This window comes from Idiomarina sp. 29L (assembly GCF_004123135.1).
GTDB lineage: Bacteria > Pseudomonadota > Gammaproteobacteria > Enterobacterales > Alteromonadaceae > Idiomarina.
Genome location: NZ_SDJS01000003.1, coordinates 228,659 through 344,001 on the forward strand (window position 1 = coordinate 228,659; position 115,343 = coordinate 344,001).

Here is a 115,343-nt window from a genome sequence, read left to right on the forward strand (position 1 = left end):
GACACTCGCCTTTGAATTATTGTCAGAATCCCCTTTAGGTGGGTTGAATGCAGACCGCCAGTTGTCTATGGTGAACGCATTGGCTCGTGCCAGCGGTAGTGCGGGTATGTGCGCCGGTCAGGCAATTGACTTACAAGCCACAGGCCAGCATGTTAATGAGACCGAGCTGGAGCACATGCACAAGCATAAAACGGGGGCGTTAATTGAAGCCGCTGCGATAATAGGCGTACTTTGTGGTGAAGAAAAAGCCCAAAAGTGGCAACCGCATTTTAAAGCCTTTGCGGCCCATTTGGGGCTCGCATTTCAAGTACAGGATGATATTCTCGACGTTATAAGCAATACTGAGTTGCTTGGTAAGCCCCAAGGGTCAGACACGGCAGCCGATAAATCAACGTACGTTCAACTATTAGGTGTCGGCGGGGCTCAGCAATACTTAAACTCGTTACATGAGAAAGCACTACTGTCACTCGCCGATATCCCTTACAATACGGCAAAACTCGAACAATTTTCTGATGTCCTGCTGAAGCGGGATCACTGAGCGAATGATACAAAATTACCCGTTACTCGATAAAATTAACTCTCCGGCTGATTTGCGTGAACTGTCACCCAATCAACTCACTGACCTATGCGCTGAAGTTCGTCAGTTTCTGCTGACCTCCGTGAGTCAAAGCAGCGGGCACCTGGCGTCAGGTTTAGGTACCGTGGAACTCACTGTTGCCTTGCACTACGTGTACCACACGCCAAATGATAAGCTGGTTTGGGATGTTGGTCATCAGGCGTACCCGCACAAGATTCTGACAGGTCGCAAAGATCAGCTGCACAGCATTCGCCAAAAGGACGGGTTACACCCCTTCCCATGGCGTGAAGAAAGCGACTATGACGTGCTTTCTGTTGGCCACTCGAGTACATCGATATCCGCCGCACTAGGGCTAGCTGTGGCCGCACAGCGTCAAAAGCGTGAACAGAAAGTGGTTTCCATTATCGGTGACGGCGCTATGACTGCCGGTATGGCCTTTGAAGCCATGAATCACGCAGGTGACATAAAACCGGATATGCTGGTTATTCTGAACGACAATGATATGTCGATTTCGGAGAACGTCGGTGCTTTAAACCATCATTTTGCTCGCTTATTGTCAGGCCGTTTTTATACCTCTTTACGTGAGAGTGGCAAGAAACTGCTGAGTCCGCTGCCTCATATTCGTCATTTCGCGAGCCGTGCCGAAGAGCATATGAAAGGCATGATGGCGCCGGGTACCATTTTTGAAGAGCTCGGTTTCAACTACATAGGGCCCATTGACGGTCACGACGTTAATACGCTAGTCGAGACCCTACGTAACATGAAAGACCTGAAAGGCCCTCAGTTACTGCATATAGTGACGCAAAAAGGCAAAGGTTATAAACCCGCCGAAAAAGACCCTATCGGCTACCACGGTGTGCCTAAGTTTGACCCGAAATCGTCAGAGCTGCCGCAAAAAGCGCCGGGCGTTCCAAATTACTCCGATATTTTTGGTCAGTGGCTGTGTAGCACTGCACAAAGTGACAAGTCCCTTATGGCAATTACGCCAGCCATGCGTGAAGGATCAGGCATGGTTGAGTTTTCCCAGGCGTACCCTGAGCAATATTTTGATGTTGCTATCGCTGAGCAGCACAGCGTCACGTACGCCGCTGGTTTAGCCATTGCCGGCATGAAACCCGTTGTCGCTATATACTCCACATTCTTACAGCGTGGTTACGATCAGCTCATTCACGACGTGGCATTGCAGAATTTAGATGTATTATTCGCTATCGATCGAGCTGGCATTGTTGGCGCCGACGGTCCAACCCACCAGGGCGCTTTCGACATTAGCTATATGCGCTGCATACCGAATATGGTCATAATGACACCCAGTGACGAGCAAGAGTGCCTGGATATGCTGACAACCGGCTATGAGTATAAAGGCCCGGCCTCTGTTCGCTATCCCAGAGGCGCCGGCGTTGGACGCGAACTGAGAGACCCCAAATCATTAGAAGTTGGTAAAGCCAAAACCGTCCGTGAAGGTGAGAAAATAGCATTTTTGAACTTTGGCACACTATTGCCAGAGGTAATGCAAGCCGCAGAAGCATTAAACGCAAGCGTTATTGATATGCGCTTCGTTAAACCTCTGGACACCAAAGCCATTGAAAACGCCGTTGCCAAACACGACAGTTTAGTCACCGTTGAAGAAAACGTGATAGCAGGTGGCGCGGGTAGTGCCGTTCTCGAGTACCTTGCCGATAAAGGCTTGTCTATTGCTGTCCTGCAACTCGGACTCCCCGATGAGTTCATCAAACACGGATCCCAAGCCGAAATCCGCGCAGAGCTCAACCTAGACGCCAAAGGCATCGAAGCCCAAGTCAAAGCCCGCTTTTTCTAGATTGGGGAAAACGCGAGCGCTGAGGGGGAGGTTGTTCACTTGCTTCGCTTGAGCATAAAGCTTCCCCCTGGCGGAGACGCTACGAGTTCATCCATGAACGCTTGACGAAGGCCATCCATGGCCTTCGACACTCCGCCAGGGGGAAGCTCTATGCTTTTAACGCTTACAAGTGCTCAACCTCCCCTTCTTGCATACATCTAGGCCTGATAATTTAGAGAAATAGATCGAAGGGAGCGCACTCAAAGGTTCCGGGACATCCTATTGAGGTGTGCAGCGCCATGGAAGGCGCTGCCCAAGCCCTACAGGGATGTATTTACGGGCGTCCTCAAAAGGATGTTCTGTAACCTCAGCGCTTCCGAAAGAGCTATTTCTCTAAACTATCAGGGCTACGCCATGCAAGATGGCGGTGGTTAGGATGCCGGCTATGACGTCGTCCATCATGATACCGGTGCCGCCAGTGAGTTTTTTGTCGGACCAGCCGATGGGGCCGGGTTTCCAGATATCGAATAGGCGGAATAGAATGAAGGCGGCGATGAGCCAAACGGCTTCGAAGGGTAAAGCGAACATGGCGAAGCCGTAGCCGACTATTTCATCCCATACAATGGAAGGATGGTCATGTTCACCCATGGCTTTGGCTGTGTATTGGCATAGGAAAACACCAATAATGGTCGCCATTAATAAGACGCCAATTTGCCATTGCCATGTGAGCTGGGTAGTCAGATAAACAAAGGGGATGCCGACTAAGGTGCCGAAAGTGCCGGGTGCTTTTGGGGCTAACCCAGTGCCAAATCCCAGAGAAAGCCAGTGTATTGGATTAAACCAGTTTAGTTTCGGCATAACTTACTCGCCTTCTCTGACCCGTTCGCCTGTAGCAAAGTGATTAAAGCTCTTATAGCCCTCGGGAAGCTCCCACGGCTCGCCTTCATAGTGCATGTCAATTTTCGCTTCAGCACCTTTGACGATTCTGCCGATACAGACTGGCTTGGTCTTTAAGTGTGACGTTAGCGTTTCCATGCGCCCGCGGTGCTCTTCCGGCAAGGTAAAACAAAGTTCATAGTCATCACCGGCGGTTAGCGCCATCGCTAATGCCTCATTGGCTTCCAGCGTTTCCGTAAGCGCTAGTGATAGTGGCAACTTTTCTAACTCAATTTGCGCAGAGACCTGAGCCTGTTTTAGCAGGTGCCCTAAGTCTGCCACCAAACCATCCGACACATCAATGCACGACGTTGCTACACCCCGCAATACTTGCCCCATTGCAACTCTCGGCGTTGGGTAGTGTAGCCGCTCGATGACATGCTGTAAGTGGCGACCAGTGGTGCTGACTTTATTCTGTGTTACTTTTAAGCCTAACCCTGCATCACCTAATGAGCCACTCACATAAACCCAATCTCCGGGTTTGGCACCGCTTCTGCTTATGGCGGTTCCGGTTGGTAGCTGACCATGAGCCGTCACTGTGACCGTTAGCGGGCCTTTGGTGGTGTCTCCGCCAATAAGCTGACAGTCGTAATAACGACAAATTTCGTCAAGTCCACTACTGAATTCTGCTAGCCAGTCGTTATCAGTATTAGGGCAAGTGAGTGCAAGGCTTATCCAGCTGGGCTGGGCGCCCATAGCTGCTAAATCACTTAAGTTAACGGCGACCGCTTTATGTCCAATGGCTCTTGGTGGTGTGGTTTTATCAAAATGTACGCCCTCAACTAACGTATCAGTCACGACAACAAGATCATGCTCGGGTAAAGGTTTCACCACTGCACCGTCGTCACCAATGCCAATTGCAACATCGCTCCGACAAGCGGAGCGATTTGCGAAATAGTCGTTAATGAGAGAAAACTCGTCTTGAGGCATAACTATTTTCGTGCGGGTCTTAATGTATCTACTGCCTTGTCTAATACACCATTGACAAAACGATGGCTCTCATCAGCCCCAAATGACTTAGCAAGTTCAATAGCTTCGTTAATAGCCACTTTGTACGGAACATCCATGCGCTCACTTAACTCATAGGCCGCTATACGCAGAACCGCCAACTCAATAGGATCAAGCTCGTTTATTGGACGTGCCAAAAAGGGTTTCAAAGACTCATCAAGCGAACGGTACTGACCGCCGACGCCACGTACCAGCTCAAGAAAGTAGTCAACATCCACTTTACTGGTGTCGGTGTCCGTCAAGAACTGTGCTTCAATATCGCTGAAGCTGTTTTGCGACAACTGCCAGGAGTAAATAGCCTGTACCGCTAATTTTCGTGCTTTTCTTCTTGCTGCAGGTTTCATTTTCAGATCTTATCCAGTACGTTGACCATTTCGAGTGCGCTTAATGCTGCTTCTGAACCTTTATTACCTGCCTTAGAGCCGCTTCGTTCAATCGCTTGCTCCAGTGAGTCTGTGGTAATAACGCCAAAAGCGACAGGCAGCCCAAATTCGGTCGCAACACGACCTAGCCCGCTATTACATTCACCGGCAACAAATTCAAAGTGAGGTGTGCCACCACGAATGACCGCACCGACAGCAATAATTGCATCGTATTTTCCAGATTGGGCTAAACGCTTTGCGGTAACCGGAATTTCGTAAGCACCAGGAACACGTACCACAGTGATGTCGTCGTCAGCTACTTCACCATAGTGCTTCAATGTTTGAACCGCACCGTCCAGTAAACTTTCAACAACGAAATGGTTGAAGCGAGATACGATAATGGCAAATTTTTTGCCAGCCGCATTAATACCGCCTTCAATTACCTGCATAAGTTTTCCTTAATTGACCTGTCGTTAGTACTAAATCGCAAATTGCGCGCGATCATAGCACAAAGAGGAATTATTTGCGTGAAATTGCGTAAGAGAAATACTTTTCCCGTGTATCGAGGTTTCTGCCAATGTAGCGTGCTTTACTGCTTTCTAACAGTTGCAGAGCTGTTGCGTTATCTTCAGAGACAGGAAACATAACCTGCCGCCATGGCCAGCTTTCCCCAAGCCAACGCGTTAGTAAAGCGAAGAGATCGTTATGGAGGTTATTATCGACAGCACTCTCTAACAACCACCAGCTGACTTCTGCGTTATAGGCACTTTTTGAAATACCACTGTTTTCCTGGCGCTCCGACGCCACAGGCACCATATAAACCGCACCAATAATAGAATTGTCGGATTTATCCAATACAACATAAGTGAACGCAGTCTTTTGTTCGGCTTGTTCCAGGTGGTAGTCCACCATTGTACTGTTTTGTTCCAGCGTACTTTTCTCAGAAGGCCAAGCCCAGCCGAGTTTCCTATACAACCATTTTTGTGATGTCATGTAAGAGTGAAAAAAGCGCGCTTTATCAGACTCCCGTATAGGACGAATAATTAAGTTATTACTTTCAGCTTCACCAGGAACCGTCCATTGCTGTTGCCAAAAGTCGCCCGCCTTAGCTGGCATTGCGGCCAGTACAAGAAAACTAATAACGACAGCAGCTAACCTTCTCAGCACGATGCTTCACTCCGTTTGCCCTGCGCGTGCGCAAAAAATGACTTCACACGAAGCAACTCCTTTTCGATTTCATCGGTTATCATGAGTGCCGGGCCGATATCGATGGCTTTACGGGCAAAATCGAAAGCGACCGGTATGACCGGTACTTTTGCCTGCTTAGCCATGTGCAAAAAGCCTTTCTTCCATTCGGTCACCTTTTTCCGCGTGCCTTCCGGAGTAATGACCAAAATGAGCTCGTCTTTACTGCGAAACTGCTCAACCATACTGCCAACCACACCGTTCGCAGCACTTCTATCAACCGGAATACCGCCCAGCTTGGTCATCAATGTTTTGATTGGGAACCGGAACAAGCTGTTCTTACCCAAGTAATTCAGCTTTAGACCCATAGCCAACATAACAAACGCGCCAACCGGAAAATCCCAATTTGACGTATGCGGTGCGACCGGCAGAATAGCCTTTTTTACCGCAGGCATACTGCCGTTAATTTTCCAGCCTCCCATGAGACGCATTCCAACGCGACCAACCCAGCGCAAGAAACGGTTGTCTCTCACCGGAAATTCGCCTTTCACAAACTCAGGAAGCTGATCGTTATTTTTCATAAATTACTGCAATGCCTTCTGTATTTCTCTTAATTTCTGTTTAATACGCTCAATGTTGTCTGGCCCCATGCGCAGTAGTTGCTTCTGGGCAGCCGGTAACGCTTCATAGGCGTCATCGGCGTAGGTGTACATCACACTGTCGGCTTTGACCTCCACCAAACCTTCAGGTACCGGTGTTGACAACAGCACATCAATCGCTTCCATTAAAGTATTATCAAAGTCTGAATCTGGGTAGCCAATTTCCGCATAGGCTTCCTGGACTAAGGGTTTAAACAGCTCATAGTTGTCAGCCAACGCGTACGCGTCGAGACTGACAAACCAATCGACCAACGCGTCATAACGACGGTAAGAACTTTCGTCAATGTACAGCTCACCATCCACTTCTATCACGCTAAAACGACCATCAGGACGCTGAACAATAGTGCGGTCTCGGACGATACTGCCATTACTAATATTGTCCGCTAATACAACAGCGTCACGGATAAGCTGAGAACTTTTCAGCGGACGAATGTTAATATCGCTCGAGTCCAGTTCCTGTAAAACCGTAGGCGTACTGTTGTTCAGCTCCGGCAGTGCTATTTGCTCAGGCTCGGGGGCTTCTTCGGGTTGTTTAACCGGTTCAGGCTCAGGCTCTACCGGCTCAGGTAAAGGCTCAGGCTCTTCTTCGGGCTCTTCAGGCTGATAAGGTTCGGCTTCCACCTCAGTTGAGGTCGATTGTTCTACCTTCACTTTTTCTTGCTGTTGCGGCTTTTCTGCCGGTAACCACCACCAAACAACAGCAGCTATGACAGCAACCGCAATGACAATAACAACGGCCCAAGTTGTTTTCCGGCTAGCGTCTTCCGTTGCCGGAGAATTTTCTACTTTGTCGTCACTCATTCAGGGCTCCTTTATTTTTGCTCTGCCCGACAGAATACCAGCTCATTACCTTTTGACAGGTCGCCGTTGTAGCTGTATCCGGCCGCGTCAAACTCTTTAAGATCAGACACAGATTGTGGCGTTTGGTTCACTATAAAGCGCGCCATCATGCCTCTTGCTTTTTTAGCGTAAAAACTAATGACTTTATATTGGCCATTTTTTTCATCTTTAAACACCGGCGTTATAATGTCGGCATTAAGGGCTTTCGGTTTTACCGCAGAGAAATACTCATTCGACGCCAAGTTAACTAATGTTGAGCTGCCAATAGCTTCCAAGTCCTGATTTAACTGTTCGGTTATCGACTCACCCCAGAATTCGTAAAGGTTTTTGCCTTTCTCGGTTTGCAGCTTTGTGCCCATTTCCAGGCGGTATGGCTGCATTAAGTCAAGGGGTCTTAAGACACCATACAAACCTGACAAGATACGCAGGTGCTGCTGGGCGTTTTTCACGGCAGAAGCGTCTAACGTATCGGCATCTAACCCAGCATATACATCGCCGTTAAACGCGTACATTGCCGGGCGAGCATTATCTTCTGTAAACGGCCGTTGCCACTCTTCAAATCGCGCCGCATTTAAGCCCGCTAGCTTGTCGCTAATTTTCATGAGCGACCCTAAATCTTGCGGACTGAGTTTGCGACAGACTTTAACCAAGGCCTCTGCCTGGTCCAGCATTCTTGGCTGGGTGACGTCTAACTTCGGTAAGTCACTTTCATAGTCTAGATTTTTAGCAGGTGAAACAACGGCTAACATGCTCTTATCTCCTGTAATGATAACTCAGAACCCTCTTATTGAAGAGGGTCCTGATCTGCACCTTCTTTTTCAACTTCCGGCGGCATTAAGTCTTCTCGGCTTACACCAAAGGCTAACGCGACGGTACTCGCAATATAAATCGACGAGTAAGTACCAATAACCACACCAAATAACAGTGCCGTTGCGAAACCGTGAATTAACGGGCCGCCTAAGAAGAACAAGGTCAATAACACCAAAATAGTGGTAATTGACGTGACTAAAGTACGGCTTAATGTATCCGTCAGTGCTCGGTTAACCGTTTGCAACGGAGTCAGCTTAGCGAACTTACGGAACGTTTCCCGAATTCGGTCACACACCACAACGGTATCGTTAATGGAGTAACCGATTACGGCTAAAAGAGCAGCCAGTACCGTTAAGTCGAACTCTAATTGCAAGAAAGAGAATAGCCCCAACGTTAGTATCACGTCATGTGCCAATGCGGCTACTGCACCGACGGCCAAGCGCCACTCAAAACGCATTGCAATATATAGCAGTATACAAATGAGGGCAGTAAGCATAGCCAGGCCACCCTGCTCAATGAACTCGTCACCCACATTGGGACCGACAAATTCAATACGGCGCATTTCAACTGTTTTATCGAACTCTGCACGCAGTGCTTCAAGGATATTCGAGCCTAGCTCTTCAGCTTTAACATCAGTACGAGGCTCAAGGCGAATCAAAATATCCTCCTGAGTCCCGTAGTTTTGAACAACGGCGTCTCCAAAACCTTCACTTTCTAAAGAACTGCGTACTCGGTTCAGATCAGCCGGCTCCTGAAAGCCTATTTCTAACAACGTACCGCCCGTAAAATCGAGACCAAAGTTCAGCTTGTTAACCGACAACGACACGATAGAGGCAATAACCAATAATGCACTGATAATTCCGGCAATACCCCGGAAGCGCATAAAGGGAAGTCGTTCTTCTGAATTCATCATTTTCCTGTACCTCCCTTATATCGACAGCTTCGATAAGCGCTTGCCACCCCAAACGGAGTTAACAATGGCACGCGTACCGACAATAGCGGTGAACATGGATGTAATAATGCCGATTGCCAGAGTAATAGCGAAGCCTTTAATTGGCCCATTACCAATAGCAAACAAAATAAGTGCGGCAATTAATGTGGTGACGTTGGCGTCGGCAATGGTCGATAACGCGCTGTCATAACCATGGTGAATAGCTTGTTGCGGACTGCGCTTCGCTTTTATTTCTTCGCGTATACGCTCAAAAATAAGCACGTTTGCATCGACTGCCATACCAACGGTCAGAACAATACCCGCCATACCCGGCAAGGTTAGTGTTGCGCCTGGTATCATCGACATGACACCAATAATTAAAATTAAGTTGGTTGCCAACGCCGCATTAGCGACTAGACCAAACTTCTTGTAGTACACAACCATAAACGCCAGAACTAAAACGAAGCCCCAGAAAATAGCCTGTGTACCTGAATCGATATTTTGCTGGCCGAGGCTTGGACCAACCGTGCGTTCTTCAACAATTTGAATCGGCGCAATCAACGCACCGGCGCGCAATAACAGCGCAAGGTTTTGTGCTTCTTGCGCCCCTACGCCGGTAATGCGGAAATTACTGCCCAGACGCGACTGTATCGTTGCAACGTTGATAACTTCAGCACTTTTGGTGAATTGTAAGTTACCTTCTTCATCACGTTCATCCGTCGCTTCGTATTCGATAAAGACGGTTGCCATTGGTTTACCGACATTATCTTTTGTTGCCAACGACATTTTGTTACCACCAACGCCGTCTAGCGTGATATTTACCTGTGGACGGTTATATTCGTCGTAGCCAACCCCAGCGTTAACGATGTGGTCACCCGTTAAAATAACGTCTTCTTTCAGCAGCTGCTGAGGGCCATCGCGCATAGGTAAGAGTTCACTGCCAAACGGGACTCGGCCGTTCATGGCGTCACGGACATCATTTTCGCTGTCGACCATACGGAATTCCAACGTCGCGGTTGCGCCCAGAATTTCCTTAGCGCGAGCAGTGTCTTGTACGCCGGGTAATTCAACCACAATACGGTTAGAGCCCTGACGCTGAATGACCGGCTCCGCAACACCCAATTCATTCACACGGTTGCGCATGATAGTGATGTTCTGATCAACCGCGTAGTCGCGTGTCTCCGCAATTTTCTGCTCGGTCATTTCCAAACGCAAAGTGCGAGTCTCTTCATTTTCGGCCAACACATAACCCTGATAACGGTTATCTAAGTATTGCGCAGCCTCTTGAAACGCTTCGTCATTTCGAAGTTCGATCTCGACCGCCGTACCGTCCACTCGGACAGCACTGTATCGAATGCGTTCTTCGCGCAGCTCGGTTCTAACGGTGTCTTTCATGCCATCGATAATTTTGGACATTGCTTCGCCCATATCGATTTCCATTAAGAAGTGAACACCACCTCGCAGATCCAGACCCAGCTTCATAGGTTGTGCACCTAAACTTTTCAACCATTCCGGCGTTGCTGGTGCCAGGTTAAGCGCGACAATATAATTGTCGCCCAGGCTGTCGAGAATAGTCTCTCTGGCCTTTAACTGCTCGTTGTCTGAATTCAAACGAACCAACAGTTGTTCATTCTCTAATGATACGCTTTTCGGCTCTATATCAACACTGTCAAGCGCATTGCGCACGCGATCCATCGTGCTTGCATCAATCGTTGCGTTTCTGTCTGCGGAAATTTGCACTGCTGGGTCTTCGCCATAAATATTTGGCAGCGCATAAAGCGCTGCCACTAATACAACAAAGATAATCAGCAGGTTTTTCCACAACGGGTATTTATTTAACACGTCGTGCCCCTGATTATTTCTTTCATCACTTTACAGTGATTTCATGGTTCCTTTAGGAAGAACAGAAGTCACAGCACCTTTTTGAATGGTCACTTCTAACTCGTCAGTTAATGCGATAACAAGAAAATCTTTTTCATCGCTTACTTTAGTGATTTTTCCAACTAACCCGCCTTGAGTCAGTACTTCATCACCTTTACTTAAAGAGCCCATCAGTTCTTTATGTTTTTTCACGCGTTTCGCTTGTGGGCGGTAAATCATGAAATAGAAAATCAACGCGAACATGACCAGCATGAAAATAAGTTCCATACCGCCACCGCTTTGTCCACCAGCTTCCTGGGCATATGCCGGGCTAATAAAAAAGTCCATAAGTTTCCCTCAAATTAATGGTTAAATTATTATTCGTTTTAGTTGCTTCCCCGAAGATATGGGGACACAGGAACCAAAATACAATTCGCAATTTACAGACAATGTATCTTAACAGAAAGTTCTTCCACTCTCAGTAGAATCAAATGTCATAACCTAAGCTTTTTAAACGGCGTCTCAAGCCTATCTGCGAGACCCGTAATTCCCACATCATTGCTTCGGTATCGCCCCGATGTTTCGCGTAACAATCTTTAATATCCGACTCACTGAGATCCTGCGCCGTATGAAGACCATCAAAACGCTGGATTAGCTGATAAACAGACGCCCGGGATATGTTCAGCCTTTTAGCAACGGCTTGAAGTTCAAAGCGGCAGCTCTCAAGTGCTCCGGTTAATTCCCCCCGACTCACGCTGTTGGGTCGACGTTGTTTAGACTCTGACTCAGCCGGGCCCACTTTAGAGGACGACGGCTTCAATAAAGATAATAACTGAGGGTCTAAATACATTTGTTCTTGATTTCGACTGTCTATAACCACTTGCCTTGCGACATTTCTAAGCTGACGCACATTGCCCGGCCAGGTGAAAGTCATAAGTTGCTTCATCAATTCACCCGGTATGACAAATTGGTCTGTTGTTTCCGGATAGAGTTTGCACCATTGTTCACGCACAAACGCGTTAAAGAGTAGGCCAATATCTTCTCTGCGCTGCACTAAAGGTGGCATAAACAGCTGATAAGGAGCCAATTTTTCAAACAGCATTGAAACCATCGACGATTCATCGACCGCGCTGCTCTCCTGGTGACTCGTTATAATAATGCGACACTCAATAGGTAGTGCATGTGCACCATCTTTCGGCATGACACTTTGGCTCTGCAAAGCTCTGTTCAGCAACTTGTGGATATTATCGGAAGCATCCTCAATATCCTCCAGTACAATGGTTCCTCCGGCGGCTTGTTCAAAATAACCCGCCTGATGCTTGCCGTTTCGGACGACCCCAAATAATTCAATCTCAGCGACCGCATCGTGAATTGCGGCTAAGTTTACGGAGATAAAGGGCTTATCATCACCAAACTGCTCTTTATGAATAGCATGCGCCGCTTGTTGCTTACCAACGCCAATCGCGCCTCGAATAATCACAGGAACAGACAGGGTGGCTAGGTGCGAAATCCGCTGACGTATTGCCTGGATGTCTGCGCTTAGCCCCATGAGTGTATGGTTATCATCGACCGTTGTATCTTTTAATGGAAGACTTTTAAGCAACAATACAATTCGGTGATTAAGCCCTAGCACCACGCCATTGTCTAGCTCGTCCTCACTTATCAAGTACTCGTCCTGGGGACGTCGTCCGGCTATAGTCAACACTGTCTTTGTACTGTGTGCTCGCAATTTAATGCCGCCATTATCTGTGGATTCAAAAATAATGGGGGAGCGACTCACATATTCGTCAAGCAACGCTCGCCCCGCATTACCATTTTTGGCGAACTCGGGTTTTACGCGACTTAAATAGTCGGTTCCGGACAAGTGCAAGTCGAGCAATGCTGCTCGTTCGCCAATACGGTCGCGGCTCGGGTGCGTCGCTATAATGAGCATAGGCACTCGCTGATATGATTCTACCAGTTCATCAACTGCATGCTTTGTAGTGCACTGGGTAACACTCATTGGCGCTAATCCTTAGCTGTACTGTTATGAGGCGGCATAATTTGTACTGGGCATCATCAAAAGTTAATGACAAACTAAGCCTTAACATTTTGATCTTTTATACCGCACATGGAACATATATTCTACTGGACAGATCAGGCTGGTGTCGCTGTTTTTGCGATAGCTGGCACATTATTAGCGTTTCGTAAGAAGATGGACGGTTTTGGCGTCATCGTTCTCGCCTCCGCAACCGCTATTGGCGGCGGCACCATCCGTGACCTTATACTCGGCTTGCCGGTTTTCTGGACACATGATGAAGTCTATCTGTACACCATTTTAACGGCGGCGCTATTGACGATTGTCTGGTTGAGGTTCAAAGCCTACATACCCATGACAACACTACAAATAGCCGATGCTTTCGGTCTCGCCTTTTTCGCCGCTATGGGCGCGGAAAAAACACTGACGGCTGGGTTCTCACCGTTTATTGCCGTCATTATGGGCACGATATCGGCGTGTTTTGGCGGCATGCTTCGCGATGTACTTGCGCGCGACGTACCTATGGTTCTCAAAGGTGAACTTTATGCAACCACTTGTCTGGTTGGCGCGACGGTTTACGTTTTATTAGTGCCATTCCAACCGCTTATCGCACTTGCAGCAGGTATGTCAGCAACATTAGTCATGCGCTTGGGGGCGATTAAATATCAATGGTCACTCACGGTATTTCGTGACCATCAGGATCATTACTAGCAAAAAATAATAAGGAAAAACTATGCTAAGTATGATGGGTTTAATTGGAGGGTTGACCTTACTTATCGTGCTTACCCTGCGTGGGGTAAATTTATTTATTAGCGCTCCCTTATGTGCCTTGGGAGTTGCTATTACCAGCAACGTCAGTGTACTTTCCGGAGATGCCAATTTTGTCACGACTTATATGGATGGCTTTTCTGGGTTCATAGCATCTTGGTTTTTTATGTTCTTACTAGGCTCAATGTTCGGTAAGTTCATGGAGGACACCGGCGCTGCAGACAGCTTGGCAAAATCTATTATCGATAAACTCGGTCGTAAGCAAGCAGTTCTCGCGGTTGTGCTTGCCTGCGCAGTGCTAACTTACGGCGGAGTCAGTGTCTTTATTGTTGCTTTTTCAGTTTATCCAATGGCTTTAAGCCTTTTTAAAGACGCCAACCTTCCACGCCGCTTTATCCCGGCTGCACTTACTTTCGGCTCTGTTACTTTCACAATGACCTCGGCTGGTTCCCCTGAGATACAGAACTGGATACCTATCAAGTATTTAGGGACTTCCCCGTATGCGGCCTGGGAAGTGAGCTTGGTAGTTGCGTGTTTAATGGCCGTTATGGGCTACTGGTGGCTCAAGAAAATGATAAACAAAGCTGTTGCTAATGGAGAGCGCTTTGAAAGCCGCCCCGATGACCCTGAAACAATTGTCCGTGACCTACCGTCCCCGCTTAAGTCTCTTATTCCGCTTTTGGTAGTACTGAGCATCTCATTCTTCTTCCACGAAGAGTTTCAGCAGAACGCTTTAATACTGGCGTTGCTGGGTGGCGTTTTGTCATTGGTCATTATTAACATCAAACATTTTCACCGACCACAGAATGCCATAAATGAGGCAACCGTAGGAGCACTTCTCGCTATTGGTAATACTGCCGCTGTCGTTGGTTTCGGTAGTGTCGCTAAAATTACTCCAGCGTTTGAACAGGCTGTTACAGCAATGACAGGGCTACCCGGTAACGAGCTGGTGGGGGCTGCAGTAGCGGTGAGTGTGATTGCAGGCCTGACGGGGTCAGCCTCTGGAGGACAGGCCATAGCGCTTCCAGAAGTGGGGCCTCACTATTTAGATGCCGGCGTTAACCCGGAACAGCTTCACCGAATTGTATCGATTTCATCAGGCGCATTAGACTCTTTGCCTCATAACGGGTATATCGTTACTACCATTCGAGCAATATGCAAAGAAACGCACAGTGCAGCTTATTGGCCAATAGCTGCGGTTACCGTGGTTGTCCCTTTGATTGGGCTAGCTATCGCTATTGGCCTGTTTATGATTTAAAGCTTATTAGGCTTAAGAGTCGCCAAACAGGCGGCCCTTAAGCTTGTCTTTCAGGCTGTCTTCGAGTTTAGACTTCAGCAACTCTTCCAACTTCTGACCTTTTTCGCCTGACTCGCTGTTCCATTGCGTCAGGTTTTGTAGGAGCTCTTCCTGACCGCCAAGCTGTTCAGACACTTTCGCGGTTAAGTCGGCTTTTATATCCGCCAACTTACCATCCGCCTCCGCCATAGCGGTATCGGCTAATAAGCTGCCTAGCTGGTCATCTAAGTCGGAATCGAAACTCAACGATGGACTTTGAATATCGCCGGCAATGTTGGTAGCAATATCCAGACGTTGTAATTGTTCCAGTGCGCTGGCAATCGCATTTGTCAGTTTGCTGGAGCCGCTGGCATCCATATCGAGGTTCAGCATTCTGACCATCGCAGTACCATCAAGCTTGTTTTCTCTGACTAAAATAGTGCCGTCACTGTCGAGCAATGAAGAGACAATTTGGGCACTTAGCTCAGCACTCTGGCTTAACCCGAGATTTTGCAGTTGTGCACCTTTTAGCTGCCATTGCTGTTTGGCATCAATACCCAAGTCTGTTAGTGACAACTCACCATTTAAGTTAAACGCTTTCCATAATTCACTGTTATCAGCACGCGCCTGGTACGTCGTGGGTTGTCCAAGCAAATTGTGCTGGTGGGTAATATTTTGCCAGTCGACATCAATAACGGTGCCGGCGACCATAAACTCGGTACGCGCCTTTTTAATTAAAAATTCTGGCGGCGCATCTTGTTCAGCAAAAGAAATACGTTGTCCCTCACCCCGCACCGGCTCAACGGTTCCGGAGTTGTCTGAGCGCGCCAGCATCGGTCCCAACTGCTCATAGGCCAGCAACAGGTATTGGCTCCACTGCTTTGCTTGCTCACCCAGCAGCAAGCCAGTTACGTTCTGTAAGCCCTGACCATCCATACTAAAAAACGACTTGATTCTGTCAATGTCATTACCGGGGGCATTTTTCAGCTCTGCCACTTGTGTTTGCAGCACGTCTTTCGCTTCTGACACTCTGTCACGGAAGTTTGTGACCGCCTCTTTGTCTTTACGAATCGATTCCTTCAGTTCATCGAGCGCCTTTTTCCGTGCAGCAATGTCACCAAGCCCAGAGGTATCACTGTCCGTTATTTCTTTCAGTTTTTGCTCATACTCCTTTATTTTATCTTCACTCGGCAGAGCCTCTTTTGCAGCCAGCACCTGCTGCTTCTGTTGTTCATACGTTTGCTTCGACTCTTCAATGACTTTGTCAGTCCGCAAGTCAACCTGAGCGACAATTTCGTCAGTTGAAGGCAATGACATTTTTAAGTTTTCCCAGGACTGTCCAGCCCATTGCTTCATGTCTTCTTCTGACGGCAGAACGTAAACTTCCCCCTCACTGTCGCGTTCCTGGTTAACACGAATGCCAGTCATTGTTAGTTGTTCAATTAAGGTACGTCCCAAAATCAGCTCGGTTGGACTAATGTCAGCAGACGCTTCCCCCACCTGCACCCGGTTATGTGTCGGTTGCTGGGGGTTAGTTACTTGCACACCCTTTATGCGCAGCGCCAACGGTGACCAGTTGTGCTCGACCCGTTCAATATTCACTTCAGCGCCATTCAAACGCCCCAGCGTATGCTCTAAAGTAACCTTAATAATGGCGTCCAGAAATAACCACGAAATAGCCACCAACAGCAGCACAAACCCGGCAAATACGGCCAGTCCGGGCCAACGAATAATACCCCGCTTCATAATTACCCCCTAAGACTCGAGTAAATTTGCCAGAACCGGCTGCCTTTAATAATTTGCACAACTCGCAGTTTCATAAAGGCTTTTTGAATGCGCTTACGATAGTTGGCGACAATAAAGTAGCTAATCGCAGCAACGAAAGGAGCGGCCAGTAAACTGAAGACCACACTTCCCATCGTTATGGTGTGGTTAAACATCGACAAACGCCCTACCGCACTAGCGTATGCGGCTTCGTATATGCCTTGCCAGCTCGATGCATTAAGAATACTCAATCCCATGTCGTGGAAAACCGGATCCAACAGGTAGGCAATACCGGAAAACACACCGAAAGAAACCAGAAACAAACTTAAGTTCACCCGGAAAATAAGGGCGGCAAGAATAATAATGAGGTTATGGATCCGCCACAGCGGCGTCAGACCAATGAACATTCCTAAAACCACTGCTAAAGCCAGCGCCCATGGGCTCGTTTCCGAGTTCAGCGCCTTCAGCAGCTTCGCCAAAATTGTCAGCATTTATCTGACTCCTTTCAAAGCAAAAAAACAATAAAATCTGCTTGTTATCCGTTATCTTTCTAATATAGTGTCAGTTGCTTTTAATAAGCAAATAAACTCGTGGGTTTTACACTTTTTATATCAGGATATCATGCAAACTCAGGCTCACGTCATTATTGACGACATGGTCGATTGGCAACCATATTACCCTAGCCAAAGCTTACTTAGCGCAAGTGAGTACTTGCAAACGACTCACTCTAATTCGCGTCAAAGTATTTTAAACCTTTGTAACGACCTGTCTTACTTGTCGACTGGCTACTATGTCAGTTTGCTGGCAGAAGCCCGTGGTCAAAAGGTCATTCCGTCGGTGGCTACCATTAACGATGTGAATAACTTTTCACATTATCAATTACTCATTAATGCCACTGACCGATCACTGCTGCGTTACCTGCAACAGTCTGACAAGCAGTCTTTGTCACTGCTTATTTGCTTTGGTATGTGTGAAGAAAAAGCATTGCGGAATTTTGCTCGGCAAATTTTCGAGCGCTATCCGTGCCCCATCTTGCGAATCCAGCTTGAGTTTAATGGCCGTTGGTACATTTCAGCCTTGCAGGCCGGAGCGTTGAACGAGCTCAATGACGAAGAACAAAGCTTCTTTGGCAATGCGTTAGACCAGTTCAGTAAACGTGTTTGGCGTAAAGCGCGTTCACGCAAAGAGCTGCGTTTTGACTTGGCAATATTGCATAATCCGGAAGAGGCTATTCCCACTTCCGACAAGCGCGCTCTGAGTCAATTCATTAAGGCGGCGAAAGAAGCCGATATCGATGCTGAATTAATTACCGCAGACGATTTTAACCGCTTGCTGGAATTTGACGCCTTGTTTATACGTGAAACGACGCGGATTAACCATTACACCTACCACTTCGCCAAAAAGGCGGAAGCCAATGGCATGGTGGTCATTGACCATCCGGGTGACATTGTTCAGTGTGCGAATAAAGTGTTTCTGAAAGAGTTGCTAGACAAACACAACGTCGCCACACCAAAAACCAAGCTGTTGCTCAGTCAGTCAGCCATTGATTACAAAGCGATTGGTGACAATCTCGGTTACCCCGTCGTGCTCAAAATTCCTGACGGGTCATTTTCAGTGGGTGTTGAAAAAGCAGAGAACCTGGAGCAATTGCAGTCTATCACTGAAGGCTTATTCGAACAGTCCACTATTTTGCTGGCACAAGAGTTTATTAAAACAGAATACGACTGGCGTATTGGCGTGCTGAATAATCGGCCTATCTATGCCTGTCAGTACTTTATGGCACGAAATCACTGGCAAATATACAACCATAAAGAGTCCTCTTCTCGCGCGAAAAGCGGCTCTTTTACAACGCTTGGCGTCCACCAGGCGCCTAAAGACGTGGTTCGTCTGGCATTGCAGGCGACCAGACTTATTGGTGACGGTCTATACGGTGTCGATATTAAACAAACCGAGCGCGGCCCCGTGGTAATAGAGATTAACGATAACCCGTCCATTGAATACGGCGTGGAAGATCTGCACCTGGGGTATGAGCTTTATCGTCTCATTATGGCGGACTTTAACCGCAGGCTAGACGAGCGTAAGTAAGATCAGGTAACCCACAGTGAATGTATACGTTGAGTTGGCTAAGCCTTCAGACCTCGATGAATTAGTTCGCTTGGAGCGCGCGACTTTTGACTACAGCTGCATCAGTCGCCGCAGCTTTAAGCATTTAATTGACTCAGCAACGGCTCACTGTTGGGTGGTGCGGGATGGTGAAAAACTGCTCGGGTATGCATTAGTACTTACGCGTAAGAATAGCCCGGTTTGGCGGCTTTACTCCATTGCTGTTGCACCCAACGCACGAGGCAAAGGCATTGGTCAAAAGCTCATGAATGAGTTGATTGCGTGCGCACGAAAAACCAAAGCGAAAGCCGTTTCACTGGAGGTCAAGTCTGACAATAAGGCCGCTATTGCCTGGTATCAGGATTGCGGCTTTGAAACGGTTGATGTGCTTGCGAGCTATTACGACGATGGCTCCGATGGCTTAAAAATGCGTTTTACTTTTGATCCGGGAAGTCCGTAAAAACGCCTTCTGCACCCGCCGTTTTTAGCCATTGACGTAATTGTGAGTGAGACTCGACCCCCTCAGGTAAGTCGTCCGCGCGCAACGTATACACGTGCACGTCCAGGCCTTTATTATCCGCAGTATCTAACACCGGCGACCACTTTGGCTGTCCCTCGTTAACGCCTTCCAGCACATGATTCAACCAAAGACCAATCCCTTCGGCATAAGATTTCACCGCTTCCAGACCGGCACTGGTGCGCATCGAGCTATAATCGACATCACTCATGCCCCATTCGTTATCGCCAATAAGCTGTATGAGCGGTTGCTCCCAGTTATATTCTCGTTTCAAACGGCGTAGCACTTCCGGATCAAACGATTGCAAAAAGATGGGCGTTGCCATGGTGTCGTGATAACCGTTTTGTGCCAATACTGACATAACAGCGGCTGTTGAGTCGTACCCTTGTTGTAGATACCAGCGTGGCGATTTTATTTCAACATAGACGCCGGTACTCTTGCCGCGTGTACGGTTCAGTTCATGAATGAGTTTCAATTGCTCGTCTAACGTTTGAACCGGAAAGCGAACATCGTTATTAGAGAAGCGGTTCGGGTAAACCAGTTCATAGTCTTTATGACGAGGCGTTATTGACAGCTGCTTTAATTCTCCAAGCGAAAAATCCACCACATAATAATGTCCGTCCGGTCGGTGTTTCTCCGGAAAAACTTGAGAGACATCAGTAATATAATCAAGCACTTCGTCATGCAAAACCACAGGAACACTGTCCCTGGTCAATTGTATGTCTTGTTCGATGTAATCTGCACCCATTGCATGAGCCATCACGGTACTGGCTTGCGAATGCTCAGGCACATATCCTGAGGCCCCCCGGTGCGCTATGTCTAGAAACTGTGGAACTTTAAGGTTCGATAATGAGCCTTCTTGCGGTATTTCCTCTGCCTTTAACGGCAATATCACGACACTGAACAGTGCTGCCGCTAGAGCGATATTTTTAGTCATTGTTCCAACTCACATCTAACACCTTATCGCCCAGCGAGCGGTAACGCTCAAACAGTGTTTCTATTGCTTCAGGTTCCGGGTTTAATTCCCGACCACGCAAGTATTCAGGGTTATAAAGCTTACTGGCCGATCGCTCTCCTAAGTCACAAGCGAAGGTGACAATGCGCTGCCCCGCTCCTTTTCTAAGCGCCGCCGCCAGAGCAGCCGCCACGTTCAATGCAGAGCTGCTGCCGAGCACAATACCGTCTTTGTCCCGCACATAGCGGGAAATAGTCACTAAGTCCTGATCCGGTAAGTTAACCGCATGATCTATTTGGGCCTGCTTAAAGTTTTCGACCAAACGCATAATGCCAATACCTTCGGTCATCGACCCACCGTGCGACACATACTCGCCGGTTTTCAAAAACTCATAAATGCCCGAGCCGTCAGGGTCTGCCAGCCACACGTCAATGTTTGAGTCCTGCTCTTTGAAAAACTTAGAGTTACCGCCAATAGTACCGCCCGTACCTGCCACCGACACAAAAACGTCGATATTACCGTTCATTTGTTCCCAAATTTCGGGCGCGGTGTGCAGGTAATGCGCCCGTGCGTTACTGGTATTTTCAAACTGATTCGCCCACCAGCAATCATCGCGCTCTTCTGCTAACCGGCGCGCCGTATGGTAAAAGTGGTTTTCATTTTTAAACGGCACTGGGTCAACCGCCATAAGCTCACCGCCATGCAAACGTATCATTCGCTCTTTTTCCGGCGTCTGGTCATTCGGCATCACTGCCAGCATGTTTAAGCCGTATGCTTTGGCAACCACTGCCAGGCCAATGCCTGTATTTCCCGCAGTGCCCTCAACCACCGTCATACCGGGCTTGAGTTCGCCTCGCTCCATGGCATCTTCGATAAGTTGCTTAGCCGCGCGATCCTTAATCGAACCGCCCGGGTTTTGAAACTCGCATTTCACGAATATATCGCAACCGGTCAAGTCCGATAACGACGGAATACGCAACAAATCGGTCTGTCCAATTAAGTCACTCTGACGTTCACCTACCAGCATGGCTAAACCCTGTAATCATTCAATAGTGTTGGTAAATAGTATCTCTTCTGAGCGCACTGCATCAACAGAACTTTTTGGTGCAGTGCACTGGCATAGTGCACATTCCCGGTCGGAAACGATCATAAAAATAAAATTATTTAATATTATCAATAACTTAACTTTTGGCATGGTTCGTGAATAGGAGGTAACAACATTTATTTAACAAGGTAAAGCTCATGAAAATGATCATTGCACTCATTAAGCCTTATAAACTAGACGACGTTAAAGAGTCCCTATTCGAAATAGGATGCCGAGGGCTGACCGTGTCTGAAGTCAGAGGCGTCGGTCGCCAGAAGGGGCATACCGAACTTTACCGCGGTGCCGAATACACTGTTGATTTCCTGCCTAAAATTCGTATCGAAATTGCGGTCACCGAAGCCCAGCTCGATCGTGCATTAGAAGTTATTCAAGCCGCCGCCCAAACCGGAACTATTGGTGACGGCAAAATTTTTGTCACACCGCTGGAGCAATGTATACGCATCCGAACGGGTGAAACTGACGAACACGCTTTATAAGAGGAACCTATTATGGATTATCAGCAGCAACTGGCTCAGCTTCCCTTTGTTTTAGATACCTTCTTTTTGCTCATCTCCGGCGCCTTGGTTATGTGGATGGCAGCAGGCTTTTCAATGCTCGAAGCCGGCCTGGTAAGAGCTAAAAACACGACAGAAATACTCACCAAAAACATCACCTTGTATGCATTAGCCTGCCTTAGTTACCTATTTATTGGTTACTCGGTCATGTACCCGGATGCAGCGCCTACTACCCATTCAGCCGATGCCGGCTTCTTTTTTCAAATGGTGTTTGTTGCCACCGCAATGTCTATTGTTTCAGGCGTTGTAGCAGAGCGTATGAAACTCAATAGCTTCTTAATTTTTTGTATTGCATTAAGCGCCCTAATATACCCTGTACAAGGTGCCTGGAGTTGGGGTGGCGGTTTCTTGGCAGAGCTTGGCTTTGTCGACTTTGCCGGCTCAAGCATTGTTCATTTAACCGGAGCATCTGCCGCTTTTGCTGCGGTTCTGCTGCTTGGCCCGAGACTTGGCAAATACTCTCGAAGCGGCGCGGTCATGGCTATTCCCGGCGCGAATATGCCATTAGCGACATTAGGTACGTTGATTCTATGGTTCGGCTGGTTCGGCTTTAATGGCGGTTCACAGTTAGCGTTAAGTTCGGTCAATGACGCCAACGCCATTGCATCTGCTTTCGTCAACACCAACATATCCGCTGCCGGGGGAACGGTTGCCGCTTATGCTTTTACCAAAGTGTTTTTTAAAAAAGCTGACCTGACCATGATTTTAAACGGCACACTGGCAGGGTTGGTCGCTATTACGGCGCAACCAGTAACACCGCCGAGTTGGTTAGCGGCAACTATTGGTCTCGTCGCCGGTATTATCGTTGTTCTGTCAATTATCGTCTTAGATAAACTGCACATCGATGATCCCGTTGGAGCGATATCCGTTCACGGCGTTATCGGTATATTCGGTACGCTTGTGGTGCCGCTGAGTGATTCAAGCGCAGCATTCCTGACACAGTTTATCGGTCTATCGATCATTCTCGCCTGGGGTTTTCTGACCAGTCTCCTGGTTTGGGGCTTACTGAAAGTGACTCTAGGTATAAGAGTAACGAAAGAAGAGGAATATTCAGGGCTCGACAAAGTTGACTGCGGTGTAGAGGCTTATCCGGAGTTTATTCGTTCCCCCGAGGGACAATGAGTAGTCATTGTCAGGGTTATAGCTTCCTGTTAAGTTAATGCGACATTTCTGTAAAGAATGGACCAAATGTTATGGCAACGTCCAAAGCGTATGTTGAGGAATTATTAGCCAAGGCCGATATTCGCATTAACGGAAACCGGGCCTGGGATATGCAAGTTCATGACGAGTCTGTTTTTGATGAGGCTTTGTCTCGTGGGAACCTGGGACTCGGCGAGTCTTACATGGCTCGCCTGTGGGACGCCGAGTCTCTTGATCAGTTCTTTTTTAAACTACTGCGTTCCGGCATTCAGGACGAAGTAAACCCGGCTCGCCTTATTTTTCACTCACTAAAAAGTCGTTTGTTTAATTTGCAGGACAAATCACGCGCATGGAAAGTGGGTCAGCATCACTATGACATGGGCAACGATCTGTATCAGGCAATGCTTGATGAGAATATGGTCTACACCTGCGGTTACTGGGAAAAAGCCGACAATGTCGACGATGCCCAACGTGACAAGCTAGAGCTTTGCTGTCAAAAGCTTGGGCTTAAGCCCGGCATGACGGTGCTAGACATAGGCTGTGGTTGGGGCAGCTTTATGAAGTACGCCGCCGAAAATTACGGCGTAAAATGCGTTGGTGTCACTATATCCAAAGAGCAAGTCGCACTGGGCGAGAAACGCTGTGAAGGACTACCTGTCGAGTTCCGTTTACAGGACTATCGTGACTTAAACGAGCAATTTGACCGGGTGATTAGCCTGGGTATGTTTGAACACGTTGGTCAGAAAAACTACGACGACTATATGGACGTTGCTCTGCGCTGCACCAAACCGGACGGCCTTTTCCTACTACATACCATTGGTAAAAATGTCAGCGATACCGCCGCCGACCCATGGATTAGCAAGTACATATTCCCTAACGGAGAAATTCCCTCGATTTCTCAAATTGGTCAGGCGTTGGAGCAGAAGTTTGTCTGCGAAGACTTTCATAACTTTGGTGCTTATTACGACAAAACCCTTATGGCCTGGTTTGAGAACTTCGATGCCGCCTGGCCTCAACTGAAAGCACAGTTTGACGACGAGTTTTATCGTATGTGGAAGTACTATCTGCTTTCCTGTGCGGGCGCTTTTCGCGCCCGCGACATTCAGCTTTGGCAGTGGGTACTGTCGCCAAACGGGCAACTCGACGGATACTTAAGACCGCAGCTTTAACGCTGCGGCTCGTCGTCCTCATAAACATCCGAGGTATTAAACTCAGTCATAAACAGCTGCCAGAACACCAGGAATAGCGCAGCAATAAGTGGTCCCAGCACAAAGCCGGTGATACCGAACAGCGCAATGCCGCCCAGCGTTGAGAACAGTACCAAATAGTCGGGTAACTTAGTGTCACGACCAACCAACAGAGGGCGCAGTACGTTGTCCGCCAACCCAATAACAATTGCACCGTACGCCACCAAAATAGCGCCCGCAATCCAGCTTCCGGTTGCAAACAAGTAAACCGACACCGGCAACCAAACCAAACTCGCGCCTACCGCCGGTATTAATGACAAGAACGCCATCACTACGCCCCATAAAATAGGGCCGGGAATACCAAGCAGCCAGAATATCAGCCCACCTAATGCGCCCTGAACCATAGCGACAACAATATTGCCTTTTACGGTGGCTCGGGTGACCTCCGCGAACTTTTGAAATAGCTTGCGCTCACGTTCGTCACCCAGTGGCAATGCCTTCATCAAGACATGCAGCAACTGCTTACCGTCGCGAAGCAAAAAGAAGGTCAAATACAGCATTAGTGCGACGCTCATAATAAAAGCGAAGGTGTTTTGCCCAATGCTAAGTGCTTGCTCCGCCAACATTCGGCTTGCCGTCACAGCAAATGATGACAGGCGCTCTCTAACGTCGGCTGGCGTAATATCAAACTGAGCCAGTAAGTCATTAATAAAAGGAAATGCGGTTCTAATTTCTTCGAAAAACTCACCCGGGTTGACCTTGCCTGAGTCAAGCTTTTGATAAAAGCTTAGCCCTTCCTGAACAAACGAATAAGCAATGCCTAAAACCGGCAACACAACAATGAACAAGGCGACCATTAATGTGCTTAACGCCGCCCGGTTCGGCTTGTCGCCAAACACACTTTTGAGCTTTTCCTGTAACGGGAAAAAAATAACAGCAACCGCGCAGGCCCAAAAGATGGCGCCCCAAAACGGCTGCAACACTAGCGCGAACGCAACACTTACCAATGCCAGCGCTAGCACAAATGAGCGTCTTTCCAGTGACTCTCTCACGATACCCTCCATCGGGACTAAAGTAGCTCTACTTGACAGTAGATAACATTAAACACACTCTAATGCGAGATAATAACCTATTAACATAACACGATATTATAAGTAGGAATAATGGTAACCTTTTCAAAAATAAGCCGATTTTTTCAGAAGGTGTTGATTAGGGCATTGCGAATGCAAACGGAAAGCGTTTTTATCGTGAGCTTCGTTTTACTGGTTTTAAGCGCTGCGATAGTTCGGTTGGTTATCAGCTCTGGTGGGTTACCTAGTATTTATAGTTCACTCATTTATATTCCGCTGGCTATCGTCGGTTTATTATTCGGTTTTAGAGTGGGGCTGTTGTTTGGGGCCATTGTCGCGATAGTCATGGGGCCTTTTGCTCTATCCTATCCATTCATCAGCGATAACTTAGTGTCAACTGGGTGGTTTTTTTTGCTGATGAGTTGCACCTTTGTTCCGGTTATCACCGGTTTGGTCTCAAGCACATTAAAAACCACTCTCCGCCGAGAACAACACGCTAAGTTCCGCCATCAAGAAACGGGACTGCCGAATATCAAAGCATTGCTAGGATATTTTAAAAGCTTGTCTAAAAACCCCCGTTTAAGTGATGAATCCCTGTTTGATATTATTGACATTCGCCTAAAAAACTTCGACGACATTCAACAAAAAATAGGCACCGAGAAAGCTCACAGGCTGGTCAAGTTGATGGCCAAGCAATTGAGTGAATTGTTAGGTAATCAGGTTCACTTTGGACAAGCTTCCGACAATGAACTTATCGGCGTGCAGCATGCTGCAGAAAAAGAAAACCACGACGTTCAGGATAACCTGAAAGAGTATCTGCAAAAAGAGGTTCAGGCGGAAGATGGAACCTCCTACCAACTCGACCCCAGTGCCAGTATCCTAAGAGTTAATAAGCGACAGTTAACAGAAAGCTCTCAAGAAGTGCTCAACCGATCACGCGAACGCGCCTATCGGGTTAAAGACAGCGACGATATTCTGTCATTTTTTGATGAGAGCAAACCAGCAAAGCAGCAGTCAAGCTTTTCAAAACAATTCAGTGACGCTCTCATCAATAACGAAATGTCATTGCTTTATCAGCCACGACTAAGCACGGTCACCGGACATTTTGAGTCGTTAGAAGTTTCCAGCCGATGGCTTCATCCGACCAGAGGCGACATTGTATTTAGCGAGTTTTCTTCAATGATTAAAGAAAACCAGCTAACGAAAGAGTATTTAATGTGGATGATTGAGTCTTGTTTTAAGGACTTAAGTCAATTTGCTCAGCAGCAACGCCAACCTAAGGTATCTATCGATATTTCTCTGGGCGAATATGTGGAACCTAATGTTTTATACGCACTGGCAAATAAAATACAAACGACGGATTACCCACCCACTCGTATTTGTATAGAAGTTCTGGATTCAGCATTGATGAACCTTACCCCTAAAACGCGAACTTATTTAGAAAAGCTGCATAATATTGGCTGTAATATTATCGCGGACCATTTTGGCGAGGGATTCTCCACCATTCAATCGCTCTTTAAACTGCCGGTGGATGCCATAAAACTATCCGACGAATTGATACACTCAGCCGGATCAAACAGCGACGCTAAACGCCAGCTCGCTTCTATTGTCAAAATAGCTCATGCTAAAGGCCTTCGAACCATTGCGACGGGCGTCAACAGTAAAGAAAAACTATTGCTACTCAAACATATTGGTTGTGAAGAACTGCAAGGCTCTGTTTTGACACCCCCAGTTCTCAAAGAAGCTCTTCCGTGGGAGCGAATTAAATAATATCCTGCGGCTTTTGATGGCAAAGTTGTTGATAAATATCAGCTACGTGCGGGTCATGAACGCCTAGCTGTTCCAAAGCCAGTTGCAGTTTCACTAAGTACTCACTGTTTGGTCCACTGGGTCCTGAGGCGCTACCTATATGCTTAGCCAACTCTTCACTGCTGGCGGGGCCTAAGAATGCCTGATTGTCTTCCGTCGCAATATAGACAAGCCCTTCATGCTGGCTGCCGTCTCTAAACGTCATGGGTGTGGTAAAGCGTAAATAGCCGTTTTTCTCGCGGTGATCTAAGTGCTCAAACACATCCGGCGTTACTTTGTAGGCCATCCCTGTACATTTCTCTCCCGGAGTCTCAATTAAAGTCAACACGCGCCCCGGTGCTTCCGGCGTACCTCGATGATCATGAGAACCCTGCCAAAAGCGTCGTGACCAGCCTTCAATATAAGCCGGCGCACGCTCTAAGTATGGAAAGTCGACTTTGTAAATCAACGACCCATAGCCGAAAAGCCAAACCTCACTGTGGCCACTTAAGTCCTGACGTTTTTTGTTTTCGGCTATGGTATTTTGCGACATACTTCTCCCGTTACGGCTTGTCGTTATTTAAGTCTTCTTCCTGCCGGAGGTAACCGGCGGCTTCCTCATCAGACGTTTGCTGCTTCTCATCTAAACGTTCTTGAGAGCCCGGAATCGCACGAGTCTGCTCATTAAGCTGATGAATTTGCGAGGCATTACCCAAATCACGCTTGCTGGTCAGCGACGCTATTGACTCTCTGTCTTTCAAAAAGTCTATCACATCGTTTCGTATACTCTCGAGCTCCGCATCGGCTCTGTGCATTTCCAGAATATGCCGCGGGTGCTCCAGATTTCTCATACCGGTAGCAGCAAAGGTCGTCGTTACTAATCTGGAAACAATAACCCAAGGGGTAATACTGCTTCTAACCAGCGTATTTTCAGAGCGTGTGCTGTCGTGAATACCGGTTCCGGTTGATATTTTAGACTCGGTGAATGTACCTTCACATTTAAAATAAATAAGTAACGACTCAAACTGGATCTCGGCGAAGAATAAATGTGCTACATTCGCCAGCAAGTGGGCAAACGCCTTCAACAAATAACCAATTAAAAAGACATGAATGGCGCCAACCGCCACAGTCGAAAATGCTAAAAGCTCAGCAGATGTATTCACTTGGTAGTCAATGCCTCGCAAGAAGGCAGCAACTTCTGCCACTTCATAAGCCAAGAGAAAGGTTGCAATAATACCGCCAACAAACAGCAAATTGCCCAGCAACAGACTTATAAAACGGAACTGACCAAACGATCCACCCAATTCCATGTCTTTCACTTTTGGCTGTATTTCCTGGATCATCTCACCATTAAATGCACCCTTACCGTCTACTTGCTCTTGCAAGCTAGGGTTTAACTCACGATATACGCGGTTAGGCACTTCTTTGTAACGGCGATTCGCCATGACCAGATTGTCGAGATTGATAAATATTTCTTTCGGATGCACTGACTCCTGCCAGTTTTCACGAAGCTCTGATACTTCTGATACCGGGTTGGCTTTTGCAAGGCGCTTTTTAAGTAGCAAAATTGAAATAGCAGTAGATATTAATGCACCCAATGCGATGCCTGTTAGATAAAGCCCCGCATGAAACGAAGGCAACGCAGAAAACCAAGCTTCCACTTCTGAGGCTGTCACGTTTTCAGAAGACATCCACCAGGAAAATACGAGCCCCACAATAACCGGCAGTAACAGTGAGAAAACAACCGTTTTCGCTAAAGCTCCTGCGCCCATTGAGTCAATGGACTGCTCTGCATTTCGGGAAATGGATGTTCCCGCTTTGCGCCATACTTGAATTAAATAAAGCGTCAGCAATACGGTATAAACAGGAAAGGCGAGCTCCCCAGCCTCTCCGGCGAAACCTGCCAAAGATACAAACGCAGCAAAACCGAACGCTATCATGGCGATAAGAGTACGAACCCAGGCGCCAAGCAAACGCTGCGCCATATTACGCACGGGGTATGGCATAAATAGAAGCTTAGGAAAAACCGTATGGGCAATGCGCGCCAACAGTCCTTTCGGCTCTACAAAGGTCGCATTTTTACGACCCATAAGCATTTCTTCCAAGCCCCGATCGGTATAGCCAACATAAGGCATTTCTTCTTGTGAGGTACTACGCTCCGACTTACTAAAGTTTCGAGCCAGCGATGTTGGATGGTTACGGCCCACAAAATAACGAAGCATGGCCATAATGCCGCCACTGATGACTTTTATACCAGCTATAAGCAGCAGTACACCGAATATAGCCAGAACCCAACCGGTAAGCGCGTCTTCTTTGACTGAGCCCGCCGCCGAGACCAGCAAAAATACAGCCGCGACTAGCTGTATACCGCCACGCAAGGTGGTGACAAGTCCCTCTGTTTTAAACGGGTTTTTAAGCCCTAAGTCTATGGAGCCGTAATCAAAAGCCACTTAAATTCCCCTATTTAATTATGAAATAAAAATAACAGCTAAAGGTTAACTATTAGTTAACTTTTGAGCAATAAAAATTAACGGCTTAGCACTTCACACCGAGCACTAAGTCAGTTATAAACAAGGCAAAGCTATCGCTTACTTTTCTCAGACAAAAGGTTGTTTTATGTCACAGCAAGCTCCGCTCGTTCAGCATTTCTTCGATGAGCCAACAAACACCTACAGTTACGTCGTGCAAGACCCTGACTCTAAGCACTGCGCTATTATCGATTCTGTGTTGGACTTTGACTACGCGGCAGGACGCACTAAAACGGAATCTGCTGAAGCGATCCTTGCGTTTGTGAAAGAAAAGCAGCTTACCGTCGAGTGGATTTTAGAAACTCACGTTCATGCCGACCATTTGTCAGCAGCACCTTATTTACAACAGAAAACAGGCACCAAGCTGGGCATTGGAGAGCACATTAAAACAGTCCAGGAAACCTTCGGTAAGGCCTTTAATTCAGGGACAGAGTTTGCGCGAGACGGCAGTCAATTTGACCGCCTATTTGCTGACGGTGACACCTTTTCTATTGGTCACCTTGAAGCCCACGTGTTACATACTCCAGGCCATACACCGGCCTGCCTGACCTATGTCATTGGCGATGCCGCTTTTGTCGGCGATACGCTATTTATGCCGGACTACGGTACGGCCCGTTGCGACTTCCCTGGTGGCGATGCCAGAACTTTGTATCACTCAATTCAAAAGATATTTTCACTTGCAGACGACACCCGGATATTTTTGTGCCATGACTATAAAGCCCCGAACCGTGAACACTATGCTTTTGAAACCACTGTGGGTGAAGAAAAACGCAACAACGTGCACGTCGGCGGCAACACGACTGAAGACGAGTTTGTGAAAATGCGCACTGAGCGCGACAAGACGCTAGATATGCCTCGACTGATTTTACCTTCGGTACAAGTCAACATGCGCGCAGGCAACATGCCGCCCGCTGAAGGTAACGGTCAGACGTATCTTAAAATCCCTTTGAATCTTTTTTAATCACCCTATGGCACAACACTTATGAAAACCATCGTCGAGCATTTGGCACAATACGCCGCCTATCACCGCAACCGTAAGAATGTGGCAACGCATTTAATTGGCATTCCAATGATTGTTGTGGGTATTTTAACCTTGCTTTCGCGCCCGGTGCTGCCCATGGAGTTTTTGATTATTACACCGGCCAGCATCGCTGTTTTTCTGTCGATCATTTTTTATATCCGGCTGGATATTCCATTCGGTCTGCTGATGACCGTGTTGCTTTGGTTTGCACTATCTGCCGGCCGCTATTTTGCTGCCATGCCAACAGAACTCTGGCTTAGCTGGGCCATTGGCTTATTTGTTGTGGGTTGGGTGTTTCAGTTCATTGGCCATTACTTCGAGGGGCGCAAACCTGCTTTTGTTGACGATATAATGGGTTTAGCCGTCGGTCCCTTGTTTGTTGTAACCGAGGTTGTGTTTATGCTGGGTTTGCGGAAAGGCTTGAAAGCCGACATTGAGCGTAGACTGGAACAATAAAACCGCCAAGGCTGGCTTTAGTTAAAGTCAGCCTTATGTATTCATTCAGAACTTACTTTTCCTCGCCTTCGGAGCTTTTCTCTTTTCTCGGTGGGTTTATCCAATACACTGTAACGTGATTACGACCCATTCGGGCTTGGTGTTCCACTTTACTCATATACTCACTATCAACTTTATAGCGTGACTGACTCATATTTTCAGGTTGACTGCTGCAACCAGTGAGAAAAAGAGCTGCAACACCGAGACCAACAAATCCAATACGCATAATAACCTCCAGAACAGTCTGAACCGCTCATTACTCAGTATAGAATTTGCTCAACTTTTTACCTCAACTAAATATCTTTAATAATCAATCAACTATTTTGTTGCCCTTAATTTTCTATGCTTGTATGGTTCCCTGAACACCTGAAATCTTACACAACGACAGTACTGGTACACCCAAATGAAACGACTCATTTTCACCGCTTGTTTAATTATGGCTTTAACCTTCAGCGTCTGCGCAGATCCGTTAAGGCAAGTCACGTTTAATGACGTACTTGAGCTGCCTTCTGATCCCCCAACTCAAACCTATCAGTACGGTTCACAACCGTCGCAGTTTTATCAGTACTGGCCAGCGAAAAACAACACAATGAAAGCCGCCAATGTCATTTTCATTCACGGCGGCTGTTGGCTTAAAGACTACGGCATTAGACACAGTTATCCGTTAAGCACCGCCCTGACGAAAGAAGGTTTCAACCTTTGGTCCGTCGAGTACCGTCGCTTAGGTGAAAAGAATGCAGAGTGGCCTGCCAGTCTCAACGATGTATCAAACGCCATTGAGAAGATACTTCGCCAGACCAACAGCAAGCCAACGGTGGTGATGGGTCATTCCGCAGGCGGGCATTTGGCGCTGCTGGCAACATCAAATGAGCGTCAATATGCTGAGCAAGTTGATGCCGTTCTGGGTTTAGCCGCAATAACGGATATGCAGGCCTACATAGCTGAGGACGGGAGTTGTAACCAAGCTGCTAAGGCGCTTTTAGGGACAGCCAAAAGTGATTTCAACTTGGCTCAAGCCGACCCGAAGCAACAGACATTGCATCACAACACCTGGCTGCTGCAAGGCTCTGCCGATAATATAGTTCCCATGAGCCAGGCGGACGTATTCAGCGTAGATAATGTAAACACCATGATAGTCGATGATGCCGGTCACTTCGACATGATTCACCCACAAACAAAGGCCTGGGAAGCCATCGTTCAGCGACTGAAAGAAGAGTTGAAACAATGAATTTAACTGATGTAGAACGACTTGATAACAACGATCCATTGGCACAATATCGTGATGAGTTTGATATTCCCGACAACACCATATACTTAGACGGGAACTCACTCGGCGCCCTGCCAAAACGAGTAAAACAAAGAGTCAGAGAAGTGACAGAACAACAATGGGGAAACGATTTAATTAGCAGCTGGAACCAACACGACTGGGTCAATTTACCACAGCAAGTTGGCGAGAAAATTGCGCCCATTATCGGGGCGGCAGAAGGTCAGGTGATATGCTGCGACTCCATTTCTGTCAACTTATTCAAGCTGTTAAGTGCTGCGCTTAGCTGTAACGGCACAACCCGCCGCAATAAAGTCATTTCAAGCCATGACAACTTCCCGACAGACTTGTACATAGCGCAAGGTTTACAAGGGCTTTTAGGTGAAGCTCGCTGCCAGTTCGTCGACGTTCAGGAAAATCAGCTCTTGAACAGTATTGACGACTCGACCGCTGTCATTATGGTCACCGAAGTGAACTTTCGCAGTGGTAAACGGCTGGACATTAAGTCGTTAACCGAAAGGGCTCATCAGCATGGTGCTCTTATTATTGTTGACCTGGCACACAGCGCCGGTGCTATGCCTGTTCAGCTGGATGACTGGCAAGTGGATATGGCCGTTGGCTGTACTTATAAATACCTCAATGGTGGGCCAGGCGCCCCGGCTTTCGTGTACGTCAATAAAACGCTGCAAGGCAAGCTACAACAACCCATCTCGGGCTGGTTTGGTCATCAAAAGCCATTTGATTTTGACCCACAGTATCAACCTGACAGTGGCATTAAACAGTTTCTCGCTGGTACGCCATCAATTATTTCAATGTCCGCAATCGACGCTGCATTAGAGCTATTTGATAATCTAGATTTGCAAACCCTGCGTAAAAAGTCAGTAGTATTAACGACCTTGTTCGACGACTTAATCAATCAATACGGTTTAAGTGACCAGCTACAACGGCTTTCTCCGGCGTCAGCTGAAGAGCGAGGCAGCCAATTGAGTTACTCGTTCGATTTTGCTTACGAGCTTTGTCAGGCGTTAATAGACAGATGCGTTATTGCGGACTACCGAGCTCCGCACTTTATTCGCTTTGGCTTTGCCCCACTTTATAACAGCTATAAAGATGTGTGGAGTGCGGTTGAGCAAATACGTGACGTGCTTCATTCTGGAGCCTATAAAGATAACCGCTATGCACAGCGCCAAGCGGTCACTTAAGCGACTATTCTGGAGGTAGTATGGGAAACACAGCATCAGAAAACGGCTATCAGCCACCTAAAGTGTGGAAGTGGGATCAGGAAAGTGGCGGGAAATTTGCCAATATTAATCGCCCGGAAGCCGGTGCGACCCACGACAAAGAGTTACCCGTCGGTGAGCATCCGCATCAATTGTATTCGCTGGCAACGCCGAACGGACAAAAAGTCACTATCCTATTTGAAGAGCTGTTGGAAAAAGGCATAAGCGCCGCCGAATACGACGCCTATATTATTGATATTACTGAGGGCGAACAGTTCAGCAGTGGTTTTGTAGAGATCAATCCAAATTCTAAAATTCCGGCACTGCTCGACAACTCCACAACGCCAGCAACCCGCGTATTTGAGTCAGGCTCAATACTGCTCTATTTAGCGGAAAAGTTTGGAGAGTTTTTACCCAACGAGCCTGCCAAGCGTACCGAGTGCCTAAACTGGCTCTTCTGGCAGATGGGCAGTGCACCTATGTTAGGTGGTGGTTTTGGTCATTTTTATGCCTATGCACCGGAAAAACTGGAGTACCCCATCAATCGCTACACAATGGAAGTAAAACGTCAGCTTGATGTGCTCGACAAGCAACTGGCTGACAACGACTATATTGCCGGCAACGATTACACCATTGCAGATATGGCGATTTTCCCATGGTATGGGGCGTTAGTGTTAAACGAGGTTTACGAGGCCGCCGAATTTTTACAAGCGCATGAGTACGAAAACGTGGTGGCCTGGGCGAAGCGCATCAACGAGCGTCCGGCTGTAAAACGTGGTCGTCGTGTGAACAAAGTTTGGGGCGAAGAAAGCGAACAATTACGCGAGCGCCACAGCGCCAGCGACTTAGAGTAGAGGTTACATTCAGGATGCGTTTTCTAACACAGTTTCTATTGGTCGTTTCGGTTGTGCTGGTCGCTGGCTGCTCGTCGGGCGACTGGCGGGATGCGTCGCGTGAGCCAGCAGGCATTGCACCCAACCCAGCGGTAGAGCAAGAGGCCGTTATTGAGGCGTATGCCGCCGATGCCTTCGGTTGGCGAGGTTGGTTTGCGGTACACACCTGGTTAGCGGTGAAGCCGGCCGGCGCAGCTGAATATACCGTGTATGAAGTGGTCGGCTGGGGTGTCGAACATGGTCGCCCTGCTCTGCGGGTTTATCAAACCAAAACCCCTGACCGTTACTGGTACGGCGCTAAGCCTGAAAAGCTGTTATCGGTTAAGGGTCCGCAAGCCGCCGAAATAATCCCACGCATTAAAGAGCTATCGAGTGCTTATCCCTGGGCGAACCAATACAAAGTTTTGCCTGGTCCCAACAGCAACACCTTTCCGGCTTGGATAGGCTTGCAGATACCAGAATTAGGGCTGGAGCTTCCCTTTAGTGCTTATGGCAGTGGCTACGCCGATAATGATCAATGACTGAAAGTGTGGGATAATCCCGCACTTTCTCAGCTCTTCTATTTACAAGCGAAAGTCCCTCTCTATGGAAATCAATGTTCGTTTTCTCGAAAACATGCGCCTTGAGGCGAAGTTTGATGACTTCACCGTCATTTCTGACCAACCCATTCGTTATAAAGGTGATGGTTCAGCGCCCGGTCCGTTTGACTATTTCTTAGCGTCGTCGGTCATGTGTGCGGCGCATTTTATTCGTCTTTATTGCGATGCGCGCGATATTCCAACCGAGAACATTCGCATTTCCCAGAACAATGTTGTCGACCCTGAAAACCGCTATCAACAGCTGTTTAAAATTCAGGTTGAGCTGCCGGCGGACATCGACGAGAAAGATCGCAAAGGCATTATTCGTGCCGCTGAACGCTGCGCGGTTAAGCGAGTGATAGAGAACGAACTGGCATTTGACGTTGAAGCTGTGGACAGCATCACGCAGGACGCTCAGGCACTTCTCACCATTGACCCCAGCGGTGACGAAAAAACCTACATTGAAGGTAAAGATTTACCGTTAGAAGACACCATTCATAACATGACCAAGCTGCTGGCTGACTTGGGCATGAAAATAGAAGTGGCGTCCTGGCGCAACATTGTGCCAAACGTTTGGTCACTGCATATTCGTGACGCCGCGTCGCACATGTGCTTCACCAACGGCAAAGGCGCCAGCAAAGAAAGTGCATTATGCTCTGCGCTGGGAGAATTTATTGAGCGATTAAGCTGTAACTTCTTTTACAACGACCAGTATTTTGGCGAAGAGATTGCTAACGCGGACTTTGTTCATTACCCACAAGAAAAGTGGTTTAAGCCGGGTCCCAACGACGAGCTGCCGGCCGAGATACTCGATGAGCGTACGCGCGAGTTTTATGACCCTGAGGGAGAACTGCGCGGCTCTCACTTAATTGACACCAATTCAGGACGTGTCGATCGAGGCATTGTGTCACTGCCGTTTGTGCGTCATTCCGATGGCGAAACGGTTTATTTTCCGTCAAACCTTATTGAAAACCTGTACTTAAGTAACGGTATGAGCGCCGGCAATACATTGGCCGAAGCCAAAGTGCAGTGCTTGTCAGAAATTTTTGAACGGGCTGTTAAGAAACAAATTATTGAAGACGAAATTACTCTGCCCGACGTGCCGCAAGACGTCCTGAATAAATACCCTGATATTGTTGCTGGTATAAATGCCCTCGAAGAGCAAGGCTACCCGGTATTAGTAAAAGACGCTTCACTTGGCGGACAATTCCCGGTTATGTGTGTGACGCTGATGAACCCACGTACCGGCGGTGTCTTTGCGTCTTTTGGTGCACATCCAAGTTTTGAAGTCGCGTTAGAGCGCAGCTTAACGGAGCTATTACAAGGGCGCAGTTTCGAAGGACTGAACGACTTACCACCACCAACCTTTAACTCGATGGCGGTGTCCGAGCCAAACAACTACGTTGAGCATTTTATTGACTCATCGGGTGTCGTATCCTGGCGCTTTTTTAGTGCAAAATCAGACATTGAATTTGTCGAGTGGAACTTTGCAGCTCCGACCAACGAAGAGGAAGCCAACCTATTGTTTGGCATTCTGAACGAACTCGACAAAGAAGCCTACATAATGGTGCACGAAGACTTAGGGGCGCCAGTGTGCCGGATTTTGGTGCCCGATTATTCTGAAGTGTACCCGGTTGAAGATCTCGTCTGGGACAACACCAACATCGCGTTGCAGTACCGTGAGGACATTCTGAAGCTACATCGCCTGTCAGACGAGCAACTGGAAGATCTCGTCGAGCGCTTAGAAGACAGCCAACTCGACAACTACATGGACATTATTACCCTTATTGGTATTGAGTTTGATGAAAATACCGAGTGGGGGCAGCTCACTATTTTAGAGCTTAAATTGCTCATTTATTTAGCATTGCAACGTCATGAAGACGCGCAAGAATACGTTGAAATGTTCCTGCAGTATAATGACAACACACCAGAGCGGGTGCTGTTCTATCGGGCGGTGGAAGCCGTGCTGGAAATCACCCTCGACGACGAATTAGAGCTGGGCGATTACCGCTATAATTTAGGGCGTATGTACGGTGAAGACGTCATTGAGGCAGTAATAGGTTCTGTACAAGGCACCACACGCTTTTACGGTCTGACACCAACCAATATGCAACTGGAAGGCATCGACCGTCACCTGAAATTGCTGGACAGTTATAAAAAGCTACATAGTGCTCGGGCTGAAAGAGCGGCTAAGCAATAGCCGCTAACCCGACCAGCCCAAAACAGCTTATTAGTCCGAACACCGACACAAATTTAGGAATAAAACGCTGCTCTTTCTTGACTTTCAGAGCCGCTATGTTCGTGATGCCATAGTAAATAAGTACGGTGAACGCACTTAATGTCCAGGCTGATTCGATGCCTCCGAGCGCGGCGATAATGCCCATAATAAGAAAGGTTACCCAGGTTGCTGCAGGTGCCGATTTATTGGTTTTATCAAGGCCACCTAAAAAGCGAGGCAAGTCGCCGCGGCGCCCCATAGCTAAAATAACACGCGAGACACCAAGTAATAAGTTTAAAACTACGCCGCCCATAGCTAGTATTCCGCCGACAATGACCACCCACTGCCACGGAGAGTCACTGATTAGGTTAGCGATATTGAAGTGGCTCTCTTCAAATGTATTAAGGCCCCCTACATGCAGAATAGCCAAACCAACAGCAATGTATAACGCACTAACCACCGCTAACGTCAAGACCACCGCCCTGGGAATATTGCGTCTGGGGTCGGTTATTTCTTCCCCCATTGTGGCTATGCGTCCGTAGCCGGTAAATGCAACGAACATTAAAGCCGCCGCGTGGAAAAGCGACAAATGGCTGGTTGAAGCAAACTCGTTCGTTGTTTCAGGTAATGCTGAGTCACTTCCTAAAGCGACGCCAATAAATACAATTAAGCCAATAATACTGACGGTAACCAAGAGCATATTCAGCCAGTTGGTTCTGCGCACTCCGGACAATACGAATACCGTAAAGAGCAACAAAAGACCCAGAGCAACCGCTTTGACTACTGTCTCAGACACATCAAAACAGGCACTGATATACCACGCCACCGCCAACGCAGCGGTCGCCGCCGAAGCGCTTTTCGCCACAATGAAGAGTCCACCGGCAATAATACCACTGGCTGGGTTCAAAAATTGATAGCCATACTCATACGTACCACCGCTGACAGGGTGTGCTGCTGCCAGCTGTGCAGAAGACAACCCATTAAACAACGCGGTTAATGCCGCTAATATAATGACCCAAACCAGCATGTCACCGGCTATGGTCGCACTTAGACCAACACTGACGTAAGCGCCAGTTCCCAGAATAGAGCCCAGACCAATGATTAATGCACCACCTAAACCTGTCTCTCTAACCAATTGGTTTGCCATGTTCACACCTAGTTAAGGTTCATTCATTTGGGATTGTTACATTTTAGACGGGTTTTCATTGCAGTTTAATGACACGAAGGAAGTGACCAAAACAAATTGCAAATACGAACCATTATCATTAATATGTTTTCTAACTTAAACAACATAGCTATTCGCTATCGGAAAGGACAAGGAAGGCAGGAATAATGAATAAGTTCGTTTTAACTGGCGTGGCATGCGTCATGATGAGTGGTACAGGCTTTGTAAAATCGGCTGAAACCAATAGCACGGAAGAGCAAAAGCAGCCAGACAAAAGTGCTATTGAACGAATTTCGGTGGTGGGCGCCGCAACCAACTTTAGTGTTACTGCAGAAGATATCGAACAATTCCAGGCAAACGATCTTGCTGATATTTTTCGCGAATCGCCCTCAGTTAGCGTAGGTGGCTCAGTGGGCGTTGCCCAGAAAATTTATATACGCGGCCTTGAAGACGCCTATCTGAATGTCACCGTCGACGGAGCCCAACAAACCTCTACCCTTTTTCACCATATTGGTCGTGTGACCTTAGACCCCGACTTACTAAAACAAATTGATGTGCAGGCAGGCGCTGGTGAAGCCACCAGTGGGCCTGGTGCTATTGGTGGTGCTATTCGCTTTAAAACAAAAGATGCACAAGATCTATTAAATGAAAACGAGCAGTTCGGCGGCCGCTTAAAGGCGAGTTACTTCTCCAATGACGGAACGCGATACAGTGGCACCATATACGGTAAGCTGAACCCGTCTTTTGGTCTTTTAGGCTATTACAGCGCGGTTGATCGCAACACCATGGAAGACGGCAACGGTAATAAAGTTTATGGTACCGCTGCAGACCAGGATCTCGCTTTTCTCAAAGCCAGCGGCGAAGTAACAGATAAACATTATGTGTCGTTAAGCTTCGAACAACGCGATGAAGAAGGTCAATTTTCCGCTCGGCCCAATTGGTTTGTTCCAGAGGGCACGCCGCTGTATCCCAGTGCGGCAAAACGCGACACCTACGTTGCAAATTATCGGTTTGACCATAGCGAATGGGTTTATTTAGAGGCCACGGCTTATCAAACCAGCTCGTCATTTCGTGGCGGGCGTTTTGACTGGCTTGCTGACATCGACACGCAAGGTTTCGACGTCCAAAACACCACAGACACGCTTTATCATAGCTTCACTTATGGCGTCGACTACCGTAAAGACGACGTCGAAAGCGGCCCTGCAAACGGCCCGGCAGAAAACGCGGAAGAAAGCAGCGTAATGGGCATTTATGCGCAAGCACACAGTAATATCACCGCCGACCTTTTGCTAAGTTATGGTGTGCGTTACGACAATTATGATTTTCAACAGCGCATTCTTATTGATGAGTACTATGGCGAGCCAGTAACTGACTCTGCAGCCGGATTAGATGACAGTGAGTTAAGCCTGAACGCAGGCCTTTCATACCAAATCAATGACGCCTGGAAGCTGGGGTTAAGCTACGCTGAAGCCGCTCGTGGAAAGGAAATTGGTGACGGCTTTACGTTAGATGAATACCTTTACGACGGGTCTGACGTGCCTGTCGTTGTTAGTAATGTAGTGCCAGAAACCGTTGAAAATATCGAGGCGTCAATTGAGTACAGCGCTAGTCGCTTAAACGCCAAACTGAGTGTTTATCAGTCAACCATTCACGACGTTATCTTCAGTGGTTTTGGCGGCGCGTCAATTTACAACAACATTGGTGATGTCGAATCAACCGGTGTTGAGTTCAATATGGCCTACCGGTGGGACAGCCTTGATATGTATTTGGGATTCTCCAATGCAGACGCCGAGCTTAAACCACGTGAAAATTTATACAGTCGCAACTACGACTCTATTGATTTAAACGGATATGAGTTTAATGGTTTAGGTAATACTCGGGGTAGTACCCTGGTACTTGGTGCCGATTACTTTCTTGACCGCGATGTGAGCATTGGTTTTAACGTAACGCACGTGAATGATATTCGTATCGACACTCTGCACCAGGCTCTCGAAAATGGCTGGGCCGACTCGTTATATACGCTGAATAAACCCAGTTATACCGTACTTGATATTTACGGTAACTGGGATATTACTAACGACTTGTCGGTTAATCTGGCAGTGACCAACTTATTAGACGAGCTCTATATTGACCATTCAAGTGTTGGTGATTACAGCGAGGTATTCCCTACCGTCGTTGGTCCTTATGAAGCCGGCCGTGACATCCGCTTGTCGTTAAGCTATGACTTTTAGATCTCACTGATGCGGGAAAAGCGATAGCAGAGCCCTTACTGACCGGTGGCCCAAAGTATGTTGGCCACCGGAATACTCACAAGAGTTACTGCTCTGCTAAGCCATCAAAGCGATCAGATACATATTTGCTATGACAAGCAATACAGCTACCCGTCATTTCGTTATAAAGTTCATATTGTTTTTGAGTATCTTTGTCTTTCGCCGCCTCAGCCAGCCCTGCTGCTAGTCGGTGAAAGTCTTTATCCAGCTTCACAAAGCCCTTCGGAACGGCCGACATTAGGTCTTTTTTATCCTGCTTCGTCAGAGATTGCTTCAGTATGAAGCTGTCATGTATCTGTTGAGCCTGAGTTGCGACCTGTTTATGGTCACCGGTCACCATAGAAACATGGATAGTGGCCATTGCAGACTGAACCGAGCGCATTTCTTGTTTTAATAGCTGGCTTAGCTTATCGGTAAGATTCGGAGTAACAGGATCCGCAGCTAATGTACTTAAAGACAGACCAATTGTCGCCAACGCTAAACTGACATAACCAACTTTCTGACGGTATTTCATAAATAGCTCCTTACCTAGTTTGTCGCGTCTAAACACGTTTATTCGGCCGGTTTGCGCGCCAGCATCGTTGCAAACTGAAGTTTTGCACCATTATGCATAGTGCCGACATCTTCATTGTACTTGAGTAATTCCCAGCCCTCGTATGCACTGCGCAACTGCCCTGTTTGAAAGGTAAAAGGAAACGGAACCGGGCATGGGTACTCAGTGGTATTCATCGCACAGACAATTAAATTGTAGCCGCCTGGCTGAGTATGAGATTGCATATTTTTAATAACCTCATCCACGTTTGCCGGGTTAACGAACATGAGCGTTACCGTGCAGGCTATCAATCCATACTCGTCAGTTAGCTTCGCATCATTAATATCGTAGATGCGGGCGTCGATATTATCGAGGTTCTCTTCACTGGCAATTTGCCGCAACATATTGATGGCGTCAGGGTTATTATCTACTGCGGTTACATCAAAACCGAGTTGACTCAGGTACAACGCATTACGCCCATTTGAACAGCCCATATCGAGCGCTTTACAAGGCTTTATCGCCTTACATGCTTCTACAACTTCACTGTGTGCGGGATTGAGACCATAACGGCTATTGATATCAACTGACATGACACTGACCTAAATTCTTAATGATGTGCAGGCATGGTACAACTTTTGATGCGCTGTTTAATCGGCATAACTGGCAGTATAAGTGACTTTGGTCAATGTTAGGGCATTTAGATAGAGAATAAACAGAGTGGTGGCCCCTCGCAGATTTGAACTGCGGACCAACCGATTATGAGTCGGGTGCTCTAACCACTGAGCTAAGGGGCCATTTCTGGTTGGAATGCTTGAAAGCGGCGCAGATTATACGAACTTTTTACCCTTTTGTCATGGGTATCAGCACGTTAAATCGCGATGTTTTTTCAAGTTTTTCGTAATTTATATCGCCGCCCTGGCTTTTTATTGCGTCTTTGATCACTTTTAAGCCAACACCATAAGCGTCCGGATTAACATCATCGGTTTCAAACATGGTGCCCAAATTTCTCTTGGCAACACCGCTACTTTCGTCACTTACCGATACGTTAACGTAGTCACCGTCTACTGTCGCTTGTATGAGCACCTCGGAGTTCACTGGCGTAAACGCAACAACGTGCCGCAATAAAAAGTCGAAAATAAAACGAAACACTAATGGATTTATCGTCACATGGAGGTCATCGTCGACAATAGAGGTGACAGTGATATTTTTTTCACCCGAAAAACTTTCGTGGTAATCAGCTACGTCTTGAAGCCAGGCTTCTAACTCAATATTACTTTTATCCAGACCCTGCATATTTGGTGACAGCTGCGAGAACGTTTCAAACAAACTAACCAATTCTTGTACTTTAAACTTCAAGTCTTCACTGTCAGAGTCTCTCAGCTGCTTTTCAAGCGCTTCTAAGTCACTCAGAGCCAAAGCTGCCATTGAACGCGCCATGCGTCCGGCTAACGTTTTTTCTGCGGCTAACCGTAGCTTATCGGTTTCTGCCATAAGTTCGCGTTCAGTCGCCTGCACCTGTTGACGTGCTTGATACAAGAGCAGTAAAAATGGCTGTATTTCACCGACTTCCGAGGTGACCGAAACGGCTTTTGAGGTATCTTCAGCGTCAGCCACTATGCGGTCTCGCTCTTGGTGCCAACGACGATTAAACAGCGATTCGCGCACAATAATGGCAACACCAATTAACGCAAGCAGCGCAAATAAAATACTGACCGTAACGCTAAAATAGTTCTGTGCAGGCTGAATAGGGCGACTTAGCCATATGGCGAGGCCAGCATGTTCTTTTTCCGGGCACGCCAAAACCACCAACATCGGTATTTGATCGGTTACATTGGCAACCGGTTTACCCTCGGCAAGAGCTTCGCGACTCGCAGAGCTAATTACCAGCTGATCCGAGCCGCTTAATTGAGCATTTTGGGTATTTCCACGGGAAGAAGCGATGGCGTAGCCGGCAAAGCCGCTATTAATATGCCAAAAGCCGCCGAACGTATGCTCTTTTTTACGAATAGACTCGCTAATGGCTTGATACAAAAGCTCGGGGTTCTTCACTGATTGTTGCTGTGTTTCAGAAGCAGGATAAAGACTGCTAACCGCTTGCTGAATATCAGAGCAGGTCTTTTCAAGGCTACTTTCAGTCCGACTCACAAGTTGAGCTGAAGACTGCCAGTAAGTGAGTAAAAGCCCGCCTAGCGCAATTGCTATAATTGCAATGGCGAGCCAGCGATTACTCCGGGTGTGGCTTGCGAGTGACTGCACGTTGCGTCACTCGCTCTTGCTATGGAAGTTTGTAGAATTCGCGTGCATTTTGATAAAACACTTTATCAACAGCATCTGCACCACCGTCGGCACTTTCCAATGCATTCACAATGGTAGTAATGTCCGAAGGTTCAAACGAACGGTTACTGCGGGTACCGGGCAAATCAGTACCAAACATCAGTGCGTCCGGGTTGGTTTTATACAAGGTAGTAATTGCATCGGCCACATTAACCTCGGTACGACCAAAGCCACTGGCTTTAATTTTTACACCGCCCTCGGCCAAACGACGCACTTGCGACAAGCCTGACTTTGCCATACCTAAGTGGTCAACACTCAGTTTGGGCAGTTTTAATAGCGTAGGCACCATGTCATCCAGCTCACGGCTGTCGACATAAATTTCCAAGTGCCAACCGGCTAAATCCCAGATTCGTTTACCAAACTCAACAATGCCTTCAATATCACGGTGTACACCGCGTTTCAGGTTAACCCGAACGCCGCAAATACGATGTTCGTTCAGTTGCTGAATTTTTTCGTCACTCACGGAACCTGGCAGTTGAGTAACACCGACAAAATTATCGCCCAGATTTTCCAGAGCCGCTTTTAAATAGCGCTGCTCAAACCCCTGGAATGAACCTGACACGATGACGCCACCCTCAATAGGCAGGCCTCGTGTTAAGTTTCGGTAATCGTCAATATAAAAAGGCTCAGGGATATGACCTTGGTTTTCAATTAGCGGAAACTCGTCATCGTAAATATGCAAATGCGAGTCAATAATACGTTTCGGCCAATTGTCACGGTTATTACCCATGCTGCCTCCTGTGTCAGAGAATATCTTACTCATCCAAGAATGATTTAAGCTGCTCAGAGCGGCTTGGATGGCGAAGCTTTCTTAATGCTTTGGCTTCAATTTGACGGATTCGTTCACGCGTTACATCAAACTGTTTACCAACTTCTTCTAAAGTATGGTCGGTATTCATATCAATACCAAACCGCATACGCAAGACTTTCGCTTCACGGGCGGTAAGGCCACCAAGTACTTCACGTACTGAGTTACGCAAGCTTTCCGAGGTTGCTGAATCAATCGGTAAGTCCAGCGTATTGTCTTCAATGAAGTCACCCAAGTGCGAATCTTCGTCGTCACCAATTGGAGTTTCCATTGAAATAGGTTCTTTCGCAATTTTTAAGACTTTACGAATTTTGTCTTCAGGCATCATCATGCGCTCAGCCAGCTCTTCCGGCTGCGGCTCGCGCCCCATTTCCTGCAACATCTGACGCGAAATACGGTTCAGTTTGTTGATGGTTTCAATCATGTGAACCGGGATACGAATAGTACGTGCCTGATCCGCAATGGAGCGGGTAATGGCCTGACGAATCCACCAGGTCGCGTAAGTCGAGAACTTATAACCACGACGATATTCGAATTTATCCACGGCTTTCATCAAGCCAATGTTACCTTCCTGAATTAAGTCCAGGAATTGAAGGCCACGGTTGGTGTATTTCTTCGCAATTGAAATAACCAAACGCAGGTTGGCTTCCACCATCTCTTTTTTCGCACGACGAGCTTTTGCTTCACCAATCGACATGCGACGGTTAATTTCTTTCACTTTACCGATGGTTAAGCCAGTTTCTTTTTCAACATCGACCAGCTTATTCACACAACGCTCAATTTCGTCGCGTGTTTCTTTCATTGTTCCGGCATAGCTTTCGCCCGAACCGATTTGCGCATCAACCCACGCCATGCTGTTTTCATTGCCGGCAAAGGCTTTCATGAAGTCACGTTTAGGCATGCCGCCTTGTTCAACGCTTAACTTCATAATAATACGTTCTTGCACACGCACGCGCTGCATCATTGAGCGCATATCTTTTACTAAACGATCGAACTGCTTAGGCACTAGGCGGAACTGCTTGAACAGATCGCTCAGCTTATCAATTTCAACACGAGCGTCCGCACCGTCACGACCGTGTTTGGCGATTGCTTGGCGAGTCGCTTCGTATTGTTCACGCAGCTCAGTAAATTTGGCACGCGCAAATTCCGGGTCAATACCAGTATCTGACTCTTCTTCTTCGTCATCATCTCCGTCGTCATCTTCGTCTTCCAGCTCTTCGTCTGGTAGCTCAGAACCAACGTGAGTAGCAGCAACAGGCGCTTCATCGACCTCTTCCGGATCGATAAAACCTGAAATAATGTCAGTTAAACGCAGCTCTTCAGCCTCGTAAGAGTCCCACTGGTCTAACAGGAAATTAATGGCTTCGGGGTATTCCGCCACGGAACATTGAACTTGGTTAATACCTTCTTCAATGCGTTTAGCGATATCAATTTCGCCTTCACGAGTCAGCAGCTCTACGGTTCCCATTTCGCGCATGTACATACGCACTGGATCAGTCGTTCGGCCTATTTCACTGTCTACAGACGCCAGGGCTTGCGCAGCTTCTTCCGCAGCATCTTCATCGGCAGCACTTTCTGCCATCATCAAGTCATCGGCATCGGGCGCACTTTCAAACACACGGATACCCATGTCATTGATCATGCGAATAATATCTTCAACCTGATCGGAATCTACAATTTCTTGAGGTAAGTGATCGTTAACCTCTGCAAAAGTTAAAAAACCTTGCTCTTTGCCTTTCGCAATAAGTACTTTCAGTTGCGATTGCCGACTCTGCTGCATACAGACTTTCCACCCATGACTGTGAATGTAGAATACCCAAAATGACCAAACAGTATAACAGAATTCAGTCTTTTACGCTAGAAAAGGCTGATTACCGTGTGTTATTTTGCCTTGTTTAAATACTGCAAAATTGTTTGGTATTCTTGCCGTTCTACCTTAGTTAATGCGGCCTCTTGCGATTTTTTCAAGAGGGCGTTTGCTCTTTGCTCGAAGTATTGATCAATCAAATAAATGAAAATATCAGAGAATTCTTGTTCGATATTTTCGTCATCAAGCTGATGCTCCCACAATGCGAGCTTTTGTAGTGCTGAATAATAATTACTGTCACGCCAGCTTTCCAGCACTTGCGCTGTCGTCATTGCTCTACTCGCACACTGCTTATGGAGCTCAATAAACAGGTCGATACCGCTCAGTTGCAGTCCTTGTAGCTCTTCTTTTACCGAAATCGTAGTGCCCAACTGCGGATACTGAAGCAATAAAGAAATTGCCTTTCTGATAGGCGTCATCTTAATAGCTTCTGAGGCTGGTCGCTTATAACTGGGCTTATCAAAGTGACGTTCTAACTGAGATGCTTCGCGGCGCAGCACCTCCGCAAGTCTCTGCATTAATGAGTCGCGATAATAACCACTGGCTATTTTTTCAATAAGGGGTTTAGCTGTGCTTAGCAACTGCGATCGACCGGCATCTGTACTGACATCGATACCCTCTTGAAGGTGCTCGAAAAAGTAATCAGTAAAGGGTTTTGCTTGAGTTAAAGCCTGCTCAAACGCTTCTTTGCCTTTATCTCTAACAACGGAGTCTGGATCTTCCCCTTCAGGCAGGAATAAGAAAGCCATATCCAGACCGTCCTTTAATAACGGCAGCGCATTTTCCAAGGCTCGCCAGGCGGCGTCTCGCCCCGCTCGGTCGCCATCGTAGCAACAAACGACGCGCGGCGAGGTACGAAATAAACGCTGTAACTGTTCAGTTGTTGTTGCTGTGCCCAGCGAAGCGACGGCGTAATTGATACCCGCCTGAGACAAAGCAACCACATCCATATAACCCTCAACAACCACCACTTGTTCAGGCCGGCGTGCTGCTTGCTGCATGTGCCAGTACCCGTACAGCTCACTGCCTTTATGAAACAGCCTAGTCTCTGGGGAGTTCAAATATTTTGGTCCGTCACCTTCGATAATTCGCCCACCAAAGCCGACCACCCGGCCACGCCGATCGTGAATAGGAAACATCACCCGGTCACGGAAAAAATCATAATGTCGACCTTTGTCATTACGATTAATGAGCTTCAGCTCAAGCAGCTGTTGGCGTTGTTTCGCGCCTTGCCCAAACGTTTTCAGCAAGCTGTCCCAATCGTCTGGCGCGTAGCCTATTTGAAAACGCTTAACTGTTTCTCCACTCAGGCCACGCTTCTTAAGATAACCAATAACCTGATCTGAGCGTGCGTGATGTTTCAGTTGATGCTGATAAAATCGCGCCGCCTGACTCATAAGTGCCGTATCGTCTTGGGTTTGTTGCTGTTTTTGTTGCGCCGCTTGCGGGTTTTCCGGTTCCTCTCTGGGCACCTGAACTCCCATTAAGCCAGCAAGCTCTTCGACAGCATCCGGGAATTGCAATCCATCAAACTCCATCAAAAAGTCGATAGCGTTGCCATGAGCACCGCAGCCAAAGCAATGATAAAACTGTTTGTCCTGGCTAACCGTAAACGACGGCGTTTTCTCGTTATGGAAGGGACAGCAGGCCTGGTGATTCTTGCCCGCTTTTTTCAACGGAACACGGCTGTCAACGACTTCAACAATGTCTGCTCTTTCGAGTAAATCGTGAATAAAGCTTTTAGGGATCAAGCCTGCCATTGCCGTCTCAGTCTCAGAGTTAAAGAATCAACAGAAACACGAAAGCCGCGACAATAAGTCACGGCTTCCAGCACTTTACGAAAAAGTGAACACTCAAATTGTCGTTAAACGCTCTTAGTATAAACGAGTACGACGAGCGTTTTCACGAGCCAGCTTTTTAGCGTGACGTTTTACGGCCGCGGCTTTCTTGCGCTTGCGCTCTGCAGTAGGCTTTTCGTAGTGTTCACGACGACGAACTTCTGACAGAACACCTGCTTTTTCACAAGAGCGCTTGAAACGACGCAATGCTACGTCAAACGGCTCGTTTTCTTTCACTTTTACGACTGGCATTAAAAAATCACCTCGGATAAATTATCTATTTGATTAAAAATTAGCCGCTACTGGCTTAAATTGGTGCTGAATTGTACCGACTAAGATTCGGCTTGTAAAGTGTTATCCGATGTTTCAAAACCAATATCGTTATCGCTTAATAACGCTTTCACTTCCGAGGATGCCATCAGTAGTTTGCCTAACAAATTTTGCAGGTCATCGGGCTTATTTTTAAAGGCTAAACCGAATTGCCAAACCTCAGGCCCTGCTACGTCCAGGCTTTTTACATGCATAGGTCCGAGCAAAAAATCGGACTCAGAACTCATCACCGTGACACTGGCAAGCAAGTCGTCTGTATCGTCAATACACGCCGGCTGAGTGCCCTTGTATTGAAAGCCAACCCCTTTCCCCGATACGTCAACAATTGTTCCTGCAAGTCTGTTTCCCTTACCGTGCCCGAGATGTAACTGAAGTTCGGCATTACAATTAACAGGAATACGCGGGGACGCACGCAATGACTGAATGTTAGCTTCTCGAGGATAGCTGACAAACAGCAACTTTTGCGGAAATTGCGTCATACTCAATAAGTCGACCGTTCCGGTCACTTGTTCACCCGAGGCAGCCACCGTTGTAAAAGCAAATGTTTTGTTCGCTTTTAACTGAGGCAGAATATCTTGCCAACGATACTGGCGGGAAAGTTCCAGAATCAAATAGTCTGGGTACTGCTGCCCAACTAACGTTATGTTCAACGTCTGGTAACCGTCGTTTGACTTCAGTGTAATTTGAGCTGGTTGCCGAAAGCGATTGTTTGCCAAAACACCTTTGCCGCTGTGCATTAGTGTTGTCCTTTTTATTATTATTTTATTAAGCATTCATAATAGCGAATATCTGCTATTTTTTAAGTAATTGCTGAATATTTATAATTCAATGTCAATTGACGTCAATTGCTAAGGTGGCAGCTTTGGTGACCCTAGATCCTGTTGTTTACCGACTATGCTCGCTAGACTCTAAATTAGCTAGACAGTAAGGATGCGAATTTGGCTATTAGTTATTCCAGAGACACATTTCCATATCCAATCCCCGAGCGTTACCAGTGCCAAGGAATGCTAGGCTATGGCGGTAGCGGCTTGGTTTATAAAGCGTACGATCAACGATTAGAAAGAACCGTTGCGATAAAATTCGCGCGCTCACCGTCACTCGTGAGCCGCAATCGCCTGGTGCATGAAGCTCGTCTTCTCTCCAGCGTTTCACATCCATCACTGTGTCGCGTTTATGATATTGGTGAGCCAGAGGTCGCTTCTTCGTCTCTATTCTTAGTCATGGAATATGTCGAAGGGACCCGACTGGATAAACTTAAACAGCATTTATCAATAACTGAAGCGGTCGAAATCGGCTATCAACTCGCCAACGCTTTAAGTGCACTGCATAAAGCGGGCTATGCCCACAACGATGTGACAGCGCATAACGTTATTTTGTCCCAAAGCGGTAAACTTAAAGCGCCGATATTAGTCGACTTAAGTATTGCTGAGCGCTTTTCGAAAGCATCACAGCAGCGTGATATCTATCAGGTTGGCGAGCTGCTGCTACTGTTACTCGCCAACACCACACCGGACGTTTTCTTAATGCAACCGGTGGCCGACAAACGTCGCTTACCCGCAGGACTGGCCGACATCATTAAGAAGGCGTTAGTCGTTGACTCCTACTCTTCTTTTAATGACATGCCTGCACTTGCTAACGCATTGAACAGATGGCGTGCGGATTCCTATAAACAACGGAGGCGTTTAGGTTGGGCTACCGCGCTTACGGCCTCTATTTTAATACTTGGTGGCCTTGCCTTTACGGCATTTAATAAGCTGCACATTTACGAGAGCATATACAGTACGTCGGTACACGAGCACTCACACGGACAAGTATTTGCTCATTATACGGGGCATTTAATCGAAGAAGGTAATTTAAGCAAAGCCTTTGAAACGGCCGAATTAGCGCTGTCGCATTTTGATAATGCGATTAGCGAGCATCCTGAAGATTTAACGCACCATAGTGAGCGTATTGAGTTTCTGCTGACACTTGAACCGCTTTTTTCAGATACCGAGTACACCACTCGACTACTAAACGCTCTTAATAACATGGGAGATCCGGCCAAGTATGACAAGCCAGACAGTGCGTATCATGTTCAAGCCAAGAGCTATTTAGCGCTAGCCAGGGTCAATAAGCAGCAAGCACACCTGAAACAACGTTGGATCAAGCAGGCTTGGGGGGCATTAAGCTCAGCACAAAAGCTGTCTTCTGCTGAGCATTATTTACCCACCCAAAAATTGCTGGAAAAGCTTCAGTCCAGCGGCGGTACTGACTGACCGCGCTGCTGATAAAACGACTCAACAAATTCATCGAACGTATCGGCATCAAGCGCATCGCGCATGTCGCTCATGACTTTTTGATAAAAGCGCAGATTGTGAATGGTGTTTAAGCGCCCACCCAACATTTCATTCGTTTTGTCTAAGTGGTGCAGGTACGCCCGCGAGTAGTTTTTACAGGTATAGCAGTCGCAGTTTTCATCCAGTGGACCGGTGTCTGTTCTGTGCACAGCGTTGCGTATCTTCACCACCCCTGAGCTGATGAACAGGTGTCCATTACGTGCGTTACGGGTTGGCATAACACAATCGAACATATCAATACCACGACGCACCGCTTCTACTAAGTCTTCCGGCTTGCCCACGCCCATTAAGTAACGAGGCTTCTGCTCGGGCATTTGCGGCGCGGTATGCTCCAGAATGCGCATCATGTCTTCTTTTGGTTCACCCACCGACAAGCCGCCAATCGCATAACCATCAAATTCTATGTCGGTTAAGCCTTTCAAAGAAATGTCACGAAGCTCTTCGTACATACCGCCCTGAATAATGCCAAAAAGCGCTGACTTATTTCCTTCGTGAGCTTTTTTCGAGCGTTCAGCCCAACGTAAGGACAGTTCCATCGAGCTACGGGCTTCCGCCTGAGTCGCCGGGAATGGCGTGCACTCGTCAAAAATCATTACAATGTCAGAGCCCAGTTCACGTTGAACCTGCATCGACTTTTCCGGCGTCAGTAAAATTTTCTCACCGTTAATTGGTGAACGAAAAGTCACGCCTTCTTCGGTAATTTTTCTTAACTCACCAAGACTGAACACCTGAAAGCCGCCAGAGTCTGTCAGAATAGGCTTATCCCAGTTCATAAAATCATGCAGATCGCCGTGCTGCTGAATAATTTGCGTGCCGGGACGCAGCATCAAATGAAAGGTATTACCAAGACAGATTTGCGCCCCAGTATCCTTTACCTCTTCCGGCGTCATTCCTTTCACGGTACCTAGTGTACCAACCGGCATGAAGGCCGGCGTTTCTACGGTGCCACGCTCAAACTGCATACGTCCGCGACGGGCACGACCTATAGTTTTATCAAGTTCAAATTTCATTGTCATAATGTATCACTTCAAAAATTGTCTGTTTATCGCTGCAACAGCATTGCGTCGCCGTAGCTAAAGAATCGGTACTTCTCATTAATGGCTTGTTGGTAAGCTTCCATTATCAGGTCACGACCGGCAAATGCTGAGACCAACATAATGAGTGTCGATTCCGGTAAATGAAAATTAGTAATTAAGCTGTCGACAACCTTAAACTCGTACCCGGGATAAATAAAAATATCGGTGTCGTCAAAAAACGGCTCGATATCGTTACTGTTTGAGGCATTTGCTGCTGACTCCAGCGAGCGTACAGAGGTGGTGCCTACTGCCACAACTCGCCCACCATTAGCTTTCGTCTGCTTTATCGCATTGCAAGTCTCTTCACCCACTTTGGCGTATTCGCTGTGCATGACGTGATCATTGATGTTGTCCACGCGCACCGGCTGAAACGTCCCCGCCCCCACGTGCAGTGTCACATAAGCAAAGTTAACGCCTTTGGCTTTTAGCCTTTCTAAAATATCGTCGTCAAAATGCAAGCCTGCGGTCGGTGCCGCTACCGCGCCTGGCTCTCGGTTATAAACGGTTTGATAACGTTCTTTGTCCGAGCTTTCATCCGGGCGATCAATGTAAGGAGGTAACGGCATGTGGCCATATTCCTCAAGAATATCCAATACCGGTTCTTCATGGTCAAATCTGAGCTCAAATAAAGCGTCGTGTCGCGCCAGCATTGTCACTTTGACAGCGCCTTCCAGCAGCAATTCGGCGCCCGCTTTTGGTGAGCGGTTTGAGCGTACGTGAGCCAATACTCGGTGGTCATCCAACAAACGTTCTATCAAAACCTCTACTTTTCCGCCGGATACTTTTTCGCCCAGCAGGCGAGCCGGAATAACGCGAGTGTCATTGAATACCAAAAGATCGCCTGGGTTTAAGGCGTCGACAATGTCAGTAAACTGCTTATGCTCAATCGATTTTAACTCAGCATTGACTTGCAACAAGCGACTCGCACTACGCTGCTCTTGCGGATAGCGGGCAATAAGCTCGTCAGGCAAATCGAACGAGAAGTCACTGACTCTTAAAGAAGAAGGGTTATTTTCTGACATACCTGCGCTTTTCGGAAACACTTTATAAAGCGCGGATTTTACTGGAAAGTGGGCAGCCTGTCACTGAAACAGACTGCCTTTTCAAGGTTTCTTAATGCAAACTTATGCAACGCCGAATATGGCCTTCAGAATATAGAAGAACGCAATCGACATGATAGCGCCGGCCGGCAGAGTAACGACCCATGACACGACAATATTGCGCACAACTCCTAAGTTAAGAGCTGCAATACCGCGAGCCATACCCACACCAAGTACAGCACCTACCAGAGTTTGTGTAGTCGAGATAGGCAAACCAGTACCTGACGCCAAAACAACCGTTGACGCTGCGGCTAATTCTGCAGCGAAACCACGGCTTGGCGTTAAATGAGTAATACCTTTACCAATTGTTGCAATGACGCGTTTACCTAACATCGCCAAGCCGGCAACAATACCAACACCACCTAGCGGCAATATCCACCACGCTAGCTGCGCTTTACTACCAATTTCACCACCACTGGTAACAACACTGACAACCGCAGCAAGTGGTCCAATGGCGTTAGCCACATCATTAGAGCCATGGGCAAATGCCATAGCACAGGCGGTCACCACCATCAGTACAGCAAATACTTTCTCGACGTTGGTGTAGTGCATGTCTTTGTCGTCGGACGGATTAAACTTCAGGCGACCGATAGCAAACTTACCAATAACAAACACCAAAATAGCCACACCAATGGCCCATAAGTAGCCTTCAAGAGTGCCTAAGTTTAAACCAACGTGTTTCAAGCCCTTTTTAATGGTCACCAAGGATAAGACGAAACCGGCCAGGCCCATATACATAGGCACGTATCGCTGAGCCATTTTCAATGGGTTGGAACGGTCAAAAATAAGCTTCTGAGCACTCATAAATATGAGATAAGCAATAAAACCGGATATCGCTGGTGTAATAACCCAACTACCGACAACGCCACCTACTTTGGCCCATTGCACTGACTCCATACTGACACCAACCGCGGAGAAACCAACAATGGCACCAATAATTGAGTGTGTTGTGGATACCGGCCAGCCAAGATAAGACGCGATAAGCAACCAGAAGCCAGCAGCCAGAAGTGCCGAGATCATACCAAAGACAAGCAGCTCAGGCTGATCCACAAAGTAGGCTGAATCGATAATACCTTTACGGATGGTTGAGGTAACCTCGCCGCCTGCCAGGTAGGCACCAGCGAACTCAAATACCATTGCAATGATAATGGCTTGCTTAATCGTTAATGCTTTTGAACCGACCGAGGTTCCCATGGCGTTGGCAACGTCATTAGCACCGATCCCCCAGGCCATAAAAAAGCCGAAGATAGCCGCCATGCCGATAAGCAGCATGCTGTAACTTGAAATAATATCCATAAATTAGACTCCGCTTAGACTCGCGCCAGCATCAATTCGAAACGTGCACCAACTCGTTCAGACAAGTCGGCTAAGTCACCCACCCAGTCCAGGATTCGGTATAGGAACATGGCATCCAGTGGGTTCATATCCAGCTCTATTTTGCGCAAGTCTTTGCGTAACTGGATTTGCAGTTTATCGGTGTCTGCTTCAATTGCATCAAGTTCTGCAATAAAGTCATCAACTAAGTCGCGCTCACGACCTTTGAAACCAGTTTCCAGCAGGTCGTCAAACTCGCCAATGGTTTCTCTGGCTTTAGCAGCGGCATCTATACAGCGGTTTAGGTAGGCATCAAAGTCTGTAACCAGCGGCTCAGGAATGGTTAATTCACGGCCGGTCATAAGACCTGAAATATCTTTGGCTTTATTTGCAATGCGGTCTTGCTGGGAAACCAACTCAAGTAAGTCAGTACGCTCAACCGGCATGAATAAGCCACTTGGAAGGTTTAAGCGAATTTTACGCTTGAGTTCATCCGCCTTTTGCTCGTGCGTAACGATTTTGCTACGCGCAGTTTCTGCCGACGCCCAGTCCTTAGCGTATACCGCTTTAAAAAACTCTTTCAGTGCTTCAGCACAGCGGTGCACTTCGTCCATGTGCTCGATCATTGGTTTAATCGGGGACTTTGCAAATACCCCAAGGAATGAGTTCATTGACATAACCAGTTCCAATTTTTTCAGCTGTTGTTAGCTGCGCGAATGGTAGCGAAAAGTTTCTGTAAATGGAACCGTGATGTTTGATTAAATACTCGCCATCTTAGTTATATGGAAATAACGATTTGACTCATGAAAAAGGCCGCAACGAGTTTACTCATTGCGGCCTTTTAAGTCATGTACGCTTCAATCGTTTTTAGAAGGTATACACTAACGTCACTGCGGTTTCAGTATCTAACTTCTCGATGCTTTCGTCTGCAACGGTTGAGTTATGGGTTCCGCTGACAGAAAACTTCATCGCCAGTGAGCTGTTGATATTAGAGGACAACGACAGCTCAGCCTTGCTCTTGGTATTATCTTCACCAAGTTCTGAAGACACGAGCGCATTGAACTTGGAGTTTTCAGAGATTTTCCAGTCCAGGCTTCCCGCTAAACGAAGAATCATTTGCCCTTCAGATTCAGCAGGCGGCTCACCTTCAATTTGAATCGGCTTGGTTCGAGAATAACCAGGACCAATTTCATAGTCGGCGTAAATATCTTCATCATAGCGATAACGCGCACCATAACCGGTTGCTACCGTTGCTTGGTACTCGTAACCACTGAACTCGTCTTCCTCATAAGAACCGAAAACAAATAATGAAGAGCGACTGTCCGGTGAAAACTTGTAGTTGCTCTGAGCCGACACAAACATACGATCAGCGGTTTCAATTGACTCACCTGTTGACTGGTCTTCCTGTTCAGCCGTGTAGTAGTCAATAACACCTTTATGACGCCAATTTTGGACGTCTCGCGATATATTAAGCTTGCCTTTTAAGCTTTCAGTCTCGGTATTACCCGACGTGTAAAGCAGGCCAAACTCAGCACTTGCTTCCCACTCTTCAACCGTTTCGGTATCCATATCGTCAGCGTCATCAAACATGAAGGTTTGAGCATTGGCCGATACCGACAAAAATAAACTTGCAAATAATACTGAAAAACGCACATTAACCCCTTTTATTTCACAATTGCGTTTAATTCGCCGCTTTCGTAGCGCTGGAACATGGCTTCTAACGTTATTGGTTTTATTTTACTTGCCATGCCTGCACAGCCGAAGGCTTCATAACGTGCTTTACAGATTTCTTCCATCGCTGTCGTTGCTGCCGCTAAGAATTTACGCGGGTCAAAGTTTGATGGATTCTCTGCCAAGTGACGACGGATTGCACCGGTTGATGCTAAACGCAAGTCAGTATCAATGTTGACTTTGCGAACACCGTTTTTGATGCCTTCCTGAATTTGCTCAACCGGAACACCGTAAGTTTCAGGAATTTCGCCACCAAATTCATTAATCACTTTCAGCCACTCCTGAGGTACAGACGATGAACCATGCATCACCAAATGCGTACCCGGAATGCGACGATGAATCTCTTTAATGCGGTCAATGGACAAAATATCGCCTGTTGGTGGGCGTGTGAATTTGTAAGCACCATGAGACGTACCGCAAGCGATAGCCAAAGCATCAACGTTCGTTGCCTTAACGAATTCTGCCGCTTCTTCAGGATCAGTCAGTAGCTGATCGTGTGACAATTTGCCCTCAGCGCCGACGCCATCTTCTTCGCCCGCTTCGCCCGTTTCTAACGAGCCCAGGCAACCCAGCTCACCTTCTACTGAGACGCCACAAGCGTGCGCCATTTCAACCGTTTGCTTAGTAACACGAACATTGTAATCGTAGTCCGCCGGCGTTTTGCCGTCTTCCAGCAACGAACCGTCCATCATGACGGAACTAAAGCCTAATTGGATTGAGCGCTGACACACCGCAGGTGACGTACCGTGATCCTGGTGAACCACCACAGGAATATGTGGCCACTCTTCAACGGCAGCTTGAATTAGATGACGCAAGAAAGGAGCCCCTGCGTACTTGCGAGCGCCGGCTGAGGCCTGAACAATAACCGGGCTGTCGGTTGCGTCAGCTGCCTGCATGATGGCGCGCATTTGCTCTAGGTTATTTACGTTAAACGCCGGTACACCATAGTCGTGCTCGGCGGCGTGATCCAATAACTGTCGTAATGACACCAGGGCCATAAAAATACTCCTTTAAATTATAAAACTTGTGTTCAGGCGTCGTTTGCGCGCTCTTCTAAAACGGCTACTGCGGGTAAGGTTTTACCTTCCAGAAACTCCAGAAATGCTCCGCCACCTGTTGAAATATAGCTTATCTTATCAGCGATACCATATTGATCAATGGCTGCAAGGGTGTCTCCACCACCTGCAATTGAAAATGCATCACTATTTGCAATGGCATCAGCAATGGCTTTTGTACCATTTCCAAATTGCTCAAATTCAAATACGCCGACAGGGCCGTTCCAAACAATCGTGCCCGCGCTCTTGAGCATAGCAGCGAGTTGTTCTGCGGTTTTGGGGCCAATATCGAAAATCATGTCATCATCCGCCACAGCATCTACCGCTTTGGTTTCCGCCTTTGCTTCCGCGCTAAATTCTTTGCCTGTGACAACATCAACGGGTAATGGAATGTCGCCACCTTTCGCTTGCGCTTGCTCAACCAGGCGATTTGCCTCGTCAGTCAGATCGGCTTCGTACAAGGACTTACCGACATTATGACCGGCCGCCGCAACAAAAGTGTTCGCAATACCACCGCCCACAATCAGTTGATCAACAACGCTGCTCAACGATTCCAACACCGTCAGCTTAGTTGAAACTTTAGAACCACCAACAATAGCAACCAAAGGTCGCTTCGGGTTTTCCAGTGCTTTACCAAGGGCATCTAACTCGGCCGCCAGAAGCGGACCGGCACATGCGACTGGCGCATATTTGGCAACGCCATGTGTCGATGCCTGAGCGCGGTGAGCCGTGCCAAATGCGTCCATAACGTACACGTCACATAAAGCAGCTAACTTCTTCGCTAATTCGTCGTCGTTTTTCTTTTCACCAACGTTGAATCGAACATTTTCAAAAATAACCAATTCGCCTGAGTCAATCTCAACGCCATTAAGATAGTCTTTGCATAAACGAACCGGGCAGTCGAGTGCGTTTGCCAAGTAATCCACAACCGGCTGCATAGAAAACTGCGAGTCATATTCGCCTTCGGTGGGGCGACCCAAATGCGACATCACCATCACCTTTGCGCCGCCGTCTAAGGCTGCTTTAATGCTAGGAATAGCGGCTTTCAGGCGAGCGTCTGATGCCACTTTGCCATCTTTAACCGGCACATTCAGGTCTTCGCGAATCAGGACGCGTTTATTCGATAAATCCAAATCAGTCATTGCAATGACAGACATGTAAAACCTCTCTTCTGTAAATTCAGATTAAAGCTGTTCAGCCATTTTGCGCGTCGTATCGAGTAAACGATTCGCAAAGCCCCACTCGTTGTCGCACCAGCACAATAGCTTCACCAGTCGCTTATGACTGACGCGCGTTTGAGTGCCATCAACAATGGCTGAGTGAGGGTCATGGTTAAAGTCGATGGAAACCAGCGGCTCTTCGGTATAGTCCAGGATGCCCTGCAGCGCACCAGCGCTATGCTCTTTCAACACTTTGTTCACCGTTTCCAGCGTCGCGTCGCTATTGAGCGTAACGCTTAAGTCCATTGCGGTAACATTGGTCGTCGGGACTCGCACCGCAATGGCTTCAAAACGACCTTCTAAATGCGGCAATATACGCTCAATACCGCGAGCTAACTTCGTATCAACCGGAATAATTGAACGCCCGGCAGCCCGGGTACGCCGTAAATCCGGGTGATAAGCGTCGATAACTTGCTGATCATGCATTGCCGAGTGAATGGTGGTGATAGCGCCTGAGTCTATGCCAAATGCGTCGTCCAGTACTTTAATAACCGGTACAATACAGTTCGTTGTACACGAGCCATTCGAAATGACTTTATGCTCAGGCGACAATTCGTTTTCATTCACGCCATAAATGGCGGTAAAGTCGACATCTGGCTTACCCGGATGCGAAAACAAGACCCGTTTCACACCTTGTGCCAAATAACGCTGACCATCGCTCTGACTGCCATAGACGCCGGTACAGTCGACCACAAAGTCGACCTCATAGGACGCCCAATTAATGGCTTCAATGTCAGTTTCATGTTCAAGCGCAATGTCGTCTCCGGCAACCGTTAGCTCGTCCTGTGACTGCGCCACTTTGAAACCAAAACGGCCATGACTGGAATCATATTTCAGTAAATGAGCGATAGCTTCAGACGCGGCTGGCTCGTTAATCAGCACAACTTGAATGTTGTCCCGGTACTTATTTTCATAAAGCGCACGCAAAAAGCTTCGGCCGATGCGACCGAAACCATTAATTGCTATACGAACGGCTTTGCTCATTTACGCTTCCAATAAACGTTTGGCAGCGGACACAGCATTTTCAGCGGTAATGCCAAAGTGCTTGTATAAATCACCAGCAGGGGCTGACTCACCAAAGGTTGTCATACCAACTACCTCGCCATTAAGGCCAACGTATTTCAACCAAAAATCAGTAATACCCGCTTCAATAGCCACACGGCGCGTCACATTCGCCGGCAACACCGACTCTTTGTATTCAGAACTTTGAATATCGAACACATTGGTCGACGGCATAGAGACAACGCGCACCTTGTGGCCTTCTTCCGACAGTTGCTGATAGGCTTTAACGGCCAAGTCAACTTCAGAGCCTGTCGCAATGAAAATAACCTCAGGTTCGCCGTCGCAATCTTTCAGAATATAACCACCGCGGGCAATACTCGCTAACTGCTCTTCGTCTCGCTCTTGTTGTTGCATTCCCTGACGACTAAAGACTAATGCCGACGGTGTTTTGCTGCTTTGTATTGCAGCACCCCAGGCTACCGCCGTTTCAACAGGGTCACATGGGCGCCAGCATTGCAGGTTTGGTGTTTGACGCAAGTTGGCTAACTGCTCAACAGGTTGGTGTGTTGGACCGTCTTCTCCCAGGCCAATAGAGTCATGGGTGTAGACAAAAATGCTTGGCTGTTTCATAAGTGCCGCCATACGAACGGCGTTACGAGCATACTCCATAAACATCAGGAAGGTAGCACCATAAGCTTTGAAACCACCATGCAGTGTCACACCATTCATAATGGCCGACATACCAAATTCGCGGACACCGTAGTAAACGTAATTACCGCTGGCGTCGTCTGCTGTCACACCCTTAGCACCGTCCCATAACGTCAGGTTAGAACCCGCCAGGTCAGCTGACCCACCTAACAGTTCAGGCAGTTTCGGTCCAAATTCGTTTAACACATTCAGTGATGCTTTACGGGTTGCGATTGCTTCCGGCGCATTCTGTCGTTTCTGTGCGTAATTGAAGACCGTTGTCGAGAAGTCTTCCGGAAGTTCGCCATTCAGTCGGCGCTGTAACTCTTTTGCAAGTTCCGGGTGCTCTTGTTCATAGGCTACCCAACGCTTATTCCACGATGACTCCACCGCAGCGCCTTTGTCTTTTGCTGACCATTGCTGATAAACGTCTGCAGGGATTTCAAATGCATCGTGCGACCAGTTCAACTGCTTGCGCGTAGCGGCAATTTCATCATCGCCCAGCGGGGCACCGTGACAGCTTTCAGAACCTTGTTTATTCGGCGAGCCAAAACCGATAACGGTTTTACAGATAATCAATGTCGGCTTATTAGTCTCTGAGCGCGCGGCTTCTATCGCCTGTGTAATCGCTTCTGAGTCATGACCATCGACCGCTTCAATCACTTGCCAACCATAAGACTCAAAACGCTTGGCCGTGTTGTCGGTAAACCAACCTTCTACTTCACCGTCAATCGAAATACCGTTATCGTCATAAAACGCAATCAGCTTGCCAAGACCCAACGTACCCGCCAAAGAGCAAACCTCGTGAGAAATGCCTTCCATTAAGCAACCGTCACCTAAAAAAGCATAAGTGTGGTGATCAATAATGTTGTGGTTGTCACGATTAAACTGTGCCGCCAGCACTTTTTCTGCCAAAGCCATTCCGACGGCGTTCGCAACGCCCTGACCTAAAGGACCTGTTGTCGTTTCAACCCCGGGAGTGTATCCGTATTCCGGGTGACCAGGGGTTTTTGAATCTAATTGGCGAAACTGCTTTAAGTCGTCAATGCTGAGGTCATAACCAGTAAGGTGTAGCAGAGAGTAAATCAACATAGAGCCGTGGCCATTGGACAACACAAAGCGGTCACGGTCGGCCCAGTCAGGGTTATCGGGGTTATGTTTTAGGTAGTCACGCCATAACACTTCTGCGATATCTGCCATGCCCATTGGCGCGCCGGGGTGTCCCGACTTGGCTTTTTGAACAGCGTCCATGCTAAGCGCACGGATGGCATTGGCGAGATATTGACGTTCTGACATTAAAAACCCCCTGAGGATGAAGAGCAACTTGCGATGCGCGTATTCTCCACATTTCAGGGGGTACAAGCAAATTTATTGGTTAATTTCTGACTAAATATCAGCCTGTAAATCAGCCGCTTTATCCGTTTGCTCCCACGGTAAACCATCACGACCAAAGTGCCCGTATGCGGCAGTTTGCTTATAAATAGGACGTTCCAGGTCGAGCATCTTAATTAAGCCATAAGGGCGTAAGTCGAAGTGACGACGCACTAATGCAATGAGTTGCTCTTCTGAGTGCTTAGACGTACCGAAGGTATCAATGCTGATAGAGGTTGGCTCCGCAACACCAATGGCGTAAGAAATTTGCAGTTCGCAACGCTCTGCCAAACCAGCGGCGACCAAGTTCTTAGCAACATAACGCGCCGCATAAGCCGCACTGCGGTCAACTTTTGACGGGTCTTTACCCGAGAAAGCCCCGCCACCATGACGTGCCATGCCGCCATAGGTATCGACAATGATCTTACGACCCGTCAAGCCGCAGTCGCCCATCGGGCCACCAACCACAAAACGACCGGTAGGATTAATATGGAATTGTGTGTCTTTGGAAACCCACTGCTCCGGCAATACAGGTTTAATGATCTCTTCCATCACTGCTTCGCGCAGAGTTTCCTGGGTAATATCTTCTCTGTGCTGAGTTGACAGAACCACGGTATCAATAGCGACGGGCTTACCGTTCTCGTAAACAAACGTTAACTGACTTTTGGCATCCGGGCGTAACCAATCTAGCGTACCGTTAGTACGCACTTCCGACTGGCGCTGCATGACACGGTGTGCATAAGTAATTGGAGCCGGCATAAGTACCGACGTCTCATTCGAGGCATAGCCAAACATTAAGCCCTGATCACCTGCGCCCTGCTCTTCAGGTTTGTCCCGGTCAACGCCCTGATTGATATCGCCGCTCTGCTTACCAATAGCGTTTAATACTGCACAAGACGCGCCGTCAAAACCCATATCGGAATGGCGATAACCAATGTCTTTGACGGTTTGACGTGCAAGGTCTTCTACGTCAACCCAGGCCTTGGTTGAAATTTCTCCGCCAACTAATACCATGCCGGTTTTTACATAAGTTTCACAAGCAACACGGGCCTTAGGATCTTTCGCTAAAATAGCGTCTAAAACTGCATCAGATATCTGGTCGGCAATTTTGTCCGGATGCCCTTCGGACACTGACTCTGAGGTAAACAGGTGACGTGACATATGCCCACTATTCCTTTATTTTGATGAAATCACTCAATACTGGTTGCATAATGTAACCGATCACTCTGTTTTTTTCTACTTCTGGACGTCTAAAAGTCCGAATAAGGCGAATAGCATGCGAGTACCGCGGATCTTTCACCCTGATCCCATCGATATAAACGTTGAAACCGAACTGAGTGCGGACGGTTTTCAACACCTGATAAAAGTGCTGCGTTTAAACGTAAATGACGGCATTGTCTTATTCAATGGGGACGGTAAGAATTACTCAGCAACCATTACCCAGGTGGCTAAAAAGTCTGCGTCTTTTAAGGTAACAGCCGTGGAAGATAATGACACCGAATCCCCGGTTCCAGTGCATTTAGGACAAGTCATCTCACGGGGCGATCGTATGGACTTCGTATTGCAAAAAACGGTAGAGCTGGGGGTGAGCGAGATTACGCCGCTCTTTAGCGAGCGCTGCGGCGTCAAGCTCAGCGGTGACCGGCTCGAAAAAAAGCAGCAGCAATGGCAGAAAATAGTGCGCTCGGCTTGTGAGCAGTGCGGCCGCAGTATCGTACCGGACGTTAAACCGGCACAGACTCTGGAAAACTTTATCAATAACAGCTTTGAAGGGCTACGACTGACACTAGACCCAACCGCCGAGCAACCACTGTCTTCTTACACGCAAGCCGATAAAGGCATTCAGCTATTGATTGGTCCCGAGGGTGGTTTCACCGACGAGGAAGTCCTTGGGGCCGAAAAACAAGGCTTTAAACCAATGAAGTTAGGCCCAAGAATACTAAGAACCGAAACCGCAGCGCTGTCTGCTTTAACCGCTGTGCAGTATCAGTTTGGCGATTTACGCTAAAGGAGTTTATATGAAGAAGTTAGCCATGGTGATGGATCCTATCGCCGATGTGAAAACCGAAAAAGATACGAGCTTTCGTTTGTTACTGGAGGCGCAGGCACGCGGTTATCAATGCTTTTATCTGGAACTGGGCGACTTAGTCATCGACAATGGTAACCCCATGGCGTTTGTCCAGGAAGTCACGGTACGCGACCAGAAAACCGACTTTTACAGCCTGAAAGACAGTGAGTATCTGCCACTGGATAGCTTCGACGTCATTATGATGCGCAAAGACCCGCCGTTTGACAGTGAGTTTCTTTATGCCACGCACATATTAGAGCTGGCCGAACATCGCGGCAGTTTGGTCGTGAACAAACCACAAAGCCTCCGTGACTGCAACGAAAAGCTATTTACGTCGTGGTTTGCTGACGCTATTGCTGACACGGTGGTGAGTGCTCGCGCTGACGTCATAAAAGCGTTTCATAAAAAGCACGGCGATGTCATTTTAAAGCCACTCGACGGCATGGGCGGCGCATCGATATTTAAGGTAACGGCTGACGGTAACAACCTCGGCGTTATTATTGAAACACTGACAGAGAAAGGTCGGCGTTATGCGATGGCGCAGAAGTATTTACCGGAGATAAAAGACGGTGATAAACGCATTCTCATTATTGATGGTGAGCCAGTTCCGTACTCATTAGCCCGCATTCCCAGTGCCGGCGAAACGCGCGGTAATCTAGCGGCTGGAGGCACTGGCCGTGCTCAACCCTTGTCTGACAGCGACTGGGCACTAGCACGCAAAGTCGGCCCGGAACTTAAGAAAAAAGGTCTGATTCTGGTTGGTCTGGATGTCATTGGCGATCGTATAACAGAAATAAACGTGACCAGCCCAACCTGCATGCGGGAAATTGAAAACGCTTACGACATTAATATTGCCGAACTTGTTTTTGAGGCAGTCGAGTCAAAATTGAATTGAATTTCGACGTGATGGCCCCATATCGGAAGTAGAGATTATCGTTAAGGAGTCGGTGAATCGGATGAACAGCTTACAAAACCATTTTTTGATAGCAACCCCTATGCTGAATGATCCAGCATTTAAGCGAACCGTGACTTACATTTGTGAGCACAACGAAGATGGCGCTATGGGGCTTGTCATTAATCAACCTGCCGAACTTAGTGTGACCTCGCTGCTGGATAAGCTGGAAATTGTTTACCCGGAGAATAACGAGTATCTGCAAGGTCAGGTTTATCAAGGCGGCCCTGTCGGTCGTGAGCGTGGTTTCGTCATTCACCCGCCACAAGACAACTGGCGCGCCAGCATGAAAATGAGCGACGATATTATGGTCACGACCTCGCGCGATATTTTAGAGGCATTAGGCTCATCGGCCGCGCCACAGCATTTTTTACTGACCTTGGGGTACGCTGGCTGGGAAGCGGGTCAGCTGGAAGAAGAAATGGAAGACAACTCCTGGTTAGCCATACCGGCCGACCCGGAACTCCTGTTCAATACGCCTGTTAGCGAGCGTTGGCAAAAGGCCACAGAGCAACTCGGCTTTGATGTTTGGAAGCTGGCACCTGATGTAGGCCACGCATGAGTACGGTTATCGGCTTTGACTTTGGCACCAAAAGCATTGGTGTCGCCGTCGGCCAACGCATTACCGGCACGGCCTCACCGCTTAGCGCATTAAAGGCAAAAGACGGCATTCCCAATTGGGACACTATTGAGCAGCTATTTAAAGAGTGGCAACCCGAGCAATTGGTTGTCGGCCTGCCATTAAATATGGACGGAACAGAGCAGCCACTCACCCAGCGCGCGAAAAAGTTTGGCAATCGATTGCACGGGCGTTTTGGTTTGCCGGTCGCCTTTCAGGACGAGCGACTCACTTCTACCGCCGCGCGCGAAGAATTATTCAACGCAGGAGGGTTTAAGAAACTCGATAAAGGACTTGTCGATAGTCAAGCCGCGCTATTAATTGTCGAGGATTTCTTGAGCAGTTATTTGCCAACAAGCGATAATTCGTTATAGTGTGCTCAGTAATCAGTTGATGTGACAGGAGCTGACCTTGTTTGGTAACGAAGAACCGTATTCAGTTACGGGCAATACAATTCTCTTAAAAGACGAAAATAAAAAACTTCTCTTAATCACCGGCGCGAAATACGACAACATTCTCGTATCACGCAGCGGTGTTGAGTTTACTGATTTGCCGCCAGAGCGTCGCCCTGGACTCCGGCTGGTCTCTTTATTAGAAGTCTTTAAGAAAGAAAAAACCTACTTTTTTGTCCGTGCGGGCGGTGTCGAGTACCAAATCGACCTTAAATTCGAAGAAAGCCCCATTACGGAAATGAAGTTTTAAGGGTTAATAGGAAAGCCAGCGTGACACGTCATAATGATGCGTTTGTCTGGCTTTCTTTTGTATTTCTGCTGCTATTCCCCATTGGCAGCTTTGCCCAGTCTTTTTTTCAACTCAATGAACAAGATAATCAGCTTCACTTTTCGTATCACTGGGACGACTTCGACGGCAATCAAAACACCATCGAGTTCTCCGCCAATAAGAAAGACTTTCTGGCACCATTAAAGCGTTATCGAGGATTTAATCTTGAACGAAGCCAGCGCGAATTAAGCCGACAGCTCAACCGATACATTCGTCAGCAACAATGGCGTGGCATTCAAGCCAAATTAACACCCCGCCAGCAAAGTGTTGAGCTGATAACCAGTAGAGCCAGAAGTCGGGAGCAACAAGCTCAGCTTGAGCAATACAAGCAGCGGCTGCGCGAATATTACAATGAACGTTGGGTCGATTATCTGGACTCCAATTTTTACGAAACTATCTCCCTACCGCCCGGACAACAGGGAATCATTCCTGATCACGCCGCTATAGCCAGTGAAATGGCGTCCGTTATTAAGCCGCTCATCAATGCGATTGGCGAGCAGTTGGGTAACAACACCCAACGCAACTACATCAACTATGTAACCAGCTTTTTACAGCATATTCCATATAATGACTTAAGCAGCAAACTTGATAGCCGAGGCGATGGTTTCGTGCCACCGAACCAACTGATTTACTACAATCAGGGCGACTGCGACAGCAAAGTCACGTTAATGACAGCCATTATGCGCAACATCATTAACAACGCTCAGATGGCCATTATTTACCTGCCCGACCACGCCGTTTTTGGCATTAATATGAGTAAACGTGACAGTGACGCCACCATTGAGCACGATGGTATTCAATACGTTTTGGTTGATGTAACCGGCCCCGCCGCTATGCCAGCGGGAACCGTCAGCGAGGAAACCGAATTTCACATTCGTACCGGTCAGTACACCGTAAAACCGGTCAATTAAAGCTCTTCTGGGCTATAAATGCTCTTCTGCAAATTGCGCAAGTGAACTACGAACAACGCCATTTAGATTAATGGTGGCACTGCCCGGGTAGTCTTTAAAACGCTCCACAATGTACGTAAGTCCCGACGTCACCGCCGTTAGGTAATAGCTGTCTATTTGCGCCAGGTTTCCCGATACAATCAATTTAGTGTTCTCCCCACAGCGGGTGATTAGTGTTTTAAGCTGTGAAGCGGTTAAGTTTTGTGCTTCATCCAAAATGACAATGGCATTTTGAATACTGCGGCCACGCATAAAATTCAACGACTTAAACTGAATGTTCGCTTTTTTCATAATGTAGCTCAGGCTCGACTCCATACTTTCGTCATGCTTATGCAGAGCTTCCAGCGAGTCTGTAATCGCCGACAGCCAGGGCGCCATTTTTTCTTCTTCCGTACCCGGCAAGTAACCTATCGACTCAGCTATTTCCGGCGTATTACGGGTCACGATAATCTTTTCATAAATGCCCTGCTCTACCACCATTTGTAGCGCCGCAGAAAGCGCTAAAAACGTCTTACCACTGCCTGCCGGACCGGTCAGCACGACCATATCCATGTGCGTATCAAGCAACGCGTGCAGCGCCATTGCCTGATAAATATTTTTAGGACGTACTCCCCAGGCGTCGTAAGACATCAGACGCTCAACGCCCAAGTCCATCAGCGTCACAGAGTCATTGTCGTAACTATCCACCCGCGCGGCAAAATGATTGGTCTCGTCAATAATGTATTCGTTAGCAAATATCTGCGGCAGCAACTCACGTCCTACCGTGTGGTAAGCGTCACGACCTTCCTGATGCGTTTCAACCTCACCAACTTGTGACCAGAAGTCCCCTTCGAATTTATAAAAACCTTTGGTCAACAGGCGTATATCGTCAATGAGCTGGTCAGTGCGGTAATCTTCGACATGCTTCATGCCTGCGCCTTTGGCTTTCAGGCGCATATTAATGTCCTTTGTGACCAACACAACCGCCGACGGTGCTTTATCCTTCTGAATTTCCAGCGCAGCCTGAATAATGCGGTGGTCGTTCTCGGACAAGGACAGCACGGACTCATTTTGCTCGAGCTGGTAGTCCGGGAATATCGCCAATGTTCCCTGGGCGTTGTGCTCTCCGTGCATGCGACTGAGTTTCACACCATCAATAATTTCATCCGGCAGAGCCTCTTTCAACGCTTCCTCTAAAGAACGAATGGCAACCCGGGCCTCTCGGCTAACGTCTTTATTTCGATCTTTAATTTTGTCGAGCTCTTCGAGAACCACCATGGGAATAATGACGTTGTGTTCTTCAAAGTTAAGGAAAGCAAGGGGGTCATGCAGCAGAATGTTGGTATCGAGGATGAAGTATTTACCCGCTTTATTTTCAGACATAGGCGTTTACCGTTTGTCGTTATTGTTTAATTACAGCTTAGCCTAAAATTAATGACAAAATAGTGACAGAGAGAAATTTTTTCTCGGAATTTTTCGGCGAATTCAGTACCATTGCCGCCCTTAAATAAAGCGATTGGGAGTTCTGCAGTGAGTGAATTTAGAGTCGGCCAACGGTATCTCAGTGAAACCGAAACAGAAATGGGGCTTGGCCTTATCACACAAGCAGAGGGACGCCATATAACCGTCATGTTTCCTGCTAATGGTGAGGTGCGCTTATACGCCGCACAAGAGGCGCCATTAGTCCGTTACCTGTTGCAGGACGGGCAGCAAGGAAAGCACGCTGACGGCTGGACCTTCATTATTGAAGAGTTGTCTGAAGCGGCAGGTATTGTCACTTACCATGGCAAACGCGAAGACACGCAGGAACAAGTTACCGTTCCTGAACCCCAGTTGTCCTATCAAATTGACAACAATCCGGCATTGACGCGTTTGTTAGCTGGGCAATCTGACCGCTTAGATATGTATCAGTTACGCTGCGAAGCGAATCAGCATCTCGCAGCTTACCAAAACAGCGAAGCTGCCGGGCTTTTGGGCGTGCGTACCCAATTACTGCCGCACCAGCTTTATATTGCTAAAACGGTGGCCGATCGCTACCACCCGCGGGTGTTGCTGGCCGATGAAGTGGGCTTAGGTAAAACCATTGAAGCCGGTATGATCATAAAACGTCGGCTGATGACGGATCGATCTCAACGCGTTCTTGTCGTAGTGCCTGAATCGCTCATGCACCAATGGCTTATCGAGATGCGCCGCCGCTTCGCTTTAAGCTTTACCCTGTTCGACGAAGAACGCTGTGAGCAAGCCGCGGAGGATACCGACAATCCGTTTCTGACTGAACAGCACATTATTGTCAGTAGTGACTTTATTAAAGAGCCCAAATGGCAAAGCGCACTCTCGGACGCTGATTTCGATTTACTTGTCATTGACGAAGCACACCACTTGCAGCCGGACGCTGACGAGTTTGCACAGGTCAAAGCGCTGTGCGAATCCATTCCCGGGTTATTGCTATTAACCGCAACGCCTGAGCAGGAAGGTTCCGAAGGCCATTTCTTACGTTTGCAGCTGCTTGACCCTGATCGTTTCAGTGACTACGAAGCGTTTTTAAAAGAGCAGGAACACTACAAAGGACTCGCGGAGCAGGCTGAGTCTGTGACCGATAATAAAAAGCTTGATGAGCTTCTCGACAAATACGGTACCGGCCGGGTTATGTTCCGCAACCGCCGTGCCGATATAGGCGGCTTCCCTGAGCGTCGTTTTCACGCCATCGAGTTGCCTGAATTTACGCCGGACGCAGACATGCCCTGGTGGATGGATGACCCGCGAGTCGATTGGCTCATTAACCACATTAAAGAGAATCGCAACAGCAAAGCTTTATTAATCTGCAAAACGGCGGAACAGGTACTGGATTTATCGGAAGCATTGCGTGTCCTCGCGGGCGTTCAAGCAGCGACCTTCCACGAAGGCATGACATTAACGGAGCGAGACCGCTCTGCCGCCTTTTTTGCCAGTGAAGAAGATGGCAGCCCGATATTGTTGTGCTCTGAAATAGGCAGTGAGGGGCGTAACTTTCAGTTCGTCAGCCAGCTTGTTCTGTTCGACTTGCCCACCAACCCGGACTTACTTGAGCAGCGCATTGGTCGTTTAGATCGCATTGGGCAACAAAATACAATTGATATTTACCTGCCCTACAACGCCGGCTCTAACGAAGCTATTTTACTGCCCTGGTATGAGCAAGGCATGAACGCCTTTCGTCAGTGCAATGCCATTGGTCGTAAACTCTATGACGCCTTTGGTAACTTCATTGAAACAGCCCTTGAAAAGCATCAGCCCTTGTCGGATGACATCATTCAGCAAACGCAAGAGCTTAGTGAAGCCTGGCGCGAACTGAATAAGCAGGGCCACGACAAGCTACAAGCAATGAACGCCTGTCGGCCTGAACAAGCTGAGCGCATTATTGAACATATCAATACAGACTCAGACGTTGATGCCGTTGCTGACTTTATGCTGGCATTTTGGGATCGCTTTGGTGTGAACAATGAAGTATTGGATGAAAACCGCTGGTTCATTCGTGCCAGCGAACATATGCGCATACCTGGACTCCCCGGCCTTCCGGAAGATGGCATCACGGTCACTTTCGATCGTGTTACGGCATTAAATTTTGAGGATGTCGACTTTCTCAGCTGGGATCACCCGATGGTTCAGGCCGCTTTAGAATTTCTGTCTTCAGACGATTTTGGAAGTACTTGTGTTGCACAAATGAAAAACACCGCTATTCCTGCGGGCGCCTGGTTTCTTGAACTGGACTTTACCAATACAGTGGCAGCACCCGCTAAAACAGCGGTGCAGGAGTTTTGTCCGCAAGGTAACCTGCGCTTACTATTAGATAGCCAAGGCAGAGAGCTATCCGATAAAGTCTCCAGAGAGTTACTTGATCAGCAAGCCAGTTTCCTTGATAAAAAAACCGCTCGCCAAATTCTTAAGCAGTTACGCGGACCGGCACAAGACTTGATACACGATGCTCAGGAGCAAGCGCGTCGCTGGCAGGAAGGCCTCATAAGCGATCAGCGTGCGAAAATCAGTGACACACTGCAACGAGAACTCACACGCCTGGAAGCATTGAAAGACGTTAATCCGTCCGTTCGCGAGTCGGAGATTGAGGCGCTAAAAGAGCGCGAGACGACCCTGCTGACAGCAACCGAGCAACCACAATTATCGCTTACAGCCATTCGTATATTGGTGAATAATCACTGATGGCTTTATTGCATTATCAGCCACCGTTAGAGCCTTATTTAGCCGTCATTTACGAGGACTCTGAATTATTGGTGGTTGATAAGCCAAGTGGGCTGCTCAGCGTGCCCGGTAAGCATATTGAACATCGCGATTCAGTATACACAAGAGCGCAGCGTGTGCTCCCGGAAATTCGGGTTGTTCACCGACTCGACATGGCGACCTCAGGCGTTATTTTGCTGGCGAAAACCCGGCTCGCACAAAGCCATATTAGTCGTCAGTTCCAGCAACGCACCACACAAAAAACCTACATTGCGGATGTATGGGGACAAATGCCAGCACAGCAAGGCATGGTAGAATTACCACTTTCCTGTGACTGGCCGAATCGTCCCCGCCAGCACATGGATTTCGTTACCGGCAAAGACAGCACAACGGGTTACCGCGTGTTAGCAACCCATGAAAAATACTCACGGGTTGAACTCTATCCGCTCACCGGGCGTTCACACCAGCTTCGCGTACATATGCAGGCGTTAAGTTGCCCCATTTTAGGCGACAAGTTTTACGCTCACACTGACGCGTTTAATATGACCGACCGACTGCATTTGCACGCCCACTCATTGACCATTACCCACCCTTTAAGCGAGCAAACCGTTACTTTCACCAGCCAACTGCCTTTTTAGGTCTTTTTATTATCAAGTTCCGGTTTCTGAAGCCGATACTGGAACTATGAAACGTCATTTTCTAATCACCTTTTTGCTGTTTTTCGTCACTGCTCCTGTGTTGAATGCACAGGACGATTTGCAGCGTTACCTTCCCGAGGACCAATTGCATTGGTTGACGGATGGTGACGCTGCGCGCTTTTTAGTCTTAAAAAAAGAGTATTTACAGGCGTTCGAAAGTGGACAAATGACGCTAATTCCCGACTGGCACTATCATCCTTTGCAGTCATTTTACGTCAGTTATTTATATGAAGTGGCTCCCGACTTTGGTTGGACAACTTGGGCGTTAACACCGCCCGATAACACCATTCGCACCGACAATTTGCAAACACCGGCGACGCGCACGCATTTTCCCGAGCACGCAGACGATAGCCTATTCGAGCCATTAGTTACCGCTTTAGAAAAGCGCATCGCCTTATTGCAGGAAGAAACACTCAGCCAGCCTGGCTTTGCCGTTTGGGTAGTAGAGGGGATAACTGCGGATATAACGCTGCGACTACTCGAAAAAACACCATCAATGATGCCGGATGCACTGGTGATAGTGAATGCTTACATTCCTCAGTATCATTTCAACAAAGCACTCTCAGAGCGAATTGCCAAGTCACCGTTGCCTATTCTGGACATTCGAACCGCAGAGAGTAACCGCTGGCTGGAGGCACAATGGTCACTGCGCAAAAAGCTCGCCACCAAATACCAGCACGTTTCGTATCGGCAACGTCAGCTACTGACATCCGGCAACGCCGGTCAAGCCGAGTTACGCTCCACGGTGAAAGGCTGGCTGGAGTTTCACGGGTACTGATAATTAGCGAATATCTCTGTGCTCTTTTACCTGCTCATAAGCCGCTTGGATATCTCTCGCTTTTTGCTGTGCCTGCTTCATCACCTCTTCAGGAAGCCCCTGCGACGCTAACTTATCGGGGTGGTGTCGCGCCATTAACTTCCGGTACGCCTTTTTAATTTCTGCGTTGCTGTTTTTCTCAGTCACACCCAATATTTGGTAAGCGTCTGCTAAATCACTTTTCGTCGACGACTGACGCCCGCCACTTCCCGCATGACTGCGCTGGCGCTGCTGATGAAAACGAAACGCCGCCTTTTCCATGATCAACCATTGGTCAAGCTGGAAGCGCGTGAAGCCTAGCGCTTTTGCCACATCCACCAGTACTTCATGTTCGGCCTTTTCCAGTACGCCATCATTCAGAGCAAGGCCAATCAGCTGTTCCATAAAGAGCTGAAGCACATCTCGGTTGCCATAAAATGATGCGCTGAAATCTTTCATTACTTGTTGCAACGGGAAGGTAGCTTCTTTGCCTTCACGAAAGGCATCTTGTGCTTCTTTGGTCGCATCGGTGCCCAGTTTTAGCTGCTGCATTAAATACTGAGCTTGTGCAATATCGCGCTCAGTAACCCGCCCTTTTGCTTTAGCTACATGTCCCATAACCGCAAATAGGGTATAAATGAAATTCGCATCGCCGGCCGCTTTCTCTGCACCATATAAAAAACGCCCCCAGGCACCTCGCTTAGAAAAGTCCTGAGCCATACCACGGTCAAACCAATGCCCGACCAACGCACCTAAAATTGCGCCCGGCCATTTCATAAAAGCAAACCCAGCCAACGCGCCTATTACTTTTCCCCAAATCATTTCTGTTTTCCTAATTGTTGATTCAGTTGCTCCAGTCGCTCAGGAGTACCCACGTCGGTCCACAAGCCGTCCATAACAGACGCCAGAACTTTTTGCTCAGCCATCGCTTTTTCAAAAAATGGTTTTAATGGGTGCTTCCCTTCAGGATAAGGTTCTAACAACGTTTTTCGGTACAGGCCAATGCCGGCAAAAGTTTTCGAATCCTGCGCTTTTTCTGTCAGGTAGCCATCCTTAACGGCAAAGTCGCCATCCGCGTTATGCGGCGGATTATCAACCATGAGCAAATGCGCCAGCATCTCATCGGGTAATACTTTAGGTACCTCGTTATAGTCCCAGTCCGTCCAGATATCGCCATTGATCACCCAAAACGGTTCATCCCCCAGTAACGGCAACGCTTGAATAATGCCGCCAGCGGTCTCAAGACCGCCCTCTGGTTCTGGAGAAAACGACACCTGTAGCTTCCACTCTGAGCCGTCACCAACGAATTGCTCAATTTGTTCTCCTTTCCAGGCATGATTAATCACCACTTCACGAACACCAGCGCTGGCAAGTTTTTCTAAGTGATAGGTCAGCAAAGGTTTTCCTGCAACGGACAACAACGGTTTCGGTTGATTATCGGTGAGTGGTCGCATGCGCTGCCCGCGACCAGCCGCTAAAATCATCGCTTTCATTGTTGCTCCCACGCCGGTAGTACTCGTTCATTCAACCAGGCGTTGTATTCATTCAGGTCAGTGTAACGCTGGCTAATTCGCTCCAGGTACCCCAGAGTTCTGGGTACGTCCTGCAGGTATCCCGGCTTCTTGTCACGATGTGCTAAGCGGGCAAATATTCCTGCCGCCTTGGTGTGCCGCTGCATACCCATTAAATCAAACCACTGTTGCCACTGAGCTTCATCCGTTTGTGCCGCTAATCGGTTGCTGTCTATCAAACGCTGACGCAAGGTATTACTTAATTCATCGACCAATTCATCCGGCCACTCAATGTAGCAGTCACGTAGCAGCGACACCGCATCATAGGTAATAGGACCCACGACCGCATCCTGGAAATCAATAATGCCAATGCGATCATCATTCAGCAGCATCAAATTTCTGGAGTGATAGTCACGGTGCACGCCAACCTGAGGCTGCGCCAGCGCATTATTTATCATTATGTCGCAAAAACGAGTCCAAATTCGTTCATCATCGGGCTGCCACTCAACCTTCAAATGAGTTCCCAGCAACCAGTCTTTGAAAAGTCCCAATTCGCGCTCTAGTAACGCCTGGTCGAACTTCGGCAAAGCACCTAACCGAGTTTTAGTCACGTCCATAATATGAGGCAGCGCCGCTAGCGCATCGCCATAAAACTGCCGTGCATTGCGCTCATGCAGCTTACTCAGCAACAAAATTTGACCAAAGTCCGACTGCAACATAAAGCCATGCTCAGTGTCAGCGGCCACCACTTCCGGAACCGTCACGCCGGCATCGCGATAGGCTTCTGCGACCGCTAAAAAGGGTTCCATCGGCTCTTTATCAGGAGGGCAGTCAACGGCAATAAGGCTTTCCCGTCCATTGGTTGCGCGAAAATAACGGCGGAAACTAGCGTCTCCAGAGACCACTTCCAACGTTGGTTGTGTTACGCCAGTCTGCAACTCACACCAAGCTTGCAGAGCCAGTTCACGTTTATCTTCCAAAATGCCCTCCAGAAATATACTTTCTTCGCGTAAAACTTGCAGTGTATCAAATAGCGAAACAAACAAAATTGCTTTATTATATTGCCCTTTACGTAGATACAATAATGCTAACAACGACCAAAACGGATGACTCATTTGTTGCTTAGACTTACCACAGTAACGTCGCTGCTCCCTGTCCTGCTGCTATTTCTTTCAGGTTTGGCATCAGCAACGCCACAAAATTCAGTATCTCAACCGTTGGTATGTCAGGTGACGCCTGTTGAAAGCATTGCCGATAAATCCATGCAGCTGCAAGCAATACAAGCGGGCGCAATCGGTGTCGAGTCTCAATCTGCGCGCATTTTATCAAATGACAAAGCTTACTTTGAGGGTAACGTCATTATCCAGCACAACGGGCAGTGGCTATCTACTCAGGCAGCAACTCTCGATCAGCAAAAAGGTCAAATTGAGGCCAGCAATGGCATTAACTTCAGCGATGGCTACTTAAATGTCAGTGGCGAATCGTTGTTTTTAGACTTAAACAGTAATGAGGCTCGGCTTTACTCCAGTGACTACAGGCTGACCAACGTAAACGCTCGTGGGCACGCTGAGCTGCTTTCTTTATCGCAGCAAAACGTGCTGCTGCAAGACTCCAGCTTCACCACCTGCCCTGGCGAAACTCCCGCATGGCAGCTACGCGCAGAGCGGATTGAAATAGACGAGAACAGTGACTTTGGTGAGGCCTGGCACGCACGTTTTGAACTCTTTGACGTTCCTATTCTTTATTTGCCCTACTTCAACTTTCCAATAAGCGATGCACGCAAAACAGGGTTTCTCTACCCCACTTTCGACTCGTCTTCTAATAATGGTTTCGAAGTTGAAGTACCTTACTACTTTAATATAGCGCCAAATATGGACGCCACGATAGCGCCCATCTATATGTCTGAACGCGGCACGATGTTCTCCGGAGAGTATCGCTATTTATTTGAAGAGAGCGCAGGCCAATTAAATCTGGAATACTTAAATAATGACCGTGCTATCGCAACCGAAGAAAGCCGCTACCTTTGGCATGTTCAGCACAAGACGCAATTTAATGAGCAATTAAGCCTGTACCTGGATGGTACGCAAATAAGTGACGATAACTACTTAAATGATTTTGGCAGCGACTTTGCCGGACGCGCAGATACTCACCTATACCGAGTGGCTCAGCTTGATTACATCAACGAAAACTGGACAGCCCAGGTCCGAACCGAAGACTACGAGATTTTGGGTGATTATCTCAGCCCATATAGAACACTGCCGCAAATCAGTCTGAGTTATGAACAAAACAAATTCACTGGTTTTAGTACTAACTTATACACTGAACTGACCTACTTTCAGAACCAAGACAAGGCCAGTAATTATGCGACTCGTGCCCACGTTGAGCCCAGCGTTAAATATCGCTATGAAAAACCCGCTTTTGACACTGAAGCAGAGCTGTCTTACCTATTTACTCGTTACCGCCAGCAAAGCGACGATGCCCGACTAGACGACGATGTCACACGGGCATTACCGAGATTACGTTTACAAGCTCAGCTGCATTTAGAGCGGGAAGCCAGCGACGGATACCGTCAAACGCTGTCACCGCAAATTCAGTATTTGTATGTGCCTTACGAAAACCAACAGAACATCGGCATTTACGACACGGCCTTATTACAAGACGACTATTACGGCCTGTTTCGCAGCCGCCGTTTTTCGGGGCTTGACCGAATTGCGGAAGCGAATCAGGTAACATACGGGCTCACAACTAGTCTATTCTCGGATAGCGAACGCGAAGTGTTAAGAGCCAGTCTGGGCCAAATATATAACATCGAAGACAGTAGAACAGAACTTCTCATCGATGAAACGGACGAGCCAACCTTTACCTCCAGTAACAGCGAATGGGTAGCAGATATCAACTGGGCTATGACTGACGAGTGGTCACTGAAAAGTTCGATTCAATACGACACGGAACTTAATAGCACACGCAAGAGTCAGACCGCACTGGAGTATCGAAAAAACAGCAGCAATTTAGTGCAAGTGAGTCACCGTAAGGCGACTAATATTTTAAATAACGACATTGAACAAATTGGTACTCAGGCAGTGTTTGCTGCCAGTAAACAATGGCAAGTCGCTGCAAATGTATTTTACGACTTAACACACGATCGGGTAAATGATGCTATGGTAGGCGTCCAATACAGCAATTGCTGCTGGGCTGTTCGCGTCAGTGCTTATCGAAGAATAAATCGTGATCTTGAACCGGCCTTTAACAATGCGACGATTAACGCTGACACCGAGTTTGACAACGGTATTAGCATACAATTTATTATTAGCGGTTTAGCCTCTGACAATCGGGGGCTGATAGATATGCTCGAGAAAAGTACGTACGGTTATCGCCGTCCTTTTTATCTCAGTAACTAGTGGTAGGTAGAATGAAAAAATTGGTAGCTTTTTTTGCAACGGCAATGCTTTTGGCAACGCCATTGCTGGTCAGTAACACAACTCAGGCACAGCAGCTTCTGGACCGGGTTGTTGTCGTCGTTGACGACGGTGTTGTATTACAAAGCCAAATTGACCAACTGGTGCAACAGGTAAAAGCAGGTAACAACTTCAACTCTGCTAATGCCCCCTCCGACGAAGTATTGGAAACCCAAGCGATTGAGCGACTAATATTGCAGGAAATTCAGCTACAAATGGCCGACCGCATGGGTATCGAAGTGAGTGATGCACAACTCGAGCAAACCATTAACGGCATTGCTCAAGAGCAAAACCTGACCGTAGATGAGCTACGCCAGAAAATGGCTGACAATGGCATTAGCTGGGCTAGCTACCGCGAAAATGTTCGCAACGAAATTACCATTCAGCAGGTTCAACGAGCGGCTGTACAGCAGCGTGTCTCGATTACTCCGCAAGAAATCAATAACCTGGTTAAACTAATAGACAGTAACCAAAGCACTCAAACTGAATACCGTTTGGGACATATTCTTATATCCGCAGACTCTAACTCATCGCAAAGCGAGCTGGAAAAAGCGAAAGATCGCGCTGAAACCGTGTTACGACTGCTGGACGAAGGAAGCGATTTTTCTGACTTGGCAATACGTTCGTCGTCAGGCTCGGCGGCATTAGACGGCGGTGACATGGGCTGGATGACAATTAATAGTATGCCAACGTTGTTCGCTGAAGCCGTTGAAGGAAAATCAGCCGGAGATGTCGTTGGTCCTATTCGCAGTGGTGTTGGTTTCCACATTCTGAAAGTTCAGGACAAACGCGGCGAGCAAACCGTTGAAGTTGAAGAAGTCAAAGCACGCCATATTCTGATTCAGCCGTCTGTTATTTTGTCCGACAATAAAGCCAAGGAAATGCTGAATTCGTTCCGCGAGCAAATAGCTGCCGGAGACAAAACGTTTGAAGAGTTAGCGAAAGAGCACTCTTCTGATCCAGGTTCTGCTTCGCGTGGCGGTGACTTAGGCTGGGCACGACCGGATAAGTACGCACCTGAATTCAAAGAAAAAGTCGAAACCATTCCAGCGAATACCATTAGTGAGCCATTCAAGACTCAGTTTGGCTGGCATATAGTGGAAGTGACAGACAGACGCACGACCGATGCAACCAACGAAAGCAAGCAAGAGCGCGCTTACCAGATGTTGTTTAGCCGTAAGTTCCGTGAGGAATTGGACAACTGGCAACAGGAAATGCGCGATCAAGCCTACATAAGACGGGTTGCTGAGTGAATTATCCAACGCTGATATTTACTCCGGGCGAGCCCGCCGGGATTGGCCCGGATTTAATATTGAAAGTGGCGCAGCAGCCCCTGGAGGCTGCTGTTGTCGTTTGCGCTGATAAAAATATGCTGCGCGAGCGAGCAGAACTTCTGAACTTGCCAGTGACATTCCATAAGTACCAAAAAGGCCAAAAAGTGCCTAAGCACGAGGCCGGTCATTTATGGGTTGAGCATTTACCTGTGTGTGAGCCTGTGACGGCTGGTGAGCTGACCGTTGACAATGGTCATTATGTGGTCGATTGTTTGAAACGTGCTTCCGATGGCAATTTATCGGGTGAATTTGATGCCATCGTGACCGGCCCTGTTCACAAAGGGGTGATTAATCAGGCCGGCGTCGCTTTTTCCGGACACACTGAGTTTTTAGCTCACGAAGCAGACTGTAACGACGTTGTTATGATGCTGGCAACCGAGGGCCTACGCGTCGCTTTAGTCACCACACACATACCTTTGGCGTACGTTTCTAAAGCAATTACTAAAGAACGACTAACAAACATCCTGACGATACTACACAACGACTTAACCCAAAAATTCGGCGAAACTCATCCCAAAATTTTAGTTTGCGGCTTAAACCCGCATGCCGGTGAGTCCGGTCATTTAGGCCATGAGGAAATAGAAACCATTGCTCCGGTTATCGAAACGCTCAATGCTGGAGGCATGAACTTACACGGCCCTTATCCCGCAGATACTATTTTTCAGCCCAAATACTTAGACGACGCCAGCGCCGTTGTCGCTATGTATCATGATCAGGGGCTGCCGGTTTTAAAGTACAAAGGCTTCGGACAAGCGGTCAATATTACGCTCGGCCTGCCCTACATTCGAACCTCAGTTGACCACGGTACCGCGCTCGATTTAGCGGGCACAGGCAATATAAACGACGGTAGCTGCCGCTTGGCAATACAAACCGCTATTGATATGGCAAACGCAAGTTATTATGAGTAAACACCAAAACCACTCCCAAACTCATTTGGGACACCGCGCCCGTAAACGCTTCGGTCAGAATTTCTTAAATGATGAAGGCATTATTGAAGAAATTGTTGATGCCATTAATCCGGAGCCCGGTGAAAACTTGATTGAAATTGGCCCAGGCCTGGCCGCTTTGACCGAGCCGGTGGCTGATCGTAGCGGTTATTTGAAAGTTGTCGAAATTGACCGAGACTTGGTTGAGCGCTTGCGTACGCACCCGTTTTTAAATCAAAAACTGGACGTTATAGAAGCGGATGCGCTTAAAACGGACTTTCGTCAATTTACCGATGAAAAACCAGCTCGTGTATTTGGCAACTTGCCCTACAATATCTCGACGCCACTTATCTTTCATTTACTGTCTTTTGCAGACAGCATTGAAGATATGCATTTTATGCTGCAAAAAGAAGTGGTTGACCGGTTAGCGGCGGAGCCAGGCTCAAAAAACTACGGCCGCATTAGCGTCGGTGTGCAGCAAGCATGTGAGGTAACTCCGGTTGTCTATGTGCCACCCTCGGCGTTTACCCCACCGCCGAAAGTAGAGTCAGCGGTGGTTCGCTTAACGCCTTATAAGACCAGTCCCTACCAGGTTAAAGACCGCAAACAATTGCACAGTTTGTGTTTGACAGCGTTTAACCAACGTCGTAAAACAATAAGAAATAACCTCAAAGGGCTGATACCCGCTGAGCAGTTAGAGTCGTTGGGCATTGACCCATCAGCTAGACCAGAAACGCTGTCAGTCCAGGACTATTGCAAACTTTCAGATTGGTTAACCGAGCAGGCTGAGTAATTTATGGCAGGCATTATCGAGATTGAAGTCAATACGCACTACTTATCGGCACAGTCTTCGCCCGAGTCTGAGCAATATGTGTTTTCCTATACCATCACCATTACGAACTCGACAGCTCAACAAGTGCAATTGTTGGCAAGAGAATGGCGCATTACCGATGCTGAGAATAAGATTACCCGAGTCGCTGGTGACGGTGTTGTCGGGCAGCAACCGATCTTAAAGGCTGGTGAGTCTTTCAGCTACACCAGTGGTACCGTTTTAGCGACGCCCATTGGTACCATGGAAGGTCATTATTTAATGCTCGATGAAAACGGCGACCAGTTTAAGGCGGATATCCCGTCTTTCCGTCTCGCTATCCCCAATATTATTCACTAATTATGGCCACTTACGTAGTCGGTGACATTCAAGGCTGTTATCGCGAGCTCATGGCGTTACTGGAAACCGTCGGTTTCAGTCATAACACGGACCAGCTTTGGTGTGTTGGTGATATCGTTGCAAGAGGCCCGGACTCAGCTGATGCACTGCGGTTTTTCTACAAGAATGAGCACTCGGTTCACTCAGTACTGGGCAATCACGATCTCAACTTGGTCGCTGTTCTTTTGGGCCATAGAGAAGCGAAGCGTAATGACAAGCTCAACGGCATTTTAACCGCATCCGAGAAGTTAGACTGGGTAGACTGGCTGCGAAACCAACCGTTGATGCATCAATTAAGTGAATCCAATGTGATTTCACACGCGGGTATTTACCCCTGGTGGTCTATCGATGAAGCTCAGGTTCACGCTGACGAGGTCTCCGATGCGTTGAAAAGCACTGACTTTGAACACTTTATTAAAAGCATGTTTAGTAATAAGCCTTCAAAATGGGACTCAAGTCTTAGCGGATTCGACCGATACCGTTTTATAGTGAACGCATTTACGCGTATGCGTTATTGTCACCCAAATGGTGAACTTGATTTAACTCGCAAGGATGATCCGAATCAACATTCGTCACAGGATGACTTGCAGCCATGGTTTAACTTTTGGTCAAGCAACAACTATCGGCTATTATTCGGACATTGGGCTGCGTTAATGGGCAAAACCCATCGCCAGAACATTGTTGCGTTAGATACCGGATGTGTTTGGGGACAATATATGACGCTTTACGACCTGAATAGTGATAACTTTTATTATCAAAATGCGTTTAAGGCTTAGAAGACAAATATAATCATTGCTGTGCTGAGGTAAATTTCATGAAAATAACGGTTGCTATGCGAGTAATTGGTGGCTTTGCCATCATCACCCTGCTCTTACTCGTCATCAGTTTGAGTTCACTGTTTAACATCAACAGTATAGGCTCATCCGTCGACAACGTTAACGACAAAGCCATGCCAGCACTGAACGAAGTTGCTGCCATTAAGGTCGATACACTCGAACTTGCCAGTCTGCAACTTGAAGCCTATTACGCAGAGTCCTTATCAGCTATCGATTCCTATCGTGGTGAATTTGATGCATCGCGTGACTCACTGGTAAGCTCCCTGAATGATCTTCAGCAATTAATTAAAGGCGAAGGTCAAAGTGCGCTCATAAACGGTACAGAAGCGTCAGTCACTCAGTACGTTGACCTCATTGACCAACTCTTTAACTATCAGCGTGAATACTTAGAGCTTCGCGGCACCACTTCTGAACAGCTTGACGAAATTGCTTTTAACATCGACGATGCCGCTATCATGTTGCTCGACACAATGGACATGTCGAATAGCGAAGTGGTTTCGCGTGAAGCCAGCAACATAGAGTCATCACTATCAAGTTTAATTACCTTAATGTATGACTTAAACAAAGCCGGTGACCTCGACTCCGCTAACGTTATTAAAAGCGAAATTGATATCAATATAGACAGCATTCGTCCGCGTCTTGAAGCGTTAGACAATGAATCAACCGGTAGCGCAGAACAAATGGTAGACGATGCGGTAACAACTGTTCGTAACGCAATTGATAAACTGCAAGGTCCAGGTTCTTATCCAAACAATGTTATTTTGCGCCAACAACGCCGTGTCGATGCAGGTCGAGTTCTCGAACAAGCGCAGCAGCAGTCAGATACGTTAATGACGCAAACCGATGAGCTTCAGACTAGCGTCCGTAATATCGCTGAAGACAGCCGTAATTCAGCCGCGGATTCAATTTCGACCAGCAGTTGGATAAACAGCATTATCACGGTTATCTCTATTGCGCTGGCCGTACTTATTTCCTGGCTGACTGTGCGCAGCATCAGTCGTCCGCTGTCCCGCGTTAATCATATGCTGAATATTATGGCTGAAGGTAACTTAACTGAGCGTGTTGACTATGATGCCCAGGATGAGTTCGGTGAGCTTGCCACCAATACGAATAAACTGACGGTCAACTTGCGTAAGCTGATTGAAGGCATTGCCAATCGCGCCACGCAATTGGCAACTGCAGCTGAGCAGTCGTCAAATGTGTCAGACGAAACCACGAACGCCATTGATGAGCAACGTCGTCAAATTGAGCAGGTCGCGACGGCAACCCAAGAAATGAACAATACCGCCAGTGAAATGGCTGACGGCGCGGATCAAGCTCTTCGTGAAATTCAGCACTCTGATGACGAAGCTAAGCGTGTTCGTCAAATTTCAGATAAGAACCGCTCTACCATTGAGCAGTTGGCTCACGAAATTCAGGGCGCCTCTCAGGTTATCGATCAGCTGTCTGAAAACAGCAGTAACATCGGTGGCATTCTGGACGTTATCCGCGGTATTGCTGACCAAACCAACTTACTGGCACTAAACGCAGCTATTGAGGCCGCACGTGCCGGTGAGCAAGGCCGGGGCTTCGCGGTAGTTGCGGATGAAGTGAGAACGCTGGCAAGTCGCACTCAAGAGTCTACTGAAGAAATTCAGGACATGATTGAGAGCTTACAGACTGACTCGAAGCGCGCAGTAGAGGTTATGAACCGGGGTCGCGAACAGGCGGAGCTGAGCGTTCAACAGTCAGACGAAGCAGCCCAGGCACTACAATCAATTACTGAATCGGTGCATCAAGCCTCTGACAGCAGTAACCACATTGCTAACGCAGCACAAGAGCAAAGCCGCACTGCGCACGACATCAGTGAGCGACTTGAGTCAATTGTTTCTATTGCCGAGCAAACCGCTTCAGGCTCTAAGCAAACAGCCCAGGCTTCCAATGAAGTGGCTAAACTTGCTGACGAATTACAAGACTCCATTAAGAGCTTCAGAGTGTAATTCGCACTCAACCATCAAGCATAAAAAACGCCGGTTACTGATGTACCCGGCGTTTTTTTATTCGGGGAGTGTCTGCTTAAGCTGTCAGCGTCAGCTTCGCAAAACGACGTTTACCGACCTGGTAGACACCCGAGTCCTTGTCTGTGCATACGTAGTTCTTGTCGGTGAAACGCTCACCATCCAGCTTCACAGCATTTTGCTTGAGCATTCGCAATGCTTCCGATGTGGATTGAACTAACCCCGCTTCTTTTAGCACATTAGCAATGCCCATGCCTTCAGCACCGACGGCTATCGTTTTTTCTTCAATATCATCTGGCAGGGCGTTTTTCTGAAAACGCTGAATAAAGTCCTGCTCTGCTTTGTCGGCCGCGTCGTCTGAATGGAAGCGCGCAATAATTTCTTTCGCCAACAGTACTTTGACATCACGTGGGTTTTTACCCGCTGCTACATCCGCTTTCAAACCATCAATTTCAGCAATGGAACGGAAACTTAAAAGATCAAAGTAACGCCACATCAACTCATCAGAAACCGACATAATCTTGCCAAACATATCGTTGGGGGATTCAGTAATACCAATGTAGTTATTCAGCGACTTCGACATTTTCTGCACGCCATCTAAACCTTCCAGCAGCGGCGTCATAATGACGGTCTGGGGGCGCAAACCTTCTTCTTTTTGCAGCTCGCGACCCATTAGCAGATTGAAACGCTGATCGGTGCCGCCGAGTTCGATATCCGCTTTCAGTTCCACAGAATCCCAGCCCTGAACTAATGGGTACAGAAATTCGTGAATCGCAATAGACTGGTTGTTTTGGTAGCGCTTTTTGAAGTCATCACGCTCAAGCATACGAGCAACGGTTTGACGGGCAGCCAGCTTAATCATATCGGCAGCCCCCATTTTCGACATCCACTCCGAGTTAAAGCGAATCTCTGTCTTTTCCGGGTCCAGAATCTTAAACACTTGCTCTTTATAGGTTTCAGCGTTAGCAGCCACTTCTTCCGGTGTCAGGGGTTTACGAGTCACATTTTTACCCGTTGGATCACCAATCATGCCGGTAAAGTCACCAATGAGGAAAACAATTTTATGGCCAAAGTCCTGTAACACCCGCAATTTATTGATAAGCACGGTGTGACCTAAATGCAAATCAGGAGCAGTGGGGTCAAAACCAGCTTTAACAACCAGAGGCTTGCCGCTTTCCAGCTTCTCTGCCAGCTCTTGTTCCAGCAGTACCTCCTCGGCACCACGTGTAATTTCAGCAATAGCCTCTGCCACTTCTGTTTTCATCAAACCTCTCCATCGATTACCCGGTCAAACCGAGTATTTTACGCCATTCTTAACACTGTTTTAAGCTCAGAAACTGGTATTCTGCGTTTTTTCGTATTATCCTCGAAACCATAAGGTTATTCTGAGGTCGTAAACGAGACACCCTGTGTATCGCTTACAGGGGTAACCATAATAAAGAAAGTTTGTTCTAAAGTGCGCTAAATATGACATTGAAAGTAGTTTCTCAAATGCAGCGGATGTTCCTGCAACTTCCGCATTCTCATAAAATACTAATCAGCGCGATTAGTGTTGCTCTATTAATTTTGTTGGTGATTCCTTCAGAGCCAGCAACGGCATCTAAAAATACAACCTCCGTTGACCAACTTGTTCCGGGTAAGCGCTACCAGCTGGAACTGGCCTTTGATAATAACGCCAATAATGAAGAAAGCGCCACTCAAGAGCTTCACTGGCAAACTTATCAAATAAAGTCTGGCGATAATCTGGCCGACATTTTCAGTAAGTTAGGTTTTAGCGCACAAGAGCTTTACCGCGTCACGGAGTCGGGTGAAGAAGCCAAGCTGCTGCGCAAGGTACACCCTGGCGACCTGCTGCGCTTCGCGACAGACTCAAATGAGAAGCTAGTCCAATTAACGCACGACATTAACGGCACCGACACACTCATCATCACTCGTCAAAAAGACAGCTTTGTCGCGGAAGTTGAAGTTAAGGACGTTGAAGTGCGTACCGAGTTTGCACATGCGGTAATTGACTCAAGTTTTTGGAATGCCGGTATTAGTTCCGGACTGACCGACAACCAAATTATGCGTATCGCCAACATCTTCGGTTGGGATATCGACTTCGCCCTCGACTTACGCAAAAACGATGAGTTCAGTGTGTTATTCGAAACGCATTACGTCGACGGTGAGTTTGTTGGCTACGGAAAAATACTGGCTGCCGAGTTCGTCAACCGGGGCGAACACTTCCAGGCCATATTGCATGACAATGGCCAGTATTACACGCCAAATGGGCGTGCAATGCGTAAAACATTTTTACGCTCGCCGGTTAACTTTACTTATATAAGCTCAAGTTTTAACCCACGTCGCCTGCATCCGGTGACCGGCCGTGTGCGCCCGCACAACGGCATTGACTACGCAGCATCAACCGGCACACCGGTTATGTCTTCTGGTGACGGTAAAGTAGTTCAGGCTGGCTATAACCATTTAAATGGTAATTACATTTTTGTGCAGCACGGCGAACGCTACACGACGAAATACTTACATTTAAGTCGCAAGCACGTCAGAACGGGCGATCGCGTTAAACAAGGCCAGGTAATTGGTCGTGTCGGCGCAACAGGCCGGGTAACCGGTGCCCACTTACATTACGAATTCCTGGTTGATGGCGTTCACAGAAACCCTCGCACAGTGGAGCTGCCACAGGCGAAATCTCTGGCCGAGTCAGAGCTGCCAGCATTCCGCCAGCAAGCCGACCAAATTATTGCGGTATTAAACGACAATAAACGTGTTTATTTGGCAATGAGATAATGTCCGAGCTTTATGTTGGCTTAATGTCAGGAACCAGCATGGACGCGATTGACGCCGTGCTGGTTCAGATAGACGCTGACGGAAAGCCTGCTCTAAATGCATCCCTTAGCTTCCCTATTCCACTTGAGCTGCGCAATCGGCTCTTACAGCTTAGCGTGAGTGACCAATGGCGTGCCGATGAGTTCGCTGAGTTGGATGTACTTTTTTCTGAGCAATCTGCTGCTGCCGTAAAGGAGTTATTGAGTAAAGCTCATGTGCCGGCTGAAAATGTCACAGCCATAGCCAGTCATGGTCAAACCGTTCGTCACAAACCCGGTCATCGTTCGCCTTACACGCTGCAGTTAGGTGATCCTTCCAGGCTGGCATTTAACACCCAAATAGACGTCATACATGACTTTCGCCGCAAAGACGTCGCAGCTGGCGGTCAAGGCGCGCCATTAGTCCCGGCGTTTCACAGGCACATTTTCGCCCAACCAGAGAAAAGCGTCGCTATTGTTAACTTAGGTGGCATTGCCAACATCACGTGGTTAGGCCCTCAGCAACAGCTACTTGGCTTTGATACAGGCCCTGCCAATACCTTGATGGACCAATGGATACAACACTGCAATGCAGGCAAAAGCTACGATGAGAATGGTCACTTAGCGAGTCAGGGCAAGGTTATAGAAGAGCTGTTAAATGTGTTACTACAACACCCATTCTTTTCCCGCAAAGCACCAAAGAGTACTGGCCGTGAAGAGTTTAACCTGGCGTATTTAGAACCGCTTCTCAAAGCGAGCTACACAGCTGAAGATGTTCAAAGAACCTTGCTCGCACTTACCGCCGAAACGTTAAGTAACGAAATGAACGGTTTACCCACCAAGCCTGAGCAGGTTTACTTTTGCGGCGGCGGTACCAACAATGAACTGCTCATAACAGAAATTACCCGACGCCTCGGTTCGACGATATGCGGAACGACGCAAGAGCTTGGTGTTGATCCTCAATGGGTTGAGGCAATGGCGTTTGCCTGGTTAGGTTGGTGCTATGAGCATAAAAAACCGGGGAACCACCCTGCTGTCACAGGTGCGGTGGCCCCGGTTGTACTTGGTTCTAAAACTCTATTTTCTTAAACTTTACTCAGCCCCCAGGGCTTTAAAAGCGTCACGAGTCAGGTTCTCGTTGTTTCCGTCTTTACCGACAACAATGCTGTCTTCAATACGAACACCGCCATAAGGTCGTAACTCGTCAACCTTATCCCAGTTAATGTCGTCGCTGTCTTTGTGCTCTTCGAGCAACTGGTCAACAACATAGAGACCTGGCTCAATGGTAAACACCTGACCTTCTTCAACATCACGTAGCAAACGCAAGAACGGATGACGCTCACTACGCTCGTAACTGCTGCCATCATCAGACTTCAGGAAGCCCCCGACGTCGTGAACCTGCAAGCCAATAAAGTGACCCAGGCCGTGAGGCATAAAGGCACTGGTGTAACCTTTGTCGTAAATACTTTGTGCATCGCCATTAATAAATCCGAAGTCACTCAGAATTTTGGCTACTTTCAGGTGCATAGACACATGTAAGTCGTAGTAATTAACGCCCGGCTTAATTTCACTTAATAGCTCTTTCTGAGCACTATCCATCGCTTCTACTAAGTCAGCGTAAAAACCTTCTTCATACGCATAAGAACGCGTGATGTCAGCGCAGTAGCCACGATAACGTGCGCCAGCATCAATCAGGAAAGAGCGAAACTGCTTAGGTGGCTCGGTATCATACACATCGTAATGCAAAATTGCTGAGTGGCTATTCAGAGCCACAATGCTGTTATAAGGCACTTGTGACTCACGAAAATCAATTGCCGCTAAATAGGCATGATGAATTTCCAACTCACTTTTCTCAGCATAGAAGGCTTCTTTCGCAGCGACATGCGCTTTCGCGGCCAGCTTATTGGCTTCGCGCAAATTCTCGACTTCCCACTCCGTTTTTACAGCTCTGTGAAAGTGCAAGTGATCAATTAAGTTCTGTGGGTTACGAGCTTTTACATTCCAGCTGTGAACAGGCTCTGCGAAGTCTTCACCGATAAAGGCTGCATTGGCAAGATCGCTACCGATATCGTCAGTCATAATAGTAAGGTCATCGATAATTTTTAAATCGACATACTGCTGCCATTCTTCTTCCGGTACATTGACCGGTGCGTGCCAAAAGTCTTTTGCCTGAAATAGATACACCGTTGGGCGCTGACTGCCTTTGCGATAAAAAATCGCACTTTTCGGGCTTTCTGTGACGGGTACCCAGTATTTAAACAATGGGTTGACTCGATACGAAGGTGCGTTGTCATCAAGGAAATCAACGCGTGGCTGACCTGAGTAAATCAGAGTTGAGTCAAAACCTGTATCTGCCAGTGCCTTATCGAAGCGCTCACAAACGGTTTTAATGTGTTCAGCGTATGCACTCATAAAAAAACCTCACAACAAATGGTGAGGTTATTTTAGCGCAAATGCGTGCTGGTTTCAGCTTAAGCGAGTGTTTTGGAGGGCTTAGATAGAGAAACTTGAACCACACCCACAAGTGGTGGTGGCATTCGGGTTGTCAACGAAAAAGCGCGAACCTTGCAAGCCTTCTTCATAGCTAACAATGCCACCCATAAGATACTGGAGGCTCATTGGATCAACCAATAAAGTCACACCTTCTTTTTCGACCTGCATATCGCCCGGGTTGGGGGTTTCATCAAAGGTAAAGCCGTATTGAAAACCTGAACAACCGCCGCCCGTCACATAGACGCGCAGCTTCAAGTTCGGATTTTCTTCTTCCGCAATCAGCTGGCTCACTTTCTTTGCGGCTTGTTCGGTAAACTCAATAGGTACCGCTGTTTCCGCAGAACTGCTCATAGTGTTTCACCCTCGTTGAACTCTGTGGGCATTTTCTCTTACCTGACTATTTTGGTCAAGTATCGCCGTCAGTCCTGACATTCGTTGCCGGCTGACCTTTTCGAATGTCTTTCCAAAAGAACGAACGATTTAACGTGCCACGTCCTCCGTCGGTTAATGTAACCGACACATCAATACGCTCAGGTACAAGCCCTTCAGGCATGAAAAAATCACCTTCGTATACTGAGAAATAACGCATGGTGAAGTTACGTTCATCGGCACCAATGTTGGCTAACTTCATCAAGTCAAAACGGCGCTTTTCGCCGTTAACTCGCCCCACTAAATCAATAGCGACCCGCCCTTCCACGAAACGCCGACGTTGCTCAATCTGGAGAACCGCCAACGAGAAATGGAAGTGTTTTTCGGCCTGGTTCGGTGTCACCGTGATGGAGTCGATAGTAACCCCACCTTGCTGTAACTCGGGTGCCATTATTTTCTGGTAAAACGCGAGATCCCGGCGCAAGGCATAGTTGTCATTTTGTAGTGCCGTTAACTCGTCCTGCAAGCTTTGATTCGATGAGCGCTCAATATCCAGTTCCACTTGCATTACGTGGCGCTGATATTCCATCTGCTCCAGACGTTTATACATATCGTCCAGTTGATTGGACTGCTCTCTGACCGTTTCTTTCAACGAGTTCGCATGCCAAACGCCGGCAAGGTAAGCTAAATAGGCAAAAAGTACGACTAAACCCGCCACCGCCAAAAAAGTTGGCAGCCTGCCGATACGCTTTTGCCAATATTTGAGATTAAAATACAGCTTCATAATACTCGCTCATTTCCATTAGCCGCTTATGCTGATATGTTATTGATAAATATGCAAGCCTTGAGCCTTGGTTTAGTGTAAGGAACAACATTAAATGGCGCCTTTATTAAGACAGCAATTACGCAAGCAGTTGGCCATGCCGACAACAACAATTGCTATCTGTTTGTTGGGGTTAGCCGGGGGCGTGCTCGCCGCATTAATGATTGCCGGTTTCCGTTTTGCCATTGAGTACGGCGCTCATCTCATTGGTAACGACACTTACTGGCAGGAACCCTTGCCAACAACGCTCCGTTTTATCATACCCATTGCCGCCGCATTACTTATTTACGGTATTTTTCGTTTATCGGGTTCGCGCTACGTGCGTATGGGCATTCCCTATGTCATCCATCGCATGAAGCAGCATTACGGGATGCTCCCTTGGCGCAGCACCGTTAACCAGTTTTTGGGCGGTATTATTGCTCTTATTGCGGGCTACAGTGTTGGTCGCGAAGGTCCCGCGGTTCATTTAGGCGCCGCAGCCTCCACTTGGCTGGGTTTTCATGTTGACGCCCCTAAGAACGCCTTACGAACACTAGCCGCCTGCGGTATTGCGGCCGCTATTGCAGCCTCATTTAATACACCTCTCGCCGCCATGGTGCTGGTCATGGAAGTGGTTCTGCGCGAATACAAAGTTCACGTGTTCATTCCGGTCATGCTGTCAGCGGTAGCGGGCTCATTAATAACAGAAGAAATCTTTGGCGTCGCTTCTGAACTTGCCATGTTGTCGGCACAGGACATTCCCACCACTCAATTGCCCTGGGTCGTCATTCTTGGCGTAGTGCTGGGCGTCGTCGGTGTGATTTTTAAAAAGCTCATGCTGGATGTTATGGATACAGTCAAAGACATGTCCTTACTAACCCGGCTTCTGTTCGCAGGCATTATTACCGCTTCTCTGGCCGTTATTATTCCAACCAGTTTAGGTCCCGGACTAACCGCTATTGAGCAGGTACTTAATCACCAGGGCGAAATGTCCTTGCTCACCACGTTATTGCTTGCCAAGCTATTTGCGGCAGCTATTGCACTTGGCATGGGTATTCCGGGCGGCTTAATTGGTGCGGTGTTTGGTATTGGAGCCATTATTGCAGCAGTTTTCGTTGGCGCGGTAGATGTATTAGGCATTCAACAAGCCTTGTCTTTTGACAGTTTCATTCTACTTGGCATGGCCGGTATTTTGGCAGCTTGCATTCACGCACCTATGGCGGCACTTCTGGCGATTGTTGAGTTATCACGCAGTGTGGAAATCATTATTCCGGCAATGATGGTGATTGTCCCGGCTTATCTGATATCCAGTCAGCTGTTTAAATCAAAATCAATTTTTATCGCTCAGTTGGAGTTGCAGGATCTGCCCTACCAACTGTCTCCTGTGCACGTAGCGCTGCAGAAGACCGGCGTCGAAAACGTCATGGAAACAGACTTTAAACTATTACTTGAGCCCACTCAGAATGAGTTGGTCGACTCCCTCGAATCCGCCCAGGCAAAAACGGTTATCGTCATGTCGGTGGATGAAGACAACCAGCCTCTGTACCGTCTTGTCTCCTATGATATTACCGCTGGTGACAGCCCCAGCTTAAGCTATACACCCATTAAAGGTTTGCGCATCACCTCAACACTGGCTGAAGTGTACGATGAAATTGGACAACAACGCCGTGGTGCGGTGTATATTTATGAATCAAACGGCGAACATCCGTGCGGCATAGTGACTTGGGAAACCGTCCGTAAAGCATTACAAAGAGAGTTAGCATGACGTGGATTTTATGGGTTAAAGCACTGCATATTGCCTTTATGGTGGCTTGGTTCGCCGGAATTTTTTACTTGCCCCGGCTGTTTGTGTATCACGCCATGAACGCCAAACCTGCAGTACACGAACAGTTTTGCGTAATGGAAAGACGTTTACTGTTCTTCGTCACACCCTTTGCCATTCTAACCTTAGTTTTTGGTCTGGTACTTATTTTTGCCTACGGTTCAGAATGGTTTGCCGCTAGTGGCTGGATGCATACCAAACTGGTTTTGGTCACGCTTTTATACGCTTACCACGGCTACTGCTTCAAATTATTGAGGGACTTTAAGAACGGTAAAAATACGAAAAGTCATCGCTTCTACCGGGTCTTTAATGAATTGCCGGTTCTGGCGCTTTTCGCGATTATTATTTTAGCCGTGGTGAAGCCGTATTAGATTCTAAAACGGTGCTGACTTTGCTATAGTGTGCGTCCAGTGACATTCGGCGGCAGAGGCGCACCTATTGATGAATTTCACCGGTTCCAACATTCTCTCAGTCAACCAGTTCGACCGAGACAGTATCGATTATATCTTTTCCGTTGCTGATAAAATGCAACCCTATGCTCGTCGTAAAAAACGAACCCGAGTATTGGACGGTGCTATTCTCGGCAACTTATTCTTCGAGCCTTCAACACGTACCCGGGTAAGCTTCGGCACCGCTTTTAACCTGCTCGGCGGCGAAGTTCGTGAAACGACCGGCATGGAAAGCTCAGCGATTGCCAAAGGCGAATCTCTCTACGACACCGCCCGCGTGCTCAGCAGCTATAGCGACGTTATCGCTATGCGCCACCCGAAATCGGGTTCGGTGAAAGAGTTTGCCAGTGGTAGCCGGGTACCGGTCATTAATGGTGGTGACGGCGCTAATGAGCACCCAACTCAGGCACTTCTCGACCTGTACACCATCGAAAAAGAACTGGCTTATCACCAGCAGAGCATCGATAACATGCACATCTGCATGATTGGTGACTTAAAGTATGGACGTACGGTTCACTCGTTATCGACACTGCTGTCCATGTATAAAAACATTAAGTTCACGCTGATTTCTCCGCGTGAACTGTCGATGCCTGAGTCGGTATTAGCCACCTTGGATAGCGCCGGTCATCAGGTGACTATCACGGAAAAAGTCGACGGCATTGTTGATGCCGACATTGTGTACCAGACTCGCATCCAGCAAGAGCGTTTCGCCAGTCCCGAAGACGCTGATCAATATCGCGGTAAATTCCGTTTAAATCAGGATATTTACACTAAGCATTACAAGCCCAATACCGTCATTATGCACCCGTTGCCCAGAGATTCACGAGCAGAAGCGAACGAGCTCGACAATGATCTCAACCAGAACCCAAACCTGGCTATTTTCAGACAGGCGGACAACGGAGTGCTCATTCGTATGGCGCTATTTGCACTGACATTAGGCGTGGTTGACCAGGTCGACAAACACGAATGTGATGTCATCTGGTACAGCGAAAAAAGCCAACTATAAAGAGGTAACTGCGGCATGAGTCGTTCAGAAGATTTATTCAAGCAAGCACAAGTTAGCATTCCCGGCGGCGTTAACTCGCCGGTTCGAGCCTTTAGCGGCGTTGGTGGCACACCGATATTTTTTGAAAGCGCAGAAGGCGCTTATATGATTGATGCCGACGGTAAACGTTACATTGACTACGTTGGCTCATGGGGGCCAATGATTCTCGGGCACAACCACCCTGCCGTTTTAGAAGCAACCTTAGCGGCTGCAAAACGTGGTTTAAGCTTTGGTACGCCAACGGAAATTGAAATCACTATGGCGGAAACCATTCGCAAAATCGTACCGTCGATTGAAAAGGTTCGTATGGTGAACTCCGGCACCGAAGCCACCATGACGGCTATCCGCCTAGCGCGTGGCTACACCGGCCGTGACAAAATTCTGAAGTTTGAAGGCAACTATCATGGTCATGCTGACTCGTTGTTGGTGAAAGCAGGCTCTGGCGCGTTAACCTTAGGGGTTCCAAACTCACCGGGTATTCCAGAAGACCTGGCTAAACACACACTGACCGTGAACTACAACGACATCGATTCAGTTAAAGAAGCATTTAAAGAATTCGGTGACGATATCGCTTGTATTATCGTTGAACCAGTTGCCGGCAATATGAACTGTATTCCGCCCGTTCCCGGCTTTTTAGAAGGTCTGCGTGACGTTTGTGACGAATACGGTTCGGTTCTTATTTTTGACGAAGTCATGACTGGGTTCCGTGTCGCTCCGGGGGGCGCTCAGGAGCGCTATGGCATTACTCCCGACTTAACCACCTTAGGAAAAGTGATTGGTGGTGGTATGCCGGTGGGTGCCTTTGGCGGTAAGAAAGAAGTCATGGACTACATTGCGCCAGTTGGTCCAGTTTATCAGGCCGGTACACTATCAGGGAACCCTGTCGCAATGTCCGCAGGATTAGCTGCGTTACAGCAGTTATCAACGCCTGGGCTTTACGATCAACTCTACCAACGCGTCGATGCGTTAGTGGATGGTCTACAAGAACGCGCCAACAGAGCGGGCGTGCCAATGACAACGAATCGTGCCGGCTCTATGTTTGGTTTCTTCTTTACTGAAGAGCCGGAGGTGACGTCGTATGCGCAGGCAACCCAATGCAATATGGAGCATTTCAAAGCGTTCTACCACGCTATGCTGAATGAAGGGGTATACCTTGCACCTTCTGCGTTTGAAGGCGGTTTCATGTCAGCGGCACACACTGAAGATGACATTGGGAAGACCTTACAAGCGGCGGAAAAAGCCTTTACTCAACTGAAGTAAAACTACAGCACTCATAACGAATAACCCGGTGGGACTAGCCTCCAAACAGGCGGTCCCACCAACTTTTCTCCTCGATATTGCCCTCACAGGTTATGTTATCCGGCAAGCGTATTTCTTCTGCAGGCAACAGTTCGCCATTTCCACAATCATTCGGTATGCGCTGCCCTGTCCGTTCATGAAAGCGCTGCATCTTCAGCGGCTCGGGTACATTCAACGCCATACTTAACGGCGGTTTACGTTCGTAGTAATCAGCAACGACTCTTAAGGCGCCGCTGCTACCTGTCAGGCCTGTCGGTTGGTTATCATCCCGTCCCAGCCAGGCGGTCACGACTTGTTCACCGTCAACAGCGACAAACCAGCTGTCCCGGTAATCATTCGTCGTACCGGTTTTTCCGCCAACTTTCTGTCCAGCAAGCACTCGTTGTAAGGCGCTCGCTGTGCCCTCGGCAACGACACCGTGCAAACCAAACTTCGTCAGATAAGCGACTTTGGCGTCAAACACCTGCTCTCCATTTTTCTCAGAGGCCCGATATAAAACATCGCCCTGATGCGTAGTAATAGACGAAATCGCTGAGAGCGGCTGAAAGCGGCCATCGTTCATCAGTGCACTGTACATTCGTGTGACTGCAAACGGCGTCAGCGACGCAGAGCCCAACGTCAACGAAGGATAGGCTTCCAAAGGAGTGACAACGCCTAGTCGTCTCATGTAGTCAACGACGGTATCCACGCCGACTTCTACGCCCACTCTCACCGCCGGAATATTACGTGACTCAACCAACGCCTCATAAAGCAACAAACTACCTTTGAATTCCTTGTCGTAGTTTTGCGGTTGCCACTGCTTACCTTGCTTGTCCTCAAGTGTAATGGCCTCATCGACCACCGGAGTATGCAAACCAATACCAGACTCCTGCATTGCGGTTGCGTATATCACTGGCTTAATAAGCGAGCCGATGGGCCTCAGCGCCATTATTGCGCGGTTATACCCAACGGTTTGACTCAAACGTCCTCCCGCTAAAGCCGTTACCGTCCCTTGACGGTAATTAGCAACCACCATAGCCCCTTCCAGCGCACTGTCATCCTCTTTAAGCTTGCCCGCCAACGACTTTTGCACCGCTTCCTGGGCGTTAACATTCATATGGGTGTATATCTTTAAGCCCGTATCCTGCCAGTCATCTGGCAGCGTCAGCGTTTTCATTTCACGCTTAATAATATCCATGTAATGAGGGTACGGATGCTCCACTAAACGCCGGCTTTCTCTAACATCTAATTGTCGTTGTACCGCAGCGACATAAGTCGGTTTAGCGATAAGATCCTGATCAAACATCACCTTTAACACGGTGTCCCTTCGCTCCTGCGCACGCTCAGGAAAACGTCTGGGGTCGTAATATGACGGTCCTTTTATCATGCCAATAAGCAAGGCCACTTCGTCGACTGACAATTCCTGAACCTGCTTACCAAAATAGAACTGACTGGCCAGCCCAATGCCGTGAATAGCGTTGCGGCCGTCTTGACCAAAATACACTTCATTTAAATAGGTTTCTAAGATGGTGTTTTTATCAAAGCGGTAATCGATTACCAGCGACATCATGGCCTCATGAAATTTCCGCCATAACGTTTGTTCACGAGTGAGATATAGGTTTTTGACCAACTGCTGCGTTAAGGTTGAGCCGCCCTGAACGGTGCGCCCGGCTTTTAGGTTTGCTACCAACGCACGTAAAATTGCCCACGGCGAAACACCTTGATGATGATAAAAGTTACGATCCTCAACTTGAAGCAACGTTTCAATCAGTAAGTTAGGCACCACCTCCAGCCCCACCAATAACCGATCTTCTTTGCTTAGGGTACTGATACGACCGATAAGCTCAGGCTCTAAACGGAAACTCTCCAGCTCTCGGCCGCTGGGCCAGGAAGTAATAGACGCCACACGATTATTCACAAAATTGATCTGAACCCGCTTGGACATTTGCGGGCCGTCCGAAAAATCAAAAGGACGACGGTGCACCATAACGCTGCTATTACCCACCGAATAATAGCCGGACTGCTCGGTATCGTTACTGCGGTTATAGCCAATGCGTTCGAGCGTTTTAACGAGTGCCGACTGCTGTATTGGGTAACCGGGGTATAAACGCAGCTCACCAGCATAGACAAGCGCCGGAGCTTGATAGCGCTCCGTTTTAAAATGCTTAGACAGACTAGCGTCAAGGTATATCGCATACACAGCAACAATCACCGCGACCGCCACGCCAATCTTGACGCTGGTCCAGAATAAATAGCTTAACCATTGACGTTTTATCACTGCATTTGCCTTTTGGTTTTATAAGTTGCCTCGGCGTTTATCGGGTCTTCCGGCCATGGATGTTTCGGATAACTCCCTCGCATTTCTTTGCGGACTTCCTGATACGCGTTATCCCAAAAGCTGTGTAAGTCATTGGTTCGTTGCAGCAGCCTGCCCGCCGGAGAGAGTAAATCTACCGATACTACCTGCTGGCCATCAATAATTCGTGGCGAATCTTTTACACCAAACATTTCCTGCAATTTCACCTCAACTCGCGGGGTTCCGTCCAGATAATTTATAAAGATTTTACGTTGTGTCGGTGTTTGCCAGTGTTCCGGGCAGGCGCTGTCCAGTCGTTGTTTCTCGTCGTAGTTAAGCCAATAGGTTAGCGCCTCATAGGGATCCCAGGCTTGCAACTGCGACAATGATTTTACTGAATCCCAATAGGGGTAAGCCCAAGCATCTAGTTGAAACAGCAACCCCTCAGTCGATAGTGAGTAGTCACTTAGCTCTCCGGTAGCTGACTGTAACAAACGCATGCGTGCCAACAGTTGATTTGCCTTTCGGGACCAATTTAGTGTTTCAAGACCTTTTTTATTAAGATACTCCGAAAATGCCTGGCAACGTTCTTCATGGCTCACGCTTCCGTCTAGCTTTTCTTCAGAGAGTGTCAATGCACCGATGACCTGGCGCCTAACACGAGTCAGGGTTTGTTGATTACCGAGCCAGTCAGCTGAATGGGTTTCAGACACAGCTAACCCGGCAGCGTCTATCGCGTCAGAGATGTCGGATACTTCAACATAACTCCGCACTTTTCCGGTGCTATTTCCTTCTTGAAAGGTGGCCTCGAAAATAATCGCCCACTGAGGCTGGCTCAATAACTCATCAACGGGCGTCAGACGCCCACCGGTAACCAACTGGAAACTTCCTTTCGCCTCACTGTATTTTGCCAGTCTGTCAGGAAAGCCTGCTATTAACAGTCGCTCAACGCCTTCGTCATTTGCTGCCGTACTCTCCGCCACCCGCAAACGTTGTAGCCAGTACTGCCAACGTCTTTGCCAGCGGCTCAGTGACTGGCGCTGCTGATAATGTTGCTGAGTACTTTCAAGAATGTTGACCGTTTTAATGTGTGATGACGGCTCTTCTAACGTCGCCAGAGCGCGGGCACAAGCCGCCTTCACATTATTATTGGCCTCCTTATCACCAGTCTCGTTTGCGGCGGCACAGATGAGGGCAAGCCGTACATCAGTCCCCGTATCCAATGACATTGCCTTACCAGTCAGTTGCTTGTCGTGCAAAAGTCCGGTTAACGATAAAAATTGTTCAGCAACACGACAGTGCACCGGATTAGGCGGAGTAAACCAGGCAAGTTCACTCACTGAGCTTCCCCATTTCAGGGCTTCCAGCACCACTGACGTTACGTCCTGAGTTTCTATGTCAGCCGCCGCATACTCAGGTTGGCCGTGCTCGTCTGCTTTAGACCAAACCCGGTAGCAGGTTCCGGGCTGTAAGCGCCCGGCCCGACCGGCTCGCTGCGTTGCTGACGCTCTGGATACAAAGTGCGTGGTCAGCTGGTTCATGCCATAACCCGGCAAAAAGTTTGCTCGACGTTCACGTCCGCTGTCCACTACCACATCAATGCCCTCTATGGTTAAACTGGTTTCAGCTATGTTAGTCGCAAGGATAATGCGCTTACCATCACTGGCTTTTAACGCGTGCTGCTGCGCTTTAAGTAACAGCCGGCTATGCAGGGTATAAACACCGACATCAGTTGCCAACAGAGAGCTCAATGCTTGTTGCACTCGTTCAATTTCGTAGATACCCGGCAGAAACACCAGCACGCCTTTGTCGGCATTTCCTAAAGCCTCGACAATGACACTGGGCAAATGCAGTAACCACTCACTTCGCTGTTTCGGGGCTCGGTATTGAATATCTATTGGAAAGCTGCGTCCTTCGCTACTCAGTGTCGTGACGCCGTCGCAATATCCAGACAACCATTCGGAAATGTCTTTTGCCGGCAATGTTGCAGACATGATCAATAGATTTAAGTCCTCACGCAACGGCAATGCGTCAATCACTAACGCCAGGCTTAAATCACTGTGTAAATTGCGCTCATGAAATTCGTCGAATATCAGTGTCGAAATATCACTAAGCTCAGGATCCTCCTGTAACCAGCGTACTAATACGCCTTCGGTCACCACAATGAGTTTGGTCGTCTTCGCGCGTTTCGTTTCACCGCGAACAATATAGCCAACGGTTTCGCCAACGGGCTCATTTAACTGCTTGGCCAGGTAATTAGCAACGTTGACAGCAGCAACCCGCCGCGGCTGCAACATAACGGTAATACCACTTGTGCCCAACTGTTCTCGAAGCAAATAAAGGGGTAAATAGGTGGACTTACCGGCACCAGGCGGTGCCTCTAAAACCACACGTGCTGCCGGGAAGCATTGCGCTAACGCCGGCAGCACGTTTTCAACGGGCAATGTCATACCCAATCAGTCACCTTGAACGGTGGCGGCAATGGTTCTGACGCCTAATGCTGTCGCACCTGTTGCCCACATACCTGTCGCTGACTTCTGGTAAGCACCGGCCAGATCAAAGTGAAGCCAGCCTTTACCTTGCTCAGGCGCAAACCGTAACAGGAAACCGGCCGCGTTACTTGCGCCGCCAGCACCGCCACCTTTTTGCGGACGACTGTTCGCTGTATCAGCAAAGGCTGACGGGCAATTCTCTGAGTGCCAAGGGGCTAACGGCAAACGCCACAGCAATTCGTGTTCTTTATCGGCGTTTTTCAATGCGCGCTCGGCGGCACTGTTATCAACACTGAACAGCGCATTGTATTCATTACCGACAGCCATTTGAGCGGCGCCCGTTAAGGTAGCGGCATCAATAATATTTTTCGCGCCGAATTCGCCAGCCGCCTGCAACCCGTCAGCTAACACCAAGCGACCTTCAGCGTCAGTATTCACCACTTCTACGGTCAAACCGTTCTTATAACGGATAATGTCGCCTAACTTGTACGCTCGACCATCAATCATATTTTCTGCGCAGCAGAGAATCAGCTTCACGCGTTTATTCAAACCACGACGAATCGCTAACGACAATGCACCAGTGACCGTTGCTGCACCGCCCATGTCACACTTCATTGACAGCATGCCTTCACTTGGCTTAATGCTGTAACCACCGCTGTCATAAGTAATCCCTTTACCAATCAGTGCGGTGTCGACCGGTGCATTTTCATCACCCGTTGGGTTGTAATCGAGTACCAACATGCCCGGTGCATGCTGGCTGGCACGACCCACGGTATAAATTCCCATCCAGCCTGCGTCTTTCAGCGCTTCACCTTTAATAAACTCTGCGCTGATTGCATCGGGTGCTAACCCTTTGAAGTGCTCAATGACACGTTCTGCCAGACTTTCAGGATAGATATCTTCGGCCGGTAAGTTGGTGAGCTCACGGCTAAATCGTGTTGCATCACGCATCGCATCGAGGTGCTTCGCCGCTTCTTTGTCGTCTGTGTGCCATACCACATCATTTTTCGAAAGCGTTGATGTAAAACCCTGATAAAGCGCCCATTGACGCTCCATATCCCAGCCGTCACCAGATACTGCTACTTTTATGACGCCGTTGTTGTCGAGGGTTCGCCCGGCTTTTTGAATACGCCGCAAATTCTCATACTCGTCGTCCACCAAAACTATTTTGGCGGCATCGCCGTCAAAGACGACATTTGACTTCGGGTTCCAATGAGCTGCTGGTGCTTCATTCGTTAAGTAAACCGCTAGTGCGCTGGACATTCTCAACCTCTCTCGATAATTTGCTTTCAGTTACTTTAGAGTTATGAGGTCTCTGATGCAATTTAACAAGCCCCTTCGCCGGGGAGTTTTAGAAAAACGCTATAAACGCTTTCTGGCCGATATTGACTTTGGCGATGGACAAATAACAACGGTTCATTGCCCGAACACAGGCGCAATGACGGGCTGTGCTGAGCCTGGGTTCGACGCATATTGCAGTCTTTCTGACAACAAAAAACGTAAGTACTCACATACCTGGGAGTTATCACGAACTAAAGAAGGAGAGTTTATTGCGGTGAATACCGGCTGTGCGAATACGCTCGCCGGAGAGCTGCTAAACAGCGAACTCATACCGGAGCTTAGCGGCTGGTCTGAACTAAGGGCTGAAAAGAAGTACGGACAGGAAAGTAGTCGCATCGACTGGTGGGGCGTAGACCCTAATGGCAAAGAGTGCTTTGTCGAGGTAAAAAGTGTGACACTTGCCGAGAAAGAAAGAGGCTATTTCCCGGATGCCGTCAGCCAGCGCGCACATAAGCATTTGAATGAGCTCATGCGAGTTGTCGGACAAGGAGACCGAGCCATCCAGCTCTATATGGTCATGCACACCGGTATTGAATCGGTCAGTCCAGCTAAACATATCGATCCAAAATACGCAGAACTCTGTATTAAAGCGGCGGAACACGGTGTCGAATTTTACGCGGTTAAATGCGCCATAAACGAAAAAGAAATTCGACTGGAGAGACCAGTTGCGGTTCGCTTATAACTCGCGGTATTGAGTTAAATTTTGAGCAAAAGAGTCGTTGGAATAGCGTTGCCAACCTGATCCCTTTCTGGTATATGTAGCGTCCTTTTTTAAACGCACGCTTTTAGAGCACTCTAGTTTTAGAGAATTAGGAGATCCAAAATGCCTCAAGGCAAGGAAAAGAAAACCCATGGCATTCTGGCACTAGCCGGCCTGGAGCCTTATCAGGAGAAGCAGGGCGAAGAGTACATGAATGACGCGCAGCGTGCGCATTTTCGTCGTATTCTGGAAGAGTGGCGTCGTCAGTTACGTCAGGAAGTTGACCGCACCGTGCATCATATGAAAGATGAAGCGGCGAACTTTCCTGATCCTGTTGATCGCGCAGCACAAGAAGAAGAGTTCAGCATTGAGCTGCGTACTCGTGACCGCGAGCGTAAACTGATTAAGAAAATAGAGAAAACGCTGCAAAAAATTGAAGACGACGACTTCGGTTTTTGCGATTCATGCGGCATAGAAATTGGTATTCGCCGCTTAGAAGCACGCCCAACAGCGGATCTCTGCGTTGACTGTAAAACTCTCGCAGAAATGAAAGAGAAACAGATGACAGGAGCCTAAGGGCTCATGTATCGAGGCCGATTTGCCCCGACCCCGTCGGGGCCTTTACATTTGGGCTCGTTAGTAGCAGCGGTTGGTAGCTACCTGGACGCTCATGCACACCATGGCCATTGGCTTGTTCGCATTGAGGATGTCGACAAACCTCGCGCCGTTCCCGGTGCGGCCGATATTATCCTCGGGCAACTTGAAGCCCACGGACTCACCTGGGACGGCGACGTTATTTTCCAAAGCGAACGTGACGAGGTTTATCAAAGCTACATCGACTCATTAACCTCTGCAGGTTTCATCTACCAGTGCGACTGTTCACGTAAGGCCATTCGTGAGCGCGGTGGTATTTATGATGGCTATTGCCGCACTCGCCAACCACGTCCTACCCCCTACGCACTTCGTTACATTAACAGCGCCCCTGTTAACCAATTTAATGACCGCGCACTTGGGGTACAGCACGGCGATACAAATACCTGCGCAGAAGATTTTGTCGTCAAACGTCGTGATAGCTTATACGCATACCAGCTAGCGGTGGTGGTTGATGATATTGAGCAAGACATTACCGATATTGTGCGCGGCAGCGACCTGATTGTACCAAGCTTTTGGCAGCTTACTTTATGGCAGCATATTACTAGCGCCCAGCCCAGAATGATGCATTTACCGTTAGTCACATCCGACGATGGCCGCAAGCTCAGTAAACAAAATCACGCGCCAGCAATCAACAGCCAAAACGCATCAAATAACCTGTTAATAGCGCTGAATTATCTGGGTATTGATGCCCATGAACTCAGTGAAACGCGAAAAATCGATGAGATACTGGCCTTTGCGGTGCAAAAGTGGCGCAAAAAGTGGCACATTACGCCCGCTTGACGGTACAATATGCGACCAATTGACAGTAAACAACAATGACAATGGTAAGGGAGAGACCACCATTATTAAGCGAATAAAAGAGTTAGCAAAACGCGCTTTCTCCAGCAAGGATACCCCCAGCAACAGTCGTTTACCGGCGTTGAAAGTTATCCCAAGAGATAAACACCCTGTATCCCGGAACGACATTAGCAAAAACGCACTTAAAGTCTTGTACCGCTTACATAACAGCGGCTTTGACGCTTATTTAGTGGGCGGTTGCGTACGTGATATTTTACTCGGTATTCAACCGAAAGACTTCGACGTGACCACCAATGCGACGCCTGAACAGGTGAAATCGCTATTTCGAAACTGCCGCCTTATTGGTCGTCGGTTTCGTCTGGCGCATGTCGTGTTTGGCAAAGAGATTATTGAGGTCGCTACGTTTCGCGGGCATCACGCCGATGACACCGACTCAAAAAGCAGTAAGAAAAACCAGCACGCACACAGTGATGAGCATGGTCAGTTAGTACGCGACAATGTCTATGGCACCATAGAGGAAGACGCAGAGCGCCGTGATTTCACCGCTAACGCGCTGTATTACAACATTGCCGACTTTGCCATTTATGACTTTGCTAACGGCGTCGACGACATCAATAAGGGGGTTTTGCGGTTAATTGGCGATGCGGAGACACGCTACCGAGAAGATCCGGTTAGAATGCTGCGCGCAGTGCGTTTTGCGACCAAACTCAACATGCAAATGGATAACGCCGTTCGCGAACCGATTAACGAGTTGGCTCCGTTGCTCGCGAACATTCCACCTGCGCGTCTGTTTGATGAATTTTTGAAAATGTTTATGTCGGGTAAAGCTACGGCAAACTTTTCACTGATGATGGAGCTGGGGCTCTTCCAACAGCTATTCCCAATACTCAAAGGGCATTTAAGTGATGCTCAGTCACCGGCGTATCAAATGCTGTTGAAAGCCTTTAAGGATACGGATAAACGTATTGCTGAAGACAAACGCGTAACGCCGGCATACCTCATTGCTGTACTGTTATGGTGGCCGCTTCTGGCTCGCAAAGAGCAGCTGGAAAATGAAGGCGGCCTGCCACCGATGGATGCAATAAACATTGCAGCTGCCGATGTGGTACACAGGCAGTCTCAGCGTGTTTCGATTCCTAAACGCTTCAGTCTACCCGCTCGTGAAATTTGGCAGCTGCAAAGACGTTTGCAAGTCACAAAAGGTGGTCGTGCCATGAAAGCACTTGAGCACAAACGCTTCCGTGCCGCTTATGACTTTATGCTGCTACGTGCCCACGCCCAGCCAGATGAGAAAAAGCTGGCTGAACTGGCACAGTTCTGGACAGAAGCTCAGAATAATCCGGCGAAGCTGAAAACTGGCAAGTCCGGCGCACCTACCGGCAAGCCCAGACGCCGTCGTCGCGGGCCGCGTAAGAAGAAGCCACAAAACAATCCAGATAATGGCTCAGCATAAAGCCTATGTCGCACTGGGGAGTAATTTAAACGACCCACTCAATAACTTACTCAGTGCGCTTTCACGATTAAATCGGTCCAATAGCTGGCGCCTTGTCAGCTATTCGTCACTGTACGGCAGCAAGCCCATGGGACCGCAAGATCAGCCAGACTACGTCAATGCAGTCTGTCAGTTAAGCACAAACCTGCCCGCCTACGATTTACTGCAGTCACTGCATGCTATTGAAGATGAATTCGGCCGCAAACGAGTTCGTCACTGGGGGGAGCGTACATTAGATCTCGACTTGTTATTATTCGATGACGAGACGCACCAAAACTCAGACTTGACGGTTCCTCACCCGGGCCTGTATGAGCGCAGCTTTGTCTTGTATCCTCTGCTTGAAATAGCACCGTCACTTGTCTTGCCCAATGGAAAAACAGTGACTGAACAAACCAAGGCACTTACCGAAAATGGCCTTGACGTGCTAGTCTACCAGTCATCTATTTCTTTATAACGTTGCTAAAGGTCGCATAATGGCTACAACCAGTATTGCTACATTGCAAAAAATGAAGCGCGAAGGCGTTAAAATTAGTTCGTTAACCGCCTACGACTCCAGCTTCGCAAAATTAATGACCGAACAAGGTGTCGACTTTATGCTTGTCGGCGACTCTTTAGGTAATGTTGTTCAGGGTCGCAATTCGACCGTGCCTGTCACACTCGGCGACATGGTCTACCATACAGAGTGCGTGCGCCGCGGTGCACCCGATGCCTTCGTGATTAGCGATATGTCGTTCATGACCTACTCAACACCGGAACAAACTTACGATAATGCCGCAGTACTTATGCAAGCCGGCGCCAATATGGTGAAACTGGAAGGCGGTGAGTGGCTGGAAGAGACCATTAAAGGTCTACATACCCGTGGTATCCCGGTTTGTGCACACCTTGGTTTGCTGCCGCAGTCCGTCAATGTATTAGGCGGCTACAAAGTACAAGGCAAAGAAGAGCAACAGGCAGAAAATACGCTGCGTCAGGCAAAAGCGCTTGAAGCGGCAGGTGCTCAACTGTTGGTTCTGGAATGTATTCCATCCAGTTTAGGCAAACGTATTACCGATGCTTTAAACATTCCAACCATTGGTATTGGCGCAGGCCCTGACACCGACGGCCAGATATTGGTAATGCACGACATGCTGGGCATGAACAGTGACTATTTGCCTAAATTTGCCAAAGACTTTCTGGCGCAGGGAGGCTCTCTTGCCGACGCGTTTCGTTTATACACCGAGCAAGTGCGCTCGGGCGAATTTCCGGCTCCGGAGCACTGCTATAAATGAAGGTACTAAAAAGCTTACAGGCGCTTCGTGAGTGGCGTAGTGCGCAGCAGCAGGTTGCACTTGTTCCGACCATGGGCAATTTACATGACGGGCACTTGCAGCTGGTAAAAAATGCGCTACAACATTGCGACACTGTCGTGGTGAGTATTTTTGTAAACCCAATGCAGTTTGGCCCTAACGAAGATCTCGACAGCTACCCCAGAACCTTAGAGGCCGACTGCAGCGCATTAGAAACGTTAGGGGTTAGTGCTGTCTTTACCCCGACGGTCAACGATGTTTACCCGCGCGGACTGGAGCAACAAACAAAGGTTAGCGTGCCCGGCATTAGCGATATTCTCTGTGGCGCCAGCCGCCCGGGCCATTTTGAAGGTGTCGCGACCATTGTTTGCAAACTGTTCAATATGGTGCAACCACAAGTCGCTGTTTTTGGTGAGAAAGACTACCAACAGCTGCAAGTTATTCGCCTAATGACTCAGGACTTAAGCTTGCCGGTAGACGTTGTCGGCGTACCAACACAGCGAGAAGCCAGTGGTTTAGCTTTAAGCTCACGCAACGGTTATTTAACAGCGGAAGAGAAAACTCAAGCAACCGCTCTTTACAAAAGCCTTCAAGATGCGAAGGCGGGGCTTGAACGCGAGGAAGACTTTGAACAAGTAGAGTCTCAGGCGGTGCAACAATTAGGAAAAGCGGGCTTTAAAGTGGACTACTTTAGCATCCGCAACGCTGATGACTTACAACCCGCCTCAGAAAAAGATGAGAAGTGGGTCATATTGGCCGCTGCTTTTTTGGGAAAAACCCGCCTGATAGACAACCTTCAGGTCGATAATCCAGCGACCACTTAACTCACTTTTCGCTTTAATTCAGCATACCGAGTTCACGCATCTCGGTATGCAAAGCGCCTCGCAGACTGGTGGCTTTGGAAGCTATTTCGCGCTGCTCTTCCAGTACTTCTTCCAGCATGTCGTGCGTTGTTAGCGGGTTCGCCAACACAACACGAAACACCACAGTGGGTTCATGATGATACTGTGCTGGTGTCAATTTGGTCCGCGATACAAATGAGCGCCCGGTTTCACGCTGACGTTTTTGAATATAACGCGTTAACGCATTTAAGTGCGGGGTTAAACGCGCCAACTGCTCAGACGTTGCGTTTTCAAGCGCCTTTTTAACTCTTTCCGGTACAAAGCGATAGGTCAGTATGCAAAGCTCCGGCTCGGTAATGACCTCGAAGTCATCTTGCTCACTAATAAGTTTCGAAAAGTAACGCGCTTTATCAATACTGTTGTTAATTAGCAGCTCATAACCCCGGCGCCCTATCACGTGCATAGCGGAAAACACCATCATGGCCATGCCCGCCCGGGAGCCCTCCATGGTATGCGAGCCGAGGTCTTTAGAGCCTTGTCGAATAATATACTCGGCATGATGTTCTATCGACTTCACCAATGACGGGTTCTTAAACAATACCAGACCGGCCCCCATCGGCACGTACATTTGCTTGTGGGCATCAATGGTAATGCTGTCGGCACGCTCAACACCATGCAATAGTGACCGGTGCTGCTCTGATAACAGGGTTGCGCCACCCCATGCAGCATCAATATGAAAATGCGCGCCAATATCTTCGGCGACATCGGCCATCTCGTCTAGCGGGTCAATGTGTCCGGTCTCTGTGGTACCCGCCACACCAACCAGTGCCAGTACTTTGCCGCCCTCTGCAGATATTGCTTCACAGGTTTCACGCAGCTTATCGATACGAATGCGGTTGTTGCTGTCTGTGGGCACTGCCACTAAATTACGCCGACCAATACCCAAAACATCGGCGGCTTTGCTCAACGAGTAGTGTCCGCGCTCAGAAACCACCACCGTCAATCGTGAGTAGCCATAATGTTGCAAGCCAGCAGCAATACCGTCCGCAGCAATGCCCCCGAAATTACCATCAGCTTGTAATAGTCGGTTTCGTGCTACCCATAACGCCGTCATATTGGCGATAGTCCCGCCTGAGCAGAAGGCGCCCAATGAGTGTTGGGCACTGTGCATCCAACGGTTATAAAACGTCGCCTCTTCGCGGTAAACCAGATGGTGCAGCATGCCAATGACGTTACGCTCCAATGGCGTAAATGCTTTTGAAGTTTCTATTTTCACCAGGTTCTGGTTCAAACCGACCATCAGCTTCGCCAGCGGCAATAAAAAATAGGGTAACGCTGATGTCATGTGCCCAATAAAACGCGGCGAAGCGGTATGTACTGAGTGAGCCACCAATTTATCGAGCAAAAACTCCGTATGGTCAGAAACGAATTGCGGCTCTTCGGGGATTTGTGACCGGTCAAAGTCTCGCTCAATTTCCTGCAGAGGCTTCTCGCGCGCAACGATATGATCACCCAAAAACCCCATGAGGTTCTCGGATAAATGCTTTTCGATTTTACTCAATGTCGAGTCGGGCGCTTCCGGAATGGTGAAAATGCGATAAAGCGATTCTTCACTAACCTCAGCCACTTCGGGTTTAGAGCTCAATTACGTCTCCTTCGATAAATCTGCGTCGAGTTGCCACAACGGCTGGCCACTGGCTTTATACTTGCGCTCAAACGGCGTCATAATCTCTTCGTCGTTTTTAACAAGTGACACCTGTGCCTGACAACCACTCACCATAAGCGCTTGCGTTACTTCCAGCAAGTAAAGGCTCCAGTTGGAGCGCATGTGTAAGTGCCCACCAAGTTCAACCACGTCTTTCCATACCGGGCTGCCATGCCAGCGTCGAGACAAGTGTGATGCCTTGGGCCAGGGGTTTGGGTATAAAATACAATGTTTTTCAAGCGTCCAGTTGGCCTGGTTGGCCAGACGCCAAAAGTCGATAAGATCAGCCCGAACGATCCAGTAGCGCTGGCCTTTTTCATTATTCTGGTAATGACTATGACGCGCCAACCGGTGTGCTGACTTATCAATACCAATAACCATGGCATCGGGATGCTGCTCAGCCAGTTTCGCCGTGCTCTCTCCGACACCACAGCAAGAGTCCAAAATAATCGGTCCATTCCAATCCTCAACTTGCGCATTAATATCTTCAAATGCCCTGAGGTTATGCTCCTGAAATGGCTTTTTGAACGCACTGCCTAAATGACGCTCAACCACGGCTACGGTGTCTTCGTGCGGTCCATGTTGGTTACTACTAACCGGCCTTGCTTCATTCATTACGAGCGAATTCCTATGCCTTTTTCAAGGATGTAGTAAGCAACGCCGAAAAACAGCACGTTAAAGCCAACCAGCACAGACACGGCAACCCCAATGCCCACATCCGACTGGCCTAAAAAGCCATAGCGGAAACCGTTCACCATGTAGAGAACAGGATTCGCCATAGACACTTTTTGCCAAAATTCAGGCAGTAAACTAACAGAATAGAAGACCCCGCCTAAGTAAGTCAGTGGCGTCAGTACAAAGGTCGGCACTATGGATATATCGTCAAACGTTTTACCATAAACGGCGTTAATCAAACCGCCTAAGCAGAATAATGTCGAGGTTAGTACCACCGTTAAGACAACGTAACCCACGTGCGCTATTTGAATATCGGCGAATAAAAACGACACACAAGTGACAATAACCGCCACTATCATCGCTCGTGCCATGCCGCCGCCAACGTAACCGGCAATAATAACCGAGGTCGGTACAGGCGACACCAACATTTCTTCTATGTTGCGTTGGAATTTCGCGCTGAAAAACGAAGATGCGACGTTTGAGTAAGAGTTCGTAATAACCGACATCATAATAAGACCCGGTACAATAAACTCCATGTAACCAACGCCGCTCATTTCACCAATACGTTCACCGACAATGCTACCGAAAATAACAAAGTATAGCGTCATGGTAATGGCTGGCGGCACCAGGGTTTGTACCCAGATTCTTAAAAAGCGGGTGCACTCTTTTATCCAAATGGTCTTCAATGCGATAAAGTTCGATGCTGAGTGACTCATTGCGCAGTCTCCTTCTGACGCCCCTTTTCAACCATTGAGACAAAGAGCTCTTCAAGTCGGTTAGCTTTATTTCGCATGGATAATACTTTTACCTGTTGCTCGCTCAGTTGCTCAAACACGCGGTTAAGACCGGCGTCCTTATCGACCTCGACTTCAATCGTATGGTCGTCTGTCCAACGGTGATTAAAGCCGTCAATGGTTGCACCATTATGCCCCGGCTCAACATCCAGAATGAAAGTTTCCCGGCTTAAGGTTGCCAGCAGTCGTTTGATAGAGGTGTCTTCAACAATTTGCCCTGCATCGATAATGCCAATGTTACGACACAGCATTTCCGCCTCTTCAAGGTAATGCGTCGTCAAAATAATGGTAATGCCCTGCTCGTTAATTTTGGTCAGGTAATCCCACATTGAGCGACGCAGTTCAATATCAACGCCGGCAGTAGGTTCATCCAAAATCAATAGTTTCGGCTCGTGTAATAACGCCCGGGCAATCATTAAGCGGCGCTTCATGCCACCTGACAAAGAACGCGCTGGCTCATTTCGTTTGTCCCATAAGCCCAATTGCTTCAAGTATTTTTCCGAACGCTCTTTGGCAAGTTGCCTGGGCACACCATAGTAGCCAGCTTGGTTCACCACAATTTGCTGAACTGTTTCGAACTGGTTGAAATTGAATTCCTGTGGTACTAGCCCAATTTGGCGTTTCAAATCAGCTAGCTGAGTATCCAGATCGTAGCCAAACACGCTGACCTTGCCTGACGTTTTATTCACCAGTGAAGAAATAATGCCAATAGTGGTCGACTTACCGGCACCATTGGGCCCAAGCAATGCGTAAAAATCACCTTCTTCTACTGACAGGTCGATACCTTTGAGTGCTTCAAAACCGCCTCGGTAGACCTTTCTTAACCCTTTAATTTCTAGCGCTTTCATACTCTGTACTATGACTCCTTTGAGTAGCCCCAACGCGCGACCAGTTTCTGTTCCAGTCCCAAATGATCAAGCACTCGGGCAACCATAAAATCGATTAAGTCGTCTATACTCTCTGGCTTATGATAAAACCCGGGCGCTGCCGGCATTATCGTGACGCCCTGCTGACTTAACTGCAGCATATTCTGTAAATGTATGGTCGATAACGGTGACTCGCGCGGAACCAAAATAAGTTGTCCCCGCTCTTTCATAACAACATCGGCAGCCCGTTCTATAAGCGTGTTACTGCTACCACAAGCGACTGCCGACAAGGTGCTGGTTGAACAGGGACAAACCACCATTTTCTTTGGGGCAGACGAACCTGACGCCACCGGCGAGAACCACTCTTCTTTACCGAACACCTGCAGGCTATCGTCGCTAGCTGAAAAGTATTGACGTAATTGCTCAGCCGCTTTGTCAGGCGCTGCCGGCAGTTGCATACCATGTTCAGTTGCCAGCACCACTCTGGCTGCGCTGGATATCAGCAAAAACACCTGTTGATCTTGATCAAGCAGGCATTGTATCAAACGCAGTGCATAAGGTGCACCCGACGCGCCGGTGATAGCGACAGTGACTCGGTTATCCTGTTTCATTGGGCCTCCTGACTTTGTTGAAGCGCACTGAGAAAACGGCGATGCAACCCATCAAAACTGCCATTACTCATGATAACTACGGAATCTTCCGGCTGAGCTTCATGCAGCAGCCCCTCGAGCAACTGCTCGGTGCTAGTGAAAACGTGTGCATTCGGTAACACCCGCGCTAGCTCCCACTTCAAGCCTTCAGGTTGCAGTACAAACACGTCATCGGCCGCTCGTAAAGCTTCTTCCATAGCATCAGCGTGAACCCCCATTTTCATTGTATTTGAACGTGGCTCAAGCACCGCAATAATACGCGAGTTCGGCAAGTGTGAACGCAAGCCATTCAGCGTTGTTTTAATTGCACTAGGATGGTGCGCAAAGTCATCGTAGACTTTTATACGGTTGTGCTCGCCAATCAGTTCCATACGTCGTTTCGGGCTTTGAAAGCGGCTTAAGGAGTCAGCACTTTGCTCTGCCGGAATGCCCACATGACGAGCAGCAATAATAGCCATCATCGCGTTATTAACGTTGTGTTCGCCTAATAAAGGCCATTCAACGGTTGCGACGGTGTCGTCTTCATGAACGACCTCGAAGGACGTGCCATCCTTGTTGTTAAGCTTTGCCGACCAGTCTTTACCCAATTGGACTTTATCGCTCCAGCAGCCACCGTCAACAACGTTATTTAACGCCGTGTCTTCCGTTGGATAAATAATCTGCCCGGAATCCGGCACAACACGTAGCAAGTGCGAAAACTGTCTTTTAATAGCGGCAAGATCATCGAAGATATCCGCATGATCAAACTCAAGGTTATTCAATATCAGCGTGTCGGGTGCATAATGTACGAACTTCGAACGCTTATCGAAAAACGCCGTGTCATATTCATCGGCTTCAATCACAAAAAAGTCTGACTCGGTCAACCTTGCACTGACAGAGAAGTTTCCCGGCACACCACCAATCATGAACCCAGGATTATAACCGTTATCTTCCAGGATCCACGCTAGCATACTGGCCGTTGTGGTTTTGCCGTGAGTACCAGCAACCGCAAGTACCCAGCGTCGGGTCAATATATTGTCATGCAGCCATTGTGCACCAGAGACATAAGGAAGCCGCTCACGCAGTACCGCTTCCACTTCTTCATTCCCCCGGCTCAATGCGTTGCCAATAATCACCAGGTCCGGCACAGGGTTCAGGTTTGCTTCGGCATACCCCTTCATTAACTCTATGCCCAAGTTTTCCAGCTGTGTGCTCATTGGCGGGTACACGCTGGCATCGGAACCGGTTACCTTGTGTCCAAGTTGTTGAGCAATGGCGGCCACCCCTCCCATGAAGGTACCGCAAATACCGACGATATGAATATGCATGCGTCAATCCAATTCATCTATTTGTTACTGAAGCGAAAGTGTACCACGTCAAAAACGCCAAACAGGATTTTTACTAAAAAATAAGGTATCATTTGCGCCCTCAAAAACATGTCGTTTAACGCACCAACATTTTAAGCTGCAGGAACTGTTATGAAACGCTTATTGCCTACACTGAGAGCCGACCAAACCAGCGAGTCACTGATATCCGTTATTAACACCATTCAAATTGCAGCCAAGGAAATTTCGTTCCGACTTCATCAGGGCGCGCTAGCCGGCGTACTAGGCTCAACGCTGGATGAAAATATTCAGGGCGAAACTCAGAAAAAGCTCGATGTGGTTGCCAACCAACTGCTGAAAAGCCTATTGCTGGAATCACCCAATGTTCATGCAGTCGCCTCTGAAGAAGAAGACTCCGTTGTCGACAGCCCGAATTCCGGCCATTACTTAGTAGCGTTTGATCCACTCGATGGAAGCTCTAATATCGATATTAACGGCGGCGTAGGCACCATCTTTTCGATACTAAGAAAGCCGGAAGGTGAAGAAACCAGCGAGTCGATGTTCCTGCAACCGGGTAAGGCTCAAGTTGCCGCAGGTTATGTATTATATGGTCCAGCTACCATGATGGTGCTAACCACCGGTAAATCGGTACGGATTTACACATTAGACCAAACTGTTGGCGAGTTTTTGTTAACGCAAGAAAAAGCAGAAATTCCAAAAGACACGACAGAGTTTGCAATCAACATGTCGAACCGCCGCCACTGGGCGGATCCAATTAAAGCCTATATCAACGACTTACTCGAAGGCAAAGAAGGGCCTCGCGGCAAGAACTTTAATATGCGTTGGAACGCAGCCATGGTGTCTGACGTACACCGAGTGCTTTCTCGTGGCGGATTGTTTACTTACCCGTGGGACGCTCGCAAACCTAAGAAGCCATTCAAGCTTCGCTTAATGTACGAAGCTGCCCCCATGGCAATGTTGGTTGAAAAAGCCGGGGGCAAAGCTTCCGACGGCTACCAACGTATTCTGGATATTGTGCCTGAGCACATTCACCAACGCGTTGCCGTGGTACTAGGTTCAGCAAACGAAGTGGACGCTTGTTTGAAGTACCATAAGCAATACCCAAAACCTTATTAGACCTTTAGCGATATTGCACGATAAAGCCGAACCGCTATAATCGCGCAATCGGTATCACTTTTACATTGAGAACAGGAAGTATTATGAGCTTAGGAAACGTACCAGCAGGCAAAAACCTGCCAGAAGAAGTTAACGTTATCATCGAGATTCCGGCAAACGCTGATCCAATTAAATATGAAGTCGACAAAGACACTGGTGCGCTGGTTGTTGACCGTTTCATGGCAACGCCAATGTTCTACCCAGCTAACTATGGCTTCGTTAATGAAACCTTGTCACTTGACGGCGACCCGGTTGACGTTTTAGTACCAACTCCTTACCCACTTCAAGCGGGTTGTGTGATCAAGTGCCGTCCAGTTGGCGTATTAAAAATGACCGATGAGTCTGGTGAAGATGCAAAAGTTATCGCCGTTCCTGTCAGCAAGTTGACCAAAGAATATGACCATATTAATGATGTGAACGACTTGCCTGAGCTCTTGAAAGCACAAATTACTCACTTCTTCGAGCGCTATAAAGAACTGGAAAAAGGCAAGTGGGTTAAAGTTGATGGTTGGGAAGACGCAGCGTCAGCTAAGGAAGAAATTAAAACGTCATTTGAGCGCGCTCAAAAGTCGTAAATTCTTAACGTAAGAAGGCAGTATCTATGACCGCCGTTTCTGTTCGTGATTTAAGCTTCGCCTGGAAGCGCAATGAACCCGCCACATTAGAAATACCCGAGTGGCAAGTACAGAACGGCGACACGCTGCTTTTACGCGGCCCCAGCGGTAGCGGAAAATCAACTTTGCTATCGCTGTTGGCTGGCATTAACACACCTCAAAAAGGCGAGCTCAGCCTTTTCGACACACCGCTTTCTAAGCTTTCCGGGCGCCAGAGAGATCGGTTTCGGGCCGATAACATCGGCTACATCTTTCAGCAGTTTAATCTTTTGCCCTATTTATCTGCATTGGACAACGCCTTATTAGCTTGTCAGTTTTCAACCGTTCGTAAAGAACGCATAGCAAAAGCCGGTGACACGCCGGAGAACTCAGCTCACGGTATGCTGAAACGTTTAGGATTGAGCGAGAGCCAGATTCAACAACCTGCACACTCACTGAGTGTTGGTCAGCAGCAACGTGTTGCTGCCGCTCGGGCATTACTTGGGGCGCCGCCACTTTTAATTGCCGACGAACCGACATCAGCACTCGACGCTGAGCACCGTGACACCTTTATTCAATTATTACTGGAGCTGTCAGCTAAAAACGACACAACGGTAATTTTTGTCACCCACGACGCAGCCTTATCGCGCTACTTTAACTCGCACGTCGAATTGAGTGACCTCAATAAAGCGGGGGCTGTCGTATGATGAAGTTGGCGATTAAAAGTTTGCTAAACCGCCGTGCGAGCGTTCTACTCACTATTGTTGCTATTGCCGTCAGCGTCACCTTACTACTGGCTGTCGAGCGCACCCGAGAACAGGTACAAACCAACTTCGCCAATAC

General features: G+C 48.0%; 107 protein-coding genes, 1 tRNA gene and 1 pseudogene (2 of these 109 running past the window's edge). 52 read left to right on the forward strand and 57 right to left on the reverse strand.

The annotated features are described in order from the left end of the window. Positions 1-538: the 3' portion of a farnesyl diphosphate synthase gene (locus tag EST55_RS08490; RefSeq protein ID WP_129497138.1), read on the forward strand. It extends 350 nt beyond the left edge of the window; only the last 538 of its 888 coding nucleotides appear in the window; its start codon lies off the left edge, out of view; the stop codon is at positions 536-538. A gap of 4 nt (positions 539-542) precedes the next feature. After that, a complete protein-coding gene (gene dxs, locus EST55_RS08495; RefSeq protein WP_129497139.1) occupies positions 543-2,393 on the forward strand; it encodes a 1-deoxy-D-xylulose-5-phosphate synthase in 1,851 nt (616 codons plus the stop codon). Between the two features lie 372 nt (positions 2,394-2,765). Here the strand turns inward: dxs and EST55_RS08500 are convergent, their stop codons facing one another. The 12 genes from EST55_RS08500 to EST55_RS08555 form a co-directional block, all read right to left on the reverse strand. Further along, a complete protein-coding gene (locus tag EST55_RS08500; RefSeq protein WP_100691504.1) occupies positions 2,766-3,230 on the reverse strand; it encodes a phosphatidylglycerophosphatase A in 465 nt (154 codons plus the stop codon). A gap of 3 nt (positions 3,231-3,233) precedes the next feature. Continuing rightward, complete coding sequence (gene thiL / locus EST55_RS08505) at positions 3,234-4,238, reverse strand: thiamine-phosphate kinase (RefSeq protein ID WP_129497140.1); 1,005 nt, start codon at positions 4,236-4,238, stop codon at positions 3,234-3,236. 2 nt (positions 4,239-4,240) lie between these two features. Continuing rightward, positions 4,241-4,660, reverse strand: coding sequence for a transcription antitermination factor NusB (nusB, locus tag EST55_RS08510; protein ID WP_100691502.1), 420 nt, complete (start codon positions 4,658-4,660; stop codon positions 4,241-4,243). Positions 4,661-4,662: 2 nt separating this feature from the next. Next, on the reverse strand, positions 4,663-5,127 hold the full coding sequence (gene ribE / locus EST55_RS08515) for a 6,7-dimethyl-8-ribityllumazine synthase (RefSeq protein WP_053953707.1): 465 nt from the start codon (positions 5,125-5,127) through the stop codon (positions 4,663-4,665). A gap of 70 nt (positions 5,128-5,197) precedes the next feature. Then, positions 5,198-5,845: a GNAT family N-acetyltransferase gene (locus EST55_RS08520; protein ID WP_240665284.1), complete on the reverse strand. Its 648-nt coding sequence runs from the start codon at positions 5,843-5,845 to the stop codon at positions 5,198-5,200. Beyond that, the gene (locus EST55_RS08525) at positions 5,839-6,444 is read right to left on the reverse strand and encodes a lysophospholipid acyltransferase family protein (RefSeq protein ID WP_100691501.1); all 606 of its coding nucleotides are present in this window, start codon (positions 6,442-6,444) and stop codon (positions 5,839-5,841) included. The genes EST55_RS08520 and EST55_RS08525 overlap by 7 nt, the downstream gene beginning before the upstream one ends. 3 nt (positions 6,445-6,447) lie before the next feature. Further along, positions 6,448-7,323, reverse strand: coding sequence for a DUF3014 domain-containing protein (locus EST55_RS08530; protein WP_129497141.1), 876 nt, complete (start codon positions 7,321-7,323; stop codon positions 6,448-6,450). Between the two features lie 11 nt (positions 7,324-7,334). Continuing rightward, positions 7,335-8,111 (reverse strand): peroxide stress protein YaaA, encoded by a 777-nt coding sequence (gene yaaA, locus EST55_RS08535; protein ID WP_129497142.1) that lies wholly within the window; start codon positions 8,109-8,111, stop codon positions 7,335-7,337. 35 nt (positions 8,112-8,146) lie between these two features. Then, positions 8,147-9,085: a protein translocase subunit SecF gene (secF, locus tag EST55_RS08540; RefSeq protein ID WP_100691498.1), complete on the reverse strand. Its 939-nt coding sequence runs from the start codon at positions 9,083-9,085 to the stop codon at positions 8,147-8,149. Positions 9,086-9,100: 15 nt separating this feature from the next. Continuing rightward, positions 9,101-10,945 (reverse strand): protein translocase subunit SecD, encoded by a 1,845-nt coding sequence (gene secD / locus EST55_RS08545; RefSeq protein ID WP_129497143.1) that lies wholly within the window; start codon positions 10,943-10,945, stop codon positions 9,101-9,103. A gap of 30 nt (positions 10,946-10,975) precedes the next feature. Then, on the reverse strand, positions 10,976-11,311 hold the full coding sequence (gene yajC / locus EST55_RS08550; protein WP_088767508.1) for a preprotein translocase subunit YajC: 336 nt from the start codon (positions 11,309-11,311) through the stop codon (positions 10,976-10,978). A gap of 139 nt (positions 11,312-11,450) precedes the next feature. Further along, positions 11,451-12,965 (reverse strand): sigma 54-interacting transcriptional regulator, encoded by a 1,515-nt coding sequence (locus EST55_RS08555; RefSeq protein ID WP_129497144.1) that lies wholly within the window; start codon positions 12,963-12,965, stop codon positions 11,451-11,453. A 108-nt stretch (positions 12,966-13,073) separates the two neighbouring features. Between EST55_RS08555 and EST55_RS08560 the strand changes: the two genes are divergently transcribed. Beyond that, the gene (locus EST55_RS08560; protein WP_088767507.1) at positions 13,074-13,691 is read left to right on the forward strand and encodes a trimeric intracellular cation channel family protein; all 618 of its coding nucleotides are present in this window, start codon (positions 13,074-13,076) and stop codon (positions 13,689-13,691) included. Between the two features lie 22 nt (positions 13,692-13,713). Further along, a complete protein-coding gene (locus EST55_RS08565) occupies positions 13,714-15,006 on the forward strand; it encodes an SLC13 family permease (protein WP_129497145.1) in 1,293 nt (430 codons plus the stop codon). A gap of 12 nt (positions 15,007-15,018) precedes the next feature. On the opposite strand, the gene EST55_RS08570 is transcribed toward EST55_RS08565, so the two are convergent. Together EST55_RS08570 and EST55_RS08575 are read right to left on the reverse strand one after the other, a co-directional pair. After that, positions 15,019-16,770, reverse strand: a complete 1,752-nt coding sequence (locus tag EST55_RS08570; protein ID WP_129497146.1) for a TIGR03545 family protein — start codon at positions 16,768-16,770, stop codon at positions 15,019-15,021. 2 nt (positions 16,771-16,772) lie between these two features. Continuing rightward, the gene (locus tag EST55_RS08575; RefSeq protein ID WP_100691489.1) at positions 16,773-17,279 is read right to left on the reverse strand and encodes a DUF2062 domain-containing protein; all 507 of its coding nucleotides are present in this window, start codon (positions 17,277-17,279) and stop codon (positions 16,773-16,775) included. Positions 17,280-17,409: 130 nt separating this feature from the next. On the opposite strand from EST55_RS08575, the gene EST55_RS08580 reads away from it, so the two are divergent. Beyond that, on the forward strand, positions 17,410-18,873 hold the full coding sequence (locus EST55_RS08580; RefSeq protein WP_129497147.1) for a RimK family protein: 1,464 nt from the start codon (positions 17,410-17,412) through the stop codon (positions 18,871-18,873). Between the two features lie 16 nt (positions 18,874-18,889). Next, entirely contained in the window at positions 18,890-19,351 is a 462-nt protein-coding gene (locus tag EST55_RS08585) for an N-acetyltransferase (protein WP_100691487.1), read from the forward strand. Here the strand turns inward: EST55_RS08585 and glpQ are convergent. Together glpQ and EST55_RS08595 are read right to left on the reverse strand one after the other, a co-directional pair. After that, entirely contained in the window at positions 19,326-20,345 is a 1,020-nt protein-coding gene (gene glpQ, locus EST55_RS08590; protein ID WP_129497148.1) for a glycerophosphodiester phosphodiesterase, read from the reverse strand. The two genes, EST55_RS08585 and glpQ, sit on opposite strands and share 26 nt — an antisense overlap. Further along, positions 20,338-21,390 carry a cysteine synthase A gene (locus tag EST55_RS08595; protein ID WP_129497149.1) on the reverse strand — a complete coding sequence of 351 codons (1,053 nt, stop codon included), beginning with the start codon at positions 21,388-21,390 and terminating at the stop codon, positions 20,338-20,340. Before EST55_RS08595 ends, glpQ begins: the two co-directional genes overlap by 8 nt. Before the next feature lie 215 nt (positions 21,391-21,605). Between EST55_RS08595 and EST55_RS08600 the strand changes: the two genes are divergently transcribed. From EST55_RS08600 to cfa, 3 genes are all read left to right on the forward strand, one after another. Then, positions 21,606-21,944 carry a P-II family nitrogen regulator gene (locus EST55_RS08600; protein WP_129497150.1) on the forward strand — a complete coding sequence of 113 codons (339 nt, stop codon included), beginning with the start codon at positions 21,606-21,608 and terminating at the stop codon, positions 21,942-21,944. Between the two features lie 12 nt (positions 21,945-21,956). Beyond that, the gene (locus EST55_RS08605; RefSeq protein WP_129497151.1) at positions 21,957-23,144 is read left to right on the forward strand and encodes an ammonium transporter; all 1,188 of its coding nucleotides are present in this window, start codon (positions 21,957-21,959) and stop codon (positions 23,142-23,144) included. Positions 23,145-23,215: 71 nt separating this feature from the next. After that, positions 23,216-24,331, forward strand: a complete 1,116-nt coding sequence (cfa, locus tag EST55_RS08610) for a cyclopropane fatty acyl phospholipid synthase (RefSeq protein WP_129497152.1) — start codon at positions 23,216-23,218, stop codon at positions 24,329-24,331. Here cfa and EST55_RS08615 read toward each other — a convergent pair. Further along, a complete protein-coding gene (locus EST55_RS08615; RefSeq protein WP_129497153.1) occupies positions 24,328-25,401 on the reverse strand; it encodes an AI-2E family transporter in 1,074 nt (357 codons plus the stop codon). The two genes, cfa and EST55_RS08615, sit on opposite strands and share 4 nt — an antisense overlap. 171 nt (positions 25,402-25,572) lie before the next feature. Between EST55_RS08615 and EST55_RS08620 the strand changes: the two genes are divergently transcribed. Then, positions 25,573-27,189, forward strand: a complete 1,617-nt coding sequence (locus EST55_RS08620) for an EAL domain-containing protein (RefSeq protein ID WP_164976535.1) — start codon at positions 25,573-25,575, stop codon at positions 27,187-27,189. Here EST55_RS08620 and EST55_RS08625 read toward each other — a convergent pair. Both EST55_RS08625 and EST55_RS08630 read right to left on the reverse strand, forming a co-directional pair. Next, positions 27,182-27,760: a gamma-glutamylcyclotransferase gene (locus tag EST55_RS08625; RefSeq protein WP_129497155.1), complete on the reverse strand. Its 579-nt coding sequence runs from the start codon at positions 27,758-27,760 to the stop codon at positions 27,182-27,184. The two genes, EST55_RS08620 and EST55_RS08625, sit on opposite strands and share 8 nt — an antisense overlap. Before the next feature lie 10 nt (positions 27,761-27,770). Next, positions 27,771-29,657 carry a hypothetical protein gene (locus tag EST55_RS08630; RefSeq protein WP_129497156.1) on the reverse strand — a complete coding sequence of 629 codons (1,887 nt, stop codon included), beginning with the start codon at positions 29,655-29,657 and terminating at the stop codon, positions 27,771-27,773. A 166-nt stretch (positions 29,658-29,823) separates the two neighbouring features. Between EST55_RS08630 and EST55_RS08635 the strand changes: the two genes are divergently transcribed. Both EST55_RS08635 and EST55_RS08640 read left to right on the forward strand, forming a co-directional pair. Further along, positions 29,824-30,696, forward strand: a complete 873-nt coding sequence (locus EST55_RS08635; protein WP_129497157.1) for an MBL fold metallo-hydrolase — start codon at positions 29,824-29,826, stop codon at positions 30,694-30,696. Positions 30,697-30,717: 21 nt separating this feature from the next. Continuing rightward, a complete protein-coding gene (locus EST55_RS08640; protein ID WP_129497158.1) occupies positions 30,718-31,212 on the forward strand; it encodes an Mpo1-like protein in 495 nt (164 codons plus the stop codon). Between the two features lie 52 nt (positions 31,213-31,264). Here the strand turns inward: EST55_RS08640 and EST55_RS08645 are convergent, their stop codons facing one another. After that, a complete protein-coding gene (locus EST55_RS08645) occupies positions 31,265-31,477 on the reverse strand; it encodes a hypothetical protein (RefSeq protein WP_129497159.1) in 213 nt (70 codons plus the stop codon). A gap of 177 nt (positions 31,478-31,654) precedes the next feature. Here EST55_RS08645 and EST55_RS08650 point away from each other — a divergent pair, with 177 nt between their 5' ends. From EST55_RS08650 to EST55_RS08670, 5 genes are all read left to right on the forward strand, one after another. Next, complete coding sequence (locus tag EST55_RS08650) at positions 31,655-32,479, forward strand: alpha/beta hydrolase (RefSeq protein WP_129497160.1); 825 nt, start codon at positions 31,655-31,657, stop codon at positions 32,477-32,479. Next, positions 32,476-33,717: a kynureninase gene (kynU, locus tag EST55_RS08655; RefSeq protein WP_129497161.1), complete on the forward strand. Its 1,242-nt coding sequence runs from the start codon at positions 32,476-32,478 to the stop codon at positions 33,715-33,717. Before EST55_RS08650 ends, kynU begins: the two co-directional genes overlap by 4 nt. A gap of 20 nt (positions 33,718-33,737) precedes the next feature. Continuing rightward, positions 33,738-34,589, forward strand: a complete 852-nt coding sequence (yghU, locus tag EST55_RS08660; RefSeq protein ID WP_129497162.1) for a glutathione-dependent disulfide-bond oxidoreductase — start codon at positions 33,738-33,740, stop codon at positions 34,587-34,589. 14 nt (positions 34,590-34,603) lie between these two features. Beyond that, the gene (locus EST55_RS08665) at positions 34,604-35,149 is read left to right on the forward strand and encodes a DUF3750 domain-containing protein (RefSeq protein ID WP_129497163.1); all 546 of its coding nucleotides are present in this window, start codon (positions 34,604-34,606) and stop codon (positions 35,147-35,149) included. Between the two features lie 64 nt (positions 35,150-35,213). Then, complete coding sequence (locus EST55_RS08670; protein ID WP_129497164.1) at positions 35,214-37,406, forward strand: OsmC domain/YcaO domain-containing protein; 2,193 nt, start codon at positions 35,214-35,216, stop codon at positions 37,404-37,406. Here the strand turns inward: EST55_RS08670 and EST55_RS08675 are convergent. Continuing rightward, on the reverse strand, positions 37,396-38,571 hold the full coding sequence (locus EST55_RS08675; protein ID WP_129497165.1) for an APC family permease: 1,176 nt from the start codon (positions 38,569-38,571) through the stop codon (positions 37,396-37,398). The genes EST55_RS08670 and EST55_RS08675 overlap by 11 nt on opposite strands. A gap of 185 nt (positions 38,572-38,756) precedes the next feature. Here EST55_RS08675 and EST55_RS08680 point away from each other — a divergent pair, with 185 nt between their 5' ends. After that, positions 38,757-40,820, forward strand: coding sequence for a TonB-dependent receptor (locus tag EST55_RS08680; RefSeq protein ID WP_129497166.1), 2,064 nt, complete (start codon positions 38,757-38,759; stop codon positions 40,818-40,820). Positions 40,821-40,905: 85 nt separating this feature from the next. On the opposite strand, the gene EST55_RS08685 is transcribed toward EST55_RS08680, so the two are convergent. From EST55_RS08685 to EST55_RS08725, 9 genes are all read right to left on the reverse strand, one after another. Continuing rightward, the gene (locus EST55_RS08685; RefSeq protein ID WP_129497167.1) at positions 40,906-41,373 is read right to left on the reverse strand and encodes a cytochrome c; all 468 of its coding nucleotides are present in this window, start codon (positions 41,371-41,373) and stop codon (positions 40,906-40,908) included. A gap of 38 nt (positions 41,374-41,411) precedes the next feature. Beyond that, positions 41,412-41,981: a tellurite resistance methyltransferase TehB gene (gene tehB, locus EST55_RS08690; RefSeq protein WP_129497168.1), complete on the reverse strand. Its 570-nt coding sequence runs from the start codon at positions 41,979-41,981 to the stop codon at positions 41,412-41,414. Positions 41,982-42,109: 128 nt separating this feature from the next. Continuing rightward, positions 42,110-42,185 (reverse strand) — tRNA-Ile (locus EST55_RS08695). Positions 42,186-42,231: 46 nt separating this feature from the next. Continuing rightward, positions 42,232-43,647 (reverse strand): HAMP domain-containing sensor histidine kinase, encoded by a 1,416-nt coding sequence (locus EST55_RS08700; RefSeq protein WP_129497169.1) that lies wholly within the window; start codon positions 43,645-43,647, stop codon positions 42,232-42,234. A 19-nt stretch (positions 43,648-43,666) separates the two neighbouring features. Next, complete coding sequence (locus tag EST55_RS08705) at positions 43,667-44,455, reverse strand: amidohydrolase family protein (RefSeq protein ID WP_129497170.1); 789 nt, start codon at positions 44,453-44,455, stop codon at positions 43,667-43,669. Between the two features lie 25 nt (positions 44,456-44,480). After that, positions 44,481-46,313, reverse strand: a complete 1,833-nt coding sequence (gene rpoD / locus EST55_RS08710) for an RNA polymerase sigma factor RpoD (protein WP_088767472.1) — start codon at positions 46,311-46,313, stop codon at positions 44,481-44,483. Positions 46,314-46,414: 101 nt separating this feature from the next. After that, complete coding sequence (dnaG, locus tag EST55_RS08715) at positions 46,415-48,160, reverse strand: DNA primase (RefSeq protein ID WP_129497171.1); 1,746 nt, start codon at positions 48,158-48,160, stop codon at positions 46,415-46,417. A 114-nt stretch (positions 48,161-48,274) separates the two neighbouring features. Then, positions 48,275-48,490, reverse strand: coding sequence for a 30S ribosomal protein S21 (gene rpsU / locus EST55_RS08720; RefSeq protein WP_006954239.1), 216 nt, complete (start codon positions 48,488-48,490; stop codon positions 48,275-48,277). 80 nt (positions 48,491-48,570) lie between these two features. Beyond that, positions 48,571-49,305, reverse strand: coding sequence for a PilZ domain-containing protein (locus EST55_RS08725; protein WP_129497172.1), 735 nt, complete (start codon positions 49,303-49,305; stop codon positions 48,571-48,573). 201 nt (positions 49,306-49,506) lie between these two features. On the opposite strand from EST55_RS08725, the gene EST55_RS08730 reads away from it, so the two are divergent. After that, positions 49,507-50,823, forward strand: a complete 1,317-nt coding sequence (locus tag EST55_RS08730; RefSeq protein WP_129497173.1) for a serine/threonine-protein kinase — start codon at positions 49,507-49,509, stop codon at positions 50,821-50,823. On the opposite strand, the gene tgt is transcribed toward EST55_RS08730, so the two are convergent. From tgt to metK, 10 genes are all read right to left on the reverse strand, one after another. Then, positions 50,799-51,914 carry a tRNA guanosine(34) transglycosylase Tgt gene (gene tgt / locus EST55_RS08735; protein WP_100692306.1) on the reverse strand — a complete coding sequence of 372 codons (1,116 nt, stop codon included), beginning with the start codon at positions 51,912-51,914 and terminating at the stop codon, positions 50,799-50,801. The two genes, EST55_RS08730 and tgt, sit on opposite strands and share 25 nt — an antisense overlap. A 32-nt stretch (positions 51,915-51,946) precedes the next feature. Next, on the reverse strand, positions 51,947-53,002 hold the full coding sequence (queA, locus tag EST55_RS08740) for a tRNA preQ1(34) S-adenosylmethionine ribosyltransferase-isomerase QueA (protein ID WP_129497174.1): 1,056 nt from the start codon (positions 53,000-53,002) through the stop codon (positions 51,947-51,949). Positions 53,003-53,104: 102 nt separating this feature from the next. Further along, entirely contained in the window at positions 53,105-54,376 is a 1,272-nt protein-coding gene (locus EST55_RS08745; RefSeq protein ID WP_129497175.1) for an inorganic phosphate transporter, read from the reverse strand. Between the two features lie 14 nt (positions 54,377-54,390). Continuing rightward, positions 54,391-55,071 (reverse strand): TIGR00153 family protein, encoded by a 681-nt coding sequence (locus EST55_RS08750; RefSeq protein ID WP_088769333.1) that lies wholly within the window; start codon positions 55,069-55,071, stop codon positions 54,391-54,393. A gap of 190 nt (positions 55,072-55,261) precedes the next feature. Then, a complete protein-coding gene (locus EST55_RS08755) occupies positions 55,262-56,047 on the reverse strand; it encodes a DUF481 domain-containing protein (protein ID WP_129497176.1) in 786 nt (261 codons plus the stop codon). A gap of 11 nt (positions 56,048-56,058) precedes the next feature. Continuing rightward, positions 56,059-57,123: a class II fructose-bisphosphate aldolase gene (gene fba / locus EST55_RS08760; RefSeq protein WP_129497177.1), complete on the reverse strand. Its 1,065-nt coding sequence runs from the start codon at positions 57,121-57,123 to the stop codon at positions 56,059-56,061. Positions 57,124-57,155: 32 nt separating this feature from the next. Next, complete coding sequence (locus EST55_RS08765; protein ID WP_129497178.1) at positions 57,156-58,337, reverse strand: phosphoglycerate kinase; 1,182 nt, start codon at positions 58,335-58,337, stop codon at positions 57,156-57,158. Between the two features lie 27 nt (positions 58,338-58,364). After that, positions 58,365-59,384 carry an erythrose-4-phosphate dehydrogenase gene (epd, locus tag EST55_RS08770; protein ID WP_129497179.1) on the reverse strand — a complete coding sequence of 340 codons (1,020 nt, stop codon included), beginning with the start codon at positions 59,382-59,384 and terminating at the stop codon, positions 58,365-58,367. Beyond that, positions 59,385-61,385, reverse strand: coding sequence for a transketolase (tkt, locus tag EST55_RS08775; protein WP_129497180.1), 2,001 nt, complete (start codon positions 61,383-61,385; stop codon positions 59,385-59,387). A gap of 90 nt (positions 61,386-61,475) precedes the next feature. Continuing rightward, positions 61,476-62,621, reverse strand: coding sequence for a methionine adenosyltransferase (metK, locus tag EST55_RS08780; RefSeq protein WP_129497181.1), 1,146 nt, complete (start codon positions 62,619-62,621; stop codon positions 61,476-61,478). Positions 62,622-62,736: 115 nt separating this feature from the next. On the opposite strand from metK, the gene EST55_RS08785 reads away from it, so the two are divergent. The 6 genes from EST55_RS08785 to EST55_RS08810 all read left to right on the forward strand — a co-directional run bounded on the left by EST55_RS08785 (position 62,737) and on the right by EST55_RS08810 (position 66,790). Continuing rightward, a complete protein-coding gene (locus tag EST55_RS08785; RefSeq protein WP_129497182.1) occupies positions 62,737-63,468 on the forward strand; it encodes a 16S rRNA (uracil(1498)-N(3))-methyltransferase in 732 nt (243 codons plus the stop codon). Positions 63,469-63,478: 10 nt separating this feature from the next. After that, positions 63,479-64,423: a glutathione synthase gene (gshB, locus tag EST55_RS08790; protein WP_129497183.1), complete on the forward strand. Its 945-nt coding sequence runs from the start codon at positions 63,479-63,481 to the stop codon at positions 64,421-64,423. A 61-nt stretch (positions 64,424-64,484) separates the two neighbouring features. After that, entirely contained in the window at positions 64,485-65,042 is a 558-nt protein-coding gene (locus tag EST55_RS08795; protein ID WP_100691454.1) for a YqgE/AlgH family protein, read from the forward strand. Beyond that, complete coding sequence (gene ruvX / locus EST55_RS08800) at positions 65,039-65,473, forward strand: Holliday junction resolvase RuvX (protein ID WP_129497184.1); 435 nt, start codon at positions 65,039-65,041, stop codon at positions 65,471-65,473. The genes EST55_RS08795 and ruvX overlap by 4 nt, the downstream gene beginning before the upstream one ends. Positions 65,474-65,510: 37 nt before the next feature. After that, entirely contained in the window at positions 65,511-65,801 is a 291-nt protein-coding gene (locus EST55_RS08805) for a hypothetical protein (RefSeq protein ID WP_088767455.1), read from the forward strand. A gap of 20 nt (positions 65,802-65,821) precedes the next feature. Continuing rightward, positions 65,822-66,790 carry a hypothetical protein gene (locus EST55_RS08810; protein ID WP_240665285.1) on the forward strand — a complete coding sequence of 323 codons (969 nt, stop codon included), beginning with the start codon at positions 65,822-65,824 and terminating at the stop codon, positions 66,788-66,790. Between the two features lie 12 nt (positions 66,791-66,802). Here EST55_RS08810 and EST55_RS08815 read toward each other — a convergent pair whose 3' ends face one another. Continuing rightward, the gene (locus tag EST55_RS08815) at positions 66,803-68,191 is read right to left on the reverse strand and encodes a PhoH family protein (RefSeq protein ID WP_129497185.1); all 1,389 of its coding nucleotides are present in this window, start codon (positions 68,189-68,191) and stop codon (positions 66,803-66,805) included. A 147-nt stretch (positions 68,192-68,338) separates the two neighbouring features. On the opposite strand from EST55_RS08815, the gene rapA reads away from it, so the two are divergent. The 3 genes from rapA to EST55_RS08830 are packed head-to-tail and all read left to right on the forward strand — an operon-like array spanning position 68,339 to position 72,493. Beyond that, positions 68,339-70,999 (forward strand): RNA polymerase-associated protein RapA, encoded by a 2,661-nt coding sequence (rapA, locus tag EST55_RS08820; RefSeq protein WP_129497186.1) that lies wholly within the window; start codon positions 68,339-68,341, stop codon positions 70,997-70,999. Beyond that, complete coding sequence (locus EST55_RS08825; RefSeq protein WP_129497187.1) at positions 70,999-71,655, forward strand: pseudouridine synthase; 657 nt, start codon at positions 70,999-71,001, stop codon at positions 71,653-71,655. Before rapA ends, EST55_RS08825 begins: the two co-directional genes overlap by 1 nt. Positions 71,656-71,701: 46 nt before the next feature. Then, on the forward strand, positions 71,702-72,493 hold the full coding sequence (locus tag EST55_RS08830) for a DUF3530 family protein (protein ID WP_129497188.1): 792 nt from the start codon (positions 71,702-71,704) through the stop codon (positions 72,491-72,493). Positions 72,494-72,496: 3 nt separating this feature from the next. Here the strand turns inward: EST55_RS08830 and djlA are convergent, their stop codons facing one another. The 3 genes from djlA to EST55_RS08845 are packed head-to-tail and all read right to left on the reverse strand — an operon-like array spanning position 72,497 to position 75,137. Next, a complete protein-coding gene (gene djlA / locus EST55_RS08835; RefSeq protein WP_129497189.1) occupies positions 72,497-73,333 on the reverse strand; it encodes a co-chaperone DjlA in 837 nt (278 codons plus the stop codon). Beyond that, entirely contained in the window at positions 73,330-74,004 is a 675-nt protein-coding gene (murU, locus tag EST55_RS08840; RefSeq protein WP_129497190.1) for an N-acetylmuramate alpha-1-phosphate uridylyltransferase MurU, read from the reverse strand. Before murU ends, djlA begins: the two co-directional genes overlap by 4 nt. Further along, on the reverse strand, positions 74,001-75,137 hold the full coding sequence (locus EST55_RS08845) for a phosphotransferase (RefSeq protein ID WP_240665286.1): 1,137 nt from the start codon (positions 75,135-75,137) through the stop codon (positions 74,001-74,003). The genes murU and EST55_RS08845 overlap by 4 nt, the downstream gene beginning before the upstream one ends. A gap of 120 nt (positions 75,138-75,257) precedes the next feature. Between EST55_RS08845 and lptD the strand changes: the two are divergent. From lptD to EST55_RS08880, 7 genes and pseudogenes are all read left to right on the forward strand, one after another. After that, positions 75,258-77,420 (forward strand): annotated as a pseudogene (gene lptD, locus EST55_RS08850) (LPS assembly protein LptD); the annotation flags it as partial. An 11-nt stretch (positions 77,421-77,431) separates the two neighbouring features. After that, positions 77,432-78,730, forward strand: coding sequence for a peptidylprolyl isomerase SurA (gene surA, locus EST55_RS08855; RefSeq protein WP_129497192.1), 1,299 nt, complete (start codon positions 77,432-77,434; stop codon positions 78,728-78,730). Further along, positions 78,727-79,719, forward strand: a complete 993-nt coding sequence (gene pdxA, locus EST55_RS08860; RefSeq protein WP_129497193.1) for a 4-hydroxythreonine-4-phosphate dehydrogenase PdxA — start codon at positions 78,727-78,729, stop codon at positions 79,717-79,719. The genes surA and pdxA overlap by 4 nt, the downstream gene beginning before the upstream one ends. Next, complete coding sequence (gene rsmA, locus EST55_RS08865) at positions 79,712-80,530, forward strand: 16S rRNA (adenine(1518)-N(6)/adenine(1519)-N(6))-dimethyltransferase RsmA (protein ID WP_129497194.1); 819 nt, start codon at positions 79,712-79,714, stop codon at positions 80,528-80,530. The genes pdxA and rsmA overlap by 8 nt, the downstream gene beginning before the upstream one ends. A gap of 3 nt (positions 80,531-80,533) precedes the next feature. Then, entirely contained in the window at positions 80,534-80,905 is a 372-nt protein-coding gene (gene apaG / locus EST55_RS08870; protein ID WP_088767444.1) for a Co2+/Mg2+ efflux protein ApaG, read from the forward strand. Between the two features lie 2 nt (positions 80,906-80,907). Further along, complete coding sequence (locus EST55_RS08875) at positions 80,908-81,720, forward strand: symmetrical bis(5'-nucleosyl)-tetraphosphatase (RefSeq protein ID WP_129497195.1); 813 nt, start codon at positions 80,908-80,910, stop codon at positions 81,718-81,720. A 38-nt stretch (positions 81,721-81,758) separates the two neighbouring features. Beyond that, the gene (locus tag EST55_RS08880) at positions 81,759-83,759 is read left to right on the forward strand and encodes a methyl-accepting chemotaxis protein (protein ID WP_129497196.1); all 2,001 of its coding nucleotides are present in this window, start codon (positions 81,759-81,761) and stop codon (positions 83,757-83,759) included. A gap of 76 nt (positions 83,760-83,835) precedes the next feature. Here the strand turns inward: EST55_RS08880 and tyrS are convergent, their stop codons facing one another. Further along, a complete protein-coding gene (tyrS, locus tag EST55_RS08885) occupies positions 83,836-85,041 on the reverse strand; it encodes a tyrosine--tRNA ligase (protein WP_129497197.1) in 1,206 nt (401 codons plus the stop codon). 203 nt (positions 85,042-85,244) lie between these two features. Here tyrS and EST55_RS08890 point away from each other — a divergent pair, with 203 nt between their 5' ends. Next, entirely contained in the window at positions 85,245-86,561 is a 1,317-nt protein-coding gene (locus EST55_RS08890) for a peptidoglycan DD-metalloendopeptidase family protein (RefSeq protein ID WP_129497198.1), read from the forward strand. Further along, positions 86,561-87,667: an anhydro-N-acetylmuramic acid kinase gene (locus EST55_RS08895; RefSeq protein WP_129497199.1), complete on the forward strand. Its 1,107-nt coding sequence runs from the start codon at positions 86,561-86,563 to the stop codon at positions 87,665-87,667. Before EST55_RS08890 ends, EST55_RS08895 begins: the two co-directional genes overlap by 1 nt. A 3-nt stretch (positions 87,668-87,670) precedes the next feature. Here EST55_RS08895 and pepQ read toward each other — a convergent pair whose 3' ends face one another. The 3 genes from pepQ to EST55_RS08910 form a co-directional block, all read right to left on the reverse strand. Continuing rightward, the gene (gene pepQ / locus EST55_RS08900; RefSeq protein WP_129497200.1) at positions 87,671-88,990 is read right to left on the reverse strand and encodes a Xaa-Pro dipeptidase; all 1,320 of its coding nucleotides are present in this window, start codon (positions 88,988-88,990) and stop codon (positions 87,671-87,673) included. Positions 88,991-89,071: 81 nt separating this feature from the next. Further along, positions 89,072-89,422, reverse strand: coding sequence for an iron-sulfur cluster insertion protein ErpA (gene erpA, locus EST55_RS08905; protein ID WP_053953885.1), 351 nt, complete (start codon positions 89,420-89,422; stop codon positions 89,072-89,074). 55 nt (positions 89,423-89,477) lie between these two features. After that, positions 89,478-90,224, reverse strand: coding sequence for a DUF6776 family protein (locus EST55_RS08910; RefSeq protein WP_129497201.1), 747 nt, complete (start codon positions 90,222-90,224; stop codon positions 89,478-89,480). Between the two features lie 94 nt (positions 90,225-90,318). Here EST55_RS08910 and EST55_RS08915 point away from each other — a divergent pair, with 94 nt between their 5' ends. The 4 genes from EST55_RS08915 (at position 90,319) to hemL (ending at position 94,818) form a co-directional block, all read left to right on the forward strand. Further along, complete coding sequence (locus EST55_RS08915) at positions 90,319-92,007, forward strand: chloride channel protein (RefSeq protein ID WP_129497202.1); 1,689 nt, start codon at positions 90,319-90,321, stop codon at positions 92,005-92,007. Next, positions 92,004-92,435, forward strand: a complete 432-nt coding sequence (hemJ, locus tag EST55_RS08920; RefSeq protein ID WP_129497203.1) for a protoporphyrinogen oxidase HemJ — start codon at positions 92,004-92,006, stop codon at positions 92,433-92,435. Before EST55_RS08915 ends, hemJ begins: the two co-directional genes overlap by 4 nt. A 70-nt stretch (positions 92,436-92,505) precedes the next feature. Continuing rightward, positions 92,506-93,519 carry an aspartate carbamoyltransferase gene (locus EST55_RS08925; RefSeq protein WP_088767433.1) on the forward strand — a complete coding sequence of 338 codons (1,014 nt, stop codon included), beginning with the start codon at positions 92,506-92,508 and terminating at the stop codon, positions 93,517-93,519. 15 nt (positions 93,520-93,534) lie between these two features. Further along, positions 93,535-94,818, forward strand: a complete 1,284-nt coding sequence (gene hemL, locus EST55_RS08930; RefSeq protein WP_129497204.1) for a glutamate-1-semialdehyde 2,1-aminomutase — start codon at positions 93,535-93,537, stop codon at positions 94,816-94,818. Positions 94,819-94,852: 34 nt separating this feature from the next. Here the strand turns inward: hemL and mrcB are convergent, their stop codons facing one another. Genes mrcB through pepB form a run of 3 tightly spaced genes read right to left on the reverse strand, consistent with a single transcriptional unit; the run spans position 94,853 to position 100,887 of the window. After that, positions 94,853-97,114, reverse strand: coding sequence for a penicillin-binding protein 1B (mrcB, locus tag EST55_RS08935; protein ID WP_129497205.1), 2,262 nt, complete (start codon positions 97,112-97,114; stop codon positions 94,853-94,855). Beyond that, positions 97,111-99,582 carry an ATP-dependent helicase HrpB gene (hrpB, locus tag EST55_RS08940; RefSeq protein ID WP_129497206.1) on the reverse strand — a complete coding sequence of 824 codons (2,472 nt, stop codon included), beginning with the start codon at positions 99,580-99,582 and terminating at the stop codon, positions 97,111-97,113. Before hrpB ends, mrcB begins: the two co-directional genes overlap by 4 nt. 6 nt (positions 99,583-99,588) lie before the next feature. Then, complete coding sequence (gene pepB / locus EST55_RS08945; RefSeq protein ID WP_129497207.1) at positions 99,589-100,887, reverse strand: aminopeptidase PepB; 1,299 nt, start codon at positions 100,885-100,887, stop codon at positions 99,589-99,591. A gap of 55 nt (positions 100,888-100,942) precedes the next feature. On the opposite strand from pepB, the gene sfsA reads away from it, so the two are divergent. The 7 genes from sfsA (at position 100,943) to panC (ending at position 106,719) form a co-directional block, all read left to right on the forward strand. Beyond that, entirely contained in the window at positions 100,943-101,647 is a 705-nt protein-coding gene (sfsA, locus tag EST55_RS08950) for a DNA/RNA nuclease SfsA (protein ID WP_129497208.1), read from the forward strand. A gap of 141 nt (positions 101,648-101,788) precedes the next feature. Further along, positions 101,789-102,241, forward strand: coding sequence for an RNA polymerase-binding protein DksA (gene dksA / locus EST55_RS08955; RefSeq protein ID WP_053953875.1), 453 nt, complete (start codon positions 101,789-101,791; stop codon positions 102,239-102,241). 6 nt (positions 102,242-102,247) lie between these two features. Then, positions 102,248-103,099, forward strand: a complete 852-nt coding sequence (gene gluQRS / locus EST55_RS08960) for a tRNA glutamyl-Q(34) synthetase GluQRS (RefSeq protein ID WP_129497209.1) — start codon at positions 102,248-102,250, stop codon at positions 103,097-103,099. Between the two features lie 148 nt (positions 103,100-103,247). Further along, a complete protein-coding gene (gene pcnB, locus EST55_RS08965; RefSeq protein WP_129497232.1) occupies positions 103,248-104,570 on the forward strand; it encodes a polynucleotide adenylyltransferase PcnB in 1,323 nt (440 codons plus the stop codon). Then, on the forward strand, positions 104,557-105,063 hold the full coding sequence (gene folK, locus EST55_RS08970; protein WP_100691429.1) for a 2-amino-4-hydroxy-6-hydroxymethyldihydropteridine diphosphokinase: 507 nt from the start codon (positions 104,557-104,559) through the stop codon (positions 105,061-105,063). Before pcnB ends, folK begins: the two co-directional genes overlap by 14 nt. Before the next feature lie 19 nt (positions 105,064-105,082). Next, positions 105,083-105,877 carry a 3-methyl-2-oxobutanoate hydroxymethyltransferase gene (gene panB, locus EST55_RS08975; RefSeq protein ID WP_129497210.1) on the forward strand — a complete coding sequence of 265 codons (795 nt, stop codon included), beginning with the start codon at positions 105,083-105,085 and terminating at the stop codon, positions 105,875-105,877. Further along, complete coding sequence (panC, locus tag EST55_RS08980) at positions 105,874-106,719, forward strand: pantoate--beta-alanine ligase (RefSeq protein WP_129497211.1); 846 nt, start codon at positions 105,874-105,876, stop codon at positions 106,717-106,719. The genes panB and panC overlap by 4 nt, the downstream gene beginning before the upstream one ends. Before the next feature lie 13 nt (positions 106,720-106,732). Here the strand turns inward: panC and panP are convergent, their stop codons facing one another. From panP to mpl, 6 genes are read right to left on the reverse strand one after another with little or no spacing between them, the layout of a single operon-like run. Then, a complete protein-coding gene (panP, locus tag EST55_RS08985; RefSeq protein WP_129497212.1) occupies positions 106,733-108,382 on the reverse strand; it encodes a pyridoxal-dependent aspartate 1-decarboxylase PanP in 1,650 nt (549 codons plus the stop codon). Beyond that, a complete protein-coding gene (locus tag EST55_RS08990) occupies positions 108,383-109,057 on the reverse strand; it encodes an SAM-dependent methyltransferase (RefSeq protein ID WP_129497213.1) in 675 nt (224 codons plus the stop codon). Continuing rightward, a complete protein-coding gene (locus EST55_RS08995; RefSeq protein WP_088767421.1) occupies positions 109,057-109,833 on the reverse strand; it encodes an ABC transporter permease in 777 nt (258 codons plus the stop codon). Before EST55_RS08995 ends, EST55_RS08990 begins: the two co-directional genes overlap by 1 nt. Then, on the reverse strand, positions 109,830-110,759 hold the full coding sequence (locus EST55_RS09000) for an ABC transporter ATP-binding protein (RefSeq protein ID WP_129497214.1): 930 nt from the start codon (positions 110,757-110,759) through the stop codon (positions 109,830-109,832). Before EST55_RS09000 ends, EST55_RS08995 begins: the two co-directional genes overlap by 4 nt. Positions 110,760-110,767: 8 nt before the next feature. After that, positions 110,768-111,388, reverse strand: a complete 621-nt coding sequence (locus EST55_RS09005) for a flavin prenyltransferase UbiX (RefSeq protein WP_088767419.1) — start codon at positions 111,386-111,388, stop codon at positions 110,768-110,770. Then, positions 111,385-112,734 carry a UDP-N-acetylmuramate:L-alanyl-gamma-D-glutamyl-meso-diaminopimelate ligase gene (gene mpl / locus EST55_RS09010; protein ID WP_129497215.1) on the reverse strand — a complete coding sequence of 450 codons (1,350 nt, stop codon included), beginning with the start codon at positions 112,732-112,734 and terminating at the stop codon, positions 111,385-111,387. The genes EST55_RS09005 and mpl overlap by 4 nt, the downstream gene beginning before the upstream one ends. A 150-nt stretch (positions 112,735-112,884) precedes the next feature. Between mpl and EST55_RS09015 the strand changes: the two genes are divergently transcribed. The 4 genes from EST55_RS09015 to EST55_RS09030 form a co-directional block, all read left to right on the forward strand. Next, entirely contained in the window at positions 112,885-113,868 is a 984-nt protein-coding gene (locus EST55_RS09015) for a class 1 fructose-bisphosphatase (protein ID WP_088767417.1), read from the forward strand. An 83-nt stretch (positions 113,869-113,951) separates the two neighbouring features. Next, a complete protein-coding gene (gene ppa / locus EST55_RS09020; protein ID WP_088767416.1) occupies positions 113,952-114,482 on the forward strand; it encodes an inorganic diphosphatase in 531 nt (176 codons plus the stop codon). A 26-nt stretch (positions 114,483-114,508) separates the two neighbouring features. Next, positions 114,509-115,207, forward strand: coding sequence for an ABC transporter ATP-binding protein (locus EST55_RS09025; RefSeq protein WP_129497216.1), 699 nt, complete (start codon positions 114,509-114,511; stop codon positions 115,205-115,207). Continuing rightward, a protein-coding gene (locus EST55_RS09030) for an ABC transporter permease (RefSeq protein ID WP_129497217.1) crosses the window boundary here: on the forward strand, positions 115,204-115,343 show its start. Its footprint extends 1,093 nt past the window's final position; the window shows 140 of its 1,233 coding nt (coding positions 1-140); its start codon is at positions 115,204-115,206; its stop codon lies off the right edge, out of view. The genes EST55_RS09025 and EST55_RS09030 overlap by 4 nt, the downstream gene beginning before the upstream one ends.

Coding starts and splice junctions, on each gene's coding strand:
- EST55_RS08530 (WP_129497141.1), bottom strand. CDS start 7,323: ATGAGTGACGACAAAGTAGAAAATTCTCCGGCAACGGAAGACGCTAGC.
- djlA (WP_129497189.1), bottom strand. CDS start 73,333: ATGATTTGGGGAAAAGTAATAGGCGCGTTGGCTGGGTTTGCTTTTATG.
- EST55_RS08565 (WP_129497145.1), top strand. CDS start 13,714: ATGCTAAGTATGATGGGTTTAATTGGAGGGTTGACCTTACTTATCGTG.
- EST55_RS08990 (WP_129497213.1), bottom strand. CDS start 109,057: ATGAATGAAGCAAGGCCGGTTAGTAGTAACCAACATGGACCGCACGAA.
- EST55_RS08620 (WP_164976535.1), top strand. CDS start 25,573: ATGCAAACGGAAAGCGTTTTTATCGTGAGCTTCGTTTTACTGGTTTTA.
- EST55_RS08890 (WP_129497198.1), top strand. CDS start 85,245: ATGACATTGAAAGTAGTTTCTCAAATGCAGCGGATGTTCCTGCAACTT.
- EST55_RS08650 (WP_129497160.1), top strand. CDS start 31,655: ATGAAACGACTCATTTTCACCGCTTGTTTAATTATGGCTTTAACCTTC.
- erpA (WP_053953885.1), bottom strand. CDS start 89,422: ATGAGCAGTTCTGCGGAAACAGCGGTACCTATTGAGTTTACCGAACAA.
- EST55_RS08875 (WP_129497195.1), top strand. CDS start 80,908: ATGGCCACTTACGTAGTCGGTGACATTCAAGGCTGTTATCGCGAGCTC.
- yghU (WP_129497162.1), top strand. CDS start 33,738: ATGGGAAACACAGCATCAGAAAACGGCTATCAGCCACCTAAAGTGTGG.
- tyrS (WP_129497197.1), bottom strand. CDS start 85,041: ATGAAAACAGAAGTGGCAGAGGCTATTGCTGAAATTACACGTGGTGCC.
- hrpB (WP_129497206.1), bottom strand. CDS start 99,582: ATGACATTGCCCGTTGAAAACGTGCTGCCGGCGTTAGCGCAATGCTTC.
- EST55_RS09015 (WP_088767417.1), top strand. CDS start 112,885: ATGAAACGCTTATTGCCTACACTGAGAGCCGACCAAACCAGCGAGTCA.
- rpoD (WP_088767472.1), bottom strand. CDS start 46,313: ATGCAGCAGAGTCGGCAATCGCAACTGAAAGTACTTATTGCGAAAGGC.
- EST55_RS08580 (WP_129497147.1), top strand. CDS start 17,410: ATGCAAACTCAGGCTCACGTCATTATTGACGACATGGTCGATTGGCAA.
- ribE (WP_053953707.1), bottom strand. CDS start 5,127: ATGCAGGTAATTGAAGGCGGTATTAATGCGGCTGGCAAAAAATTTGCC.
- EST55_RS08685 (WP_129497167.1), bottom strand. CDS start 41,373: ATGAAATACCGTCAGAAAGTTGGTTATGTCAGTTTAGCGTTGGCGACA.
- EST55_RS08625 (WP_129497155.1), bottom strand. CDS start 27,760: ATGTCGCAAAATACCATAGCCGAAAACAAAAAACGTCAGGACTTAAGT.
- pepB (WP_129497207.1), bottom strand. CDS start 100,887: ATGTCCAGCGCACTAGCGGTTTACTTAACGAATGAAGCACCAGCAGCT.
- metK (WP_129497181.1), bottom strand. CDS start 62,621: ATGTCACGTCACCTGTTTACCTCAGAGTCAGTGTCCGAAGGGCATCCG.
- gshB (WP_129497183.1), top strand. CDS start 63,479: ATGAAGAAGTTAGCCATGGTGATGGATCCTATCGCCGATGTGAAAACC.
- EST55_RS08665 (WP_129497163.1), top strand. CDS start 34,604: ATGCGTTTTCTAACACAGTTTCTATTGGTCGTTTCGGTTGTGCTGGTC.
- gluQRS (WP_129497209.1), top strand. CDS start 102,248: ATGTATCGAGGCCGATTTGCCCCGACCCCGTCGGGGCCTTTACATTTG.
- secF (WP_100691498.1), bottom strand. CDS start 9,085: ATGATGAATTCAGAAGAACGACTTCCCTTTATGCGCTTCCGGGGTATT.
- murU (WP_129497190.1), bottom strand. CDS start 74,004: ATGAAAGCGATGATTTTAGCGGCTGGTCGCGGGCAGCGCATGCGACCA.
- EST55_RS08995 (WP_088767421.1), bottom strand. CDS start 109,833: ATGAGTCACTCAGCATCGAACTTTATCGCATTGAAGACCATTTGGATA.
- EST55_RS08845 (WP_240665286.1), bottom strand. CDS start 75,137: ATGAGTCATCCGTTTTGGTCGTTGTTAGCATTATTGTATCTACGTAAA.
- EST55_RS09025 (WP_129497216.1), top strand. CDS start 114,509: ATGACCGCCGTTTCTGTTCGTGATTTAAGCTTCGCCTGGAAGCGCAAT.
- kynU (WP_129497161.1), top strand. CDS start 32,476: ATGAATTTAACTGATGTAGAACGACTTGATAACAACGATCCATTGGCA.
- yajC (WP_088767508.1), bottom strand. CDS start 11,311: ATGGACTTTTTTATTAGCCCGGCATATGCCCAGGAAGCTGGTGGACAA.
- EST55_RS08605 (WP_129497151.1), top strand. CDS start 21,957: ATGGATTATCAGCAGCAACTGGCTCAGCTTCCCTTTGTTTTAGATACC.
- EST55_RS08895 (WP_129497199.1), top strand. CDS start 86,561: ATGTCCGAGCTTTATGTTGGCTTAATGTCAGGAACCAGCATGGACGCG.
- tehB (WP_129497168.1), bottom strand. CDS start 41,981: ATGTCAGTTGATATCAATAGCCGTTATGGTCTCAATCCCGCACACAGT.
- pepQ (WP_129497200.1), bottom strand. CDS start 88,990: ATGAGTGCATACGCTGAACACATTAAAACCGTTTGTGAGCGCTTCGAT.
- EST55_RS08575 (WP_100691489.1), bottom strand. CDS start 17,279: ATGCTGACAATTTTGGCGAAGCTGCTGAAGGCGCTGAACTCGGAAACG.
- EST55_RS08705 (WP_129497170.1), bottom strand. CDS start 44,455: ATGGGTAATAACCGTGACAATTGGCCGAAACGTATTATTGACTCGCAT.
- hemJ (WP_129497203.1), top strand. CDS start 92,004: ATGACGTGGATTTTATGGGTTAAAGCACTGCATATTGCCTTTATGGTG.
- EST55_RS08645 (WP_129497159.1), bottom strand. CDS start 31,477: ATGCGTATTGGATTTGTTGGTCTCGGTGTTGCAGCTCTTTTTCTCACT.
- queA (WP_129497174.1), bottom strand. CDS start 53,002: ATGTCAGAAAATAACCCTTCTTCTTTAAGAGTCAGTGACTTCTCGTTC.
- EST55_RS08675 (WP_129497165.1), bottom strand. CDS start 38,571: ATGGCAAACCAATTGGTTAGAGAGACAGGTTTAGGTGGTGCATTAATC.
- ppa (WP_088767416.1), top strand. CDS start 113,952: ATGAGCTTAGGAAACGTACCAGCAGGCAAAAACCTGCCAGAAGAAGTT.
- fba (WP_129497177.1), bottom strand. CDS start 57,123: ATGGCCCTGGTGTCATTACGACAGTTATTGGATCACGCCGCCGAGCAC.
- EST55_RS08785 (WP_129497182.1), top strand. CDS start 62,737: ATGCGAGTACCGCGGATCTTTCACCCTGATCCCATCGATATAAACGTT.
- EST55_RS08555 (WP_129497144.1), bottom strand. CDS start 12,965: ATGAGTGTTACCCAGTGCACTACAAAGCATGCAGTTGATGAACTGGTA.
- rpsU (WP_006954239.1), bottom strand. CDS start 48,490: ATGCCAGTCGTAAAAGTGAAAGAAAACGAGCCGTTTGACGTAGCATTG.
- EST55_RS08745 (WP_129497175.1), bottom strand. CDS start 54,376: ATGGATATTATTTCAAGTTACAGCATGCTGCTTATCGGCATGGCGGCT.
- panB (WP_129497210.1), top strand. CDS start 105,083: ATGGCTACAACCAGTATTGCTACATTGCAAAAAATGAAGCGCGAAGGC.
- apaG (WP_088767444.1), top strand. CDS start 80,534: ATGGCAGGCATTATCGAGATTGAAGTCAATACGCACTACTTATCGGCA.
- EST55_RS08910 (WP_129497201.1), bottom strand. CDS start 90,224: ATGAAGCTGTATTTTAATCTCAAATATTGGCAAAAGCGTATCGGCAGG.
- EST55_RS08600 (WP_129497150.1), top strand. CDS start 21,606: ATGAAAATGATCATTGCACTCATTAAGCCTTATAAACTAGACGACGTT.
- mpl (WP_129497215.1), bottom strand. CDS start 112,734: ATGCATATTCATATCGTCGGTATTTGCGGTACCTTCATGGGAGGGGTG.
- EST55_RS08815 (WP_129497185.1), bottom strand. CDS start 68,191: ATGTCTGAAAATAAAGCGGGTAAATACTTCATCCTCGATACCAACATT.
- EST55_RS08750 (WP_088769333.1), bottom strand. CDS start 55,071: ATGTCAATGAACTCATTCCTTGGGGTATTTGCAAAGTCCCCGATTAAA.
- tkt (WP_129497180.1), bottom strand. CDS start 61,385: ATGTCAGAACGTCAATATCTCGCCAATGCCATCCGTGCGCTTAGCATG.
- tgt (WP_100692306.1), bottom strand. CDS start 51,914: ATGAAATTTGAACTTGATAAAACTATAGGTCGTGCCCGTCGCGGACGT.
- surA (WP_129497192.1), top strand. CDS start 77,432: ATGAAAAAATTGGTAGCTTTTTTTGCAACGGCAATGCTTTTGGCAACG.
- EST55_RS08680 (WP_129497166.1), top strand. CDS start 38,757: ATGAATAAGTTCGTTTTAACTGGCGTGGCATGCGTCATGATGAGTGGT.
- EST55_RS08825 (WP_129497187.1), top strand. CDS start 70,999: ATGGCTTTATTGCATTATCAGCCACCGTTAGAGCCTTATTTAGCCGTC.
- EST55_RS09005 (WP_088767419.1), bottom strand. CDS start 111,388: ATGAAACAGGATAACCGAGTCACTGTCGCTATCACCGGCGCGTCGGGT.
- cfa (WP_129497152.1), top strand. CDS start 23,216: ATGGCAACGTCCAAAGCGTATGTTGAGGAATTATTAGCCAAGGCCGAT.
- epd (WP_129497179.1), bottom strand. CDS start 59,384: ATGAGCAAAGCCGTTCGTATAGCAATTAATGGTTTCGGTCGCATCGGC.
- folK (WP_100691429.1), top strand. CDS start 104,557: ATGGCTCAGCATAAAGCCTATGTCGCACTGGGGAGTAATTTAAACGAC.
- thiL (WP_129497140.1), bottom strand. CDS start 4,238: ATGCCTCAAGACGAGTTTTCTCTCATTAACGACTATTTCGCAAATCGC.
- dxs (WP_129497139.1), top strand. CDS start 543: ATGATACAAAATTACCCGTTACTCGATAAAATTAACTCTCCGGCTGAT.
- EST55_RS08765 (WP_129497178.1), bottom strand. CDS start 58,337: ATGTCTGTCATTGCAATGACTGATTTGGATTTATCGAATAAACGCGTC.
- EST55_RS08570 (WP_129497146.1), bottom strand. CDS start 16,770: ATGAAGCGGGGTATTATTCGTTGGCCCGGACTGGCCGTATTTGCCGGG.
- EST55_RS08525 (WP_100691501.1), bottom strand. CDS start 6,444: ATGAAAAATAACGATCAGCTTCCTGAGTTTGTGAAAGGCGAATTTCCG.
- EST55_RS09000 (WP_129497214.1), bottom strand. CDS start 110,759: ATGAAAGCGCTAGAAATTAAAGGGTTAAGAAAGGTCTACCGAGGCGGT.
- yaaA (WP_129497142.1), bottom strand. CDS start 8,111: ATGTTAGCCGTTGTTTCACCTGCTAAAAATCTAGACTATGAAAGTGAC.
- EST55_RS08560 (WP_088767507.1), top strand. CDS start 13,074: ATGGAACATATATTCTACTGGACAGATCAGGCTGGTGTCGCTGTTTTT.
- EST55_RS08830 (WP_129497188.1), top strand. CDS start 71,702: ATGAAACGTCATTTTCTAATCACCTTTTTGCTGTTTTTCGTCACTGCT.
- dksA (WP_053953875.1), top strand. CDS start 101,789: ATGCCTCAAGGCAAGGAAAAGAAAACCCATGGCATTCTGGCACTAGCC.
- EST55_RS08670 (WP_129497164.1), top strand. CDS start 35,214: ATGGAAATCAATGTTCGTTTTCTCGAAAACATGCGCCTTGAGGCGAAG.
- nusB (WP_100691502.1), bottom strand. CDS start 4,660: ATGAAACCTGCAGCAAGAAGAAAAGCACGAAAATTAGCGGTACAGGCT.
- EST55_RS08640 (WP_129497158.1), top strand. CDS start 30,718: ATGAAAACCATCGTCGAGCATTTGGCACAATACGCCGCCTATCACCGC.
- rsmA (WP_129497194.1), top strand. CDS start 79,712: ATGAGTAAACACCAAAACCACTCCCAAACTCATTTGGGACACCGCGCC.
- EST55_RS08635 (WP_129497157.1), top strand. CDS start 29,824: ATGTCACAGCAAGCTCCGCTCGTTCAGCATTTCTTCGATGAGCCAACA.
- sfsA (WP_129497208.1), top strand. CDS start 100,943: ATGCAATTTAACAAGCCCCTTCGCCGGGGAGTTTTAGAAAAACGCTAT.
- ruvX (WP_129497184.1), top strand. CDS start 65,039: ATGAGTACGGTTATCGGCTTTGACTTTGGCACCAAAAGCATTGGTGTC.
- panC (WP_129497211.1), top strand. CDS start 105,874: ATGAAGGTACTAAAAAGCTTACAGGCGCTTCGTGAGTGGCGTAGTGCG.
- EST55_RS08880 (WP_129497196.1), top strand. CDS start 81,759: ATGAAAATAACGGTTGCTATGCGAGTAATTGGTGGCTTTGCCATCATC.
- EST55_RS08500 (WP_100691504.1), bottom strand. CDS start 3,230: ATGCCGAAACTAAACTGGTTTAATCCAATACACTGGCTTTCTCTGGGA.
- EST55_RS08915 (WP_129497202.1), top strand. CDS start 90,319: ATGGCGCCTTTATTAAGACAGCAATTACGCAAGCAGTTGGCCATGCCG.
- hemL (WP_129497204.1), top strand. CDS start 93,535: ATGAGTCGTTCAGAAGATTTATTCAAGCAAGCACAAGTTAGCATTCCC.
- EST55_RS08925 (WP_088767433.1), top strand. CDS start 92,506: ATGAATTTCACCGGTTCCAACATTCTCTCAGTCAACCAGTTCGACCGA.
- EST55_RS08595 (WP_129497149.1), bottom strand. CDS start 21,390: ATGCTGGTAGGTGAACGTCAGAGTGACTTAATTGGACAGACCGATTTG.
- glpQ (WP_129497148.1), bottom strand. CDS start 20,345: ATGACTAAAAATATCGCTCTAGCGGCAGCACTGTTCAGTGTCGTGATA.
- EST55_RS08725 (WP_129497172.1), bottom strand. CDS start 49,305: ATGCACAGCGGCAAAGGTGTTTTGGCAAACAATCGCTTTCGGCAACCA.
- EST55_RS08795 (WP_100691454.1), top strand. CDS start 64,485: ATGAACAGCTTACAAAACCATTTTTTGATAGCAACCCCTATGCTGAAT.
- dnaG (WP_129497171.1), bottom strand. CDS start 48,160: ATGGCAGGCTTGATCCCTAAAAGCTTTATTCACGATTTACTCGAAAGA.